The organism is Arthrobacter sp. UCD-GKA, from assembly GCF_001863355.1.
GTDB lineage: Bacteria > Actinomycetota > Actinomycetes > Actinomycetales > Micrococcaceae > Paeniglutamicibacter.
Map to the genome: position 1 here is coordinate 1 of NZ_MOLR01000014.1, position 109,491 is coordinate 109,491.

General features: G+C 67.1%; 99 protein-coding genes, 1 tRNA gene and 1 pseudogene. 59 read left to right on the top strand and 42 right to left on the bottom strand.

The window, feature by feature from the left end; translation table 11 throughout:
* The 5 genes from tig to BLJ79_RS19355 form a co-directional block, all read left to right on the top strand.
* A partial coding sequence (gene tig / locus BLJ79_RS19335; protein WP_071216419.1) for a trigger factor occupies positions 1-1,173 on the top strand: 1,173 nt, incomplete at its 5' end.
* 275 nt (positions 1,174-1,448) lie between these two features.
* A complete protein-coding gene (locus tag BLJ79_RS19340) occupies positions 1,449-2,042 on the top strand; it encodes an ATP-dependent Clp protease proteolytic subunit (protein WP_071216420.1) in 594 nt (197 codons plus the stop codon).
* 44 nt (positions 2,043-2,086) lie between these two features.
* Entirely contained in the window at positions 2,087-2,749 is a 663-nt protein-coding gene (locus tag BLJ79_RS19345) for an ATP-dependent Clp protease proteolytic subunit (RefSeq protein WP_071216421.1), read from the top strand.
* 164 nt (positions 2,750-2,913) lie between these two features.
* Complete coding sequence (gene clpX, locus BLJ79_RS19350; RefSeq protein WP_071216422.1) at positions 2,914-4,206, top strand: ATP-dependent Clp protease ATP-binding subunit ClpX; 1,293 nt, start codon at positions 2,914-2,916, stop codon at positions 4,204-4,206.
* Positions 4,207-4,277: 71 nt separating this feature from the next.
* Complete coding sequence (locus BLJ79_RS19355; protein ID WP_071216423.1) at positions 4,278-4,925, top strand: mycothiol-dependent nitroreductase Rv2466c family protein; 648 nt, start codon at positions 4,278-4,280, stop codon at positions 4,923-4,925.
* Positions 4,926-5,364: 439 nt separating this feature from the next.
* On the opposite strand, the gene valS is transcribed toward BLJ79_RS19355, so the two are convergent.
* The 6 genes from valS to BLJ79_RS19385 all read right to left on the bottom strand — a co-directional run bounded on the left by valS (position 5,365) and on the right by BLJ79_RS19385 (position 15,099).
* A complete protein-coding gene (gene valS, locus BLJ79_RS19360) occupies positions 5,365-7,992 on the bottom strand; it encodes a valine--tRNA ligase (protein ID WP_071216503.1) in 2,628 nt (875 codons plus the stop codon).
* Positions 7,993-8,139: 147 nt separating this feature from the next.
* The gene (locus tag BLJ79_RS19365; RefSeq protein WP_071216424.1) at positions 8,140-9,828 is read right to left on the bottom strand and encodes a glycoside hydrolase family 13 protein; all 1,689 of its coding nucleotides are present in this window, start codon (positions 9,826-9,828) and stop codon (positions 8,140-8,142) included.
* The gene (locus BLJ79_RS19370; RefSeq protein WP_286135622.1) at positions 9,828-10,733 is read right to left on the bottom strand and encodes a carbohydrate ABC transporter permease; all 906 of its coding nucleotides are present in this window, start codon (positions 10,731-10,733) and stop codon (positions 9,828-9,830) included. The genes BLJ79_RS19365 and BLJ79_RS19370 overlap by 1 nt, the downstream gene beginning before the upstream one ends.
* Positions 10,730-11,644 (bottom strand): carbohydrate ABC transporter permease, encoded by a 915-nt coding sequence (locus tag BLJ79_RS19375; protein ID WP_083411496.1) that lies wholly within the window; start codon positions 11,642-11,644, stop codon positions 10,730-10,732. Before BLJ79_RS19375 ends, BLJ79_RS19370 begins: the two co-directional genes overlap by 4 nt.
* A gap of 2 nt (positions 11,645-11,646) precedes the next feature.
* Positions 11,647-12,942 (bottom strand): ABC transporter substrate-binding protein, encoded by a 1,296-nt coding sequence (locus BLJ79_RS19380; RefSeq protein ID WP_071216426.1) that lies wholly within the window; start codon positions 12,940-12,942, stop codon positions 11,647-11,649.
* A 9-nt stretch (positions 12,943-12,951) separates the two neighbouring features.
* Positions 12,952-15,099 carry an alpha-galactosidase gene (locus tag BLJ79_RS19385; RefSeq protein ID WP_071216427.1) on the bottom strand — a complete coding sequence of 716 codons (2,148 nt, stop codon included), beginning with the start codon at positions 15,097-15,099 and terminating at the stop codon, positions 12,952-12,954.
* A gap of 137 nt (positions 15,100-15,236) precedes the next feature.
* On the opposite strand from BLJ79_RS19385, the gene BLJ79_RS19390 reads away from it, so the two are divergent.
* From BLJ79_RS19390 to BLJ79_RS19455, 14 genes are all read left to right on the top strand, one after another.
* On the top strand, positions 15,237-16,484 hold the full coding sequence (locus tag BLJ79_RS19390) for an ROK family transcriptional regulator (protein WP_083411486.1): 1,248 nt from the start codon (positions 15,237-15,239) through the stop codon (positions 16,482-16,484).
* Between the two features lie 19 nt (positions 16,485-16,503).
* The gene (locus BLJ79_RS19395; protein ID WP_071216428.1) at positions 16,504-16,869 is read left to right on the top strand and encodes a DUF488 domain-containing protein; all 366 of its coding nucleotides are present in this window, start codon (positions 16,504-16,506) and stop codon (positions 16,867-16,869) included.
* A gap of 92 nt (positions 16,870-16,961) precedes the next feature.
* Positions 16,962-17,732, top strand: coding sequence for an SDR family oxidoreductase (locus tag BLJ79_RS19400; RefSeq protein ID WP_139194974.1), 771 nt, complete (start codon positions 16,962-16,964; stop codon positions 17,730-17,732).
* A complete protein-coding gene (locus BLJ79_RS19405; protein WP_175475544.1) occupies positions 17,729-18,466 on the top strand; it encodes a sirohydrochlorin chelatase in 738 nt (245 codons plus the stop codon). Before BLJ79_RS19400 ends, BLJ79_RS19405 begins: the two co-directional genes overlap by 4 nt.
* Before the next feature lie 77 nt (positions 18,467-18,543).
* Positions 18,544-20,277: a nitrite/sulfite reductase gene (locus BLJ79_RS19410; protein WP_071216430.1), complete on the top strand. Its 1,734-nt coding sequence runs from the start codon at positions 18,544-18,546 to the stop codon at positions 20,275-20,277.
* Entirely contained in the window at positions 20,274-20,996 is a 723-nt protein-coding gene (locus BLJ79_RS23850; RefSeq protein WP_071216431.1) for a phosphoadenylyl-sulfate reductase, read from the top strand. Before BLJ79_RS19410 ends, BLJ79_RS23850 begins: the two co-directional genes overlap by 4 nt.
* Before the next feature lie 61 nt (positions 20,997-21,057).
* The gene (gene cysD / locus BLJ79_RS19420) at positions 21,058-22,017 is read left to right on the top strand and encodes a sulfate adenylyltransferase subunit CysD (RefSeq protein WP_071216432.1); all 960 of its coding nucleotides are present in this window, start codon (positions 21,058-21,060) and stop codon (positions 22,015-22,017) included.
* Positions 22,017-23,411: a sulfate adenylyltransferase subunit 1 gene (locus BLJ79_RS19425; protein ID WP_083411487.1), complete on the top strand. Its 1,395-nt coding sequence runs from the start codon at positions 22,017-22,019 to the stop codon at positions 23,409-23,411. Before cysD ends, BLJ79_RS19425 begins: the two co-directional genes overlap by 1 nt.
* 88 nt (positions 23,412-23,499) lie before the next feature.
* Entirely contained in the window at positions 23,500-24,627 is a 1,128-nt protein-coding gene (locus BLJ79_RS19430; RefSeq protein ID WP_071216433.1) for an ABC transporter substrate-binding protein, read from the top strand.
* Positions 24,624-25,346 (top strand): ABC transporter ATP-binding protein, encoded by a 723-nt coding sequence (locus tag BLJ79_RS19435; protein WP_071216434.1) that lies wholly within the window; start codon positions 24,624-24,626, stop codon positions 25,344-25,346. The genes BLJ79_RS19430 and BLJ79_RS19435 overlap by 4 nt, the downstream gene beginning before the upstream one ends.
* Position 25,347: 1 nt before the next feature.
* Entirely contained in the window at positions 25,348-26,310 is a 963-nt protein-coding gene (locus tag BLJ79_RS19440; protein WP_286135632.1) for an ABC transporter permease, read from the top strand.
* Positions 26,311-26,381: 71 nt separating this feature from the next.
* Complete coding sequence (gene cobA, locus BLJ79_RS19445; RefSeq protein ID WP_071216436.1) at positions 26,382-27,644, top strand: uroporphyrinogen-III C-methyltransferase; 1,263 nt, start codon at positions 26,382-26,384, stop codon at positions 27,642-27,644.
* Between the two features lie 73 nt (positions 27,645-27,717).
* The gene (locus BLJ79_RS19450; RefSeq protein ID WP_071216437.1) at positions 27,718-29,232 is read left to right on the top strand and encodes an FAD-dependent oxidoreductase; all 1,515 of its coding nucleotides are present in this window, start codon (positions 27,718-27,720) and stop codon (positions 29,230-29,232) included.
* Between the two features lie 157 nt (positions 29,233-29,389).
* A complete protein-coding gene (locus tag BLJ79_RS19455) occupies positions 29,390-29,677 on the top strand; it encodes a DUF898 family protein (protein WP_286135635.1) in 288 nt (95 codons plus the stop codon).
* A gap of 267 nt (positions 29,678-29,944) precedes the next feature.
* Here BLJ79_RS19455 and BLJ79_RS19460 read toward each other — a convergent pair whose 3' ends face one another.
* A complete protein-coding gene (locus BLJ79_RS19460) occupies positions 29,945-31,663 on the bottom strand; it encodes an HNH endonuclease signature motif containing protein (RefSeq protein ID WP_071216438.1) in 1,719 nt (572 codons plus the stop codon).
* A gap of 404 nt (positions 31,664-32,067) precedes the next feature.
* Between BLJ79_RS19460 and ileS the strand changes: the two genes are divergently transcribed.
* From ileS to BLJ79_RS19485, 5 genes are all read left to right on the top strand, one after another.
* The gene (gene ileS, locus BLJ79_RS19465) at positions 32,068-35,373 is read left to right on the top strand and encodes an isoleucine--tRNA ligase (RefSeq protein ID WP_071216439.1); all 3,306 of its coding nucleotides are present in this window, start codon (positions 32,068-32,070) and stop codon (positions 35,371-35,373) included.
* Positions 35,370-36,734, top strand: coding sequence for a bifunctional folylpolyglutamate synthase/dihydrofolate synthase (locus tag BLJ79_RS19470; RefSeq protein WP_071216440.1), 1,365 nt, complete (start codon positions 35,370-35,372; stop codon positions 36,732-36,734). Before ileS ends, BLJ79_RS19470 begins: the two co-directional genes overlap by 4 nt.
* A gap of 5 nt (positions 36,735-36,739) precedes the next feature.
* A complete protein-coding gene (locus BLJ79_RS19475; protein WP_071216441.1) occupies positions 36,740-37,201 on the top strand; it encodes a DUF4233 domain-containing protein in 462 nt (153 codons plus the stop codon).
* A 50-nt stretch (positions 37,202-37,251) separates the two neighbouring features.
* Positions 37,252-37,668 (top strand): nucleoside-diphosphate kinase, encoded by a 417-nt coding sequence (ndk, locus tag BLJ79_RS19480; RefSeq protein WP_071216442.1) that lies wholly within the window; start codon positions 37,252-37,254, stop codon positions 37,666-37,668.
* Positions 37,669-38,081: 413 nt separating this feature from the next.
* On the top strand, positions 38,082-38,363 hold the full coding sequence (locus tag BLJ79_RS19485; protein ID WP_139194975.1) for a hypothetical protein: 282 nt from the start codon (positions 38,082-38,084) through the stop codon (positions 38,361-38,363).
* Between the two features lie 10 nt (positions 38,364-38,373).
* Here BLJ79_RS19485 and BLJ79_RS19490 read toward each other — a convergent pair whose 3' ends face one another.
* Together BLJ79_RS19490 and BLJ79_RS19495 are read right to left on the bottom strand one after the other, a co-directional pair.
* A complete protein-coding gene (locus BLJ79_RS19490; RefSeq protein WP_071216444.1) occupies positions 38,374-38,817 on the bottom strand; it encodes a ribosomal maturation YjgA family protein in 444 nt (147 codons plus the stop codon).
* 4 nt (positions 38,818-38,821) lie between these two features.
* Positions 38,822-39,451, bottom strand: a complete 630-nt coding sequence (locus BLJ79_RS19495) for a vitamin K epoxide reductase family protein (protein ID WP_071216445.1) — start codon at positions 39,449-39,451, stop codon at positions 38,822-38,824.
* Positions 39,452-40,019: 568 nt separating this feature from the next.
* Here BLJ79_RS19495 and BLJ79_RS19500 point away from each other — a divergent pair.
* The 12 genes from BLJ79_RS19500 to BLJ79_RS19555 all read left to right on the top strand — a co-directional run bounded on the left by BLJ79_RS19500 (position 40,020) and on the right by BLJ79_RS19555 (position 53,131).
* A complete protein-coding gene (locus BLJ79_RS19500; protein WP_071216446.1) occupies positions 40,020-43,406 on the top strand; it encodes an Rne/Rng family ribonuclease in 3,387 nt (1,128 codons plus the stop codon).
* 194 nt (positions 43,407-43,600) lie between these two features.
* Complete coding sequence (gene rplU / locus BLJ79_RS19505) at positions 43,601-43,909, top strand: 50S ribosomal protein L21 (RefSeq protein ID WP_007272816.1); 309 nt, start codon at positions 43,601-43,603, stop codon at positions 43,907-43,909.
* Positions 43,910-43,957: 48 nt separating this feature from the next.
* Positions 43,958-44,212 (top strand): 50S ribosomal protein L27, encoded by a 255-nt coding sequence (gene rpmA / locus BLJ79_RS19510; RefSeq protein WP_071216447.1) that lies wholly within the window; start codon positions 43,958-43,960, stop codon positions 44,210-44,212.
* 150 nt (positions 44,213-44,362) lie between these two features.
* A complete protein-coding gene (gene obgE / locus BLJ79_RS19515) occupies positions 44,363-45,934 on the top strand; it encodes a GTPase ObgE (protein ID WP_071216448.1) in 1,572 nt (523 codons plus the stop codon).
* 10 nt (positions 45,935-45,944) lie between these two features.
* Positions 45,945-47,084 carry a glutamate 5-kinase gene (gene proB / locus BLJ79_RS19520; RefSeq protein WP_071216449.1) on the top strand — a complete coding sequence of 380 codons (1,140 nt, stop codon included), beginning with the start codon at positions 45,945-45,947 and terminating at the stop codon, positions 47,082-47,084.
* A gap of 80 nt (positions 47,085-47,164) precedes the next feature.
* On the top strand, positions 47,165-48,484 hold the full coding sequence (locus tag BLJ79_RS19525; protein WP_071216450.1) for a glutamate-5-semialdehyde dehydrogenase: 1,320 nt from the start codon (positions 47,165-47,167) through the stop codon (positions 48,482-48,484).
* A 105-nt stretch (positions 48,485-48,589) separates the two neighbouring features.
* Positions 48,590-48,811: a hypothetical protein gene (locus BLJ79_RS19530; RefSeq protein ID WP_071216451.1), complete on the top strand. Its 222-nt coding sequence runs from the start codon at positions 48,590-48,592 to the stop codon at positions 48,809-48,811.
* Entirely contained in the window at positions 48,804-49,445 is a 642-nt protein-coding gene (gene nadD, locus BLJ79_RS19535) for a nicotinate-nucleotide adenylyltransferase (RefSeq protein ID WP_083411489.1), read from the top strand. Before BLJ79_RS19530 ends, nadD begins: the two co-directional genes overlap by 8 nt.
* A gap of 12 nt (positions 49,446-49,457) precedes the next feature.
* Complete coding sequence (locus tag BLJ79_RS19540; RefSeq protein ID WP_071216453.1) at positions 49,458-51,047, top strand: superantigen-like protein SSL4; 1,590 nt, start codon at positions 49,458-49,460, stop codon at positions 51,045-51,047.
* 42 nt (positions 51,048-51,089) lie between these two features.
* Complete coding sequence (gene rsfS / locus BLJ79_RS19545; protein WP_071216454.1) at positions 51,090-51,503, top strand: ribosome silencing factor; 414 nt, start codon at positions 51,090-51,092, stop codon at positions 51,501-51,503.
* Positions 51,504-51,576: 73 nt separating this feature from the next.
* Positions 51,577-51,652, top strand: a tRNA-Ala gene (locus BLJ79_RS19550).
* Positions 51,653-52,114: 462 nt separating this feature from the next.
* Positions 52,115-53,131 (top strand): NADP-dependent oxidoreductase, encoded by a 1,017-nt coding sequence (locus tag BLJ79_RS19555; protein WP_071216455.1) that lies wholly within the window; start codon positions 52,115-52,117, stop codon positions 53,129-53,131.
* 36 nt (positions 53,132-53,167) lie between these two features.
* Here BLJ79_RS19555 and BLJ79_RS19560 read toward each other — a convergent pair whose 3' ends face one another.
* From BLJ79_RS19560 to BLJ79_RS19570, 3 genes are all read right to left on the bottom strand, one after another.
* Entirely contained in the window at positions 53,168-54,655 is a 1,488-nt protein-coding gene (locus tag BLJ79_RS19560) for an amino acid permease (RefSeq protein ID WP_071216456.1), read from the bottom strand.
* Between the two features lie 289 nt (positions 54,656-54,944).
* Entirely contained in the window at positions 54,945-56,315 is a 1,371-nt protein-coding gene (locus tag BLJ79_RS19565; RefSeq protein ID WP_071216457.1) for an FAD-binding oxidoreductase, read from the bottom strand.
* 361 nt (positions 56,316-56,676) lie between these two features.
* Positions 56,677-57,444: an alpha/beta fold hydrolase gene (locus BLJ79_RS19570; RefSeq protein ID WP_071216458.1), complete on the bottom strand. Its 768-nt coding sequence runs from the start codon at positions 57,442-57,444 to the stop codon at positions 56,677-56,679.
* A 207-nt stretch (positions 57,445-57,651) separates the two neighbouring features.
* Here BLJ79_RS19570 and BLJ79_RS19575 point away from each other — a divergent pair, with 207 nt between their 5' ends.
* The 4 genes from BLJ79_RS19575 (at position 57,652) to BLJ79_RS19590 (ending at position 60,242) form a co-directional block, all read left to right on the top strand.
* On the top strand, positions 57,652-58,257 hold the full coding sequence (locus BLJ79_RS19575) for a helix-turn-helix domain-containing protein (protein WP_071216459.1): 606 nt from the start codon (positions 57,652-57,654) through the stop codon (positions 58,255-58,257).
* A complete protein-coding gene (locus BLJ79_RS19580) occupies positions 58,254-58,805 on the top strand; it encodes a hypothetical protein (RefSeq protein WP_071216460.1) in 552 nt (183 codons plus the stop codon). The genes BLJ79_RS19575 and BLJ79_RS19580 overlap by 4 nt, the downstream gene beginning before the upstream one ends.
* A gap of 62 nt (positions 58,806-58,867) precedes the next feature.
* A complete protein-coding gene (locus BLJ79_RS19585) occupies positions 58,868-59,806 on the top strand; it encodes a hypothetical protein (RefSeq protein ID WP_071216461.1) in 939 nt (312 codons plus the stop codon).
* A gap of 85 nt (positions 59,807-59,891) precedes the next feature.
* A complete protein-coding gene (locus tag BLJ79_RS19590; protein ID WP_071216462.1) occupies positions 59,892-60,242 on the top strand; it encodes a zinc ribbon domain-containing protein YjdM in 351 nt (116 codons plus the stop codon).
* Between the two features lie 91 nt (positions 60,243-60,333).
* On the opposite strand, the gene BLJ79_RS19595 is transcribed toward BLJ79_RS19590, so the two are convergent.
* Positions 60,334-60,984, bottom strand: a complete 651-nt coding sequence (locus tag BLJ79_RS19595; RefSeq protein WP_139194976.1) for a TetR/AcrR family transcriptional regulator — start codon at positions 60,982-60,984, stop codon at positions 60,334-60,336.
* Positions 60,985-61,044: 60 nt separating this feature from the next.
* Here BLJ79_RS19595 and BLJ79_RS19600 point away from each other — a divergent pair, with 60 nt between their 5' ends.
* From BLJ79_RS19600 to nrdF, 7 genes are all read left to right on the top strand, one after another.
* Positions 61,045-62,145 carry a flavin-containing monooxygenase gene (locus BLJ79_RS19600; RefSeq protein WP_071216464.1) on the top strand — a complete coding sequence of 367 codons (1,101 nt, stop codon included), beginning with the start codon at positions 61,045-61,047 and terminating at the stop codon, positions 62,143-62,145.
* A 125-nt stretch (positions 62,146-62,270) separates the two neighbouring features.
* Positions 62,271-63,086: a YggS family pyridoxal phosphate-dependent enzyme gene (locus BLJ79_RS19605; protein WP_071216465.1), complete on the top strand. Its 816-nt coding sequence runs from the start codon at positions 62,271-62,273 to the stop codon at positions 63,084-63,086.
* Between the two features lie 12 nt (positions 63,087-63,098).
* Entirely contained in the window at positions 63,099-63,929 is an 831-nt protein-coding gene (locus tag BLJ79_RS19610) for a bifunctional hydroxymethylpyrimidine kinase/phosphomethylpyrimidine kinase (protein ID WP_071216466.1), read from the top strand.
* Positions 63,930-64,758: 829 nt separating this feature from the next.
* Positions 64,759-65,004, top strand: a complete 246-nt coding sequence (gene nrdH, locus BLJ79_RS19615; protein ID WP_071216467.1) for a glutaredoxin-like protein NrdH — start codon at positions 64,759-64,761, stop codon at positions 65,002-65,004.
* A 49-nt stretch (positions 65,005-65,053) separates the two neighbouring features.
* On the top strand, positions 65,054-65,536 hold the full coding sequence (nrdI, locus tag BLJ79_RS19620; protein WP_175475545.1) for a class Ib ribonucleoside-diphosphate reductase assembly flavoprotein NrdI: 483 nt from the start codon (positions 65,054-65,056) through the stop codon (positions 65,534-65,536).
* Positions 65,533-67,674, top strand: a complete 2,142-nt coding sequence (gene nrdE, locus BLJ79_RS19625; protein ID WP_175475546.1) for a class 1b ribonucleoside-diphosphate reductase subunit alpha — start codon at positions 65,533-65,535, stop codon at positions 67,672-67,674. Before nrdI ends, nrdE begins: the two co-directional genes overlap by 4 nt.
* Positions 67,675-67,806: 132 nt before the next feature.
* A complete protein-coding gene (nrdF, locus tag BLJ79_RS19630) occupies positions 67,807-68,787 on the top strand; it encodes a class 1b ribonucleoside-diphosphate reductase subunit beta (RefSeq protein ID WP_071216470.1) in 981 nt (326 codons plus the stop codon).
* A 348-nt stretch (positions 68,788-69,135) separates the two neighbouring features.
* Here the strand turns inward: nrdF and BLJ79_RS19635 are convergent, their stop codons facing one another.
* The gene (locus tag BLJ79_RS19635) at positions 69,136-69,972 is read right to left on the bottom strand and encodes a formate/nitrite transporter family protein (protein WP_353615493.1); all 837 of its coding nucleotides are present in this window, start codon (positions 69,970-69,972) and stop codon (positions 69,136-69,138) included.
* A 220-nt stretch (positions 69,973-70,192) separates the two neighbouring features.
* Positions 70,193-70,795 carry a helix-turn-helix domain-containing protein gene (locus BLJ79_RS19640; protein ID WP_071216471.1) on the bottom strand — a complete coding sequence of 201 codons (603 nt, stop codon included), beginning with the start codon at positions 70,793-70,795 and terminating at the stop codon, positions 70,193-70,195.
* Positions 70,796-70,905: 110 nt separating this feature from the next.
* Between BLJ79_RS19640 and BLJ79_RS19645 the strand changes: the two genes are divergently transcribed.
* Entirely contained in the window at positions 70,906-71,766 is an 861-nt protein-coding gene (locus BLJ79_RS19645) for an NAD(P)/FAD-dependent oxidoreductase (RefSeq protein ID WP_071216472.1), read from the top strand.
* Between the two features lie 88 nt (positions 71,767-71,854).
* Here BLJ79_RS19645 and BLJ79_RS19650 read toward each other — a convergent pair whose 3' ends face one another.
* The 11 genes from BLJ79_RS19650 to BLJ79_RS19700 form a co-directional block, all read right to left on the bottom strand.
* Positions 71,855-73,033, bottom strand: coding sequence for a serine hydrolase domain-containing protein (locus BLJ79_RS19650; RefSeq protein ID WP_071216473.1), 1,179 nt, complete (start codon positions 73,031-73,033; stop codon positions 71,855-71,857).
* 8 nt (positions 73,034-73,041) lie between these two features.
* On the bottom strand, positions 73,042-74,778 hold the full coding sequence (locus BLJ79_RS19655) for an ABC transporter ATP-binding protein (protein WP_139194977.1): 1,737 nt from the start codon (positions 74,776-74,778) through the stop codon (positions 73,042-73,044).
* Between the two features lie 2 nt (positions 74,779-74,780).
* Positions 74,781-75,662 carry an ABC transporter permease gene (locus BLJ79_RS19660; protein ID WP_071216474.1) on the bottom strand — a complete coding sequence of 294 codons (882 nt, stop codon included), beginning with the start codon at positions 75,660-75,662 and terminating at the stop codon, positions 74,781-74,783.
* Positions 75,659-76,606, bottom strand: a complete 948-nt coding sequence (locus tag BLJ79_RS19665) for an ABC transporter permease (protein ID WP_071216510.1) — start codon at positions 76,604-76,606, stop codon at positions 75,659-75,661. The genes BLJ79_RS19660 and BLJ79_RS19665 overlap by 4 nt, the downstream gene beginning before the upstream one ends.
* 8 nt (positions 76,607-76,614) lie before the next feature.
* Positions 76,615-78,135: an ABC transporter substrate-binding protein gene (locus tag BLJ79_RS19670; protein WP_502686115.1), complete on the bottom strand. Its 1,521-nt coding sequence runs from the start codon at positions 78,133-78,135 to the stop codon at positions 76,615-76,617.
* A 115-nt stretch (positions 78,136-78,250) separates the two neighbouring features.
* A complete protein-coding gene (locus BLJ79_RS19675) occupies positions 78,251-78,691 on the bottom strand; it encodes a thioesterase family protein (RefSeq protein ID WP_071216476.1) in 441 nt (146 codons plus the stop codon).
* Positions 78,688-79,662: a 3-hydroxyacyl-CoA dehydrogenase NAD-binding domain-containing protein gene (locus tag BLJ79_RS19680; RefSeq protein ID WP_071216477.1), complete on the bottom strand. Its 975-nt coding sequence runs from the start codon at positions 79,660-79,662 to the stop codon at positions 78,688-78,690. Before BLJ79_RS19680 ends, BLJ79_RS19675 begins: the two co-directional genes overlap by 4 nt.
* A 2-nt stretch (positions 79,663-79,664) precedes the next feature.
* Positions 79,665-80,552: a beta-keto acid cleavage family enzyme gene (locus BLJ79_RS19685; RefSeq protein ID WP_071216478.1), complete on the bottom strand. Its 888-nt coding sequence runs from the start codon at positions 80,550-80,552 to the stop codon at positions 79,665-79,667.
* A complete protein-coding gene (locus tag BLJ79_RS19690; RefSeq protein ID WP_071216479.1) occupies positions 80,549-81,427 on the bottom strand; it encodes a TetR family transcriptional regulator C-terminal domain-containing protein in 879 nt (292 codons plus the stop codon). Before BLJ79_RS19690 ends, BLJ79_RS19685 begins: the two co-directional genes overlap by 4 nt.
* Positions 81,428-81,924: 497 nt before the next feature.
* Positions 81,925-82,761, bottom strand: coding sequence for a PhzF family phenazine biosynthesis protein (locus tag BLJ79_RS19695; protein WP_071216480.1), 837 nt, complete (start codon positions 82,759-82,761; stop codon positions 81,925-81,927).
* Positions 82,762-82,913: 152 nt separating this feature from the next.
* Positions 82,914-84,458 carry a DUF4357 domain-containing protein gene (locus BLJ79_RS19700; protein ID WP_071216481.1) on the bottom strand — a complete coding sequence of 515 codons (1,545 nt, stop codon included), beginning with the start codon at positions 84,456-84,458 and terminating at the stop codon, positions 82,914-82,916.
* A 308-nt stretch (positions 84,459-84,766) separates the two neighbouring features.
* Here BLJ79_RS19700 and BLJ79_RS19705 point away from each other — a divergent pair, with 308 nt between their 5' ends.
* A complete protein-coding gene (locus BLJ79_RS19705; RefSeq protein ID WP_071216511.1) occupies positions 84,767-85,402 on the top strand; it encodes a dihydrofolate reductase family protein in 636 nt (211 codons plus the stop codon).
* A 112-nt stretch (positions 85,403-85,514) separates the two neighbouring features.
* On the opposite strand, the gene poxB is transcribed toward BLJ79_RS19705, so the two are convergent.
* Positions 85,515-87,239, bottom strand: coding sequence for a ubiquinone-dependent pyruvate dehydrogenase (poxB, locus tag BLJ79_RS19710; protein WP_071216482.1), 1,725 nt, complete (start codon positions 87,237-87,239; stop codon positions 85,515-85,517).
* Between the two features lie 193 nt (positions 87,240-87,432).
* On the opposite strand from poxB, the gene BLJ79_RS19715 reads away from it, so the two are divergent.
* Positions 87,433-88,263: a thioesterase family protein gene (locus tag BLJ79_RS19715; protein ID WP_083411492.1), complete on the top strand. Its 831-nt coding sequence runs from the start codon at positions 87,433-87,435 to the stop codon at positions 88,261-88,263.
* On the opposite strand, the gene BLJ79_RS19720 is transcribed toward BLJ79_RS19715, so the two are convergent.
* Positions 88,232-89,869, bottom strand: a complete 1,638-nt coding sequence (locus BLJ79_RS19720) for a S53 family peptidase (protein ID WP_071216483.1) — start codon at positions 89,867-89,869, stop codon at positions 88,232-88,234. The genes BLJ79_RS19715 and BLJ79_RS19720 overlap by 32 nt on opposite strands.
* Before the next feature lie 100 nt (positions 89,870-89,969).
* On the bottom strand, positions 89,970-90,599 hold the full coding sequence (locus tag BLJ79_RS19725; RefSeq protein ID WP_139194978.1) for a hypothetical protein: 630 nt from the start codon (positions 90,597-90,599) through the stop codon (positions 89,970-89,972).
* Between the two features lie 397 nt (positions 90,600-90,996).
* On the opposite strand from BLJ79_RS19725, the gene BLJ79_RS19730 reads away from it, so the two are divergent.
* Positions 90,997-91,497 (top strand): hypothetical protein, encoded by a 501-nt coding sequence (locus BLJ79_RS19730; protein ID WP_071216485.1) that lies wholly within the window; start codon positions 90,997-90,999, stop codon positions 91,495-91,497.
* Here BLJ79_RS19730 and BLJ79_RS19735 read toward each other — a convergent pair.
* On the bottom strand, positions 91,494-92,105 hold the full coding sequence (locus tag BLJ79_RS19735; RefSeq protein ID WP_071216486.1) for a uridine kinase family protein: 612 nt from the start codon (positions 92,103-92,105) through the stop codon (positions 91,494-91,496). The genes BLJ79_RS19730 and BLJ79_RS19735 overlap by 4 nt on opposite strands.
* A gap of 37 nt (positions 92,106-92,142) precedes the next feature.
* Here BLJ79_RS19735 and BLJ79_RS19740 point away from each other — a divergent pair, with 37 nt between their 5' ends.
* Entirely contained in the window at positions 92,143-92,880 is a 738-nt protein-coding gene (locus BLJ79_RS19740) for a lipoate--protein ligase family protein (protein ID WP_071216487.1), read from the top strand.
* A gap of 21 nt (positions 92,881-92,901) precedes the next feature.
* Here BLJ79_RS19740 and BLJ79_RS19745 read toward each other — a convergent pair whose 3' ends face one another.
* Both BLJ79_RS19745 and BLJ79_RS19750 read right to left on the bottom strand, forming a co-directional pair.
* Positions 92,902-93,201: a hypothetical protein gene (locus tag BLJ79_RS19745; protein ID WP_139194979.1), complete on the bottom strand. Its 300-nt coding sequence runs from the start codon at positions 93,199-93,201 to the stop codon at positions 92,902-92,904.
* A 39-nt stretch (positions 93,202-93,240) separates the two neighbouring features.
* Entirely contained in the window at positions 93,241-93,969 is a 729-nt protein-coding gene (locus BLJ79_RS19750; protein ID WP_071216489.1) for a GntR family transcriptional regulator, read from the bottom strand.
* Between the two features lie 132 nt (positions 93,970-94,101).
* On the opposite strand from BLJ79_RS19750, the gene BLJ79_RS19755 reads away from it, so the two are divergent.
* From BLJ79_RS19755 to BLJ79_RS19770, 4 genes are all read left to right on the top strand, one after another.
* Positions 94,102-96,999, top strand: coding sequence for an FAD-binding and (Fe-S)-binding domain-containing protein (locus BLJ79_RS19755; RefSeq protein WP_502686116.1), 2,898 nt, complete (start codon positions 94,102-94,104; stop codon positions 96,997-96,999).
* Between the two features lie 108 nt (positions 97,000-97,107).
* Complete coding sequence (locus tag BLJ79_RS19760; protein ID WP_502686117.1) at positions 97,108-97,890, top strand: SDR family NAD(P)-dependent oxidoreductase; 783 nt, start codon at positions 97,108-97,110, stop codon at positions 97,888-97,890.
* Positions 97,890-99,011 carry a zinc-binding dehydrogenase gene (locus BLJ79_RS19765; RefSeq protein ID WP_071216491.1) on the top strand — a complete coding sequence of 374 codons (1,122 nt, stop codon included), beginning with the start codon at positions 97,890-97,892 and terminating at the stop codon, positions 99,009-99,011. Before BLJ79_RS19760 ends, BLJ79_RS19765 begins: the two co-directional genes overlap by 1 nt.
* Positions 99,012-99,234: 223 nt before the next feature.
* Complete coding sequence (locus BLJ79_RS19770; RefSeq protein ID WP_071216492.1) at positions 99,235-100,272, top strand: phosphotransferase; 1,038 nt, start codon at positions 99,235-99,237, stop codon at positions 100,270-100,272.
* Between the two features lie 78 nt (positions 100,273-100,350).
* On the opposite strand, the gene BLJ79_RS19775 is transcribed toward BLJ79_RS19770, so the two are convergent.
* The 5 genes from BLJ79_RS19775 to BLJ79_RS19795 form a co-directional block, all read right to left on the bottom strand.
* Positions 100,351-100,587 (bottom strand): hypothetical protein, encoded by a 237-nt coding sequence (locus tag BLJ79_RS19775; RefSeq protein WP_071216493.1) that lies wholly within the window; start codon positions 100,585-100,587, stop codon positions 100,351-100,353.
* A gap of 175 nt (positions 100,588-100,762) precedes the next feature.
* Positions 100,763-101,392 (bottom strand): MBL fold metallo-hydrolase, encoded by a 630-nt coding sequence (locus BLJ79_RS19780; protein WP_071216494.1) that lies wholly within the window; start codon positions 101,390-101,392, stop codon positions 100,763-100,765.
* Positions 101,392-102,477, bottom strand: coding sequence for an S-(hydroxymethyl)mycothiol dehydrogenase (locus tag BLJ79_RS19785; RefSeq protein WP_071216495.1), 1,086 nt, complete (start codon positions 102,475-102,477; stop codon positions 101,392-101,394). Before BLJ79_RS19785 ends, BLJ79_RS19780 begins: the two co-directional genes overlap by 1 nt.
* A gap of 107 nt (positions 102,478-102,584) precedes the next feature.
* The gene (locus BLJ79_RS19790; protein ID WP_071216496.1) at positions 102,585-102,857 is read right to left on the bottom strand and encodes a glutaredoxin domain-containing protein; all 273 of its coding nucleotides are present in this window, start codon (positions 102,855-102,857) and stop codon (positions 102,585-102,587) included.
* Between the two features lie 192 nt (positions 102,858-103,049).
* A complete protein-coding gene (locus tag BLJ79_RS19795; protein WP_071216497.1) occupies positions 103,050-103,547 on the bottom strand; it encodes a DUF1801 domain-containing protein in 498 nt (165 codons plus the stop codon).
* Between the two features lie 182 nt (positions 103,548-103,729).
* On the opposite strand from BLJ79_RS19795, the gene BLJ79_RS22640 reads away from it, so the two are divergent.
* Positions 103,730-103,999, top strand: coding sequence for a PhzF family phenazine biosynthesis protein (locus BLJ79_RS22640; protein WP_083411493.1), 270 nt, complete (start codon positions 103,730-103,732; stop codon positions 103,997-103,999).
* Between the two features lie 453 nt (positions 104,000-104,452).
* Here BLJ79_RS22640 and BLJ79_RS19805 read toward each other — a convergent pair whose 3' ends face one another.
* The 5 genes from BLJ79_RS19805 to BLJ79_RS19815 all read right to left on the bottom strand — a co-directional run bounded on the left by BLJ79_RS19805 (position 104,453) and on the right by BLJ79_RS19815 (position 108,069).
* Complete coding sequence (locus BLJ79_RS19805) at positions 104,453-104,830, bottom strand: RidA family protein (protein WP_071216499.1); 378 nt, start codon at positions 104,828-104,830, stop codon at positions 104,453-104,455.
* Between the two features lie 316 nt (positions 104,831-105,146).
* Positions 105,147-105,683 (bottom strand): GNAT family N-acetyltransferase, encoded by a 537-nt coding sequence (locus BLJ79_RS22645; RefSeq protein WP_083411494.1) that lies wholly within the window; start codon positions 105,681-105,683, stop codon positions 105,147-105,149.
* A gap of 337 nt (positions 105,684-106,020) precedes the next feature.
* Positions 106,021-106,590 (bottom strand): dihydrofolate reductase family protein, encoded by a 570-nt coding sequence (locus BLJ79_RS19810; protein WP_071216500.1) that lies wholly within the window; start codon positions 106,588-106,590, stop codon positions 106,021-106,023.
* Between the two features lie 396 nt (positions 106,591-106,986).
* Positions 106,987-107,163, bottom strand: coding sequence for a hypothetical protein (locus BLJ79_RS23465; RefSeq protein ID WP_175475547.1), 177 nt, complete (start codon positions 107,161-107,163; stop codon positions 106,987-106,989).
* Positions 107,164-107,370: 207 nt separating this feature from the next.
* A complete protein-coding gene (locus tag BLJ79_RS19815; RefSeq protein WP_083411495.1) occupies positions 107,371-108,069 on the bottom strand; it encodes a helix-turn-helix transcriptional regulator in 699 nt (232 codons plus the stop codon).
* Positions 108,070-108,142: 73 nt separating this feature from the next.
* On the opposite strand from BLJ79_RS19815, the gene BLJ79_RS19820 reads away from it, so the two are divergent.
* Both BLJ79_RS19820 and BLJ79_RS23855 read left to right on the top strand, forming a co-directional pair.
* On the top strand, positions 108,143-108,874 hold the full coding sequence (locus BLJ79_RS19820; RefSeq protein ID WP_071216502.1) for an alpha/beta fold hydrolase: 732 nt from the start codon (positions 108,143-108,145) through the stop codon (positions 108,872-108,874).
* A gap of 442 nt (positions 108,875-109,316) precedes the next feature.
* A pseudogene (locus BLJ79_RS23855) lies at positions 109,317-109,491 on the top strand (IS1380 family transposase); the annotation flags it as partial.

Here is a 109,491-nt window from a genome sequence, read left to right on the forward strand (position 1 = left end):
GGCATGAACACCTACTACCAGGCCGCCGTGACCGAGAACGACATCGTTCCGCTCTCGCGCCCCGAGGTGGAAATCACCGAGACCCCGTCGGCCGAGACCGAAGGTGAAGGCCAGCTGGCCTTCCAGGTCGAGATCGACATCCGCCCGAGCATCGAACTGCCGGAGTACAAGGGCCTGGAAGTCACCGTTGACGCCACCGAAGCCGGCGAAGCCGACATCGAGAAGGCACTGGATGACCTGCGCGGCCGCTTCGGCACGCTCAAGGCCATCGAGCGCCCGGCCGCCGACCAGGACTTCATCACCCTTGACCTGACCGCTTCGGTCGACGGTGAAGAGGTCGACTCGGCCACCGGCCTGTCCTACCAGGTTGGCACCGGCACCATGCTCGAGGGCATGGACGAGGCGGTCACCGGCCTGTCCGCAGGCGAAGACGCCACCTTTGAGACCAAGCTGGCCGGCGGTGAGCACGCAGGTGCCGCCGCACAGGTCAAGGTCACCGTCACCGCCGTCAAGGAGCGCGAGCTTCCCGAGGCCAACGACGACTTTGCCCAGTTGGCTTCCGAATTCGACACCATGGACGAGCTGCGCGAATCCCTCGCGAAGGACGCAGCCGAGTCCAAGGTCATGGAGCAGGGCGTCGCCGCCCGCGACCTGGTCCTGGACAAGCTCATGGAGCTCGTCGAGGTTCCGGTTCCGGAATCCGTCATCACCGAGCAGGTTGAGCAGCACTTCGAGCAGGGCTCGCACACCGAAGGTGAAGAGCACGACACCGAAGAGCACCGTGCAGAGGTCAGCGAGAACACCGCCAAGGCCTTCAAGAACGAGATCGTGCTCGACGCCGTGGCCGAAGCAGAGAAGATTGGCGTTGCCCAGTCCGAACTGATCGACTACATCGTCCAGACCGCCGGCCAGTACGGCATGGACCCGAACCAGTTCGCGCAGATGCTCGACGGCGCCGGCCAGGTCCCGATGCTGGTTGGCGAAGTCCGCCGCCGCAAGGCACTTGCAAAGGTCCTGGAGCTGGCTGTCGTCACCGACACCAACGGCAACGTCGTGGACCTGTCCTCGTTCGTCAGCGCCGAGGGTGAAGAAGAGGGCGAGTCCGCATCGTCGGCCTCTTCCGCATCGTCCGCTTCCTCGGCCTCGTCGGCTTCGGCAGCATCGGCCAAGTAGTCCGGCGCCGCCTCGTGCGGCATTGACTTCCACGCGTGGAGCCACCCGTCAAGGGTGGCTCCACGCGTGTTTTAACCCCTCTTTTAAGCCGACGGCGATGCCTGCGGCGGCGACCATGCGCCGACAGCGAACAGTTGCCCCTGCACTGCCAAAGTCACTGGCCAAGGCAGTAATGTTCAAGGAAGTAAAGAGCCAATGGCCCGACGGACAGAACATCGGGCCACGGCATCACGGAGAGGTATCAGAACATGTCCAGTGACTCCCGCACTCCCACAATGGCTTCGGTAGATCCGGCCCAGCGTGAGGACTACATCTACAACCGGCTCCTCAAGGAGCGCATCATCTGGCTCGGCACCGAGGTGAGCGATGCGAACGCAAACGCCATCTGCTCCCAGCTGCTCCTGCTCTCGGCCGAGGACTCGGACAAGGACATCTGGCTGTACATCAACTCCCCGGGTGGATCGATCACCGCCGGCATGGCCATCTACGACACCATGCAGTACATCCCCAACGATGTCGTCACCGTCGCCACCGGCCTGGCAGCTTCCATGGGCCAGTTCCTGCTGTCTTCCGGCACCCCGGGCAAGCGTTACGCAACCCCGAACGCCCGCATCCTGATGCACCAGCCTTCCGGCGGCATCGGCGGCACCGCCTCGGACATCCGCATCCAGGCCGAACTGATCCTTCACATGAAGAAGGTCATGAGCGAGCTGACCGCGCAGCAGACCGGCCAGACCGTTGAGACCATCCTCAAGGACAACGAGCGCGACAAGTGGTTCACCGCCGCTGAAGGCCTCGAGTACGGCTTCTTTGACCACATCGCCCAGTCCTCCGGCATCGTCTCCGGTGGCGGCGGGGTCGCGAAGTAACGCGACGGAACCCGGCAGACCTAACTGATTTCCCAGGAGAAACGATGAATTTCACCCCGCATGCCACCTCCGGCGAAACGCCCTCGGCACGCTACATCCTTCCGCAGTTCGAAGAGCGCACCCCGTACGGGTTCAAGCGCCAGGACCCGTACGCGAAGCTCTTCGAAGACCGCATCATCTTCCTTGGCACACAGGTGGACGACGCATCGGCCGACGATGTCATGGCGCAGCTGCTGGTCCTCGAGTCCATGGACCCGGAACGCGACATCACCTTGTACATCAACTCGCCCGGTGGTTCCTTCACCGCGATGACCGCGATCTACGACACCATGCAGTTCATCCGCCCCGAGGTCCAGACCGTGTGCCTGGGCCAGGCAGCCAGCGCCGCTGCGGTGCTGCTTGCCGGCGGAACCCCGGGCAAGCGCCTGGCGCTGCCCAATGCCCGCGTGCTGATCCACCAGCCGGCCATGGGCGGCGGCGAACGCGGCACCGCCTCGGACCTGCAGATCCAGGCCGAAGAGGTCATGCGCATGCGCTCCTGGCTGGAAAACACGCTCGCCGGGCACAGCAACAAGACCGCGGAAGAGGTCGGCAACGACATCGAGCGCGACCTGTACATGACCGCGGCCGAGGCCAAGGAATACGGCCTGATCGACGAGGTCCTGTCCCCGCGCAAGATCAAGCCCCAGGGCACCATCACCCGCTAAAGACGGGACTTGACGAACGGGCGGCCCGCGTCGCGGCGCGAAATATGCGCACCAAGGGCCGCCCGTTCGTCCATTCTGACGGCGCTCTGTCATAGAGTTAAGACAGTTAAGCACTTCCGGTCTCTCGGGCCGGTCTTACCGGTACCAGATAGGGGACCAACACGATGGCACGCATGGGTGAAGGGTCTGATCTGCTCAAGTGTTCCTTCTGCGGCAAGAGCCAGAAGCAGGTTCGCAAACTGATCGCCGGCCACGGCGTCTACATCTGCACCGAATGCATCGAGCTCTGCAACGAGATCATCGAGGAAGAGCTCGCCGAGGTCGAAGAGGGCGTTGCCTTCGAGCTGCCCAAGCCGAAGGAAATCTTCGACTCGCTGCAGGAATACGTCATCGGGCAGGAGGGCGCCAAGCGCTCGCTCGCGGTGGCGGTCTACAACCACTACAAGCGCATCCAGGGCGGGGCCGCGGCCAAGTCCGTCTCGACGCTCTCCGACGCCAACTCCCTCGACGAGGTCGAGGTGGCCAAGTCCAACATCCTGCTGATCGGCCCCACCGGCTGCGGCAAGACCTACCTGGCCCAGACGCTGGCCCGCCGCCTGAACGTCCCCTTCGCCGTCGCCGATGCCACCGCGCTCACCGAGGCCGGCTACGTGGGAGAGGACGTCGAGAACATCCTGCTCAAGCTCATCCAGGCCGCCGACTACGACGTCAAGAAGGCCGAGCAAGGCATCATCTACATCGACGAGATCGACAAGATCTCCCGCAAGAGCGAAAACCCCTCGATCACCCGGGATGTCTCGGGCGAGGGCGTGCAGCAGGCGCTGCTCAAGATCCTCGAGGGCACGGTCGCCGCGGTACCGCCGCAGGGCGGACGCAAGCACCCGCACCAGGAGTTCATCCAGCTGGACACCACCAATGTGCTGTTCATCGTCGCCGGCGCCTTCGCCGGGCTCGAGGAAATCATTTCCTCCCGCGCCGGACGCAAGGGCATCGGATTCGGCGCCCCGCTCTCGGCACTGAAGTCCGAGGAAGCCTCCTACTCGGATGTGCGTCCCGAGGACCTGCTGAAGTTCGGGCTCATTCCCGAGTTCATCGGCCGCCTGCCGGTGATCAGCACCGTGGAAAAGCTCGACCGCGAGGCGCTGATCAAGATCTTGTCCGAGCCGAAGAACGCGCTGATCAAGCAGTACCAGAAGATGTTCCGCATGGACGGGGTGGAATTGTCCTTCGAGCTGGGCGCGCTGGAGGCCATTGCGGACCTCGCACTTGCCCGGGACACCGGTGCCCGCGGGCTGCGCGCCATCCTGGAAGAAACCCTGAGCTCCACCATGTTCGAGATGCCGAGCCGCGACGATGTCGCCGAGGTCGTCATCACCGCCGACGTGGTGCTCAACGGGGCCGAACCCACCTTGATCTCCGCGCAGGTCGCCGACAAACGCGGCAAGAAGTCCGCCTAGCCATGCAGTTGGACGCCACCGTGAAGCGCGGCGTCCCGATTGCCCTGTTATCCAACTGAAGGAGAAGTACGTTGTCCGAGAAGACGCACGTTGATTTTTGGTTCGATCCGGCCTGCCCCTTTGCCTGGGCGACGTCCCGTTGGGTGCTCGAGGTCGAGAAGGTGCGCGACATCGAGGTGGCGTGGCACGTCATGTCGCTCTCGGTGCTCAACGACGGCCGTGAGGACCTGAGCGAGCACTACCGCGAATTCGTGGCCAAGGGCTGGGGACCGGTGCGCGTGCTGATCGCTGCCGCACAGAAGCACGGCGACGCGGTGCTGGGCGATCTCTACACTGCCATGGGCGAGCTGCTGCACTACGAAAAGGTCGAAGACTACAGCGAGGTCATTTCCCGCGCCCTGGCCACGGCCGGACTCGAGCCGGAACTGGCCGACGCCGCCACCGGCACCGAGTTCGACGAGGCACTCAAGGCCAGCCACAACGACGGGATTTCCCGCGTGGGCCAGGACGTCGGCACCCCCGTCATCGCACTGAACGGCACCGCATTCTTCGGACCGGTCATCACCCGGATCCCCGTGGGCGAGGAGGCCGGAAAGCTCTTTGACGCCGCGGTCACCCTGGCCTCGTTCCCGTACTTCTTCGAGATCAAGCGGTCCCGGACCGAAAACCCGCAGTTTGACCTCGAAGCGGCCGGCGGCAAAAACGTGTCAATGGCCTAAAGCGCCAACATTCGATGCGAGGGGCCCGGGAAAACCACAGAGTTTTCCCGGGCCCCTTGCCCGTTAAGGGGCCGGCGCGTATAAAAGAGATACGCATCACTACCGGAATGATGCCGAACAAAAACCGAATTCGTGGTGACGGACTATTGGAATCTCTTCTAGCCCGGCTGTAACAGCGATGCAGCAAGACCCGCGCAACGAGGATTTTGTCCGGTTCTCAAAGTCAACGCTGTACGAGAACCAACACCGAGTCGAAGCCCCTCCGACAGTAGTTTTGTCAGCCGAAGGGGCTTCCCCTCTGTCCGCCACCAGCTGGCGTGACCGAACGCAGGGGAAGCGCTGCTTCGACGGATGATACGACGAGGGCGCCGTTCCACTCCCCGCGGGGATGGGAACGACGCCCTCGTTGTGTGTTGCCTGTCGCGGCAACGGACGCTTGCTAGGCCTGGACGGTGTCCTCGGCCGGGGCCAGCACCACGTCGCTGACGACCAGGTCGCCCTCGGCGGCCACCAGCTCCACATCGTGTGCGTTGCCGGCGGCGAGCAGGTCGCCCAGCCCGGCCCGCAGCAGCTCCAGGGTGGCCTCCGGTGCGGAGATCACCCCGGAGAGCACCTCGGTGCGCTGCTTGACCTTGGCCTCGGACTTGGCCTTGCGGATGCCCGACAGCGCCTCGCCGACCACCGGGAGCACCGCGGTGTTGGCGCCCTCGATGGCACCGGCCAGGTGGGCCGTTCCGGGCCACTGCGCGGTGTGCACCGAACCGGCACGCCACCAGCCCCAGACCTCTTCGGTCGCGAACGGCAGGAACGGGGCGAACAAGCGCAGAACCGCATCCAGCGTGGTGGCCAGGGTGGTCAGCACCGAGGCCTGCTCGGCCTCGCCGCGGGCACCGTAGGCACGGTCCTTGATCAGCTCGACGTAGTCGTCGGTGAACGACCAGAAGAACGACTCGGTGATGTCCAGCGCGCGGGCGTAGTCATAGGCATCGAAGGCGCGGGTGGCGTCGTCGATGACCTGGGACAGGCGGGCCAGCACGGACTTGTCCAGGCCGTTGGTGACCACCGCGGCGTCCCCGGAGATGACGTTGGCTTCGGTGGCGCCGAGGTTCAGCACGAACTTCGAGGCGTTGAGGATCTTGATCGCCAGGCGGCGGCCGATCTTCATCTGGTTGATCTCGTACGCGGTGTCGGCACCCAGCTTGGCGCTGGCGGCCCAGTAGCGCACGGCGTCGGAGCCGTAGTCGTTGAGCACGTCGGTGGGAACCACGACGTTGCCCTTGGACTTGGACATCTTCTTGCGGTCCGGGTCAAGGATCCAGCCGGAGATCGCCGCGTGCTTCCACGGGGCGACGTCGTGCAGCGCGTCGGCGCGCACGGTGGAGGAGAAGAGCCAGGTGCGGATGATGTCGTGGCCCTGCGGGCGCAGGTCGAACGGGAAGACCTTGTTGAAGAAGTCCTCATCGCGGCTCCAGCGGCCCACGATCTGCGGGGTCAGTGAGCTGGTGGCCCAGGTGTCGAGCACATCGGCATCCCCGATGAAGCCGCCGGGGGTGTTGCGCGCCGCTTCCTCGTAGCCCGGGGCGGTGTCCGCCGCCGGGTCGACCGGCAGCATCTCATCGGTGGGCAGGATCGGGTGCTCGTAGTCGGGCTCGCCGGAGGCATCCAGCGGGTACCAGACGGGAACCGGGACGCCGAAGAAGCGCTGGCGGGAGACCAGCCAGTCGCCGTTCAGCCCCGAGATCCAGTTCTCGTAGCGCGAGCGCATGAACGCGGGGTGGAACTCGATCTGCTTGCCGCGCTCGATCAGGCGCGTGCGGCGTGCCTCGTCGCGCCCGCCGTTGCGGATGTACCACTGGCGCGAGGAGATGATCTCCAGGGGCTTGTCGCCTTTTTCGAAGAAGTTCACCGGGTGGGTGATCTTCTTCGGCTCACCGTCGAGCAGGTTCGCGGCGGAAAGCAGCTCAACGACGCCCTCCTTGGCGGAGAACACCGTCTTGCCGGCGATCGCGGCGTAGGCCTCGGCCCCGGCCTGCGTGGTGATCCACTCCGGGGTCTCGGCGATGACGCGGCCGTCGCGGCCGATGATGGTGCGGGTGGGCAGCTGCAGTTCGCGCCACCAGGTCACGTCGTTCAAGTCGCCGAAGGTGCACACCATCGCGATGCCCGAGCCCTTGTCGATCTTGGCCAGGGCGTGCGGGTAGACAGTGACGGGCACATCGAACAGCGGGGAGGTGACGGTCTTGCCGAAGAGCGGCTTGTAGCGTTCGTCCTCGGGATTCGCGACCAGTCCGGCACAGGCCGCCAGCAGCTCGGGGCGGGTGGTCTCGATGAAGACCTGGGTGCCGTCCTCGGCGGTGAACGGGTAGCGGTAGTAGGCGCCGGGCATTTCCCGGTCCTCGAGCTCGGCCTGGGCCACGGCGGTGCGGAAGGTGACGTCCCAGAGGGTGGGAGCCTCGGCCATGTACGCATCGCCGGCGTTCAGGTTGGCCAGGAAGCCGCGCTGCGAGACGGCACGGGACACGTCGTCGATGGTGCGGTAGGTCAGGTCCCAGTCCACGGACAGGCCCAGGGTGGAGAAGAGGTGCTCGAAGACCTTCTCGTCCTCGACCGCGAGTTCCTCGCAGAGCTCGATGAAGTTCTTGCGGCTCACGACGTCCCAGTCGCGCTGGTTCTTCGCCGGGGTCGCCGGGGGACGGTAGCCCTCGATGTAGGAGTGGGTCGGGTCGCAGCGCACGCCGTAGTAGTTCTGCACGCGGCGCTCGGTGGGCAGGCCGTTGTCGTCCCAGCCCATCGGGTAGAACACGTTCTTGCCGCGCATGCGCTGGTATCGGGCCAGCACGTCGGTCTGCGTGTAGGAGAACATGTGTCCCACGTGCAGCGAGCCCGAGGCCGTCGGCGGGGGAGTGTCGATCGAGTAGACCTGCTCGCGCGTGGTCTCTGCGTTGAATTTGTAGGTGCCTTGTTCGCGCCAGCGGGCGCCAAGGCGTTCCTCCAGGCCCTCAAGAACGGGCTTGTCGGGAACGGAAACGATGACGGGCGTGTCTGTGCCCAAGGTGTCTTCAGCCATGCTGCCCATTCTCCCATGATTGCGGGCATTACCCCCAGTCGTGCCATGTTGATGCCCGCCACAGGCGCAGCGGGGGCGCACGCGGCAGCTGCCGCGTGCGGCCCCGCTGCGCCTGTTCGGGAACGGCCGGGAGCCCGCCGCCGTGCGTTACGGGGCGATCCAGAGGGTGGTTTCCCCCGGAACGAGTGCCTGGCCCCGCGTGATTGCGCCGCTTGCAACGACGATCCGCGCCGCGTCGAGCCCGGCGGGCAGGTCCACCGGCGCGGTGTCGAAGTTGGTGAGCACCTCCCAGCCGTTGGGCCGGCGGTAGTGCGCGAGCCTGGCATCGGGCGCCGAAACCCAGTGCAGGGCCTCGGTGGTTTGCAGGGTGCGGCGCCAGGCCAGCGCGCTGCGGTAGAACTCCAGGGTGGAATCCTGCACGCAGTCCTGGGCGTCGACGGCGTGGGCGGCAAACCACCCGGGCTGCGGCAGCCACGGCACACCGCCGAACCCGAGGTGCTCCGCGGCGGAGTTCCAGGGAAGCGGCACACGGCAGCCGTCGCGGCCCTTGGACCTCTTTCCGGTGCGGAACCAGGTGGGGTCCTGCAGCGCATCCAGCGGCAGATCGGCGGCCTCGAAGAGCCCAAGTTCCTCGCCCTGGTATAGGTAGGCGGAGCCGGGCAGCCCCAGCATGAACAGCGTGGCGGCCCGGGCCCGGCGTAGCCCGCGTGCCTGGTCGGCCGCGGGTTCCCGGCCGCCGGAGAGCAGCCATGCGTCCTGGGCTGCGGCGTCGGTGCCGTCGGGCAGGGAGTAGCGCGAGGCGTGGCGCACCACGTCGTGGTTGGAGAACACCCAGGTGGAGGATGCGCCGGAGGCCTGGGCCTCCTCCAGGCAGCGGGCCACGATGTCGCGGAACTCGGCGGCCGCGAAGGGCGCCTGCAAAAGGTCAAAGTTGAACGCCTGCCCGAGCCCGCTGGGCCGTGCGTACAGCAGGCGCCGGTGGGTGAAAGGCACCCAGGCCTCGGCCACGGCGATGCGCGGCGGGTCGTATTCGTTGAGCACCTCGCGCCAGCCGGCGAAGATCTCGTGGACCTCGTCGCGGTCAAAGAGCGCGTCGGTGCCGTCGTCGACCGTGATCTCCAGCGAGGGCTTGGAGCGCAGCGGCAGGGTCATGTCCTTGGCCAGCGCGTGCGCCACGTCGACGCGGAAGCCATCCACGCCGCGGTCCGCCCAAAAGCGCAGCGTGGTGTGGAAGTCCTCGCGCACCTCCGGGTTGTCCCAGTTCAGGTCCGGCTGTTCGGAGGCGAACAGGTGCAGGTACCACTGCCCCGGCGCCCCGGCGTTGGCCCCGGTGGTTTCGGTGACCCGGGTCCAGGCCGGCCCGCCGAAGTGCGAAGGCCAGTCCGAGGGCGGAAGTTCGCCGTTCTCACCCAGTCCGTCGAGGAAGTGGTAGCGGGCCCGTTCGGGGGAGCCGGGGGCTGCCGCAAGGGCGGCGGTGAACCACTCGTGGCGGTTGGAGGAATGGTTGGGCACCACGTCGGCGATGACCTTGATGTTGGCAGCATGGGCGGCCGCGACCATGGCGTCGAAGTCCTCCAGGGTCCCCAGTCGCGGGTCCACGTTGCGGTAGTCGTCCACGTCGTACCCGCCGTCGGCCAGGGCAGAGGGGTAGAACGGCGAGAGCCAGATGGCGTCGATGCCCAGCTCCGCGAGATAGCCCATGCGCGAGGTCACCCCGGGCAAATCGCCCAGTCCGTCGCCGGTGGCGTCGGCGAAGCTGCGCGGGTAGATCTGGTAGACGGCGGCCTGGCGCCACCAATTGGCGTCTAGTGCGGCGGTTGCAACGTGTTCGTTCATTATTTGATGGATCCTCTCATGACACCGGAAATAACCCAGCGTTGTGCAAATAGGTAGACCAGGAGTAGTGGTGCCATCGCCATCAGGTACGAGGCGAAAGCGGTGGAATAGTCGGTATTGAATTGGCTCTGGAAAATGTACTGGACCAGGGGGAGGGTGCGGGTGGCGGGATCGGAAAGGATCACCAAGGGCAACAGGAAGTCGTTCCAGGCCCAGAGGCAGGTGAGGATTCCGACGGTCGCATTCATGGGGGTCAACAGCGGGAAGATGACTTTCCAAAAGGTCGTCCAGTGGCTGGCACCGTCCATGATTGCCGCCTCCTCGAGTTCCGGCGGGATCGACTTGATGAACGCCGTGTAGACGAAGACGTTGAAGCTGAGCCCGTACACGGTATATAGGAGGAACAAGCCGACCGGATTGTCGAGGCCCAGCAGTGCGGTTTCCTTGGTCACCGGCAGCATGATGATGGGGAAGGGAACAAAGAGTGCGGCGATAAAGAAGTAGTACAGGGCCTTGAAGAACGGCCGGTGCATGTTTCGGGCGACGGAGTACGCAACCATGGAATTGGTGATGATCGTCAGGACCACGGCCGCAGCCGTGACGATTCCCGAGGTCAGCAGCGCGTTGGGGAAATTGGTGAGCTCCCAGGCCTTGGAGAAGTTCTCCGGGTGGAGGCTGGTGGGCAGCTCGAATCCGGTTCCGCCGAGCTGGTCCGGAGACTTCAATGCGGTTACCACGGTGAAGTACAACGGTATGAGGACTGTCAGCGAGAGCACGGCCACCAGAACGGTGACAGGAACATTGACATTGGAAATTCTTCGCTTCTTCACCGGACCGTGCGGTGACGTTGAGCTGGAAACCGGTTCGCCGCTCACGGAATGCTTGGTCATGGCTTGTGTACTCACGAGAAATCGGCTTCCTTGCGTTGTAGGGTCCGCATCTGCAGCAGCGAAAGGACCACGATGACGATCAGGTAAACAACGGAGTTGGCCATTTGGTAGCCGTATTCCCCGCCCTGGAATCCGCCCCGGTAGATGACCATGGCCACCGATTCCGTGCTGGTGCCTGGTCCGCCGCCTGTCAGTGCAACGATCTGGTCGAAGGCCTGCAGCAGTCCCTTGAGTGCGAGCACCATGTTGATCGTGAAGAACGCGGAAATCATGGGAAATGTAATGGAGGTGAATTGCCGCCAGTGGGTCGCCCCATCGATGCTTGCGGCTTCGTAGAGTTCCGCCGGAACCGTTTGCAGTCCCGCCAGGTAGATGATCACACTGAAGGCGATCGACTGCCAGGCCGTCACCCCCACGATGCCCAACCACGCAAGATCGGGGTTTGTGAGAATTGAAGAGGAAAGCCACTCGATGCCCAACGCCTGTCCAACGAGCGGAAGGTTGTTGGAGAGCAGGTAATTGAAGACGTATCCGACGATCAGTACCGAAAGCACGTTGGGGATGAAGAAGATTCCGCGGAACGCCGTCTGGAATTTGATTTTCGCATTCAGCAGCAGGGCAATGAACAGTGCGCCGACGTTCACCACGATCGTGGTGGTGGCCGCGAAGAGGAAGGTGAACCCGTATGAGGAAAGTATCCTGTCGTCCCTGAATAGATTCACGTAGTTCCCGATGCCGACAAAATCCCATTCGCCGTATCCCGCGTAGTTTGTGAAGCTGTAGAAGATTCCGGTCAGTGCCGGAATGGTGTGAAGCACGACGAAGAGCAGGAGGGCAGGGATCACCATCCAGTAGAACGTTCGATTCACGGTTTCACTGCGCAGCTTGTTCCTGGTGGGGCCCGTGGCGAGGCGTGGTGCGCCCATGGTCATTCCCCTTTCTTCGTTGAGGTGCGGGCGGCGGCCTTCGCAAATTCGCGGTCTGCCCGGTCGAGGAACGCAGCGGTGTCGCCGTCAAGCATGAACTGCTGCAACATTGCAGTGAACGGAATGCTGGTGGGGATCTGGTGGTCGAAATAGCCGATCACCCTGCCCTCCTCGAAAATGTCCTGGACTCCGGCCAGGGCTGGATCCGTTGTGGACCCGGTATCCTTGAGCGGCACGAGAGCGGATTGCGCCTCGGCGTACTTTTTCATCGCCTCGCTGCTCATCAGGAACTCGATGAATGCCGCTGCCTCCTTCGGATGCTTGGTGTCTCGTCCCATCGCAAGCGTGACGTCGACGCCCGTGACCAGGGTTGTTTCGGCCGGGTCGTTGGTGGTCGGGTACGGGAACGAAGCGATCCTTGCCTCGGGGTTTGCGGCCCTGATAGCGGGAATCGCGAAGCTGCCCTGAAGATACATGGCCGATTTTCCCGCGGCGAAGGCGGCGTTCCCGTCGTTGTAGCCGTCGCTGTCGGCACCGGGCTGGCGGTAGCCGAAGAGCTGCTTGAGCTTCTCGGCGGCCTCCGTCCCGTCTGCTGCGAAACCGTGTGTCCCGGTCTGCGGGTTCCACGAGGCTGAGCGGATGTCTTCGAAGAATCCTGCCGGTTTGAGATTTCCGGCAAGGTTCACATAGGTGGGCAGGACAGTCCATGCATCCTTGAGCGTCAGGTGGAATGGCGCCACCCCGTTGTCCTTGAAGGTTTCCGCCGCGGCAATGAGCTCATCCCAGGTACTCGGAACCTCGACGTTGTATTCGGCGAAGATGTCGGGGTTGTAAAGGATCGCGCTGGCGTTGTTTGCAAAGGGCAGGCCGTTGGTCTCGCTGCCGTGGCAGGTTCCCAAGGAGTTGAGGATATCCTGGACCTCGGGTTTGACCCGGGAGGCTGAGGGAAATGCCGAAAGGTCCGCAAATACGCAGGACGCAGCCAGGTCCGCGAAATTCCCGTTGCCGTTGAGCGTGAGCACGTCGGGGGTTTTGCCCTTGACGAGCAGGGTGCGGATGGCAGTGTCCGGGTCGGGAACGGCATTGATGACCACGTCGACATCCGGGTTCCGTGTCTCGAATTCGGCGACCAGGGCCTGGAATTCGGTGACGGCCTCGGGTTTGAACTGGAAGAAGTCCAGCGTCACGCGGCCCTCGTCTGCCGGGGCGCAGGCAGCCAGGGAGGTTCCAAGCGCCACCGTCAGGCAGGCGCCGGCGACGCGTCGCCATGTATTCGAGCGGGTTTTTTTGGTGTTCACGGTTGCTCCTTAGCCATCGGTCCGGTCAAGCATGATCAGTACCGATTGCTCGGGGAACAGGACGGGGGACTGCAGGCCCATCGTTCCAAGGGTGGCACCGCTGAGGACGTGCGGGGTTTGCGTCCAGGAAAGCGTGGACTGGCCATTGCCCACCGCATCGTTCAGCGGTTCGCTCAGTCGCACCCGATACCTGGCCTCGGGGTTCAATCCCGGCAGGGTGAAACGTCCGGCCGGGTAGGTGAGCGAGGCCTCGCGCAGTGTGAAGGCGAAGACGGCACGCGTGGCATCGGCGGCAACCACACCGCGGATGTCGATGGCGGTGTCGGGATGATCCGCGTGGACGCTGTCCCCGCTGTGGAACAGTGCGCGGTTTTCCTTGTGAAAGTCCACCCACTGTGCGAGCTCGGTGCCCAGGGAATCGTCGATCCGGGCGATGTTCCATTCGATACCAAAATGGCCGAAGATCGCGGTGCGTGCCATGAAGCCCAGGTCGTGCCTGCGCCCGGTGGAGTGGGAGCGGGGCCCGCCGATGTGGGCACCCATGAGTTCGTAGGGGATCAGCAGGTTGGTGTTTTCCTGGTTGTCCAGGCGCTCGATCGGATCGATGCAGTCGGAGGTCCAGATGCGGTCGGTGTGTTCGAGGATGCCGAGGTCGACGCGGGCGCCGCCGGATGCGCAGCTTTCGATTTCAAGTCCCGGGTGCCGGGCTTTGAGTTCGGCGAGCAGCCGGTAGAGCGCAAGCGTGGTTTCGCGGACCGCGGCGGTTCCGCTGTGCGCGTGGGATGCCTCGAGCAGGTCGCGGTTGTGGTCCCATTTGATGTAGCCGATGGGGTACTGCGTGAGCAGGCTGTCGATGCGTTCCAGGAGGTAGGCGTAGCAATCGGGATGTGAAAGGTTGAGGACCTGCTGCTGGCGCGCGGCCACCGGCCAGCGGCCGGCATCCTGCAGGATCCAGTCGGGATGGCTGCGTGCCAGATCGCTGTCCGGATTGACCATTTCGGGCTCGAACCACAGGCCAAATTCCATGCCAAGCCCCGTCACATGGTCGGTAAGCGGGGACAGGCCCTCCGGCCAGATGCCCGGGTCGACAAACCAGTCGCCGAGTCCGGCGGTGTCGTCGCGGCGACCATTGAACCAGCCGTCGTCGAGCACGAAGCGTTCGACCCCCACGGTGGCGGCCCTGTCGGCCAGTTCCTTGAGGGTCTGCAGGTCGTGGTCGAAGTACACCGCTTCCCAAGTGTTGAGGGTGACGGGCCGCGGCTTGCGGGGGTGCTGCGGCCGGGCCCGCAGGTCTCGGTGGAAGCGGGCCGACAGCTGGTCGGTTCCATGCCCCCAGGAGCCGAGGGCCCATGGGGTGCTGTAGCTGGAGCCCGGTTCCAGGTTCAGTTCCCCTGGCAGCAGCAATTCCCCGCCGGTGATGAAGTTGTCTGAAGTGATGGTCCGTTCGGCGCTCAGCTTGTGGTTGCCGCTCCAGGCCAGATGAACGCCGTGGACCAGACCCTTGCGGTGTCCGAAATGCGCCTCTCCAACCAGCATGAGAAGGCTGGCGTCGGCGCCGGGGCGGCCGCGCCGGGATTCGCGCACATGCGAGCCGACCGTCAGAGGGCGGCGCTGAGCGCTGCGTTCCTTGAGATGGCGGCCGGTGCTGTCCTGGATAGTGGTTGCGGTGTGCGGCAGGGGGAACACGGTCGCGAGCCTGTTGACCAGGTAGGCTCCTGGGCCGGAGTTCTTTAGGGTGTGCCGCTGGGAGAACACCCCGTTGGCACTGAGCCGAAGCTCGGTAACGAGTTCGAGGCCGGCCACTGGGTCGGCGGCACTGATGGTCAGGGAATGTTGGTCTGACCGAATCCCGCTGGTGGCCAATGCGGTGGACCACGAACGGGAGGTACGGTGTCCTTCGAGCGCCGGGCCGTGCTGCCATCCGAAACGTTCCTGCGGGAATATGTCCAATCGGGCAGGTTCGTCGATCCCTCCAGAAACGCGCTGCGGGCGTGCCGCGCTCGCCAGATCCCGCATTTCGCTCTCATCGAGCTCGCCGGTGTCCGGGCCCCAGTGGATGATCGTTGGAAACCCCGGGGTGGTTGCATCGATGAGAACGGAGGTACCGCCGCGGTGCAGCTGGTGGTATGGCGCGATGGGGTGGGCTGTTGAGGTCATTGAATATTTTTACTCCAAAACTAATGAGTGTGTCAAGCGCCACATCCACAATGGGTGGGGACCTTCCGGCTGCCCTTTCTGCTCATCCGTGGCGGGTTGGGTCGATATTTATGACCGAAATGAAATAAACTGATCGCATGTCAATCGAAGCCACGACAAGCAGTGAGTCATTCTCCAAGCGCTGCGGCACTTCTGCGCCGTCTGCCGCAAAGGTGCCGCTGCTCAGTGAACCAGAGCTGGAAGTTGCGCGGGCCATTTTAATTCATGGGCCCAGTTCACGCGGTGAGCTCTCCCAGCGGCTGAAGCTCAGTGCCGCCAGCCTGACCCGGCTGAGCAAGCCGCTGCTGGACGCGGGAATTGTGGGCGAAAGCGACCTGGTCTTGGACGGAAGCGTGGGGCGCCCCGTGCGGCTGCTCGATATACGGCAGGAATCCAGCTTTTTTGTCGGCATCAAGATCACCGGCCAGATGGCACAGGGGGTGCTCACCGACCTGCGTGCCAAGTCCCGGGCCAGCGCCGCGCGCGAGCTGCCGAGCCGGGATGTAGCGGACGTGCTTGAGGTCTTGGTGGGGCTGATTGGGGATCTCCGGGAGCTGGGCGGTCGGCCGCTCTCGGGGGTGGGCATTTCCATCGGTGGCCAGGTCTCCAACGGAACGGTCATCGCACGGGCCCCATTCCTGGGCTGGCGCAATGTCCCGCTAGGCGAACTGCTGCAAGAGCGCACCGAGCTGCCGGTGTTGGTCGAAAACGACGTGACGGCATTGGTTGCCGCCGAGCAGTGGTTTGGCGTGGGCCGCGAGGCAGCGGATTTTGCGGTTATCACCGTTGGCGCGGGCGTCGGCTACGGGTTGGCCATCCACCAGCAGGTAATGCGCGGCCGGGATACGGGTTTGGGGCTGGGCGGACATTTCCCCCTCGACCCGAACGGACCTCTGTGTCTGGAGGGCCACCGCGGCTGTTCCACGGCGATGCTCACGATTCCCAGCATCTGTGCGCAGATTTCCACTGCACTGCTTCGCGAGGTCGGCTACGGGGAGGCCTTCGAGCTTGCCGCTGCGGGCAACAAGGTGGCCCAGTCGGTGCTTCAGGCCGCCGCGCTGGCACTGGGGCGTTTCCTTGCCGCCGCCGCGAACCTGACCATGGTAAATGTGGTGGTGCTGGGTGGGGAAGGCATCGAGCTGTTCAACAGGTACGAGCAGTCCGTGCGCGCCGCGTTGGCCGCGGACCGGGACCCCGAGGCCTCAGAGGTGCGCATTGCGGTCCTGTCCCCGGAGTTCGACCAGTGGGCCACCGGTGCGGCCGCGGTTGCCATCCAAAAATACGCCTTCACCCAGGGATCCACTGCCGAAGCCGAGAGACGCCGTTCCTCTGGAAGAAGTGCCTAAACAGGCCTAAAATTGAGGCATGGGAAGTTTTCGATTGTTGCGTGCGTACGAACCTGCCGACGGCGGCTACCGGGTCCTGGTGGACCGGCTCTGGCCGCGGGGACTGAGCAAGGAACGAGCGGCGATCGACGACTGGGCCAAGGACGTGGCCCCCTCGCCCCAGCTGCGCGTGGCCTTCCGCCACAAGGCCGAGCGGTTCACCGAGTTCAGCGACCACTACCGCCAGGAGCTGGAGGTGGGATCCGCCGCCGAGGGTGCCGAGCGGCTGCTGGAGATCGCCCGGAAGGAAGACGACGTCGTGCTGGTCTACGGAGCCCGCGACACCGTGCACAACCAAGCGGTGGTGCTCTTCGATTTCCTGACCGAGGTGCAGCAGGAATCCTGAGGCCGTGGCCCTTGCCGCCATGCGGTGGGCCCCGGAGCCATGAAACGACATCGTGGTTGGGGGCAGGTGCCCCCGCTGGTTAGGATTTGTCCATGTTGCCAACGAATCCACACCCCCAGCATGCAGCCGTCGTCACCGGAGCCTCCAGCGGAATAGGGGAGGCCGCCGCGCGCACCCTGGCAGCGGCGGGGTGGAAGGTCTTTGCCGTGGCCCGGCGCGCCGACCGGCTGGCGAAGCTCGCGCAGGAGACCGGCGCGATCCCCGTCGCCGCCGACATCACCGACGACGCCCAGGTAGCGGCGTTGCTGGCCGTCGTCGAGGCCGCCGGCGGCATCGACACCCTGGTCAACATCGCCGGCGGCGCCCGCGGCGCCGATTACCTGGCCGAGGCCAAGAACGAGGACTGGGACTTCATGCTCCAGGCCAACGTCATGGGCACCATGAAGATCACCCGCGCCTTCCTGCCGATGCTCCGGGCACACGGCGAGGGCACGGTGCTCAACCTGACCTCGACCGCCGGGCTGGTCAGCTACGAGGGAGGATCCGGCTATAACGCCGCGAAGGCCGCGCAGCGCGCGCTCACCCAGGCCCTGCGCCTGGAGGAAGTCGAGTACAACATCCGGGTCATCGAGGTGCTGCCCGGCCTGGTGCAGACCGAGGAATTCGCCCTGCGCCGGATGGGCGGGGACCGCGAGTTGGCCCAAAAGCCCTACGCCGGGGTGGCCAAGCCGCTGACCGCCGGGGACGTGGCCGACATCGTCTCCTACGCCGTCAACGCCCCGCACCACGTGAACCTCGACGAGATCGTTGTCCGCCCCGTCGCGCAGGCCGCTGCCCACAAGCTGATCCGCGGCCAGGCGTGAGCCAGGCCGCCGGCGGCGGGACACGGCCGCTGCATGTGGTGGCCTGCGCCCACGGCACCGACAACCCCGAAGGCCGCCGGCTCGTGAACGGGCTGCGCGGGGACCTAGCCGCCGTGCTTTCCGCAGACGGCATCGACGCGGTGGTCCACGAGGCCTACGTCGATGTGCAGGAACCCCGGCTTGAATCGGTGCTCGCCGCCCTGCCGCCCGGCGAGGCAGCCATCGTCGCACCCCTGCTGCTCTCCGAGGGTTTCCACACCTCGGTGGACATCGCCGAGGCGGCGGCCGCCCGGCCGCACACCCTCGTGGCCGGCCCCATGGGCCCCGACCCGCGCCTGGCCGGGGTGCTGGCGGCGCGGCTGGCCGAGTCCGGACACCGCCCCGGGGACGCGGTGGTGCTGGCCGCAGCAGGCACGCGCCTCGAGGCCGGGCAGCGGCAGGCGGCCCGGATGGCCGCGGCACTGGCCGAGGAACTGGGCCAGGAGGTAGCGGTGGCCTATTGCTCGGCCGCCGATCCGTCGGTGCCCGACGCGGTGGCTGCGGCACGTGCCGCGGGCGCCAAGCGAGTGGGCGTCGCCGCCTTCCTGCTGGCCCCCGGATTCTTCCACGACCGGCTGGCCGGAGCCGGCGCCGACCAGGTGACGGCGGCGCTGCTGCCGGGCGTCACAATCGCTAAATGTGTCGCCGGAAGACTCTCCGAAGCGCTAGCGAAGGGGCCCTCCGGCACCGAATAGGTCGCCGCGTTACGGCATGACGTTTCGGGTCGGGGGCCGCTGGCGGGCCGCCTCCGGCCCGCCCTACTGTCGTAGCCATGACACAGGCAACCGACACCCCGGCAAGCACCGGCACCGCCCGGCCAGTCCGCCCGGCCCGCCCGGCGGCCAAGCCGCACGGACAGTGGAAGATCGATGGGCCCGCCCCGCTGAACGCCAACGAGGCGGTCAAGGCGGACGACAACGGGCTGAACGTGCGCGAACGCATCGAAACCATCTACGCCCAGGGCGGCTTCGACTCCATCGACCCCACCGACCTGCACGGCCGCTTCCGCTGGTGGGGCCTCTACACCCAGCGCAAGCCCGGCATCGACGGAGGGCGCACCGCCACCCTGGAGCCGCACGAGCTCGAGGACCGCTACTTCATGCTGCGCGTGCGCATCGACGGCGGCACGCTGAGCACCGACCAGCTGCGCACCATCGGGCAGATCTCCCGCGACTTCGCCCGCGACACCGCGGACGTCACCGACCGGCAGAACATCCAGCTGCACTGGATCGACGTGGTGGACGTCCCGGAGATCTGGCGCCGGCTCGAGGCCGTGGGCCTGGACACCACCGAGGCCTGCGGGGACGTGCCGCGGGTCATCCTCGGCTCCCCGGTCGCGGGGATCGCCAAGGACGAGATCCTGGACCCGACCCCGGTCATCGCTCAGATCCGGGAGCGCTTCATCGGCGACCCGGAGCTGGCGAACCTGCCGCGCAAGTTCAAGACCGCGATCACCGGGCACCCGTCCCAGGACGTGGTGCACGAGATCAACGACATTTCCCTCGTCGGGGTGCGCCACCCCGAGCACGGGCCCGGCTACGACCTGTGGGTCGGCGGCGGCCTGTCCACCAGCGCGCGGCTGGCCGAGCGCCTGGGCGCGTTCGTGTCCGAGGAGCGCGCCGCCGAGGTTTGGCTGGGCGTGGTCTCGATCTTCCGCGACTACGGCTACCGGCGGCTGCGCAACAAGGCGCGGCTGAAGTACCTGATGAACGACTGGGGCCCGGCGCGCTTCCGCGAGGTGCTGGAGACCGAGTACCTGGGCTACTCGCTGCCCGACGGCCCGGCCCCGGCCAAGCCCACGACGCCCGGGGACCACGTGGGGATCCACGAGCAGAACGACGGGCGCCACTACATCGGCGCGTCCCCGAATGCCGGGCGGCTCTCCGGCACGCTGCTGCTGGAGTTGGCGGACCTGCTCGAGCGCCACGGCTCGAAGCGGCTGCGCACCACCCCGCACCAGAAGCTGCTCGCGCTGGACATCCCGGCCGGATCGGTGGCCGCGGCCGCCGCGGAACTGGATGCGCTGGGCCTGGAAACCACGCCGAGCATCTTCCGCCGCTCCGCGATCGCCTGCACCGGCATCGAATACTGCAAGCTCGCGATCGTCGACACCAAGGACACGACCATTGCCGCGGTCGCCGAGCTCGAGACCCGCTTCGCGGCCAAGTCCGCGGTGCGGCTGCCGCCCTCGCTGAGCCTGCACGTGAACGGCTGCCCGAACTCCTGCGCCCGCATCCAGACCGCGGACATCGGCCTGAAGGGCCAGCTGCTGCCCGATGGGCACGGCGGGCAGGCCCCCGGCTTCCAGGTGCACCTGGGCGGGGGACTGGCCTCGACCGAACGCGGCGAGGCCGGGCTGGGCCGCACCGTGCGTGGGCTGCGGATCACCGCCGACCAGCTGCCGGACTACATCGAGCGGGTGCTGGAGAACTACTCGGCCTCCAGCGACGAAGACGAGTCCTTCGCCGCGTGGTCGCACCGCGCCGCGGACGAGGACGTCCTGTGAGCGCCGCCGATACGGTCAATGCTGATCGGAAGGATGCCGACCGGGCGCTGGCCGAGGCCGGCGCCGCGCAGCTGGGCTTCGACGCGTCGGCCGCCGAGGTCATCGCCTGGGTGGCGGCGAACTTCGCGACCGCCGAGGTCGCCGTCGCCTGCTCGATGGCCGACGCAGTGCTTCCCGCGGTGGTCGCCGAGCAGCTGCCCGGGGTCGACGTGCTCTTCCTGGAGACCGGCTACCACTTCGCCGAGACCCATGCGACGCGCCACGAGGTCGCGTCCTCCCTGGACGTGCGGATCGTCGACGTGCTCCCGGAGCGCACCGTCGCCCAGCAGGACGCCGAGCTCGGGCCCCGGCTGCACGAACGCGACCCGGGCACCTGTTGCCGGCTGCGCAAGATGGAGCCGCTGGCGAAGGCGCTGTCCGGCTACCGGCTCTGGTTCACCGGGGTCCGCCGTGAGGAGGCCCCCACCCGCACCAACACCCCGCTGGTCACCTGGGATGCGGCGCACGGGCTGGTCAAGGTCAACCCGCTGGCCGGATGGAGCTTCGATCAGCTGATTTCCCACGCCACCGTGCACAGCGTCCCGGTGAACCTGCTGCTGTCCAACGGCTACCCGTCGATCGGCTGCGCCCCGTGCACCCGTCCGGTGGCCGAGGGGCAAGACCCGCGCGCCGGCCGCTGGGCCGGGGTCGCCAAGACCGAATGCGGCATCCACCGATGAGCCCCGCAGCAGCGGCACCGCGCCGCATGCCCGCCACAACCCACCCGCGAAGGAGCCAGAGATGAGCACCACCGCCCCCGCCCCCGCGCGGCCGGTCCCCGCCGCACCCGGCACACCCGGCAGCACGCACGAGACCGACGTGCTCGATGCGCTCGAGGCCGAATCCATCCACATCCTGCGCGAGGTCGTCGCCGAGTTCGAGCGCCCCGCGATGCTGTTTTCCGGAGGCAAGGACTCGGTGGTGATGCTGCACCTGGCCACCAAGGCGTTCTGGCCAGGCACCGTGCCCTTCCCGGTGCTGCACGTGGACACCGGCCACAACTTCGAAGAGGTCGTCGCGTTCCGGGACGCCACGGTCGAGCGGCTGGGCCTGCGCCTGGTCGTGGCCAGCGTGCAGGACTACATCGACGACGGCCGGCTCACCGAGCGTGCCGACGGCACCCGCAACCCGCTGCAGACCACCCCGCTGCTCGACGCCATCGACGCCAACAGGTTTGACGTGCTCTTCGGCGGCGGGCGCCGCGACGAGGACAAGGCCCGGGCCAAGGAACGCATCCTGTCGCTGCGCGACGAGTTCGGCCAGTGGGACCCGCGCAACCAGCGCCCCGAACTGTGGAACCTGTACAACGGGCGCCACACCCCGGGTGCGCACGTGCGCGCCTTCCCGATCAGCAACTGGACCGAGCTGGACATCTGGCGCTACATCGAACGCGAAAACATCGCGCTGCCCCCGCTCTACTACGCCCACGAGCGCGAGGTCTTCGAGCATTCGGGCATGTGGCGGGCCACCGGCGAATTCAGCCGGCCCGGCGACGGGGTGCCCACGGTGCGCCGCAGGGTGCGCTACCGCACCGTGGGGGACATGTCCTGCACCGGGGCGGTGCTCTCCGAGGCCGACACGGTCGCGAAGGTCATCGCCGAGGTCGCCACCACCACCATCACCGAACGCGGGGCCACCCGCGCGGACGACCGCATCTCCGAGGCGGCCATGGAAGACCGCAAGAAGGACGGGTATTTCTAATGAGCACCACGAACCTGGACACCGCCGCGGACACCGCCGCATGTGACGAGGCCGCACGTGGCCATGCCGCACCGGCGCTGGGCACCCGCGGGCTCTTCCGTTTCGCCACGGCCGGCTCCGTGGACGACGGCAAGTCCACGCTCGTCGGCCGGCTGCTGCACGATGCCAAGGTGGTCCTCGCCGACACCCTTGAGACCCTGGCCCGCACCTCCGCGGAGACCGGCTTCGGCGGCGGGGACGGCACCCTGGATCTGGCGCTGCTGACCGACGGGCTACGCGCCGAACGCGAACAGGGCATCACCATCGACGTGGCCTACCGCTACTTCAGCGCCGGTGAGCGCTCCTTCGTGCTGGCCGACTGCCCCGGACACGTGCAGTACACGCGCAACACCGTCACCGGCGCCTCCACCGCCGACGCGGCCATCGTGCTGATCGACGCCCGCAAGGGGGTGCTCGAGCAGACCCGCCGCCACCTGGGCGTCATCGGCCTGCTGCGTGTGCCCAACGTGGTCATCGCGGTGAACAAGATCGATTTGATCGGCTACGACGGGCAGCGCTTCGCGGACATCGCCGCCGACGTGGCACGGGTGGCCGCCGGGCTGGGCCTGCCTACCCCGCACGTCCTGCCGGTCTCCGCCTTGCGCGGGGACAACGTGGTGGAGCGCTCCGCACACACCCCCTGGTACACCGGGGAAACGCTGCTGGGGCTGCTAGAATCCCTGCCAACCCGCGACGAGGCGGCCGCCGCGGCCGAGGACTTCCGCTTCCCGGTCCAGCTGGTGCTGCGCCCCCAAGGCGCGCTGGCCCCGGGCCTGGATGCCGAGGCGTTCCGCGACTACCGCGCCTACGCCGGGTCCATTGCCGCCGGAACCATCGCCGTGGGGGACCGGGTCACCGTGGCGTCCCCGGGCGCCCCGCGCCGGGAAACCACCGTCACCGGGATCGACGCCGCCGGGGTCCGGCTCGATACCGCCACGGCACCCGCGTCGGTGGCGCTGCGGCTTGCCGACGAGCTGGACATCGCCCGCGGGGACACCATCGCCGCCGCCGGCACGCTGCCCGATTCCTCCGCGGACCTGCTGGCCCAGCTGTGCTGGCTCTCGCCGGCCCCGCTGCGCCCCGGGGCCGCGGTGCTCATCAAGCACGGCACGGCCACGGTGCGGGCGAAGGTCACCGCCATCGAGGGCCGGCTGGACCTGGAGGACTTCGGGCTGCTGCCCGCCGCCAGCCTGGAACTGAACGACATCGGCACCGTGGTGCTGCGCCTGGCCGCCGAACTTCCCACCGAGCCGTACGCGCGCCACCACCGCACCGGGGCGTTTTTGGTGATCGACCCGCAGGACGGCAATACGCTGGCCGCCGGACTCATCGCAGAGCGCAACTCCGCCGCCTAGCGGCGAACCCCCGGGCGGGGCACCGTCCCCGCCGCAGCACACATGCCGTACCACCCCCATGCCGCACCCACAGACAAGGACACCTCCCATGGACACCATCCGGTACACCGCCGACGGGCCGCAGCGCGGCCCCGGGAGGCGGGCGCTGCTCGCCGGCGGCACCGGGCTGCTGGGCCTGCTGGTGCTCGGCGCCGCCGCCACCACCACGGTGCCGCGCCCGGGAACGGCCGGCACCGCACCCACCGGGCCCGCGGCCACGCTGCGGCTGGGCTTCTTCGCCAACCTCACCCACGCGCCGGCGCTCGTCGGCACCGCCAAGGGGCTGTTCGCCGCCGAGCTCGGGGGCTCCGGCACGAGCCTGGCCACCAGCGTCTTCGGCGCCGGTCCCGCCGCCGTCGAGGCGCTGAACGCCGGGGCCATCGATGCCGCCTACCTGGGGCCGAATCCCGCGATCGCCGCCTTTGCCTCCAGCGGGGGCGCGGGGCTGCGCGTGCTGGCCGGTGCCGCGGCGGGCGGAGCGCAGCTGGTGGTCCGCGCCGGCATCGCCGAGGCCGCGGCGCTGCGCGGCACCACCCTGGCCACCCCGCAGCTCGGCGGCACCCAGGACGTCGCACTGCGCACCTGGCTGGCTGCCCAGGGGCTGGAAACCGACCTGCGCGGCGGGGCGGTGGCCATCACCCCCACGTCCAACGCCCAGAGCCTGGAACTTTTCCGCGCCGGAAAGATCGACGGGGCCTGGCTGCCCGAGCCGTGGGCCTCCCGGCTGGTGCTCGAGGCCGGCGCGATGGTGCTCCTCGACGAGGCGGAGCTGTGGGACGGGACCGAGACCGGTGCGCCGGGGCTGTTCCCGACCACGGTGCTCGCGGTGTCCCCGGACTTCGCCGCCCGCCACCCCCGCACCGTCGAGGCCCTGCTGCGCGGCCACCTGGCGGCGCTTGACTGGATCAACACCGCCAGGGAAGCCGACGTGCTGGCGGTGCTGAACGCGCGGCTCGCCGAGACCGCCGGTGCCCCGCTGGCTACCGACGTGCTGGCCCGCGCGCTGGGAAAGCTGGAATTCACCGCGGATCCGCTGGCCGGGGCCTACCCGCGGCTGCTGGAAAACGCCGTCGCCGCGTCGCTTGCCGAACCGGCGAGCCTGGACGGGCTCGTGGACACCTCGTTCCTGGAGGCGGCCCGCGCCGCCAGCACCACCCAGGTCGGGGCCGGCGCATGAGCATCGCCATCGAGAACCTCTCCAAGGACTACGGCGCGGCCCCGGTGCTCTCCGGCATCACCACCACCATCGTGACGGGCGAATTCGTCGCGGTGCTGGGTGCCTCGGGCTGCGGGAAGTCCACGCTGCTCAACGTCATCGCCGGGCTCGAGCCGCCATCGGCCGGATCCGTGAGCGTCCCGGCGGGAGGCGCGGCGTTCATGTTCCAGGACGCTGCCCTGCTGCCCTGGCTCACGGCCCGCGCCAACATCGAACTGGCCCTGGAACTGCGCGGAATCCCGCGCAACGCACGCCGGGCGCGGGCCGGGGAGCTGCTGGAGCTGGTCCACCTGGCCGATGCCGGGGACAAGCGCCCGCACGAGCTCTCCGGCGGCATGCGCCAGCGCGCCTCGCTGGCCCGTGCCCTGGGCCAGGACCGTCCGGTGCTGCTGATGGACGAGCCGTTCGCGGCGCTGGACGCGATCACCCGGGACCTGTTGCACGAGGAACTCGAACGGATCTGGCGCGCCCACCGGCGCACCGTGCTCTTCGTGACCCACAACGTCCGCGAGGCCGTGCGCCTGGGCCAGCGGGTGCTGCTGCTTTCCTCCCGTCCCGGGCGGATCGCCGCCGAGTGGAAGATCCCCGGGCACGTGCGCACCGACCCGGCCGCGCAGGCCGCCTTGACCGGCGACATCACCCAGAGGCTACGCGAGGAGATCCGCCACCATGCCAACTAGCATGACTTCAGCCACCGCCATTGCCCGTGAACGGGCCACCGCCCGCGCCGCGAACCCCGCTCCGGACCCGGACCCGGCGGCGCTGCCCGCGGGCCCGGGATCCCAGGCCACCACGGATTCCCTCGGCGAGCTCGAGGCCGGCCTGGACAACCTGCAGGACGCCCCCGCCGCCTCCCGGCCGGCGGCCGGGCGGATCCTGCTGCCCTTGGGCACCCTCGCGGCCCTGCTGAGCCTGTGGCAGCTGGCCGCCTGGTTCGGTTCCCCGCGCACGGACCTGTTCCCCGGCCCGCTCGAGGTGCTGGGCACCGCCGGGGCGCTGGCGGCCGACGGCCGGCTGGCCGAGGCCGTGGCCACCTCGCTGCAGCGCGGGGTGCTCGGCTTCGCGCTGGCCCTGGCCATCGGCACGCCGCTGGGGCTGCTGCTCTCGGCCTCCACCACCCTGCGCCGCGGCCTGGGACCGCTGGTTTCCGGCCTGCAGGTGCTCCCGTCCGTCGCCTGGGTTCCGGCGGCGATCATCTGGTTCGGCCTGACCGACGCCACGGTCTTCTTCGTGGTGCTGATGGGCGCCACCCCCTCCATCGCCAACGGGTTCCTGTCCGGCGTGGACATGGTCCCGCCGCAATACCGCCGGCTCGGCACCGTGCTGGGCGCTTCGCGCACCCAGCAACTGCTGCGCATTGTGCTGCCGGCGGCGCTGCCCGGATACCTGGCCGGGCTCAAGCAGGGCTGGGCGTTTTCCTGGCGCTCGCTGATGGCCGCGGAGATCATCGCGGTCGGCGGGTCCATCGGCTTCGGCCTGGGCTCGCTGCTGCAGCAGGGCCGCGACCTGTCGCAGATGGCCGTGGTCGTCGCCGCCATCCTGGCCATCCTCGCCGTGGGCATCGCCGTCGAACTGCTGGTCTTCACCCCGCTGGAGCGGCGGCTGCTGCACCGCCGCGGCCTGGCGCCCGGAGCCGGCCGATGAACCGCCAAACGACCCATCCACCGGCCCCGCGCCGCCGACCCACCGCCACCCGCCACCCCCAGGAGCCGAGCATGAGCCAGTCCACCACAACCCGCCAGGCACCCATCCACCCGCTGGCGCTGCGCCTTTCCGGCAAGGACGTGCTCTGCGTCGGCGCCGGAAAGGTGGCGGCACGACGCATCGCCCAGCTGCTCGAGGCCGGCGCGAGGATCACCGTCATCGCCCCGGAGGCCGTCGGGCCGATCGCCGAGGCCGCGGCCGCCGGGAAGCTGCGCTGGCGCCGGCGCGGCTACGAGCCGGGGGACCTGTCGGGCATGTGGCTGGCCCACACCGCCACCGGGAACAAGGTGCTCGACGCGCGGGTCGCGGCCGATGCCGACGCCCGGCAGACCTGGTGCGTCAACGCCTCGGACCACGCCGCCTCCAGCGCCTGGACCCCCGCCGTCGCCCGGACCGGGGAGGGAACCACCGTGGCGGTGAGCGCCGGCGGGGACCCGCGCCGGGCCGCCGGGCTGCGCAACGCCATCGCGCTGGCCGCGGACACCGGGCTGCTGCCGCTGCGCCGCCGCCGCTCCGGGCCCGGCTCCGTGGCCCTGGTCGGGGGAGGCCCGGGCGATCCCGGGCTGATCACCGTCGCCGGGCGCCGGCTGCTGGCCGCCGCCGACGTGGTGGTCGCCGACCGGCTGGGCCCGCGCGGGCTGCTGGGCGAACTCGACCCGTCCGTGCGCGTCATCGAGGTCGGCAAGGCCCCCGGCGACCACCTGGCCACGCAGGACCAAATCAACGCGGTGCTGGTCGCCGAGGCCCGGGCGGGCAACCGAGTGGTCCGGCTCAAGGGCGGGGACCCGTTCGTGCTGGGCCGCGGCGGCGAGGAAGCCGCATACTGCCGCGAAAACGGCGTCGAGGTGTCCGTCGTCCCCGGGGTCACCAGCGCCATCTCGGTCCCGGCCGCCGCCGGGATCCCCGTCACCCACCGCGGGGTGGCCACCGGATTTTCGATGGCCACCGGGCACGAGGAGCTCTCCGAACTGCCGGCCCGCCCCGACCACACCCTGGTGCTGCTGATGGGCGTGGCCCGGCTGGCACGCAACACCGCCACGCTGCTGGACCGCGGGCTGCGGCCCGACACCCCGGTCGCGGTCATCGAGCGCGGCTGGTGCCCGGACCAGCGCATCACCATCGACCGGCTCGATGCCATTGCCGCCACCGCGGCGCGGATCGGCGTGGCCAACCCGGCGGTGATCGTCATCGGCGACGTGGTGCGCATCAGCCCGCACGCCGCAGCGGCCCTGGCCCCGGCCGCGAACACCCGGCAGTTGCTGCCCGCCGGCTGAGTTGCCGGCCGAGCACACCCCGCACGCCACGCATCCAGCTACACCCCCAAATACACGCCCAGGAGGACCCCCCATGACCGAAAAAAACACGCCGGCCCCCGTCGCGACGCCCGTCCCGACCCCCGCCGCCTTCGCTTCGCGCCCGCTGCGCGTGGCCATCATCGGCGCGGGCCCCGCCGGCGTCTACGCCGCGGACATCCTCACCAAGGCCGAGCGCGGTTTCGAGCTCGCCATCGACCTCTTCGACCGCTACCCGGCACCGTACGGTCTGATCCGCTACGGCGTCGCCCCGGACCACCCGCGCATCAAGGGCATCGTCAAGGCGCTGCACAAGGTGCTGGACCGCGGGGACATCCGCTTCTTCGGCAACGTCGACTACGGCACCGACCTGTCGATCGCGGAGCTGCGCGAGCACTACGACGCGGTCATCTTCGCCACCGGCGCCGTCAACGACGCGGACCTGAACATCCCGGGCATCGAGCTGGAGGGCTCCCACGGCGGCGCGGACTTCGTCTCCTGGTACGACGGGCACCCGGATGTGCCGCGCAGCTGGCCGCTTGAGGCCACGGACATCGCGGTGCTGGGCAACGGCAACGTGGCCCTGGACGTGGCCCGCGTGCTCTCCAAGCACGCCGAGGACCTGCTGGTCACCGAGATCCCCCAGAACGTCTACCGCGGCCTGGCTGCTTCGCCGGTCACCGACGTGCACGTCTTCGGCCGCCGGGGACCTGCCCAGGTGAAGTTCACCCCGTTGGAGCTGCGCGAGCTGAGCCACAGCCGGGACGTGGACATCGTGCTCTACCCGGAGGACTTCGAGTTCGACGCGGCCTCCGACGCCCTGATCAAGTCCAACAACCAGGTCAAGACGATGGTCGGCACGCTGGCCAACTGGCTGATCGAGCAGGAGGAACGCGAGGAACGCGGCCAGGCCGGCGCCGCCACCGCATCCGGGCGCCCGCGCCGCCGCCTGCACCTGCACTTCCTGCATTCCCCGGTGGAGGTCACCGGGACCGACGGCAAGGTCGCCGGCATCAGGTTCGAGCGCCAGGAACTCGACGGCACCGGGAACGCGCGCGGCACCGGCGAGCTCGTCGACTACCCCGTCCAGGCCGTCTACCGGGCCATCGGCTACTTCGGCTCGGCGCTGCCGGAGATCGAATACGACGGGCGCACCGGCACCGTGCCGAACCTCGAGGGCAAGGTGCTGGACGCCGCCGGCACCCAGGTCCCCGGGCTCTACGCGACCGGCTGGATCAAGCGCGGCCCGGTCGGGCTGATCGGGCACACCAAGTCCGACGCCGCCGAAACCATCGCCCACCTGCTCGCGGACCTGAACCAGCTGCCGGTGGCCGCGAACCCGGCACCCGAGGCCGTGCCGGCCCTGCTTGAGGCCAAGGGCGTCGCCTACACCGGCTGGGACGGCTGGCTCGCGCTGGATGCCCACGAGCAGGGCCTCGGTGCCGCGGCCGCCCCGGCACCCACCCCGGCAGGTCCCGTGGTGCGCGAACGCATCAAGGTCGTGGATCGCAAGGAGATGGTCGCCGTCTCGCGCACGGCGGAGCAGACCGCCGGCGCCCGCACCCAATAGGGGTGGCGAACCAGGTGTCCGGTCCCGCGGCGTCCCCGGCCCCGGCCGTCTTGCACGTAAAACGTCGGGGCTCACGGGTTCGCTCCAAGGACCGCCACGGCACTTCCGGCATCCGTCCCGAACCCGTGCACCAACCAGGGGGAGAAGCATCATGGGCATGTACACCAGTGGAAACAGCCAACCGGGACCGGGCCTCGCCGCATTGGGCAGCATTCCGCCGGGCGCACCGATCTTCGTTTTCCGCGGCGGGGCCGCAACCTGGTTCGGCACCCAGCTGCTCGGGATGCTCATCACGGTGCTGACGTTGGGGATCTGCTACCCCTTTGCCGTGGTGCTGGTGGAACGCTGGCGCGCCAACAACACGCTGCTGCTCGGGAGGCCGCTGCAATTCACCGGTACCGGGTGGGGCATCTTCGGTCTGTGGATCAAGTGGTTCCTGTTGTGAATCATCACCCTGGGCATCTACAGCTTCTGGGTGTACCCGCGGCTGACGGCCTGGAAGGTCGAGCACACCGTGCTTGCCTAGCGGCCGGGCCCCGCGGCGTTCGTCGACGGGTTCTTCCTGCGCCGGCGGAAGCGGGCGACCGCCCCAAGGCGCGGCAACAACGGGAACACTGCGCCGGGCACCAACCCGGTCCACCGGGAAATCTCCATGTCGCGAGCCCGGGCCAAGCCGCGCTCCGCCAGCGCCGGCCACCGAAAGGCGGAAGTCTCAGGCGGCCTGGGCAGGTGCGGCGGCGGGATGGAAGATCCAGTTCCGCCGGGGGAGCTGCAGCGGGTCCCGGGATCTGGGCAGGATCACGTGCGGGTGCCCGCCGATCATCTCGATCCGGAACTTGCCCGCGTGGTAGGCCTGGTGGCACAGCGGACACAACAGGCACCCTCGGGACACGTCGGTGCGGCCCCCGCAATTCCATGCATCCAGGTGGTGTGCCTCGCACCGGCCGATGGACATGGTGCAGCCCGGGTTGATGCAGCCCTTGTCGCGGACGGCGATGGCCCGGCGTTGGGCCCGGTTGAAGTATCTTCGGCTGCGGCCCAGCTCCAGCGGCACCCGGTCCCCGTTCAGGATGATTGGGATGATGCCGGCGTTGCAGGCGATGCGCCGGCAGGTGGCCGCCGAGATCTCTTCGCCGCGGTCGGTGACCCCGGCCGCCTCGAGCTGGCCCAGGAACGTTTGCAGGTCGATGGTCACATTCAGGGTCACGTTCGGTGCCAAGGGCATCTGTCCGTCGCCGGCCCGGTCCTTCGGGGCACCGGCTTCGGCCGGGCTGGTCGCGATCCGCACCGAATCAAGGATGAGCTGGTGCAGGCGGCGTGCCCGCTGCCGCGTCAGTGCCTGTTCGATGGTCTCGCCGGGGCGCATCTCGACAGTGGGGTCCAGCTGCCCGGGTTGACCCAGGTCGGTGAATCCGGCGGCGGGGCGTGCATCCGGCGGAGTGCCGGGATCCACGGCCCAGTCGGGGATCGGAGGTCCGGCCGGGGACGCCTGTTCGGCCGGGGTGCCCGCCTTGGTCCGCGGGCTGTTGAGGATGTCCGCGGCGGTGGCCAGCAGTTCGTGGCCCTCGGCGGTGGTGATGACCCTGTACTCGTAGCCCTTGCGCGTGTGGCCCAGGTAGTGGGCGCCGACAAAGAGTTCTTCGACGAGCTCGCGCGCCGTCGCGGCTGCCGTGTCCTCGAGCCTCTTGGCCTGGTCCTTGAGCAGTTTTTCGGTGCCCTGGGAGTTGCGGGTGCGCGCGGCCTCGGCCAGCTCCGCCTCCAGCGCCCGCCCGGTGCCTGCGTCGTCCGCCAGGTCGCCGGCGGGGGAGAGGTTCTCGAACTTCTTGGCCAGCGTGGCCAGCGACCTGGGGTCCGCTGCGCCGTCGCTGAGCACCTGGCCCAGCAGCGGGAACTTCGGCGGAACGAGGGTGCCGTTGAATCCGGTGTGCGGCAGCAGGTTTTCGGCGCTTTGCACCCGGTGCCGGGCCTGGAAGTGCGTGAGGTTCAGCTGTGCCTCGAGGAAGTCGGCGTCTTCGCGGAAGTACGGCCTGGAGCCAGCCGGCGTGGGGACATCGGCCGGCAGCGGGCTGGCGGCCGCCGCCTCGGGATCCCCAAGCCAGGCGTTGAGCTGCGCGAGCGGTTCCTCGGTGATGGTGTGCACCTGCGCGTCGACGGCTCGGGATGCCGCCAGCAACTGGCCGTAGCCTACCTGCCGGCAGATGGCCTCGGTGAGCGCCACGAAGGCCGCGGCCCGCACCGGGGAGGACCCGACCTCTGCCGCTGCCTCGTCGATCGCCAACCTGAGCACGGGGATGAGAAGCGCCAGCGCGCGCAGCGAACCGTCCCGGGACCCGGTCGTGGCGACCGGGTCTTCCGGGGTTCCCGGGGTGTGCTGCACGAGCCCGGTGAGGGTCGTGAGCGCCTCGGCGGCGAGGGCTGGGGTGCTGGACATGGTTCAAGCATGCCCCGCCCCCGCCGGCCGCGGGGGCAGCGTCGAAGATCTGTGGATAAGTATTTTGGCGGGTGCCGAACCGGTGCCCGGGCGAACACCCCGGCGGATTCCCCAATGGGGCGGCAGGGGCGCTAGACTGGGAGGCATCACGACGTCGACCCGGCCATCACCGGCGAGTCCTTGGAAGAACGGCAACCTTGCCCACGCGGGGAAGCCAAGTAGAACCAAGCGGGTAAGCCCGTCACAGCAGTCAACGAGCGGCCCGATCCGGCCCCGGGGCATCCCGGGCGGAGAAGGCAAGCGGGGTGGTACCGCGAGGTGGAGTATCCGCATACTTGACCATCGTCCCTGTGTTGGAGAACGCCTAAGCGCCCACGCGCCTTCGATCACCAGGACTGCCGCAGATGACCAGCTACCCCAAGGCCTCGACCGACCCCCATGGCACGACGCCATCCTCTCCCCGTTTCCCGGAGATCGAGGAACGGGTCCTTTCCTACTGGAAGGACGACGAAACCTTCCAGGCCTCCATCGACGGCCGCGATGCCGGCGTCGACGGTGCCAACGAGTTCGTCTTCTACGACGGCCCCCCCTTCGCCAACGGCCTGCCGCACTACGGCCACCTGCTCACCGGGTACGTCAAGGACATGGTCGCCCGCTACCAGACCCAGCGCGGGTCGCGCGTGGAGCGCCGCTTCGGCTGGGACACCCACGGGCTGCCTGCAGAGCTCGAGGCCATGAAGCAGCTGGGCATGACGGACAAGGTCCAGATCGAGGCCATGGGCATCGACAAGTTCAACGACGCCTGCCGCACCTCGGTGATGAAGTACGCCGGTGAATGGCAGGACTACGTCACCCGCCAGGCACGCTGGGTCGACTTCGAGAACGACTACAAGACGCTGAACGTCGAGTACATGGAATCGGTCATCTGGGCCTTCAAGCGGCTGCACGACAAGGGCCTGACCTACAAGGGCTTCCGCGTGCTGCCGTACTGCTGGAAGGACGAGACCCCGCTGTCCAACCACGAGCTGCGCATGGACGACGACGTCTACAAGGACCGCCAGGACCAGACCGTCACCGTCTCCTTCCCGCTGTTGGCCGGTGAATCCGAGATCTCCAAGGAACTCGCCGGCGTGCAGGCTCTGGCCTGGACCACCACCCCGTGGACGCTGCCGACCAACCTGGCCCTGGCCGTGGGACCGGACGTCGTCTACGCGGTGCTGCCGGCCGGCGAAAACGGCGTGAAGGCCTCCAACGCCACCGGCAGCTTCATGCTGGCCGAGGACCTGCTCGGCGCCTACGCCAAGGACCTGGGCTACACCGACGCCGACGCCGCGAAGGAAGCGGTCACCGGCCGCTACACCGGCAAGGATCTGGCGGGCATCAGGTACGCACCGCTCTGGGACACCTTCACCGACACCGAGACCTGGGGGACCGCCAACGCCTGGCAGCTGCTGGTCGCCGACTACGTCACCACCACCGACGGCACCGGCATCGTCCACCAGGCCCCGGCCTACGGCGAGGAGGACCAGAAGATCTGCGAATCCGCCGGCATCCCGGTGATCCTCTCGATCGACGAGGGCGCGAAGTTCCTGCCGCTGTTCAAGGGCGGGGAGCTGGCCGAAATCGTCGGCGTGCAGGTCTTCGAGGCCAACAAGGCCATCACCAACGTCCTGAAGAACGATGCGCGCCTGGTCAAGCAGGCCTCCTTCGAACACTCCTACCCGCACTGCTGGCGCTGCCGCACCCCGCTGATCTACCGCGCGATCTCCTCCTGGTACGTCGAGGTCACCAAGGTCAAGGACCGCATGCTTCAGCTGAACCAGCAGATCAACTGGATCCCGGAGAACGTGAAGGACGGCCAGTTCGGCAAGTGGCTGGCCAACGCCCGGGACTGGTCGATCAGCCGCAACCGCTACTGGGGATCCCCGATCCCGGTGTGGGAATGCGACGGCGCCGAGTGCACCCACCGCGAGGTCTACGGCTCGCTGGCGGAAATCAAGGCGGCCTTCGGGCGCCTGCCGCTGAACCACGAGGGACAGCCCGATTTGCACCGCCCGTTCATCGACGACCTGGCCAAGGCGCACGAGGGCTGCGCCGATAACGGCACGCTGCGCCGCGTCGAGGACGTGCTGGATGTGTGGTTCGACTCCGGGTCGATGCCCTACGCCCAGGCGCACTACCCGTTCGAGAACAAGGAGTGGTTCGACACCCACCACCCGGCGGACTTCATCGTCGAGTACATCGGGCAGACCCGCGGCTGGTTCTACACCATGCACGTGCTCTCCACCGCGCTCTTTGACCGTCCCGCCTACAAGAACGTGATCAGCCACGGCATCGTGCTGGGCAGTGACGGGCAGAAGATGTCCAAGTCGCTGAAGAACTACCCGGACGTCAACGAGGTCCTGGACCGCGACGGCTCCGATGCGATGCGCTGGTTCCTGCTCTCCTCCCCGATCCTGCGCGGCGGCAACCTGGTTGTCACCGAGCAGGGCATCCGCGAGGGCGTGCGCCAGGTGCTGTTGCCCATGTGGAACGTCTGGCACTTCTTCTGCCTGTACACCAACGCCGCGAACCACGGCGCCGGCTACCAGGCGAAGTTGACCTACTCGGCCGCGGACCCGCTGGATGCGTACATGCTCGCGGCCACCGGGGACCTGGTCCGCGAGACCACCGCGAAGCTGGATGCCTACGACATCTCCGACGCCGCCGAGACCATCCGGGCATACATGGACACGCTGACCAACTGGTACGTGCGCCGGAGCCGCCAGCGCTTCTTCGACGAGGACACCAGCGCCTTCGACACCCTGTACACCGCACTGGAGACCCTGACCCGCGTCAGCGCCCCGCTGCTGCCGCTGGCGAGCGAGGAAATCTGGCGCGGCCTGACCGGCGGGCGCTCGGTGCACCTGGCCAACTGGCCCGACGCGGAGCTCTTCGGCCGCAACGACGAGTTGGTCGCGGCCATGGAAACCACCCGCAAGATCGCCTCGGTGGGCTCCTCGCTGCGCAAGGCCGCGAACCTGCGCGTGCGCCTGCCGCTGGCCGGGATGACCGTCGCGGTGCCCGGTGCCGCGGCGCTGGAGGGCACCTTCGCGAGCATCATCGCCGACGAGCTGAACCTGCGCTCGCTCACGCTCATCGACGCGGCCGATGCCGACGCCTCCGAGTACGGCATCAGCCAGCGCCTGGTGGTCAACGCCCGGGCCGCCGGCCCGCGCCTGGGCAAGAACGTGCAGCTGGCGATCAAGGGCGCCAAGTCCGGGGACTGGTCGGTGGACGACGCCGGAACGGTCACCGCCGGCGGCCTGGCCCTGGAGGAGCACGAATACACGCTCGAAACCGTCGTGGAAGCCACCGAGGGCGAGGAGAAGATCGCCGCCGCGGTGCTGCCCGGCGGGGGCTTCCTGGTGCTTGACACCGAAGTCACCCCGGAGCTCGCGGCGGAGGGAACGGCCCGGGACATGATCCGCGCCATCCAGTCCGCCCGCAAGGACGCGGACCTGCAGGTCAGCGACCGCATCCGCACCGAAATCACCGCCGACGCCGCAACCGTCGCAGCACTGCACGCCAACGCCGAACTGATCAAGGGCGAAACGCTCAGCACCGGGCTGGTCCTGGTCACCGGGGACGACGGGATGGCACCCGCCGTCAGCGTCGAAACCGTGGCCGAGGCCGAAGCCGCCGACAAGGAAATGGGACCCACCACATGAGCAACACCTTTGACAGGTTCTCCGTGGAGAGCGTGTACGCCGAGCTGCTGGCCCGCGCCCCGGAGAACAAGATCGAACCGCGCATGGAGCCGATGCGCCGGGCCATGGAGATCCTCGGGGAGCCGAACAAGGCCTTCCCGATCATCCACGTCACCGGCACCAACGGCAAGACTTCCACCGCGCGGATGATCGAATCGCTGCTGCGCGCCCACGACCTGCGCACCGGGCGCTATTCCTCCCCGCACCTGGTCTCGGTCACCGAGCGCATCGCGATCGACGGCGAGTCCGTGGACGATGAGACGTTCGTGCGGATCTGGGACGAGATCCGCCCCTACCTGCAGATCGTCGACGACGAGCTCACCGCGGCGGGCGAGAACCGGCTGACCTACTTCGAGGCCGTGACCATCCTGGGGTTCGCGGTCTTCGCCGACACCCCGGTGGACGTGGCGATCATCGAGGTCGGCCTGGGCGGGATCACCGACGCCACCAACGTCGGCGACGGCCAGGTCTCGGTCATCACCCCGATCTCGCTGGACCACACCGACCTGCTGGGCGACACCACCGAGCTGATCGCCCTGGAAAAGGCCGGGATCATCAAGCCCGGCGGGTTTCTGGTCTCCTCCGCGCAGCCGGCCGATGCCGCGCAGGTGCTGCTGGACAAGGCCCTCGAACTCGAGGTGCCGTACCGCTTCGAGGGCGTCGAGTTCGGCGTCGAGAACCGCACGGTCGCCGTCGGCGGCCAGCAGCTGGACATCCAGGGCCTGGCCGGGCGCTACCCGGGCATCCTGCTGCCGCTGCACGGCGGGCACCAGGCGCAGAACGCCGCCGTCGCCCTGGCCGCGGTGGAGGCGTTCATCGGCGGCGGGGAAACCGCGCTGAACCACGATTTGGTGATGGAGGGCTTCGGCGCCGCCACCAGTCCCGGGCGCCTGGAGGTCATCCGCAAGGCCCCCACGGTGCTGCTCGATGCCGGGCACAACCCCGACGGCATCCGCGCCTCGGCGGCCGCGGTGAAGGAGTCCTTCGGCTTCTCCACGCTGGTGCTGGTCATCGGGATCCTTGCCGAAAAGGACGCCCCGGCCATGCTGGCGCAGCTGCGCGAGGACTACCTGGACCTCACCGAGGACATCTGCATCACCCAGTCCAATTCGCCGCGCGCCATCCCCGCCGGGGAACTGGCCGCCATGGCGCTGGAGGCCGGATTCAACGAGGAGGACATCTTCGTGACCGAACGCCTTGACGACGCCCTGGAATGGGCCGTCGGGCGCGCCGAGGCCTCCGAGGACTTCGGCGGCGGGGTGCTGGTCACCGGGTCCATCACGCTGGTCGGCGAGGCCCGCATGCTGCTGGGAGGGAAGTAGGAACCATGGCGAAAATGACCAAGGCGCAACGCGAATGGCGCCCCGGGATGCCCAAGAAGCCGCGCTCGACCCGTGTGATGTTCGCCTCCACGGTGCTCACGCTCGAGGCGTTCCTGGTGATCTTCGTGGCGCTGGCCGTCTTCGGGCTGAACCGCGACACGCTCTCCCCGGTGCTGGTCCTCGGCATCGGCGCGGTGGTCGCCTTGGCGTGCATCTTCACCTGCGCGCTGCTGAAAAAACCGCTGGGATACGCGATCGGATGGGGGCTGCAGCTGCTGCTGATCCTCTCCGGGTTCCTGTTGACCTCGATGTTCTTCATCGGTGCGGCCTTCGCCGCGACCTGGTGGTACGCGGTCACCAAGGGCCGGGCCCTGGACCTGGAAACGGCCCGCCGGGCGCGCGAGCAGGAAGCCTGGGACGCGGCGCACCCGCGGGAAGATCCCGGCGCACCGGGTGCCCAACCGTAGAATCAAGACCAACGACCATTTGCAGCACACAGAACGAAGGAGCCGCCTCCATGGCCATTGAACGCACCCTGATCCTGATCAAGCCCGACGGCGTCAAGCGCCAGCTGACCGGGCAGATCCTTTCCCGCATCGAAGCCAAGGGCTACGTGATCTCCGAGCTCAAGCAGGTTTCCGCCACCCGCGAACTGCTCGAGGCGCACTACGAGGAGCACGTGGGCAAGCCGTTCTACGAGCCGCTGGTCGAATTCATGCTTTCGGGCCCGCTCGTGGCGATCGTCGCCGAGGGCCAGAACGTGATCCCCGGCTTCCGCTCGCTGGCCGGCACCACGGACCCGACCACCGCGGCCCCGGGCACCATCCGCGGGGACCTGGGCCGCGACTGGGGCCTGAAGGTCCAGCAGAACCTGGTCCACGGTTCGGACTCGGTCGAGTCCGCCGCACGCGAAATCGGCATCTGGTTCGCCTAGTACCGAGGCGCCGACCCGGCGCCGCAGCGGGGTCCGGCCCGCGGCCTTCCACCAAGGAAGGCCGCGACCCGGACCCTTTTGCGTGGGCGGGGACCGACTCGGCGGCCGCATTCGTGCTTATGGACAGATGAACCGGGGATTCCGGGAGGTTGAAGACCACAGGGGAAGTGGCGTGGAACCGTCGACGGGCAACAGTCCAATGAAGCAGGGCGGGCACGCAGCGGCCCGCGGTTCTCGGGTGGTCGGTGCCCTGGGGGCCGGCGCGTTGCTGCTTGCCGGGTGCGCCCAGGGCACACTGGCCCAAACGCCGCAGGCGGACCTGCGGCCGTTGCTGGGGGCCATCGAGGCCTCCGCGACTCGCAGCGCATCCCTTGGGGGAGGTCTGTGGGCAGGCGCAGGACTTCGACCGGGCCGTGGCCATCTGTCCCTACATGGACCCGGACGACGTCGTCAGGGCACTGGGGTTCGAGTGGGAGGCGGCGGCCGCCCTGCCCCTGCAGCGCGAAGGACGCGGCGGCCTGCTGCTGGCCCGGGACGCGGGCGTCGTTGCGACCCTGCTGGTGGACAGGACGGAACTGGATTTCTGTTCCACGCCGGATGCCGCGGGAGCCCGGATCGAGCCCGGGCGGGTCCTGGGGTTCACGCCCGGGCCCGGCCCCACCTGGGATGCCGGCTGGAATGGCACGCTTCGGTAGGTGCGCCCGTTCAGGCCTTGGCGCCGCGGGCGCGCAGCAGGCCTCCGGCCACCAGATCGATGCCAAGGGCCAGCGCGGTCCCGAGGCCGTAGGCGAGCAGATCCAGCGGAACGAAGGTGGTGCCCAGCACCAGCCGCACCGGAGGGAAAAGTGCGGCGAGGTCCGCCGGGATGTCAGTGAGCTGCAGCAGCTCGATGAGCACGCAAAAGACCAGGGCCGCCAGCGCGTTGGCCACGTGCCCGGCGCGCGGGCGCAGGAAGGTCGCCAGCACATAGATCAGCACCGCGTAGACGACCCCGCCGGCCAAATCCGCCTCCAGCCCCGAACCGAGGAACCTGGCGCCCAGGCCCAGGGCAATGGCCGGCAGCACGCAGGCGGCGGCGCCCAGGCGGCGGGAGCGTGCCGCCGCCGCGGGGGATCGGCGGGCAGGCGCGGTGGCCGCGGACGCCGGCACGGGCTCAGGCGCCAAAGAAGGCACCGGGGAAGCGCAGCACGACGCTGGCCGCGGTGAGCACCAGCAGAACGATGACCGCGACCCAGGTCCACTCGGCAACGGCCTTGCGCACCGGAACCGATGCCGGGATCACCCCGTGGGCGATGTTGCGGGCGGTGGTGTAGAGGAACATCGGGATCATCATCGCCCAGACGATCATGCAGTACAGGCACAGGGCGTTGATCTCGTACAGCGCCTGGGACCAGAGCCAGATGATGAACACCATCGCCAGGGACACCCCGACCTGGACGCCGACCCAGTACCAGCGGGCAAAGCGCGCCCCGGCCAGCAGCGCCATGCCGATGGTGATCACGATGCCGAAGCCGACGATGCCCAAAAACGGGTTGGGGAAGCCCAGCAGCGCGGCCTGGGAGGATTTCATGACGGTGCCGCAGGAGACCCAGGGATTGAAGTCGCAGGAGGTGACGTAGTCGGGATTCTTGTACAGGGCGATGCGCTCGAGCACCAAGATGCCCGAGGCGATCCAGGCCACCGCGCCGGTGAGCACCAGGAACAGGCCGAAGCCCCGTGCCTGGGCCAAGCGGGGCAGCTGCTGCTCGTTGCTTGGCGGCGCTGCGGTGTCGGACTTGCTCATCGGGTGCTCCCTTGTGGCTGGTGGTTCTTGCCCCGGCGCGGCCACCGGCATCCGGCACACGTGCCATGCCGGGCCGGGATTTGTTGCTGGCCCCGCTTGAAGTCTAGTGGCCGCCGCCGCCCGCGCCCATGCCCCGCGCCGCGCGTGGGACAACCGGCGGGGCAATGCCGCGGGGCGCCGCGTGTCGCCGATGTTCGGGTCGGCGGCATCCTTCGGCGTGTCGGTATGAGACAATTGCAGTGGTTGTTCGTGGATCCACAGTCTGCTTTCAACCCAACGACAGGCTTTCAAGCCCGATTGCGATGCATCTGCTGCCAAGAGACCGCCTATACGAAGGTCTTCAGCGAATACCGCGATATGGTCGCCGCAACGTAAAGCGGCTTGCTTGGAAAAGCGCCGTTGGTCTTGCACGGATGCCGCGCCCCCATAGTTGGTAGGCGCACCCGGGCCGGGCATATCAAAGGACTTCCGCTGGGACACGCGGCCACAAGGCCCGGTCCAGCGAACCAACCAGGGGCGAGCAGCTATCTGTGGGAGCGTTCGACCCGCCGAGGAGCACTCTTTTAACATGGCACTGAATCGCGACGAATCAAAGGCAGCGATGGGCCAGGGCCCCAAGGGCCGCACCCGCACCACCCGCCCACCGCGCGGAAACTTCAACGAACCCTCGCCGCCGCCACCGCGCCGGGCCATGACCCTGGCCGAGCTCAACGACGCAGCAGCCGCACCGACCAGGAAGGTGCGCGCGAACGTTTCACCGCGCGCCGCCACCGCCCGCCGTGGTTCGGCCCCCCGCAACGCCCCTGCCCGCCAGGGCAGCGACGCGACCGTTGAATCGGTCGTTGCGGCGGCCACCGGCCAGGCAACGGCCAAGGCACCGGCCCAGGCGCCTGCCGCCGAAACGGTGAAGGCCCCGGCCCGCCGCGGCCCGCGCCGCGCCACCTCCGGGGTCACCTCCCCGGGCACCACGGCCGTCGAGCCGGACACCGTCATCGAGGCCCCCGCGGCGCAGGCCGCCGCCGAGGCCAAGACCGAACCCATGCTCGAAAAGGCCGAAGCCGCCGCCGAGGAAGCAGCGGCGCCCAAGGCCGCCGCCAAGCGCCCGGCCCGCGGACGCAGCCGCAAGGCCACCTCCCCTGCCACCGGCACGGAAGAAGCAGCCTCCGTCGAAGCGGTCGAGGCACCTGCCGCCATCGAGCCCGCAGCCGAAGCCACCGAGGAACCGGCGCAGGATGCCGAGCCAGCCAAGACCGCACGGCGCCGCCCGGCCCGCGGCGGACGCGGCACCCGCGCCACCCAGGACACCGAATCCCAGGACGCCCCGGCCCGGTCCGCAGCCGAAGCCCCGGAGGGCGAAGTCGACGCGGCCGAGGAGGCAACCGCCGAACTCGAGCCGGTCGCCGTCACCGACCCGTTCGCCATCCCCGAATCCGCACTCTCGCTGATCTTCCAGGCACCGACCCTCCCGGCCGCCGCAGAGGCTGCCGGCGACGAAGACGAGGACGAGGACGAGGGCCACGCCGGCAACGGCCGCCGCTCCCGCCACGATTCCGACGACGAGCACGGGGACGAGTCGGGCGTCGTCTCCCGCCGACGCCGTCGCCGCCGCCGCGGCGAGGCCGACCTCGAGCTGACCGGCGGCTCGGAGAACGACCCGCCGAACACCATCACCCGGGTCCGCGCCCCGCGCGCCACCCTGGAACCCGTCGTTTCCAACAAGGTCACCGCCGTGCGCGGTTCCACCCGCCTGGAAGCCAAGCGCCAGCGCCGCCGCGATTCACGCGAATCCGGCCGCCGCCGCCAGGTCATCACCGAGGCCGAGTTCCTGGCCCGCCGCGAATCCGTCGACCGCCAGATGATCGTGCGCCAGCGCGAGGACCGCATCCAGATCGGCGTCCTCGAGGACGGCATCCTGGCCGAGCACTTCGTCTCCAAGACCCAGCAGGACTCCCTGATCGGCAACGTCTACGTCGGCAAGGTGCAGAACGTGCTCCCGTCGATGGAGGCAGCCTTCGTCGACATCGGACGCGGACGCAACGCCGTGCTCTACGCCGGCGAGGTCAACTGGGACGTCGCGGGCCTGGACGGCCAGCCGCGCCGCATCGAGCACGCCTTGAAATCCGGGGACACCGTGCTGGTACAGGTCACCAAGGACCCGGTCGGCCACAAGGGCGCCCGCCTGACCAGCCAGATCTCCCTGCCGGGCCGCTACCTGGTGTACGTGCCGGGCGGCTCGATGACGGGCATCTCGCGCAAGCTCCCGGACGTGGAGCGCAACCGCCTGAAGAAGATCCTCAAGGACCACCTGCCGGAGAACGCGGGCGTCATCGTGCGCACCGCCGCCGAGGGCGCCTCCGAGGAAGAGTTGATGAACGACATCAACCGCCTGCGCGCCCAGTGGGAAGGCATCGAGGCCGCCTCGACGTCCACCAAGACGCTGGCACCGGAACTGCTCTACGGCGAGCCGGATTTGACCATCAAGGTGGTCCGCGACGTCTTCAACGAGGACTTCACCAAGCTGATCGTCTCCGGCGACGAGGCCTGGGACACCATCGAGGCCTACGTGACCTACGTGGCCCCGGACCTGGTCTCGCGCCTGGAAAAGTGGGAGTCCGACGAGGACATCTTCGGCCACTACCGCCTCGACGAGCAGATCCACAAGGCCCTGGACCGCAAGGTCTTCCTGCCTTCGGGCGGCTCGCTGGTCATCGACCGCACCGAGGCCATGACCGTGGTCGACGTGAACACCGGCAAGTACACCGGTTCGGGCGGCAACCTCGAGGAAACCGTCACCAAGAACAACCTGGAGGCGGCCGAAGAGGTCGTGCGCCAGCTGCGCCTGCGTGACATCGGCGGCATCATCGTCATCGACTTCATCGACATGGTGCTCGAGTCCAACCGCGACCTGGTGCTCCGCCGCTTGGTCGAGTGCCTGGGCCGCGACCGCACCAAGCACCAGGTTGCCGAGGTCACCAGCCTTGGACTGGTGCAGATGACGCGCAAGCGCATGGGCACCGGTTTGCTGGAAGTCTTCGGCGAGAACTGCGAGGCCTGCAACGGCCGCGGCGTGATCACCCACGACGAGCCCGTTGAGCACCGCCGTTCCTTCAACTCGGCCGGCGAGCCGCACGGCTCGAGCAACCGCGCCGCCGAGAAGCCCTCGCGTGCCGAGCGCCGACGCCGCAACCGCGGCTCGGACGAGCCCCACACCGAGCAGGCAACCGCCGCGACCCCGGTAGAGGCCAAGGAGCCGGAGGACGCCGCCAAGGCCGACGCCGCACGCACGGCCTTTGCCAACATCGCCGCCGCGGCACACGCAGCGCACGAGCACGAGGAAGCCGAGTCCTCGGACGAGGGCGCCACGCTGACCGTGGCGGGGGAGTCCGTGACGGTTCCCGCCGCACGACGCAACCGCCGTGCCGGCTCCGCCGCCGCAGCCGCCCCGTCGCTGACGCTGGAGAACCTGGAAGCAGCGCTTCCGGACCACTCCCCGGCCGCCGAGCCGGCCGAGGCCTCCGACGCAGCGGAAGAGGACGAGTCGGGCAATGCACGCCCGGCCCGCACGCGGACCCGCCGCAAGGCCCGCGCCAAGGCAACCGAACCGGCAACCGCCGAGCCGGCCGCCGAGGCGCCTGCCGCAGCCGCTGCACCGGTCATCTCCGGTGTTGCCGGCCAGGCCTCGGACGACGCCCCCGTGGCGGAGCCTGCGGCAGCGGCAACCAAAAAGACTTCGGGCCTCGAGCCGGTGGCGCGCGTCAAGCGCAGCCGCCGTGCCACGAGCCCGCAGGGTGGATCCGACGCCGCAGTTTCTGTGGCATCGGACACGCTTGCGGCATCGGGTACATCCCATGTTGCTTCGCTCGCTGACCAAGCCAAGGCCGAAAAGCCGCTAAACGCCGCGAATGCGCCGATTATGCTGGGTGTCGGGGTACCGGTCAACGAGTTGAAAGAGTAGGGGTCTTGACGACTCGCGGGGTCAGGCTGTATTTGCCCCTGCAGCGCTTTTTAGCGTAGTCTAGATCCTCGGTGCGAACGCCAGCTATCGGATTCTTCCGCTCGGCGTGCCAGCACAGCGCAATCCCCAGGCTCGTTTTGGGGTAGTGATGCGCAGCAAGACATATTGAACGTCGAGTAGAAGTGAGTACCCACGTGGTGTACGCAATTGTCCGCGCTGGCGGCCGCCAGGAAAAGGTTTCTGTTGGAGACCTCGTTACCCTTGACCGCCTGAAGGCTGCCCCCGGCGCCTCCATTGAACTGCCGGCCCTGTTGCTGGTTGACGGCGAGAAGGTAACTTCGGCTGCCGACGAGCTGGCCAAGGTTACGGTGACCGCTGAGGTCGTTGAGAATCTTCGCGGCCAGAAGATTGTCATTCAGAAGTACAAGAACAAGACCGGTTACAAGAAGCGCCAGGGTTTCCGCGCTTCGTTGACCAAGGTCAAGGTCACCTCGATCGCTTAATTGCGGTTGTTTCCAAGAATTCTCATTACCTGAAGGTAGGCACATTCAATGGCAAGTAAGAAGGGCGCGAGTTCCACTCGCAACGGTCGCGACTCCAACCCCCAGTACCTGGGCGTCAAGCGCTTCGGTGGTCAGGTTGTTTCCGCCGGTGAAATCATCGTTCGCCAGCGCGGCACCCGCTTCCACCCGGGCGCCGGCGTGGGAATCGGCAAGGACGACACCCTGTTCGCACTGGAAGCCGGAGCTGTCGAATTCGGCACTCGCCGCGGCCGTAAAGTCGTGAACATCGTTACCGCTGGCTAACTAAGCGCGTAACCGCATTCATTACACTGTAGAGGGTGGGCCGCACGGCTCACCCTCTATGTGTTTTTCCAAAACCCCTGTGTTTTGCCGCCTCCCGCCCCCGGGAGCAGCGCGCGGAACGCCACCCTTTTTTGCTAGGAGCTTTCAACCGTGGCAGCCTTCATCGACCGAGTGGTCCTCCATGTCTCCGGTGGTACCGGTGGGCACGGCTGTGTCTCCATCAAACGCGAAAAGTTCAAGCCCCTGGGCGGGCCCGACGGAGGAAGCGGCGGCAACGGCGGAGACGTGATCCTGCGAGTCGACGCCCAGACCACCACGCTGCTGTCCTACCACCACTCGCCGCACCGCCACGCCGGAAACGGCGAGGGCGGCAAGGGAGACCTGCGCCCCGGCAAGAACGGCGAGACCCTCATCCTTCCGGTGCCCGAGGGCACCGTGGTCAAGACCCGTGACGGCGAGATCCTGGCCGACCTGATCGGCGACGGAACCGAATACATCATTGCCGCCGGCGGCCTGGGCGGCTTGGGCAACGCAGGCCTGTCCAGCCAGCGCCGCAAGGCCCCCGGATTCGCGCTGCTGGGCACCCCCGGCGCCTCCGCCGAGGTCGTCCTGGAACTCAAGTCCGTCGCCGACGTCGCCCTGGTGGGCTACCCCTCGGCCGGAAAGTCCTCGCTGATCGCCGCGCTGTCCGCCGCGCGCCCCAAGATCGCCGACTACCCCTTCACCACGCTGGTCCCGAACCTCGGAGTCGTCCAGGCCGGAGAGACCCGCTACACCGTGGCCGACGTCCCGGGCCTGATCCCCGGGGCCTCCGAGGGCCGCGGCCTGGGCCTGGAGTTCCTGCGCCACGTCGAGCGCTGCGCCGCCCTGGTGCACGTGCTTGACTGCGGCGCACTGGAAGCGGACCGCGACCCGGTCTCCGACCTGGACATCATCCAGGCCGAACTCGACGCCTACGAGGTCGACTCCTCGTTCGCCGGCGCCGACGGCCAGATCATCCCGTTGAACGAACGCCCGCGTCTGATCGCCCTGAACAAGGTCGACATGCCCGACGGACGCGACATGGCCGGATTCGTGCGCCCTGAACTGGAGAAGCGCGGCTACCGCGTCTTCGAGGTCTCCGCGATGACCCGCGAGGGCCTGCGCGAGTTGTCCTTCGCGATGGCCGAACTGGTCACCGAGGCACGCGCCAAGATCGAGGCCGCACCGCTGCCGGTTCCCGTCGAGGTGCTGCGTCCGCGCGGCACCAAGGCCAGCCGGGCAGGGTTCGTCATCCGCAAGGAAGAGCGCAACCTCGAGCCGCTCTACCGCGTCATCGGCGAAAAGCCCCAGCGCTGGATCATGCAGACCGACTTCCGCAACGACGAGGCCGTGGGCTACCTGGCCGACCGCCTGGCCAAGCTGGGCGTCGAAAACCAGCTGTACAAGCTCGGTGCCAAGCCCGGGGATGCGGTGGTCATCGGCTCCGAGGTCGACGCCGTGGTCTTCGACTGGGAGCCGACCATGGCCGCAGGCGCCGAGCTTCTGGGCTCGCGCCGTGGACAGGACGAGCGCCTGGCAGAGTACGGTGCACGCCCCTCGCGCGACGAGAAGAAGGCGGTGCACGAGGCGCGCAAGGGCGCCAAGGCCGCCGCCCGCGAAGACCTGGAAGCCGAGCGCAAGGCCGGAATCTGGACGGAGTCGGTCAACTACAAGCACCAGCTACCCAAGTCCGGGGAGTAACCGAGAAACCGTGCGCGCCACACACCAGCCCTCGGGCATCACTCAACGCCAGGACCTGCCCCGCGCCTCGCGCATCGTGGTCAAGGTCGGTTCCTCGTCCCTGACCACGCTGGCCGGAGGCATCTCCGAGGAGGCCCTCAGCTCGCTGGTGGACCGCCTCGCGGCGGTCAACACCGCCGGGACCGAGCTGATCCTGGTTTCCTCCGGTGCCATCGCCGCCGGCCTGGCGCCCCTTGACCTGGGGCGCCGGCCGCGCGACCTGGCCACGCAGCAGGCTGCGGCCTCGGTGGGGCAGGGCCTGCTGATGGCAAAGTACACCCAGGCGTTTTCCGCCCACGGGATCACGGTCGGCCAGGTCCTGCTGACCGCCGACGACCTGATCCGCCGCCAGCAATACGCCAACGCGTTCCGCGCATTGAACCGGTTGCTGGCCCTGGGCGTGGTGCCGATCGTGAACGAAAACGACACCGTGGCCACCCACGAGATCCGCTTCGGGGACAACGACCGGCTCGCGGCCCTGGTGGCGCACCTGGTCAAGGCCGACGCGCTGCTGCTGCTCTCGGACATCGACGCGGTCTACGACGCCCCGCCGAACGCCGGGGGAGTGCGCGTGCCGTCGATCGAGCGCGCGGAGGACCTTGAGGCGTTGCGCATCGGGTCCACCGGATCCGCGGGACTGGGCACCGGGGGCATGGCCACCAAGGTCGAGGCCGCCACCATGAGCGCCGAATCGGGCATCCCGACCCTGGTCACCTCCACCGCCAACGCCGCCGCGGCGCTGGCCGGGCACGACGTGGGAACCTGGTTCTCCGCCCGCGGCGGGCGGCGTTCCACCCGGATGCTGTGGTTGGCGCACCTGGCCACCACCCAGGGCCGGCTGCTGCTGGACCCGGGCGCGGTGCGCGCCGTGGCCTCCGGGGTCGCCTCGCTGCTGCCGGCCGGGATCACCGGGATCAACGGCTCCTTCGAGGCCGGGGACGCGGTGGAGATCACCGACGGCTCCGGACTGGTCATTGCCCGCGGCCTGGTCAACTTCTCGTCGGCGGAACTGCCGAAGATGCTCGGGCGCTCCACGCACGAGCTCGGCGAGGACCTGGGCAGCTCCTACGAACGCGCCGTGGTTCACGTCGACGACCTGGTCGTGGTCTAGCAGCGCAGCCGCTACCGAAGCCCGTCCCCGTGCTTAACATGGGGGCGGGCTTCGGCGCATCCACCGTAGAATAAGGGATTATGAGCCAGAACATTGATGCAGCCTTGACCCTGACCGATGCCGCCCAGGACTCCGGCGGGCCCGAGGCCGCCACCCTCGCCGTGGCCAGGCTGGCCGACCGCGCCCGCGCCGCCTCGCGCGTGCTGGCCCGGGCGGACCGCAACTGGAAGGACCGGGCGCTGCTGGCCATCGCAGCCTCGCTGGATTCCAACCGCAAGGCCGTGATCAAGGCCAACGCCAAGGACATCGAGGCCGGGCGCGCCAACGGCACCACCGAGGCGCTGCTGGACCGGCTGCGGCTGAACGACGCGCGCGTCGACGCGCTGATCGCCGCCCTGGAGGAACTGGCCGGGCTGCCGGACCCGGTGGGCACCGTGCTGCGCGGCCAGACCCTGCCCAACGGCCTGCGGCTGCGCCAGGTGCACGTGCCCATGGGCGTCATCGGCGCCATCTACGAGGCCCGCCCCAACGTCACCGTCGACATCGCCGGGCTGGCGCTGAAGAGCGGAAACGCCGTGCTGCTGCGCGGGGGAAGCGCCGCCGCGCACTCCAACGAGGCGCTGCTGGCCCTGATCCGCGACGCCCTGGAAACGGTGGGGCTGCCCGCCGACGCCGTGGCCTCGGTCGATCCCTGGGGCCGCGACGGCGCCGACGCGATGATGGGCGCACGCGGCAAGATCGACGTGCTGATCCCGCGCGGCGGGCGCGAGCTGATCCAGCGCGTGGTCACCACCGCCAGCGTCCCGGTCATCGAGACCGGTGAGGGCAACGTGCACATCTACCTCGACGAGTCAGCCGATGCCGCCATGGCCGCCCCGATCCTGCTCAATGCCAAGACCCAGCGCCCCTCGGTGTGCAACACCGTCGAGACCCTGCTTCTCAACGCAAAGGCCGCCGCGGCCCCCGAGGTGCTTGCCGCGCTGGCCAAGGCCGGGGTGCGCCTGCACGTCGATGCCCGCGCCAAGGCGCTGGCCGGTGGAATCCCGACCATCGACGCCGTCGAGGAGGACTGGGACACCGAATACATGGACCTGGACCTGGCCGTGGCCGTGGTTGATGACCTGGATGGTGCGATCAAGCACATCCGTGCGCACAGCACCGGTCACACCGAGGCGATCCTGACCAACAACCTTGCCCATGCCGAGCGCTTCATCGCCGAGGTCGACTCGGCCGCGGTGATCGTCAACGCCTCCACCCGGTTCACCGATGGCGGGCAGCTGGGACTGGGTGCCGAGGTCGGCATTTCGACGCAGAAGATGCACGCCCGCGGTCCCATGGGCCTGCGCGAGCTGACCACGACCAAGTGGATTGTGCAAGGCGATGGGCATGTTCGTTCGTAGCCGCGTGCCAAGGTGGGTACGATAGAGGCTAACGAGACAAAATAGTTACAACAACGTGCCGTGCGCGCCTACGCGGGTCCGGCACACATAGCAACCTGGAGAAACATGTTTACCCAGTCCCTGAACGCGGCGATCCTGGCTTCCGAGTCCACCGGTGGAATGACCACCCAGACCCAGGCGCTGCTTGTCGGCGGCGGAATCTTCCTGCTGTTCATGCTGATGCTGCTGATCACCATGTCCTACTCCAACGTGGGCAACCGCCACCAGGTCAAGCCGGAACCCGAGGACACCCACCGTACGCACACCAACAAGCACGGCCATCACTAGCCGTCTCGAGGCCGAACGTACGGACCGCCCATTTCGCCTCGGCGTCATGGGCGGCACCTTCGATCCGATCCACCACGGGCACCTCGTGGCAGCCAGCGAAGTCGCCTCGGTCTTCGACCTTGACGAAGTCGTGTTCGTGCCCACCGGGGAACCGTGGCAGAAGTCGGACCGCGACGTGGCCCCGGCCGAGCACCGCTACCTGATGACGGTGATCGCCACGGCGGCAAACCCCCGCTTCACGGTGAGCCGGGTGGACATCGACCGACCCGGCCCCACCTACACCATCGACACCCTGCGGGACCTGCGCGCACAGCGTCCGGAGGCGGAGCTGTTCTTCATCACCGGCGCTGACGCCATGGCGCAGATCATGGGGTGGAAGAACGCCGAGGAGCTGTGGCAGCTGGCGCATTTCGTGGGGGTCACCAGGCCCGGCCACGAGTTGCCGGTGCTGGACCGCAACGACGTGTCGTTGATGGAGGTCCCGGCGATGGCGATTTCCTCCACGGATTGCCGTGAACGGGTGCGGACCGCGCATCCTGTCTGGTACCTGGTGCCAGACGGCGTGGTGCAGTACATCGCCAAGTACAAGCTGTACAACGACAAGAACAACGCAGTAAGCAACGGCCAGGAATAGAGACGGCCGGGAATGGACAAGATGAGCGACGAGACCGGGCCCGCGCTCAGCAGGCGAGCCCTGCGGGAGCAGCGACGTGCCGAGGCCGAAGCCCAGCTTGCCCGCGAGGCGGCGGCGGGCCAAAAGCCCGTGCCCCCCGCACCGAAGCCCGATGCGGCCAAGCCCGCCGCAGCGAAGCCGACGGCAGCCAAGCCGGCGGCGGAGGTTCCCGTGCCCAAGGCCGCCGTTCCGACGGCGCAACCCGCTCCCGGAATAGTCGAGAAGCCTGCCGCCAAGCAGGCCGAAAAGCCCGCCGTTGCCAAGCCGGCAGGGAAGCCGGTCGAGAAGCCTGCCGCCAGGCCGCCTGCTGCACCTCCTGCCGCCACGCCCGTCCGGGAGCCCGTGGCCGCCAAGCCCGCGGCCAATCCCGTGTTGGAACCGGCGGAACCTGCGCGCAGCCGTCGCGCCGCCACCGGTGCGGTTGACGCGATGCCGGAACGCACCGAGCGCACCTCCCTGCAGCGTGCCCGCGACCGCGAGGCCCTGCGCACCCGCCGCCGCCTGGAACAGGAAGTCTCCGAACTTTCACCCAAGGACCCTGCCCCCGCCGAAGACCCGGCACCGCTGACGCGCAAGCAGATGCGCCTGCAGGCCCTGGGCGCCGCGAAGGACGCGGGCGCCGCACAGTCCGCACCCGCACCCAAGGCCACGCCGGCACCGGCCAAGCCCGCTCCGGCCAAGCCCGCACCCGGCAAACCGGCCCCGGCCAAGCCTGCAGCGGCCCAGCCGCCAGCCGATCCCGAAACCCCCTCGCCGCAGATGAGCGTCGAGGAAGCCCTGGCGTTGCGCCAGCGCTCCGGCGGGGCGGCCCCAAGCGAACCGCTGCTCATCGCGCCCGAGGAAGACCTGGCCAACGTGGACCTGGAGGTCCTGGCCCAGCAGCGCGAGCTTGCCGCGCGTGCCGCGATCATTTCCCGCCGCGCCGCCGAGCGCCTGCGCATGCAGGAGGAAAACACCCAGCGGGCCGGTGCCCGCCGCTCGGACCCCTTCACCGGGGCCATGAACCACCTGGTCGAAGAGGACATCGAGAAGAAGCTGGTCAACACCGGCATCTCCGGTCCGCGGACACGTGGCTACAACATCGCCATGACCGACCAAGGCACCATCGTCGAGGAACCGCAAACCACCGCGGCCCCGGCCACCAAGACTCCGGCTTCGGCGCCCCGGGCGCCCCAGTCGACGACCCCGGCAGCGAAAGCCCCGGCGGTCACACCTGCGCACAAGCCAAAGGCTGCTACTCCGGCCCAGGCATCGGCTGGCGGCTCCAAGCCACCCGCCGCGAAACAAGCTGCCGCAGCAGCACCGGCCAAGGCCCCCGCGGCCCCGGCCGCCGGCAAGGCGGTGGCGGCACCCGAATCCAGGGCTCCCCGCGCCGAAGATGTTGGGCCCTCGACGTCTCGTCCTCCCGTGCGTGCAGTGCGCGCCCAGGGACTCGAGCCGTTGGACGTGCAGACCGCCGGAATGCGCCGTGCCAACAACATGTACTTGATGGTCATCGCGGCCTTGTCCGTTGGAGGCGCGGCCCTGGTGGCCGGCCTCATCATGTTCCTGAACTCCAACTAGCGCGCTTTTGCGACGCCACAATTCCCTCAAGGAGAACCCCCTATGAGCGCCCACGAACATTCCATCAACCTGGTCAAGGCCGCGGCACTGGCCGCCGCCGAGAAGCAGGCCGAAAACCTGATCGCCCTTGACGTTTCCGAGCGCCTCGGTGTCACCGACGCGTTCCTGATCGCCTCGGCTTCCTCCGAGCGCCAGGTCAACGCGATCGTCGACGAGGTCGAGGACAAGCTGGCCGAGGAGTTCGACATCCGCCCGGTACGCCGCGAAGGCCGTGGCGCGGGCCGCTGGGTCCTGCTCGACTACGCGGATGTGGTCATCCACGTCCAGCACAACGAGGACCGCGTCTTCTACGCCCTGGAGCGCCTGTGGGGCGACTGCCCGCTCATCGAGCTGCCGACCACCGGCGAGCCCGCCACCGACATGTCGCACATCGAAACGCTCCCCGATTCGCTCTAGGGTCCCTCGATTTGCGCCACGCGTTTTGTGTGGCCTATGATGGTTGAGTTGCCCGCAAGGGCGGCTCTCATCTGGGGGTATGGCGCAGTTGGTAGCGCGTCTGCATGGCATGCAGAAGGTCAGGGGTTCGAATCCCCTTACCTCCACCAGATAGCAAGAATAAAAAGGTCTCCGGCTCAGGTCGGAGGCCTTTTTTGTGTCCCGATGCGGCCGGGGCCGCAGACGCGTTCTGCAATCCTGCTGGCGATCCCTGGTGCCGCTTGGCGGCGGGGCGGACGCCACACGGGCTCAACCGCGAAGCGGTGTTGCCGTCGAACCGGTCGGCCACGGGAGCCGGCGTGCCGGCATCCAATCGTGCCAACCGCCGCCGTGCGTTGCCTCCGCGGGCAACCGGTTCGGCCGCCCGCAGCCCGGAAGAACGAACTCCGGAATCGGGACGTGGCGGACTTCCGTACCGGTTCCCGGGGCCGAGGGTCGCCGGTTACTGAGAGTGGGCTCACGGTGGCCTGCCCGGTGTGGGCGTGTAGATTCTAGGTGCACCTGCCCCGCCGGATGATCGCCTGAAGTGTTCGCCGTGAAGCGTAGTGATCCTTGGTGCGACGGAGGAAAACATGAAAGCCATTGCCTACACCAGGTACGGCGGCCCGGACGCCACGACGGTCCTGGAACTGCCCGAACCGCGGCCCGCCGCCAACCAGGTTCTCATCAAGGTCGCCGCGGTGGGCCTGAACCCGGTCGACGCGATGCAGCGGGCCGGAACCCTGAAGATGCTTCATCCCTACAAGTTCCCGAAGATCGCCGGGAACGAACTCAGCGGGGTCGTCACCGCGCTGGGTCCCGGGGTCTCCCGCTTTGCGGTGGGGGACAGGGTGGTCTCACGCGTGGGCAAGACTGCGTTGGGTGCCCTGGCCCAGTACCTGGCCATCGACGAAGCCCTGGTGGCCCGCGCGCCGAAGTCCGTTGCCCTGGTCAATGCCGCGGCGCTGCCGCTGGCGGGCCTTACCGCGCAGCAGGCGCTGGGCCCCAAGCACCTGGACCTGCAATCCGGGGAACGGCTGCTGGTCACCGGCGGCGCAGGGGGAGTGGGCCTGCTGGCGATCCAGCTGGCCAAGCTGGCCGGGGCACACGTGACCACCACCGCATCCCCGCAGGGGCGCCAGGTCGTCGAGCAGGCCGGTGCGGATCGCGTGATCAACTACCGCGAGTCCAAGGTTTCCGATTACGCGGGGCAGTTCGACAAGGTGCTGGACCTGGTTGGCCTTGAAACGGACCTCGACGTGTTTACCCGCGTGCGGGCCGGAGGGAAGGTCGTGTCCATCACCGGTCCGCTGACTCCCGAGGGGATCCCGGAGGAGGTCTCGGGCCTGCGCCGGGCGCTGGTGCGCCCGGTCGCCGCAGCCATGAGCCGCAAGGCCAGGAAGGCGGCCGCCGCGGCCGGTGCCACGTATGATTTCTTCTTCATGGAGCCCGATGCCGGCGGGCTGGCGCTGCTGTGCGGATTGGTCGATGCGGGGAAGCTGAAGCTCGGCATCGACAGCACCTACCCCTTGGACGATTTTGCCAGCGCCTTCGAACGCCTTGAATCCAGGCGCGCGAAGGGCAAGGTCATCATCGTGATGCCTTCCTGAGACGGCGAGAGCCCCCCGGTGCCCCGGTGAAGAAGCTTAAGGAACGGAGGTTGGTTGGTTCAGCCGGCTGTGCTTCCGCGAGTAGGCGAAATAGACGATGAAGCCGATGGCCAGCCAGATCACGAAGCGGATCCAGGTTTCCAGGGCCAGGTTCAGCATCAGGTAGAAGCAGACGAGGACCGAGGCGATCGGGATCACCGGCACCCACGGCACCTTGAAGGCGCGCGGCAAATCCGGGCGGGTGCGGCGCAGCACCATGACCCCGATGGACACCAGCACGAACGCGGCCAGGGTGCCGATGTTGACCAGTTCCGCGAGCGTGGACAGCGGCACGAAGGTGGCCAGGACGGCGATCGGGATGGCGGCAAGGATCGTGAACCGGTAGGGGGTGCCGAAGCGCGGGTGGGTCTTGGCCAGCGCCACCGGGAAGAGTCCGTCGCGGGCCATGGCGAAGCCCACGCGGGTCTGGCCCAGGAACAGGATCATGCACACCACCACCAGCCCGATGCAGGCGCCGATCGCGATCAGGTCGCCCATCACCGGCAGCCCGGCGTTCACGAAGGCGGTGGCCAGCGGTGCCCCGTCGTCGGGGTCGATGTCCTTGTAGCTTTGCATGCCGGTGATCACCAGGGACACCGCCATGTAGAGCACAGTGACGATGGCCAGGGAGCCGAAGATGCCGATGGGCATGTTGCGTTGCGGGTTGCGGGTCTCCTCGGCCGTGGTTGCCACGACGTCGAAGCCGATGAAGGCGAAGAACACCATGGCGGCGGCGGCGAAGACCCCGCCGATGCCAAAGACGCTGGGATCGAGCCCGAAGATGCTCTGCACCAGCGGCAGGTGCAGTGCGCCGCCGCGGGAGGCCGCAGGGGATTCGGCCGGCGGGATGAAGGGGGACCAGTTGGCCAGGTTGATGAAGAACGCCCCGGCGATGATCACCGCGAGCACGACGAGGATCTTGATGGCCGTAACGACCTGGTTGATGCGGCTGGAGAGCTTCACCCCGGAGATCAGCACGATGGCCAGGCCGACGACAAGCAGTCCCGCGGGCAGGTTCAGCACGCCGTTTTCCGCGGTGGCGATCGCCTCGGGGATGGCGAAGGGGGTGCCGGACAGGACCACGCCCAGGTACTGGCTGAAGGAGGTGGCCAGGGCGGCGGACCCGACGGTGAATTCCAGGATCAGGTCCCAGCCGATGATCCAGGCCAGAAGTTCGCCCATGGTCGCGTACGTGTAGGTATAGGCGCTGCCGGCGGCCGGAACGCTGGAGGCCAGTTCCGCATAGCACAGGGCTGCCAGCCCGCAGCCGAGCCCGGCGATCAGGAAGGAGATCGAGATGGCGGGCCCGGCGTTGGACGCCGCGGCCTGGCCCGTGAGCACGAAGATGCCGGCGCCGATGCTCACCCCGACGCCGAAGACGATCAAATCCAGTGCGCCCAGGTTTTTCTTGAGCTTGTGTTCGGGTTCCTCGGTTTCGGCCATCGTCTGCTCGATGGTCTTCGTGCGGAAAATTCCCCCTGACATGATGTGCCTCCTCGGGGTGGGAACGCGTGCTGCCGTGCTGGGCACCAACGTACGCCCGGGTGGGGGACACCAATAGGGCAAATAGTCCCCCGTGGAAGTGGCGGGCGGGTGCGCTGTTGCCGGTTCCGTCGCCCGTCGCCCCACGTATGCCACGAAGCGGTGCATCCAAGCGCGCACGCGCCGGGGAGAAGCCACCGTCGCTGCTGAAGTTCGGGACGCAGCAAGCCAATGGCTGCGCCCGTGGGCCTGACGGGAACGCCGCGGGGGACCTGGGTCCGGGGCCCGGAGCTCAGTCCAGCTGGTAGCCGAAGCGGAACCTCGAATCAGGGTCCCAGCCGGCCTTGACCCGGCGCAGGCGCTCGACGTGCCCGGGTTCCCAAGCCTTGCGCACATCCTGCGGGGCCCAGGAGAAGCCGCGGAAATTGATCGAGGGTCCTCCGTGGGACCACGGTTCCATGGCCCCCAGCACCGCCAGGCCGCTGGCCGCCACCGCTTCGCGCAGCGGCGGGGCGTAGGGGCCGACCACATTCACCGCGAAGGCGGCATCGCGCCTGCCCACGGCGTTGGGGTGCTCGGGCTGGCGGGCGAAGGCGCCGCCCAGGTGGCGCAGCTCGGCCAGGATGAGCGGGATCCGGAGTTGGGGCCCGGCGGTTTCCAGCAGGGCGTCGATCGCGCCGGCATCCAGGGAGCCCAGCAGCAGCGAGGCGTCCCAGGCGGGCATCGGGTCGGTGGGGTCCTGGTGGACTGACCCGATCAGGGAGTACGGCATCATCGCCACCATGTCGACCAGCGCACCGGCGGTGCCGCGCATGGGGGCGAGCAACGCCGCGCCCTGCTGGTCGCCGCCCACGTGGACATAGCGCAGGTGCACCGTGGTCTTGCCGCGCAGCGGTTCGGGGAACTCCGGGGCGTCGGGCAGCCGCAGCAGGGCCATGGAGGCGGTCGTGGACTCGGGCAGGGACCGTGCCCACGGGCCGAAGGCGTGAAAGAGCTCCGGAGCGTGCTGCCCGGCAAAGAAGATGCCGCCCCCGTAGACCTCGGCGACCGGGTGCAGGTCGAACCGCAGCTGCGTGACGATGCCGACGGAGCACTTGCCGCCGCGCAGCGCCCAGAAAAGTTCCGGTTCCCGCACGGCATCGACCTCGAGCGTGTCGCCGGAGGCGGTGACCATCCGCAGCGCGGTCACGTGGTCCGCGGCAAACCCGAAGGTGCGCCCCATCGGCCCCATGCCACCGCCCATGGTGTAGCCGACGACCCCGATGTCCGGGGAGGAACCGTTCAGCGGGGCCAGCCCGTGCGGTGCGGCTGCGGCAATGACCTTGCTCCAGCGCACCCCGGCCCCGACGCGCACGCTCCGGGTCTCCGGATCCAGGTCCAGTTCCTGCAGCCCCGCGGTGTTGATGAGCATCCCGCCGTGGGCCTGGGTGCCCAGCCCGTGGCCGGTGGCCTGTACGTGGACCGCCAGCCCGTGGTCGGCGGCATGGCGCACCGCGGCGGCGACGTCCCTGCTTGAGCGAGGCAGCACCGCGATATCCGGCCGGAACTCGTGGGCCAGGTTGAATCCGAGGCAGGCGGCTTCGAACCCGGGGTCGGTGGAACCGAATACCTCGCCGTCGATCGCGGAGCGCAATGCGGAGGCGTAGATGCCGTTGGTGGCCATGGGTGGGTTCTCCTGGGGAGGCGGGTGCGCGGGTGGCGGCCCCCTGCGTGGTGGTGCTGCCGGCAGCCGGGCGGACGGCGTCGGATCGGGATGCGCCGCGGTTTCGCGGCACCGATTCGCCATGCCGGAGGGTGCCGCAACGGCACCATCGGGCCGATGGCGTGAGCCCCAAGGCACCCGGGGGTGCGAGACAGGCGAGTGTGTCCCGGAAACCGGTGGTGTGCCCGGCGTTGGTGGTCCCCATTCCCTGCCGGGGGGTGGTTCCGGGGTGCTCCTGACTAAAGTGTCGCCGCAAATTCCGGCAAGTCAAGGGGTTGTCCGTGCACCGCCCGGATGTGGTCCGCAGCCAAGGGCGCGGTGGCTAGGTGCGCGAGGCCAGGGCGTGGATGGCGGAGGTGATGACGGTGGGATGCCTGGACAGGATCCGCAGGTGGTTGGCTGGAACGGTGGAGAACAGCCGGACCCGCGCGTTGGCCCCGCAGGCCAGTGCCGCCGCGGCGCGCATTGTGCGCATTTCCGCCGCGGGGGAGCCCGGGTGCGGCCCCGAGCCGGCGATGATCAGCGCCGGGCAGTCCAGGGAGTGGTAATCGGGCAGCAGCCCCGCGTCGATCTCGTCGAGCTCCACGACCAGGTCGGCGGCCCGGTGGTGCGCCAGCTTGGACATGATCCCCAGGGAACCCAGCACGGCCATCGGCGCCTTGAGCAGCCGGTACTGCCTGCGGATGCGTCTTTGTGCCTTTTCGTGGAAGACCCGCACGGGGAAGGCGCCGTCAATGAGCACGATCCCGGCAATCGCGCCCGGATGCGTGGCGGCGTAGCGCAGGGCCAGGGTGGCCCCGTGCGACCAGCCGACCAGGATGGGGTGCTGCAGCTTGGCGGCGGCGAGCACACTGGCCACGTCGTCCAGCGCCCCGGAAAACGAATAGTCCGCGTGGCTTGGCGAGCGGCCACGTCCGCGGGCGTCAAAGGTCACGGTGTGGCAGTCGGGGGACAGGTCGCGCAGGACCTGCTTCCAATCCTGACCGGTGGAAAATGCGCCGTTGAGGAAGAGCACCTCGGGACCGGTGCCGGGTGAGACGGTGCAGGACAGCCGGGAGCCTGCGCCGTGGACGATCAGGTGGCGGGGCATGGATGTTCCAGGCAGCCGGCGGGGAACCCGGCGCAGCGCTCGTGGTCCATCGCAATTGTCCTCACACCTTGGATGCTATGCCCCGCGGAGGGACGGGGCAACGGCGATGCCGCCGGGATGGCGGCGCCGCGCTCGCCGTTCGCCTTGTGGGTCCACTTACAAACCTTGGGGCTTGTAAAAAGTCGTACAAGTCTGTACGTTTGTGGAATGATCGTCATCACCATAGACCAGCGCCGCTCCCGGTCGGGACCGGACAAGGTCGAGGCCCTGCTGCAGCGGCTGGCCACCGACTACGAAGCCGTGCGCGGATTCGAGCGAACCGCCGGCGACGAGATCCAGGGCTTGCTCCGGGACGGTGCCACCGCGGTAGCCCTGGCCCTGGACGTGGCACGCACGGGGGAATGGAGCGTGGGGATCGGCGTCGGGGCCGTGGAGACCCCGATGCCCGAACAGACGCGCGCCGGCCGCGGACCCGCCTTCGAACACGCCCGCGACGCCGTGGAACGCGCCAAGGGCTCCAGCGGGTCCCTAGCCCTGTCCGGGCCCGGGAACGGGGCCGAACGCCTGGAGGCCGAACTGCAACTGGTCGCGATGGTCAACGCGCGTCGCACCGAATCGTCGGCCGAAGCTGGCATATTGGTCTCCCGGGGCCTGACCCAACAGCAGGTCGCGGCCAGGCTGGGCATCTCGCAGCAGGCGGTCTCGGCACGGCTGGCCTCCGGGCTTTGGTACGAAGCCACCCGGCTGGCCGCCGCGGCAGGTGCGGCCCTGCACGAATATGCCCTGAACGCGGAAGGCGGACGACGCACATGAACTGGATTGCCTGGGTATTGCTCCTGGCGGTACTTGCCCTGGGTGCCCCGCGGTATTTCGCCGCATCGGGCTTCCGCTGGCCGCTGAAGCAGTCGTTGACCAGCGCCCTGCTGGTGGCGGCGCTGGCGCTCGCCGGAATCCTCGCCGCGCTGGGCAACCACGCCCCCGGGGCTGGGCAGATACCCCCTGAGCTGGTCATCGTTGCCAGCGTGGCCGCGGCAACACTTGGCGGCGGGCCCGTCACCGAGACCGTCTTCCGTCTTGCGGCGTTCAAGCGTGCACGGGACCATGCCGGCGAAGACCACGACCCGGATGCCAGCCCGCTGCGCGGGGGCATGTGGATCGGGCTGCTGGAACGCGCGGCGATTGCCGCGACGCTCTGGGCCGCCTGGCCCGAGGGCCTGGCCGTGGTCCTGGCGGTGAAGGGGCTTGGCAGGTTCTCCGAACTCAAGCAGCACGCCGCCGCCGAGCAGTTCATCCTCGGGACCTTCGTCAGTGTCCTGTGGGCCTGTGCCGCGGTGGGCGTTGGCCGGCTTCTTGGCGCCTGAGGTCGCGGGGCGAACCGGGCCGCCGACGGCTTGACCTGCCGGCCCATGGAAGAATGCAAGCCATGACGCCAACCCCGAATCCGTATGCCCGGCCGCGGCCCGGCAGCAGCCACCGGACATGGTGGTACTTCTTCGTGGGGATCGGCGCGGTCGGCGTGGGCCTGCTGCCGTGGCTGGCCACGGGCCTGCGGCTCCCGCTGCAGAACCTGTGGGCCATCGACACCCTGCCCGAGGACATGCCCAGGGTGCTGCTGCCATTCAGCCAGTACTTCCTCGCGCAGATCCTGTCCATGGTCATCCTGGGCCTGGGGGTCGCCGGACTGGCGGTCCGCGCAGCACCCGCGGCGGCGCGGGGCACGGCCTCCGCCTATGCGGCAATTGGCGCCTTCGCGACCATCGCCTGTGCGGCAATCCAGACCGCCGCGGTGGTCAGGGACGGCTTGGGCGCCACGATGGCGGCGAACATCTACTTCGTCGGCGTGCTGGTCGTCATCGCGTTGGGCGTTGTCCTGGGGCTGGTGGCGTTGTTCCTGGTGGCCCGCGCCGGGCGCCCCGGAGCCTTGGTCGGCTTGACCCTGGCGGCGTTGTCGGTGGAGCTGTGGCTGTACGCGCTAACGATGGTCCTGGGTGCGGGTGCCGCGGCCCCGGTGGTTCCCGCGGTGCTGGCCGTGGCGCGGTGGCTGCCTGCGATCCTGGCGGCGGCGGCCCTGGCCTGGTGCGGGGTCGGAACCGCACGGCAGGCGGTGGCGTGGGCGGTAAGCCTGCTGCTGCTCTGGCTGGTGCCCGCGCTGCTGGACGGGCTCTCCTACGCTGCGGGCTCGCGGGTCTTCGCCGGGAACCTGCAGGAGATGGCCTCGGCCGGGGCAAGCGTGGTGTTCGGCTCCCTCGGGGGCCCCGGCGCCCTGCTGCCCGCGGTGCTGGCGTTGGCAGTCGGGATTGCCGGGGTGTTCGCCGTGCGGGTGCCCCGTGCGGCAGCGTCCACCGGCACCCAAGGCGGGTAGCCGGTGTGCCGCTTCCGGGTCGCGGACGTGCCCCGGAAGCGGGCTTCGCACCGCCGATTTGTCACCGCCGCCTAGAATGGGTGCCATGAGTGACGTTTTGCCATCGTGCCCGCAGTGTTCAAGCCCCTACACCTACGAAATGGGCGCCCTGCTGGTCTGCCCCGAGTGCGCCCACGAGTGGACCGCCGAGGCGGAAACCGTCGAGGGGCCGCAGGAAACGGTCATCAAGGACTCGGTTGGCAACGTGCTGGCGGATGGCGACACCGTCTCCGTGGTCAAGGACCTGAAGGTCAAGGGCCAGGCCCAGTCCATCAAGGTCGGCACCAAGGTGCGCAACATCCGCCTGGTCGACCCCATCGACGGCCACGACATCTCGTGCAAGGTCGACGGTTTCGGGCCGATGCACCTGAAGTCCTCCGTCGTCAAGAAGGTCTAGCCACACCCGGAAGCGGACTCCCAGCGCCGTCCTTTCCCTCGGGGAAGGGCGGCGCCTTGCTGTGTCCGCGGGAATGGTCTTCGCTGCGCGTTCAGGAAAAGGCGTCGGCCAGCGCCGCATGGCACCAGCGTTCGTAGCGCTCCGACGGCCAGCCCCGTTCGGCGACCAAGAAACGGTAGGCATGGGGATGCCCGGTGTTCCAGATCAGTGCCGCGACATCCTCGTCCTGTTGTCCGCCTTGCAGCCCCCCGCGGTCCCGCAGCAGGCCGGGCACAGCCAGGTAGCGCTCAAAGCGCTGCGCATCGCGGGCCCGCTGCAGGGTCGCCGCCGCGGGATCCACTGCAGCGGCGTCGGAAAGGACCTTGTAGACCGGGGCCATGCGCCCGTTGACTTCGGCAAACCACGCCGACAAGACCGTGGCAACGTCGTCGGGCGTGGCGGTGCGCTCCAGCTCGGCGGCGAGGAACTCGAGCGGGGATGCCGGCGCTCGTTCGCCCGAGGCCGCCTGGTCGATGATCCGGGACAGGATCTGCGTCTTGGTGCCCACCGAGTTGTAGATGGTCTGGACAGCCACCCCGCATTCGCGCGCCAGCTTCTCGATGGTGGTGGGGACGAAGCCCTGCTCCATGAAGAGGCTGCGTGCCGTGGAAATGATCAACGCACTGGTCTCGGCGCTCTGCTGCGCCCGGCGGCTGGGCTTGGTCCTCGGGGTGGAATCCATGACAAAAGAATAGCGCTCCACTGACTGGAAGAGTATTCTAATGAACGTAGGGTCGCTACGCGCGGAACCGAGGAGTCCACCATGCAAAGCCAGACCAACAACCACCGCACGATCATCGTGGGAGCCGGCCACTGCGGGTTGTCCATGGCCCGCGAACTGGGGAAATCAGGCGAGGACCACGTCGTGCTGGATTCCGGGCCGGCACCGGGCAGCAGTTGGCGATCGCGCTGGGATTCCCTGCAACTTTTTACCCCCGCGGCACACGACGGGCTGCCGGGGCGCCGGTTCCCGGCCAGGCGCGGAGAGCTTCCCATGGCCGGTGCCGTCGCCGACTACCTGGAGTCCTACGCGCAGGCCTTTGGCATGCCGGTCCGTTCCTCGACCACCGCCACGGGCATGGACCTTGGTGCGGACGGGGCATTCACGATGCACACCACCGAGGGGATCTTCACCGCGGACCGCGTGGTCGTGGCCACCGGCGTCCACCAGGCTCCGAAGATCCCGGCGTTTGCCGACCGGATTTCCGCCGGCACGACCCAGTTGCATTCGAGCGAGTACCGAAACCCGCAGCTGCTTCCCGAAGGCCCGGTTGCCGTGGTCGGATTCGGCACCTCGGGGGCCCAAATCGCCTGCGAGCTGGCCGCCAGCCGGCAGGTCACGCTGTGCGGGAAGCCGACCGCCCATGTGCCCGACGCCCTTATCCATTTCGCGCCGGCGCTGTACTGGCTGCTGGTCCACCGCATCCTGACGCGTTCCACGCCGGCGGGACGCAAGGTCGCCAAGGAGGTCCTCGCCCACGGTGCACCGCTGATCGGGCTGAGCGCGGACGACGTCGACTCCGCCGGGGTCATCCGTGCCGGAAAGATCGCCGACGTGCGCGACGGCGTGATGGTGGCGCAAGACGGGGCGGCAATCGAGGCGTCCACGATCATCTGGGCGACGGGGTACCGGCCCGACTTCTCCTGGATCCATGGCCTGGAAGTGGACGAGGCAGGCTATCCCTTCCACGACCGGGGGATCAGCACCCAGGTCCCCGGGCTGGGGTTCATGGGCCTCCCGTTCCAGTACGGGCTGACGTCCGGGATCATCGGTGGTGCGGGACGCGATGCCCGCTACCTGGCGCGGCGGTTGCCGCACCAGGTAGCGGGCATCGCCTCATGCGTCCGGGTATGGCGCCAGTGAACTTTCACCCGACCGTGACTAGGGGCTCCGCATCGCCGTGCTATGTTGGCCGTGGCGCATCGACCCGCTTGGGCCCTGCGTTGAAGCATCCGAAGTTCCTCATCGTGAAAGACTCTGCCCCCGCCATGACATTGCCCGTGAACACCCCCGAACCTGCCGCAGCCCACGCCAGCTCCATCGAGGATTTCAAGCACAACCTTGCCTCCATCAGGGCCCGCATCGATGCGGCCGCTCGCAAGGCGGGGCGCGATCCCGCCTCGATCCGCCTGCTGCCGGTCAGCAAGACCGTGCCCGAGGACCGCTTGCGCCTGGCCGTTGCGGCGGGAATGGATTTCCTGGGAGAGAACAAGGTCCAGGAGGCCGCGCGCAAGGCCGAGAACCTTGCTGACATCCCGGGATTGAAGTTCTCGGTCATCGGCAACCTGCAGACCAACAAGGCGAAGTTCGTGGCGAAGTTCGCCGACGAGTTCCAGGCGCTGGACAACATCCGCCAGGCCGCGGCACTGCAGCGCCGGCTCGAGGCCGAGGACCGCCAGCTCGATGTTTTCGTCCAGGTCAACACCTCAAACGAGGAAAGCAAGTTCGGGCTCCCGCCGGCCGAGGTGCAGGAATTCGTCGACCAGCTCCCGCAATTCGACCGGCTCCACGTCAAGGGCCTGATGACCCTGGCCCTGTTCAGCGACGACAAGGAGGCGGTGCGGGCATGCTTCGTGCGCCTGCGGGAGCTGCGCGACATGCTGCGCGAGAGCGCACCGGAGGGCATGGAGATCGAAGAGCTGTCCATGGGCATGAGCGGCGATTTCGAACTCGCCATCCAGGAAGGCGCCACAGTCGTCCGCGTGGGCCAGGGCATCTTCGGTGCCCGGGCACTGCCCGACAGCCACTACTGGCCAGGGTTCGCCGGCGAGAAGCCCGCCGCGCCCCACACCGCCGCCCAGTAGGCCGCGAGCCCCATGAGCCCGGACCTGCCCTACGAATTGGACCGACGCCCGGTTGCCGCCGTCGTCATCAGCTCCCAACTGGCCTTTGGCTCGGTGGGAAACAACGTGATCGGCAGGATGGTTGAACGGGCCGGGCACCGGGTCATTTGCATCCCGACCGTCATGTTCAGCAACCTGCCCCACTATCCATCGCTGGCCGGGGGAGAGCTGGACGACGGCTGGCTCGGCGGGATCCTTGATGACCTCCTGGCGCGTGCGGTCCTCGGGGAAGCGAAGTTCGTCTGTGTCGGATACCTGGCGCATCCGGGCCAGGCAAGAATCATCGGCGAATGGTTTTCGCGGGTGCGAGAGATCAACCCCGGCATCCAGCTGGTGGTGGATCCGGCCATGGGGGATGAGGACGTCGGCCTCTACACGGCCCCCGAGGTCGTGGAAGGCTATGTCAAGCACCTGATCCCCTTGGCGGGCGCGGTCACGCCCAACAACTTTGAGCTTGGATTGCTCACCGAGGGACGCGGGGGCCACTCGCCGGAAGAAAAGGCGCGGTCGCTGCTGACCCCAACGCTCCGATGGGTTGCAGTCACCAGCGCCGCGCCCTCATCCGGGCGAGGTGCCGCGACCGTGGACACGCTTTTGGTCACGGATGCGGGAACACGATTGGTGAAGACCCCACTGGTCGAAAGCCGGGCCAAGGGTGCCGGAGACTTCTTCCTGGGCACAACCGTGGGTGCCTTGCTGAACGGGTGCGGCCTCGAAGAAGCGATAACTGCCGCAGCGAGCGCAACCGCCAGGGCGCTTGCCGGTGGGGATCCGTATTTTTCGGCGGCTCCCTCAACGGCATAGTTTTGCCTTCTGCTGGAGCAATCCCTGCGGACTGTCGCCTATCGCAGCTTTCCTGGCATCGGCTCGAATCGCCGGTGAAGTGCCAACGGCAAGCCCCGGTACTCGAAGAGCCGGCCCGCCGTCACGTTCGAGACCGCAAAGCGGTTGGCGCTTCCGGTGTGGAGCCGCGTGACGGCGGCATGGGGGTTTATCTGGCCCGGGCGAGCCGCCTTCGCGGCCGATCCACGGTGGCGGGAAACTCGTCCGGCCAGCGCCAGACGAGGCCTCGGCCCGATTGGGCGGCCGTCGCCGGGGCTGGCCTGGGTCTTCGGTTTCGGCCGCACAATCCGCGGCACGCCATTTGTGGGGGAAAGTGCGGTGTCGCGTTGGCGAGGGCACTACCTGTAGTGCTAGCGTTCAATCGGCAACGCCATATCTTGTGGTTCGACGGCTGAGGATCGACACGCCGTGCCGAGCGACACGCCAACTCTTTTATCTCTGGTCGATTGCTCCACAGGGTGTGGATAGATTTTCGATTTCGTTGGATTCACGCGGTTTAACGAGGGATGTTTATCCACAGTGCTTGTGGACTGTCGGTGAGTTGAATGACAGGGGTGTAATACATCATGTTGGGGTCTAACCTTCGGGGCCCCACTAGATGTAGTATTGAATCAGCTGGTGAGGCCTAGTGCGCGAACCTCCGGAATGCGGAGAAATGTACGAATCCCCGCCCCCGAAGGCTTCGTAGCCGCCGGGACACAAAGTCCGTATGCATCACTCCCGCGGGGAGCGCGCATAGGGAACCAGCCACAACACATACACAGATTTTTGCACGAGGGGATTTACGGACATGACCGTCACGGTTTACACGAAGCCAGCATGCGTACAGTGCAACGCAACCTACCGAGCTCTTGATAAGAAGGGCATCGTTTACCAGAGCGTTGACATTTCGCAGGATCCCGCTGCCTTGGAGCGCGTTCGTGCTTTGGGCTACATGCAGGCACCGGTTGTCATCACTGACGCCGATCACTGGTCGGGCTTCCGCCCGGACAAGATCGACGCACTGGCCCAGGAAATGGCCTCGTCCGTAGCCTGACCAGCCACACCCAGCCTTACCGATTCGAGTAATTGCGAGGCGATCAAAAATGCCTAGTTCAGCGTTGGCCACACCACCAATGCATGACCACGCCGTGCTGGCGGAGGTACTTACCAACAGCAACTTGATCTATTTCTCCTCGGCTTCCGGTTACACACACCGGTTCATGGAAAAACTTGATCTGGATTGCGCCCGCATTCCGTTGAAGAACCGCGATCCACACCTGGTGGCGAGCGAGCCGTTCGTGCTTCTGCTTCCCACCTACGGTGGCGAAAAGGGAGAGCGGTCGATCCCGCCGCAGGTCGTAAAATTCCTCAACGATGTACGCAACCGAAACCTGTTACGAGGAGTAATAGGTGCCGGAAACACCAACTTTGGAACCACCTATTGCTTGGCCGCGATCAAGATCGCAGCCAAATGCAAGGTTCCGCTTCTATACAAATTTGAACTGATGGGCACTCCAGAAGATGTGACCCGAGTTCGCGAAGGATTGGAAGTCTTTTGGACACGAAAGTCGCAGAACCTGAAATGAAGCAAGATTCTAAGGAATTGCCCGCAGCTTTTCAGGGCCTGGGTTACCACGAGCTGAACGCCATGTTGAACCTGTACGGTTCCGACGGACGCATCCAGTTCGAGGCAGACCGTGCCGCAGCACGTCAGTACTTCTTGGAGCACGTGAACAACAACACCGTGTTCTTCCATGACCTCGACGAGAAGCTCGAATACCTGGTCAAGCACGAGTACTACGAGCGCGAGACGCTCGACCAGTACACGATGAACTTCATCCGTGATCTCTACCGCGGTGCCTACGCCAAGAAGTTCCGCTTCGAGACTTTCCTGGGCGCCTTCAAGTTCTATACGTCGTACACCTTGAAGACCTTTGACGGCAAGCGCTACCTCGAACGCTACGAGGACCGGGTCTGCATGGTTGCCCTGCACCTGGCCCGTGGCGACGAGAAGGTGGCCATCGCCCTGGTCGACGAGATCATCGAGGGTCGCTTCCAGCCGGCGACCCCGACGTTCCTGAACGCCGGCAAGGCCCAGCGCGGCGAGCTCGTTTCCTGCTTCCTGCTTCGCATCGAAGACAACATGGAATCGATCTCCCGTGGCATCAACTCCTCGCTGCAGCTTTCCAAGCGCGGCGGCGGTGTCGCCCTGTCGCTGACGAACGTCCGCGAACACGGTGCCCCGATCAAGCAGATCGAGAACCAGTCCTCCGGGGTCATCCCCGTGATGAAGCTTCTCGAAGACAGCTTCTCCTACGCCAACCAGCTTGGCGCACGCCAGGGTGCCGGAGCGGTCTACCTCAATGCCCACCACCCGGACATCCTGCGCTTCCTGGACACCAAGCGCGAGAACGCCGATGAGAAGATCCGCATCAAGACCCTTTCCCTGGGCGTCGTGGTTCCGGACATCACCTTCGATTTGGCCCGCAAGAACGAGGACATGTACCTGTTCTCGCCTTACGACGTCCAGCGGGTCTACGGCGTGCCCTTCAGCGACATCTTCGTCACCGAGAAGTACTACGAGATGGTCGACGATGCCCGCATCAAGAAGACCAAGATCAATGCCCGCGAGTTCTTCCAGACCCTGGCAGAGATCCAGTTCGAGTCCGGTTACCCGTACATCATGTTCGAGGACACGGTAAACCGCGCCAACCCGATCAAGGGCAAGATCTCGATGAGCAACCTGTGCTCGGAGATCCTGCAGGTTTCGACCGCCTCGGAGTACAACGAAGACCTGAGCTACGACACCGTTGGCAAGGACATTTCCTGCAACCTCGGGTCGATGAACATCGCCAAGGCGATGGACGGCAAGAATCTCGGTGCCTCGATCGAAACCGCCATCCGCGCGCTTTCGGCCGTCTCCGACATGTCCTACATCAACTCGGTTCCCTCGATTGCCCAGGGCAACGCCAAGACCCACGCCATCGGCCTGGGACAGATGAACCTGCACGGCTACCTGGCCCGCGAACGCGTCCACTACGGCTCGGAAGAAGGGTTGGACTTCACCAACATCTACTTCTACACCGTGGTGTTCCACGCGCTGCGTGCCTCGAACCTGCTGGCCATCGAGAAGAACGAGGCCTTCGACGGCTTCGCCGACTCGAAGTACGCCACCGGCGAGTACTTCGACAAGTACACCGAGGCCGAATGGGTTCCGGCCACCGAGCGCGTGCGCGAGCTCTTCGCCGGGATCGACATCCCGACGCAGGACGACTGGCGTGCGCTGAAGGCCTCCGTCATGGAGCACGGCATCTACAACCAGAACCTGCAGGCCGTTCCGCCGACCGGGTCGATCTCCTACATCAACAACTCGACCTCCTCGATCCACCCTGTGGCCGCGAAGATCGAGATCCGCAAGGAAGGCAAGATCGGGCGCGTGTACTACCCGGCTCCCTACCTGACCAACGACAACCTGGAGTTCTACCAGGATGCGTACGAAATCGGCTACGAGAAGGTCATCGACACCTACGCCGTTGCCACGCAGCACGTGGACCAGGGCCTGTCCCTGACCCTGTTCTTCAAGGACACCGCTACGACCCGCGACATCAACAAGGCACAGATCTACGCATGGAAGAAGGGCATCAAGACGCTCTACTACATCCGCCTGCGCCAGATGGCCCTCGAGGGCACCGAGGTCGAGGGCTGCGTTTCCTGCGCACTCTAAGAGCTGCCGATTCACCCAAGGTTGCCAGGTAGCGATAACCTGACGACCGAATGCGTACGACGGCGGGTAACCACCCGCCGTCGTACGCGCACCCGCAAAACCCAAAAACTTTTAGTATGAAGAGGGACGGAAATGACTGAGAAGCTAAAGCTGGCCAGCCACGTCGAAGCGATCAACTGGAACCGCATCCAGGACGACAAGGACGTCGAGGTTTGGAACCGCTTGGTCAACAACTTCTGGCTGCCGGAGAAGATCCCGCTGTCCAACGATGTCCAGTCGTGGGCAACGTTGACCGAGGCCGAGAAGCTGCTGACCATGCGCGTTTTCACCGGCTTGACCCTGTTGGACACCCTGCAGGGCACCGTCGGCGCGGTCTCGCTGATCCCGGACGCGCTGACCCCGCATGAGGAAGCCGTGTACACCAACATTGCCTTCATGGAATCGGTGCACGCCAAGAGCTACTCCTCGATCTTCTCGACCCTGGCCTCCACCAAGGAAATCGACGAGGCGTTCCGCTGGTCGACCGAGAACGAGAACCTGCAGAAGAAGGCCCAGATCATCGAGGGCTACGACTACGGCGAGGATCCGCTCAAGCGCAAGATCGCCTCGACGCTGCTCGAGTCGTTCCTCTTCTACTCCGGCTTCTACCTGCCGATGTACTGGTCCTCGCGCGCCAAGCTGACCAACACCGCAGATTTGATCCGCCTGATCATCCGTGACGAGGCCGTGCACGGCTACTACATCGGCTACAAGTTCCAGAAGGGCCTCGAGCTCGAGGGGGTCACCGAGGAGCGCAAGCAGGAGCTGAAGGACTACACCTTCGAGCTGCTCTTCGAGCTCTACGAGAACGAGGTCCAGTACACGCATGACCTCTACGACGGTGTCGGCCTGGCCGAGGACGTCAAGAAGTTCCTGCACTACAACGCCAACAAGGCGCTGATGAACCTGGGCTACGAAGCCATGTTCCCGGCCTCGGTCACCGACGTGAACCCGGCGATCCTTTCGGCGCTGAGCCCGAATGCGGATGAGAACCACGACTTCTTCTCCGGGTCCGGATCCTCCTACGTAATCGGCAAGGCCGTGAACACCGAAGACGAGGACTGGGACTTCTAAGCCCCACCGCAACCGTTTCGGCCCAAGGGCGCCAGCTTCCCGCAACGGGAAGCTGGCGCCCTTGCTTTGTCCCGGCCTTGGTGAGCGGGCACAATCCGGGGCGACGCGGGGATTTGCATTATGAAATCCTGCCGCGCCCGATGAAGGTGCCGCCGCGGCGTAGTTCGGGAGCAGCGTCGAATAGGCGCAAAGCCACCGGTCGTCCGGTGAATGAAAGTTTCGGTCACCTACTCATCGGCAATGAATGACGATCCTCGCCAGCTACCCCTGCAGGTGCAGTGGGCCAGCCGAAGTAGCTGTTTCGTGAACCTTTTTACACGTCGCGAAGGTGCGACTCCTTTGACCCTCTCACCGTGCCGCATCCGGATCCTCGGGGGCGTTCTCCCGGCGCTCGAGAATCAGCTCCTTGTTGCGCAGCAATCGCAGCGAGGTGACCAGCAGCAGCCCGCCAAGAACGTTGAACAGAAGCGTGTAGCCGAACCAGCCCAGCCAATCCAGGTAGTTCACTTGGACCCCGGCATGGATAGCGCCGAAAATCAGCAATGAATCCAGGATGGCATGGAACAACTGCAGCCCGGCAAGCAGGAAACCACAGGCTACGGACACCACCATTTTTGCCAGATCCGAGTCGGTGCCTTGTTGCATGCGTGTCATCAACGTAATGGTGCTCCCGCCCAGCACGGCCAGGCAGACCGACTGCCAGTTGAACCCGGCATCCACGAAATGCCTGGCGGCGGTTTCCAGTTCGGGTTTCCATTGCGGGAACGCCTGTACCACGATCCACATGAAGGCCCAGCCCCCGACGAGGTTCATCAGCAATGTTCCGCCCCACAGCTTGGCGAGCTGGCTGAGGCTGGCCTCCTTGGCGGCAACCGCGGCGATCGGCACCAGGAAACCCTCGGTGAAAAGCTCGCTCTTGGCAAGAAGCAGGGCAATAAAACCGATGCCGAAGGCAAGTCCCGCCAGCAGGTGGTTGTCGGTCTCGTGCAGCACCGCCAGATAGGCCATGACGCCCAGGCCCACTTCCATGCCGCCAAACGCCCCGGTGACCAACACCGTGGTCCAAGTTCTTGCCAGCCGTTGGGCACCTTCTTCGACGATTCGGTTGAAAGACTCCTCGATTTCTTCTTCAACAGGAGCGTCGTTGCTGCCGAGTTGTCTCCGTCGCTCGGTTCCGCTCATCATGTCCGCCTTCCTGATGGTTCAAGCTATCGAAATTTCTGGAGTCCAGGGGATACCTGCGGGTGACGGCCCTTTGAGAGGAGCCGCGAAGAGTGATGTAGGCAACTAGCCGGTTTGAGACCACAATAGCGGGTTGGATCGTCTCGCCGGGTGCGATCCGACAGGTGATTTCCTTGTAGCCGTGTGCTGCAACAATCTGCATAGACATTGGTGTCCAAGCACCTTAGGAAGTCACCGCAATCTTTTTGGCGGGCCGGGCGCGCACATGCATGCGCTCTCCCTGTGGTCCAAAGAGGCTGAGGAACTCCACCGCGTTGTTGTCCGCTCGTCCAAACCAGTGCGGGGTGCGCGTGTCGAATTCTGCTGCCTCGCCGGCGGGCAGGATCAAATGGGGCTCTCCCAGCCGCAACCGAAGCTTGCCCCTGAGGACATAGAACCATTCGTAGCCCTCGTGGGTCTGCAGTTCGGGGTTGGCCACCTGCTTGCCGGCGGGGATCAGGTGCTTGAAGGCCTGCAGTCCGCCTCCCGACCCGCGGCTCAACGGCAGGATGGTCATGCCGTGGTGGGTGATCGGCTTGATGTGGATGCGCGGATCCCCGGTGGCCGGAGCGCCAACCAGGTCGTCCAGGGGCACTCCGTGCGCGCGTGCCAGTGGAAGAAGCTGTTCCAGTGTGGGTCGGCGTTGTCCCGATTCCAGCCGCGAGAGTGTGCTCACCGAGATCCCGGTTTCATCCGAAAGTTCCTGCAAGGTGGCCTTGTTGTTCAGCCGCAAGCTGCGCAGGCGGGAACCAACCTGGGCGAGCGTGCGTTCGAGGTCCTGTTCCATGCCCCCATTTTGCCATACCAGCAAAATAGGTTGCACTTTTGCGGAGGGCGGAGGCATCGTTGAATGTGCACACGGAACCAGCCGTGCGGCAAGGCCAAGGAGTTTGAACCATGGACACGATGCAACCGGAATACGACGTCGCAATCATCGGCGGGGGAGCGGCAGGCCTGAGCGCCGCGCAGGCGCTGGGGCGTTCGCGCCGCAAGGGACGAGAGGAACTTGAGCCCTACGGCACCGAGTTCCGCAACGGCCGCGCCATGGGTTTCGGGCGCGACGACGCGGGATTCACCATCGCCCTCGACAGTGGGCGGGAAGTTTCGGCAAGGCGATTGATACTGGCCGCCGGGATCAGGGATACGCTGCCCGAGGTCGAGGGCCTTGCCGAGTACTGGGGCAAGAACGCGCTGCACTGCCCGTATTGCCACGGCTGGGAGGTCAGGGACCGGGACATAGCGGTTCTCGACAGTCCCTTTGCAGTCCACCAGTCCCTGATGTTCAGGCAATTGAGCGATCGGGTCACCTTGTTCACCACACCGGACCGTGTTTTTGAGGCGGCGGAGCGGGAACGGCTGGAAGCACGCGGCATCGAAATCGTGCCGCGGGAAATCAACGCGGTGCGCGGCGAGGGCACCCACCTGACCCATCTGGTCTTCCGTGACGGAAGCGAGCAGGCGGTCGATGCCCTCGTCATCATGCCCCGTTTCGGGGTTGAGATCCCGGGACTTGCTGCGTTGGGGCTGCAGGCCACCGTGCACCCATCGGGCATCGGCACCTATGTGGCCACCGACGAACTTGGCAAGACAGCCGTTCCGGGATTGTGGGTGGCGGGGAGCTTGAGGGAGCCCATGGCCCAAGTGGTCATGGCTGCCGCCGACGGACTGCGTGTGGGAGCCCAGGTCAACGCGGAGCTGATCGAGATGGAGATCGAAGCGGCCGTAGCGGCTCGACGCGCCGAAGCGGCCACCGTCTAGAACAGCGGTGATCCTTGCCGCGGGGCCGGTTCCGCCCGGCCGCCGCGCCTCGGTGTGCCATGGCAAGAGGGGCGCAGTCCTCGATGGATCAAATGGTGCGGGCCAGGGCCCCCAGCAGGTCCTTTGCCCGGCGGTCCTGATCCTCTGCAAGCATTTCATTGGTCAAGAATGAGAAGCCGATGTTCTTCCCGGTCCATGCTCCGTGCAACCCACCTCCGGCCCCGGAATGGCCGAAGGCCGGGGTGACCGGACCGTAGGTCCCCAAGGGATCGGCCAACTCGTAGCCAAGCCCGAAGCGCAGGGGTCGGTCGTTGACAGCGTCCACGCCCTCGGACCAGGTCGCCGTGGAGGAGTGCAGCCCCTGGGCGGAAACCAGCGGTGAAAGCGGCGCGGCCAGTTGCGAATAGAGGGATGCCATCGCATCGGCGGTGCCGATGCCGCCGCCGGCTGCCATCTCCGCACGTCTCATCTCCAGCGAATTGAACGGGTCCCCGTCACCGGTGAGGGAGCCGGCATACATCCGGTCCACGATCTTCCGCCGCTCCGGGTCCTGGAGGAACGTGGAAATCGCGTAGTCTTTCGAACGAAAAATGGTTGCCAGCCGCTCGTCCAGGAATTCGGGGAGCCCCAGATGCAGGTCCAGGCCGAGGGGTTCGGCGAGCAGTTCGCGAACGAGCTGCCCCGGGGTCTTTCCCGTGACCCGGAAGAACAGCTCCGCCACCAGGTATCCGTAGGTCAGAGCGTGATAGGCGACCTTGGTGCCCGGTTCCCACAAGGGGGACTGGGCTGCCAAGACCGCGGCCACGGCACGGTTGTCGTAGCGAAGGCGCAGCCCCGGGTCCGGGTCGACGTAGACCAGGCCGACGGTGTGGCTGAGAACGTGGGCCACCGTCGCATCCTGCTTGCCCGCCGCCGCGAATTCAGGCCAGTAGGAGGCAACGGTGGCGTGGGGGTCCAGAAGTTGGCGGTCGACCAGGATCGCGGCGATGGTGGCCATCAGGCCCTTGGTCCCGGAAAACAAGACAGCCATCGTTGATTCCGTCCACGGGCGCGACACTCCGGTGCCTGCGGCGGGGGAATCTCCGTCCCTGACGGTGGTGCCTCCGTAGAAGCGGGCCAGAGGCCGGCCTTCGCGGTACACGCACAGTGCCATGCCGCCGTCCGCGGCCGCCAAGTGCCGTTCGAAGACCCCTGACAGCATCTCGAACCCGGCTTGGGGCAACCCGTCGTTGTGGCTGGCAAACGGCTTTTCGCGTGGTGCATTCATGGTGTTCCTTACTTGAACGTCGGGACGTTGGCCAGCAATTCCTGCGTGTAGCGGTGCTGCGGGTTGTCCAGGACCTCGTCGGTGGTTCCGATGTCCACGATCTTGCCCTTTTGCAGGACCGCCAGACGCTGGGAAATGTGCCGGGCCAGGGCAATGTTGTGCGTGACAAAGAGCATCGACATGTTGTGGTCAGTCTGCAGCGTGCGCAAAAGATCCAGTATCGAGGCCTGCACCGAGACATCCAGGGCGCTGGTGATCTCGTCGCAGACCAGCAGCGAGGGGGCGTTGACCAGCGCGCGGGCAATTGCAGCACGCTGGCGTTCACCGCCGCTGAGGTCCCCGGGGCGGCGTTCCATGAAGCGTTCGCCGAGCTTCACCTGGTCCAGGGCCTCGAGCACCAGGGCGCGGCGCTTGCGCTTGTCACCGATTCCTGACATCTGCAACGGGACGCCCACGGATTCGGCAATCGTCCGGCGCGGGTTCAACGAGGAGAACGGAGACTGGAAGACGTACTGGATGCGGCGCCGGTCCTCGGAAGAACGTGCCCGCGTGCCGGTGGCCAGTTCCTCGCCGAAGAGCTCTATCGAGCCGGTGTAGGCGTCGTTGAGTCCCGCCACGCAGCGCGAGAGCGTGGTCTTGCCGGACCCCGACTCGCCCAGCAGCATCATTGACTCGCCCTCGAGCAGCTGGAAGCCGATCCCGTCCAGGACCTGGTGTTCCCCGTATGAGAGGGACAGGTCGCGCACGCGCATCAGCGGGTGCGGCGCGGCCGCAACGGGCGTGGCCCGTGGCCCGGTGCCGGACAGCAGCTTGGCATCGTCAACGAGGGATGTGGCGCCGGTGGTGTCCGGGACCCCGTGCGGGCCGGGGACGACCAGCGGCTGTTCGCCGGTGATTGCCTCCACCTGGCCCACGCGGCGCTTGCCGGCGAGGTCGGGAACCGCGGCAAGAAGCCTGCGGGTGTAGCCGTGCCGCGGAGCGTAGAGCACCTGGTCGGTGGCCCCGTGCTCAACGATGTCGCCCGAGAGCATGACGGCGACCTCGTCGGCGATCTGCGCCACCACGGCCAAATCGTGGGTGATGTAAAGCCCCGCCACCTGGTGCCGTTCGGCCAGTTCGTCGATTGTTTGCAGCACCACGGCCTGGGTTGTGACGTCCAGGCCGGTGGTCGGCTCGTCGAGCACAATCACCGACGGGCGGCAGGCGAATGCCATGGCAATGCCCACGCGCTGCTGCTGCCCGCCCGAAAGCTGGTGGGGATAGCGACGCTGGTAAGCACGTTCGTTGGACAGTCCAACCTCGGCCAGGACTTCGGAAACCCGCAGCCGGCGTTCGGAATCGGTGGCACCGATTTGGTGCACGCGCAGGGTCTCGGCAATCTGCTCGCCGATGCGCATGGACGGGTTCAGCGACAGTGCCGGGTCCTGGGGCACATAGGAGATGGTCTTGCCGCGCAAGCGCCGCAACTGGTGATCCGGCAAATCCAGGATGTTTCCCGCTTCCCCGCCTCCCAGGGACACCGTCCCGGTGCCCTTGGCCAGCCCCTGCCGGAAATGCCCCATGCAGGCGAGCCCCGCGGTGGTCTTTCCCGAGCCGGATTCGCCGACCAGGGCCAGGATGCGCCCGGGCTGCAGGGTGAAGCTGATCCCGTGCAGGATTTCCACCCCGGCATCGGTTTCCACCCGCAGGTCCGTGGCGCACAGTGCACTGGTGGTGACCTGGGTTTCCATGGTGTTGGTGCTCATGCTCAGTTCCCCGCATTCATGTTGGCCGAGGCCCGCGCGAGCGAGTCGGTCAGGAGGTTGGTTCCCACGGTCAGCACTGCGATGGCCGCAACGGGCAGGAGCACGCCCCAGGGCTGGACGACCAGTGCGATCCGGCTTTCGTTGATCATCAGTCCCCAGTCCGCGGTGGGCGGTTGCATGCCCAGTCCCAGGAAGGACAGCGCGGCGACAAAGCCGATCGAGTAGGTCATGCGCAACCCGAGTTCGACCATCAATGGACCGGTGATGTTGGGCAGGACCTCGGTGAGCAGGATCTTCCACTTCGGCACCGCGTACATCTCACTGGCACGGATGTAGTCCTCGGTGATCACCGACGCGGTGGCCGAACGGGTGACCCGGGCAATGCGCGGGGCGTGGGTGATCCCGATGACCACCACGAGCACCCAGCCCTGCGGGCCCAGGACGGTGATGGCCAGCAGTGCGAAGACCAGCTGCGGCAGAGCCAGCAGCACGTCGTTGCCGCGCATGACCAGTGCATCGACCCGGCCGCGGGAATAGGCTGCGGTCATGCCCACGGCAACCCCGACGACCATGCCCAGCGCGGTGGCGAGCGCCGCATAGACGATCAGTCGCAACCCGCCGTCGAGGAAGCGCGAGAGCACATCCCGGCCCAGGTTGTCGGTGCCGAACACGCCGGTGTCCGTGAACGGGCGTCCCGTGAACTCGGTGCTGGTGTGCCCGGTCAGCCAGGGCAGCAGCAGCGGGCCGGCCAGGGCGACCAGCAGCACGGCCAGGGTCAGGACCATGCCGACCTTGGCCTGCCGCTGGTGCATCATTCGCGCCAGGAGCCGCGGCGGGCGGGAGGCGGCAACGCCCTGTTCAACTGCATCATCGACGTTGCTCATGCGGCTTTCTCCGTGCGTAGTTTCGGATTCGTGAAGATTCCCACCAAATCGGCCAGCAGGTTAACCACGATGTAGGCCGCGGCGATCAGGATGGACAGCGCCTGCACCACCTGCACGTCGCGGTTGGCGACCGCATCCACCAGGGCCTGGCCGATGCCGGGGTACCTGAAGAGGAATTCGATCACGACCACGCCGCCGGCCATCCAGGCCAGCTGGATCGCGATGACCTGGGCGACCGGGGCCAAGGCGTGCGGCACCGCGTGCCGCAGGACCACCTGGCGCTCGGGCACCCCCTTGAGGCGTGCCATTTCCACAAACCCGGAATCCAGGACCTCAAGCATGGTGGCACGCATCATCCGGACAATGTACGGGGTCACCACCAGGGCAAGGGTGATGGTCGGCAGGACCAGCTGCACCGGGTAGTTCCACACCGCCTCGCCGGGCGGTGCCATGGTCACCGAGGGAAGGATCTTGAACACGGAGGTCGAGAACAACGCCACCAGCCCGATGCCGATCACGAACTCGGGCAGGGAGGCCAGCACCAGTGAAATGCCGGTGCTGGCGTTGTCGAAAGCGCGCCCGCGCTTCAGGGCGGAGAAGGTGCCCACGATGATGCCCACCGGAATGGAAATCAGTGCGGCCAAGCCCATCAGCACCAGCGAGGATTGGATGCGGTCGGCCAGCAGCGCGGTGACCGGGCCGCCGGTGGCCGCCGAATATCCGAGGTTTCCGGTGAACAGGCCGCCGAGCCAGGTGAAGTACCTGACGAAGACCGGGTCGTTGAGGTTCATTTGCTCGCGCAGCGCGGCCAGCCGTTCGGGGGTGGCCTGCTGGCCCAGGATGGCCTGGGCGGGGTCGCCGGGCAGCAGCAGCGTTGCCACAAACACCAGCACTGAAACAATGAAGAGGATGATCAGGCTGACCAGCAGCCGTTTGGCTATCATTCGGGTGATCACTTGGTAACTCCGATCCACGCGCGGCGGAACTCGAAGCCGGACAGTGCCAGGCCGGTCTTGTTCGGAATCAACCCCGCCACGTATTTCTGGTAGGCGTCTGCCTGGTTGGGGTGGCCCCAGATGATGTATCCGCCGCGTTCGTATTCGATCTCCTGTGCCTGGGTGATCAGTGCATTGCGTTTGGTTTCATCGACCTCGGTGGTGGCGGCCTCGACAAGCTGCAGGAATTCCGGGTCGTCCCAATGCGTTTCGTTGAACGGACTGGCGGGCAGCGAACTGCTGTTGACCTGGGGCAGGAAATTGCGCGTGTACCAGAAGTCCTGGGCGAAGGTCCACGAGAGGTAGTCGTCGCCGAAGAAGGTGGTGGTGTCCACCCTGCGGATCTTGACCCGGACCCCTGCCGCCTTGGCTTGCTGGGCGAACACCTGGGCCGCTTCCACTGCACCGGCCTGGATCGGTGCCGTCACCAATTCGATATCCAGTCCGTCGGGGTACCCGGCCTCGGCAAGCAGTTCCTTGGCCCTGCCGATGTCCTGGGTGCGTTGGGGCAGGTTGCCGGCGTAGCCGGGGTCGAATGGCGCGTAGAGGTCGTTGCCCAGGGCCCCGTTGCCGCTCAGCACCTGTTCGATCATTTGTTGCCGGTCCACCGCCAGGCGGAAGGCCTGGCGCACCCGGACGTCGTCGAAGGGGGCCTTGTCGATGCGCATCGTGAACGGAAGCCAGGCCCCGGTCTCGGAATTCAGGATGCTGATGCGGGGGTCGGCGGCGATGACTTCCAGCAGGGCCAGCGGGATCTGGCCGATTGCATCGACCTGGCTGGAGAGCAGGGCATTGAGCATGGCGTCGTCGTCCGAGAAATTCAGGATGACCAGTTCGTCCAGGTACGGCTGGTGGTCGCGCCAGTATCCGGCGTTGCGGACGAACACCGAGCGGAGCCCGGGATCGAAGCTGCCGGCCTTGAACGGTCCGGTGCCAACGGGGTGGGCCACGTCGAAGTCCGCCGGGACGATGCCCAGGGCGTACTGCCCGAGCGAATCGTCGAACGTGGCGGTGGGCGTGTTGAGCCTGAACTCGACGGTCAGGTCGTCGATCACCTTGACCTCGTCGAGGATCGAGAGGGCCGCGGCCCCGCTCTTGGGATCCTCGGGGTTGGTGACCCGGGCAAAGGTGGCGGCCACGTCGGTGGCGGTGAGGGGCCGGCCGTCATGGAACTTCACCCCGGGCCGCAACGCGACGGTCCACACCCTGGCCGTGGCATCCGGGATGGCGCTAAGGGCCAGCAGGGGCTTGAGCGCGAAATCCTCATCCCGGTACAGCAGCGATTCGTACAGGTTCACCACGCGGGCGATGTCGGTGGTGCTGACGGGGGAGTGGGGATCAAGCGTGTCCGCGGCCCCGCCGCCGGCCAGGCCCACCCGCAGCGATCCTCCCCTCAGCGGTTCCCCGGCGGGGGCTTCCAGCACAGAGGCTTCGGGCGAACCGCAAGCGGTGAGCAGCAAGCCCAGTCCGAGGGCCACTCCACCGCCCAGAAGCGCTCGGCGGCTTGGCGCGGGCCCGGAGCCCGGCATTCGTTCAAATGGTGATGTAGCGGAATTCAAGGCGTACTCGATTCTCGTGAAGGGCGCGAAGGATTCAGGCGGTGATGGACCGGCCACTCCAATCCGGGGTCCCATGCGGGTGTCCGGCAATGCGCCCCAGGATGTCGGCCGGGAAGGGAACCGTTCCACCGGTTCCCTGGTCCACGTGCAGGCCCAGCACTTCTTCCGTAGCAATAAGTTCGGCCCCTCGGCGCATTTCGTGGGCCAGGTGCAGCTTCTTTGCCCCCGATGCAACGATGACGGTGGTGATGTCGAGCTCCTCGTCGAGGGAGGCCTCCCGCAGGTAGCGCACATGCGCTTCGACCGTGTACAGCGAACGGGCGCTGGAGCGGCGGTAGGACTCGTCCATGCCCAGCGCGTCCATGGCGGCGGTGGTCGCGTCCCCGAAGGCCAACACATAGTAGGCCTCGGACATGTGCCCGTTGTAGTCGATCCACTCGGGCTTCACGGCGCAGCGGTATGGGGGCAGGCTCATGTGGTGCGCACCCGGCCCGGATTCCCGATGCCATCGATCGCCTGGCGCACGGCAATGATCGCCGCATCGCGGGCGGCGACCAGCTCGGCGATGGTGCGCCCGTCGGCCTCCTCGTCGCAGCCGTCGATCACGTCCCGGCGGAGCTTGTCCGTCAGCTCCGGGGCCTCGAGCCGGGTCCAGGGGGACTTCAGCGACGGGCCGAAGTGGTCGAGCATGTGGGCCATCCCGCCCTCGCCCCCGGCAAGGTGGAAGGTCAGCATGGGGCCCTGCAGCGGCCAGCGCAATCCCGGCCCGTCGGTGATGGCCAGGTCGATCTGTTCCACGGTTGCCTCGCCGTTGTCGACCATGTGCAGGGCCTCGCGCCAGAGGGCTTCCTGCAGCCGGTTGGCAATGAATCCGGGAACCTCGCGGTCCATGGTGATCACGGACTTGCCGATGAACTCGTACCAGCCCGAGGCCCATGCGGTGGCCCTCGCGTCGGTGTCCCGGCCGCCAACGACCTCGACCAGCGGGATCAGGTAGGGAGGATTGAACGGGTGGCCAACGACCAGCCGGGACGGGTCGGCGGCGTCGACGGCCATTTCGGTCATCCCGTAGCCGGAGGTGGAGGAACCAACGACCACGTTCCCGGGGGCCGCCGCGGCGATGCGCGCCAGCAGGTCGCGCTTCAGCGCGAGGTCCTCGGGCGCGCTTTCCTGGATGAACCCCACGCCTTCCAGGGCCTCGGCCAGGTCGGCGTGGACGGTGAAGTTGTCCTTGGACGCGTTCCCGGCCAGGCCGAGCGCGGTCAGGGCCGGCCAGGCGGCGTCGATGAGCCGGCGCAGTTTCGCCTCCGCGTCGGGCGAGGGGTCCCAGGCGCGCACGGCCAGCCCGCGGGAGAGGAAGTAGGCGGCCCAGCCGCCGCCGATGGTGCCCACGCCGACGCAGGCCACGGTGGTGATGTCGGTGAATTTCGGGTAGTTGCTTTCCATGCCTAGGCCGCCTTGTCGAGCTTGAGGATTTCACGGGCTTCGTCGGGGGTGGCCACGGAGTGGCCCATCGACTCGACGATGTCGATGGCGCGCGCCGTCAGTTGCGCGTTGGTGGCCTTCACGCCGCGCGAGAGGTAGAGGTTGTCCTCGAGGCCGACGCGGACGTGGCCGCCGAGCAGCACCGATTGGGCGACCCAGGGCAGCTGGTTGCGGCCGATGGCGAACGAGGTGAACTCGGCGCCGGCGGGCAGCATGTTCACCATGGCCTGGAGCAGGCCGGAGTCGACCGGGGCCCCGTAGGGGATTCCCATGCACAACTGGTACAGCGGCGGGGGAGCGATGAGCCCCTCCTCGACCATGACGTTGGCAAACCAGAGGTTGCCGGTGTCGAAGATTTCCATTTCCGGCTTCACCCCCAGTTCCCGGATCCGCGCCGCGCCCTCGCGCAGCATGTCGGGGGTGCTGACGTAGAGCTGGGAGCCTTCGCCAAAGTTCAGCGAACCGCAGTCGATGGTGCAGATTTCGGGGCGAAGTTCCTCCACGTGTGCCAGTCGCTCGAGTCCGGAGACCAGGTCGGTTCCGGGCAGGTGCACGGTGGGGTTCGACGCGTCGATGAACAGGTCCCCGCCCATGCCGGCGGTCAGGTTGATGACCGGGTCCACGTCGGAGGCCGCCACCTGGCGGACCACCTCGCGGTACAGGGCCACGTCGCGCGAGCCCTGCCCGGTGGCGATGTCCCTGACGTGGATGTGGACCACGGAGGCCCCCGCCCTGGCGGCCGCGATGGCGTCGGCGGCGATCTGGTCCGGCGTGACCGGGACGTGCTCGCTGCGCGAGGTGGTGTCCCCGGCGCCGGTCAGGGCGCAGGTGACAATGATCTTGCGGCTCATGGTGTGGCTCCTTGCTTCTTGATGATGTTTCTGTCGATGTACCCGCACACATTTGCGAACATCTGACTCGAAGTCAGTTGGCCGGTCAGCACTTGGATGCCCATCCCGTCAAACATGGCGGTCAGTTCGGCGGTGAGGGTGGACGGATCGTGGTCTATGAAGTGACCGGTTGCCTGGCCGCTGGCGATGGTTTCCCGCACCGTCGTCACCCACCGCCGGTACCCGCCGGAGTGGGTGTCCAGGCCCTCCTCGTTGACGGCCAGCTTGGTCCAGGTCTGCATCCAGATCGACCATTCGGCGCGGCCCTCCAGGCCCAGCGGCAATTGCAGTTCAATCAGCCGCTTGAGCCGGCTCACGGGATCGGAGATGGGTTGAAGTTCGGCGACCTGGCGGTCGTAGGCGAGCTTCACCGAATAATGCAGTGTTTCGGCGAAGAGTGCCTGCTTGGTCGGGAAGTAGTAGTGCACGGTCGGCGTGCTGATCCCGACATCCTTCGCGATGTCGGCCATGCGGACCGCGGCAAAGCCCTGCTGGGCGAAGAGCCACCAGGCGCGCTTGATGATGCTGCGACGGCGCTGGGCATGCTTTTCGTCCTCCCGGTGCCGGGCCGGAAGTATCCCGGGCGAGGGTACCGCCGAGGGTGCCGGCGCCGAGTCCGAGCCGGTGATCAGCCAGTTGGCCGTGACGCCGGTGACGGTGGCCAGCGCCACGATTTCCTCGCTGGTGAATTTCCGTGTCCCGCGCAGGGACTTGGACAGCTTGGATTCCTCGAAGCCGGTCAGCTTCGATATTTCGCGCTGGGGCAGGCCGGTGTTGCGAATGGCCTCACGGGTACGGTCGGCAATTGCAGATGGGCGCGTGTCGGGTTCGTGCATCCTGCCACACTAGGCCAAGGTTTGCGCTTTCCGCAATAGAACTGACTGCAAGTCAGTTCAAAGTTGCGATTTTGTTGTCGGATTTTTGCTTAGTGGTGTTGCTTCTGGGGCGTGGCAAGGAACCACCGGGCGAATCTTTGTGGGACGCCGCCGCATGCCGCCGCCTGCTCGAAGATCCGGTGCAGGTAGGAGGCGGAGAAGGCCGGTCGGCATCAGGGTTCCTGCCGGTCGGTCACCGCGTCGATGTTGAAGTTGCCGTCGTTGGCCAGCGCCCCACACAGGGCCCCGGGAAGCTTCATGGGATTCGCCACCGGAGCCCGCGGGCTTGAGGGCACCCGATCGCCTGTTGCCTTCGGGGCGAGGCGCTCGGAAGGCTGGCCGGGAGCAATGCAGGGGGTGTTTCAGTGACCCGCCGGGCGGCATCCGGATGCAAAGAATGCTGGATTCACTTCATCGCGGGCAGGCCGCATGTGCACCGGGAATCCGCCTGCAGGCCTCTAGATCTCGATCGTGCCGGCGATGCAGCCCCGGGCGTTTCCGCCAACCCAGATGGCACCGTCTTCGACGTTGATGTGGATCAAGCCTCTGCGGCCGAGCACCTGCCCCTGGGAGGCCACATAGTTCCGGGGAGCGATGCCCGTATCGGTCAGCCATTGCGCAAAGCCCGCGTTCAGGCTTCCGGTCACGGGATCCTCCCACACCGCCTCTCCTCCAAAGAAGGCGCGCACCTCGAATTGCGACTCGGACCCGGCTGCATGCGGACCGATCACGCCGATTTCGAGATCGTCCAGTTTTCCGGGATCGGGACGCAATGCCAGCACGGCCTCCGCGGAGCGAAGGCGTACGCCCAGCCACCTGGGGCCGTTGACCAGCCACGAAGAATCAAGGATGTCTGCGCGCGGGATCTCCAGGGCCTTGGCAACACGGTCGAGGTCGACTTCCGTGACGGCAGCGTATCGGGTCAATGGCGGAGCCTCGAATGCCATGCGCCCCTCGGCAACACGCACCCGCACCAACCCTGCGGCGCACTCCTGCACAACCAGCCCGTGCGCGGGCACGGTGCCGCCGGCATCGAGCCAGGCCCTGGCCGAACCCAGTGTCGGGTGCCCGGCAAATGGCAGTTCTTCCTTGGCGGTGAAGATCCGGACCCGGTAGTTGGCCTCGGGATCTTCAGGGGGGAGCAGGAAGGTGGTCTCGGAGAGGTTGGTCCAGTTCGCAAACTGTTGCATGTCTTTGGTGCTCAGCCCTGCGGCATCATGCACCACGGCCAGCGGGTTTCCCCGGTATGGTGCTGCTGAGAAGACGTCAACCTCGCTGTACCGGCGCATTTCCATTCCGCAAATTTAGCAGGAATCCCAGTGGACGCCATGTTTTCAAAGCGGCCGCGTCCACAGGTGAGCGTCGATGGCGGGTATTGCCCGGGGGCCGGGTTCCCGGGATTCGGGGTGAACCCTGCCGGGGCCGGAAGGGATGCATGGAGTCGCCGTCAGGACGCTTGGCCGTCCGGCGGCCGACCGTGGTGGCCAACGCGCACCCACGCCGGACCGCCGACGGCCTTGGCGCGAATGGCCCGCGTGGCAGCGGCGAGCGACACGAAGGCGTGGTCCTCGGCGAAGGCCAGGTAGCCGCTGTCCGGCTGGGCCACGAGGACCCCGGAGGAGAGCAGCTCCCTGCGGAATTCGTTGGTTCGCACGGAAACGCTTGCATGCGACCGTGCCCGGGCCAGCGAGCCCTTGAGCACCACGGCGGTGCCGTCTGGCAGGACGACCGCCTCCGCATGAAGGCCGCCGGCGGAGCCGAGCTCGTGGGTGGCCGTTCGCGTTGCGGGGATGGGCCCGGGCTGTCGTGGGGCGGCTGGGGACGCGAGCTGTTTTGTCTCGAGGTGATCGGCGGTGAGCCGGAGAAGCTCGGCGGTCAGGTTGCTGCGTGAGCGCATCAGGATGATGAAACTGATCACGAACGTCAGCAACAGGGGGAGTGACGCTGCGATCCAGGCGATCTGGCCGCCGTACGGCGTTTCGAGGGAATCGGGGTGCAGCGCCCCGATCGTGGGGACCAGGGCAATGACGGAGATGACCAGTCCGATCGCACCGTAGGCGTATGACTTCTGCCGGTCGAAGCGGTCGCGGAGCTTGTGGATCCGCTCTTCCTTCCGTGCACGTGCTGCATCCCGGGCCCTGCGCGCCTCGGCTTCGGCGCGCCGCTGCCGTTCCGCCGCCTCGCGTTCCTCTTCGAGCGACCCTTCCCGCTGTTGCGCCAGCGCTTGTTGAAGCACGGGGATGACGGTTGTGGCATCGGCATGGAGCCGGCGCAGTTGCCCGACGAGCGGCCCGACCGGGTCGGATAACGTCCCGGGCGCCGGTACCTGCGTGCCGACGGAGACGTAGGTGCTGGTGATTCGGTGGAGCAGCGCGGTTCCCGACACCTGCCAGAAGGTGAATTCGGCCTCGTCGCCAGCGGCGGGACCCTCGGCCCAGCTGCGCAGCCCCTGGGCCAGCCGGTTCACGTTGGCCTCAAGCCCGAGCCGAAGGATTGCGGGGTACTCATGGCTCGCGGATTCGATGCGGCTGAAGGAAGCGACGGGCCGGCCCGGCGCGGGGGAATCCACCAAAAGGCCGGCCCAGTCCCACAAACAGTCCCCGTCGGCCTGCTGCGCCCCGTCCCGATGCGGTGCAGCGAGCGGGAACCGGGGGAAGATGTCCGGAAGCCTCATCCCTCCGGCCCCGCTTCCCTGGAGCAGGGAAGCGATGGTTTCGGCGAGCTCGCCGCGCGTGATTTTCTCCGGGGACGGCGGGGCCGTGGTTCCGGTGGACTCGATCGTGACGACCGGGCAGCACCCCTGGATCCACCAAAGTTCAAGGGTCAGGGCCTCCGGGGTTCCGGCGGCCGGGAAGGAACGTTGGGCACTCGGCAGGTCGGAGTCGCTGGAACCCGGGAACGAGGAGAAGGGAATCGGATCGGTCCGGGTCCCGAGCGGTGCGTGCCCGAGGTCGGGATCGTGCTCGAGATCCACTGCAAAGGCGATTTTCATGGTCCCCCACCTGCGGTTGATGTTTAGAACATCCTAGTGGGGAACCATTTCTTAGGTGGCAAGCACTGCCTTGCCGTGCCTGGCGGGATTTTCACGGTGCGGTTGCCTGGATGGTTGGCGGAACTGGCCAGGGCGGATCCTTCCATTGAACTTCGATGGGCCCGGGCCTAGCATTGCTGGCACGGGCACCGATGCAGCACCCGGCAGGCGCGGTGCCGGTGGAGCCCGGAAACGAACCGGCTGTCCTCGGCAGATCCTCGGCAGAGGGGCCGGCAGAGGAATGCGTCGATCGGATCGGGGAGAGCGTCATGGGCGGGACTGCGGCAGGGGCGTCGGCGGCGGAGCTGATGGTGGACCTGATTATTTCCCTGGACGGGTATGCCTCCGCCGAGGGATGGCCCGGTTGGTGGGGCCTGGAGGCACCGGAATACCTCGCCTGGCTCGAACGGGAAGGGCAGAAGCAGCACACCTACCTCCTGGGGGCGAACACCTACCGGCTGATGTCCGCCATGTCGGCGGAGGCGGCGACCGCGGATTCCGGATTCTCCGAGACCGAAGCCGCCAGCCTGACGGGCCTTGCCGGGGTTCCCAAAGTCGTCTTCTCCTCGTCCCTGCGGGCACCCCTGAACTGGCCGAATTCGAGACTGGTGGGCGGGGACGCGGTCGAGGCCGTGGCCGAGATGAAGCGGAGCGGAAACGGACCGATGAGCACCCTCGGGAGCCTCAGCCTGAGCCGGTCGCTACTGGCAGCGGGCCTCGTGGACCGGTTCCGGTTGGTCATCTTCCCGGTGATCACGGGCCGGACCGGCAAGGAACGCATCTATGACGGGTATCCGGACGTGGCACTCGAGATGGTGGACAGCAGGACCTTCGACGGACGGCTTCAGCTGCTCGAATACGTCCCCACCGTGCTCAGCAGTCCGCCGGGCACCGCACCGAAGTAAGCCCGTCCGCCGCGGGGCCGTCATGGACGGTCTCTCCTTGTGGCCAACGCCGACCCCGTTCGGCAGGAGTCGGAGGACGCGGTTGCGGCGCTGCGCCCCGGGCCCCCGCGGGCTAGAAGAGCTGGCGCCAGTTGGTGGCAGCCAGATCCAGCAGTTCGTCTCCCTTGCCTGACATCACGGTCCGGATTGCATAGAGCGCGAAGCCCTTGGCCTGCTCCGCGGTGATGGCCGGCGGCATCGACAGTTCCTGCCGGTCGGTCACCACGTCGATGAGGGCCGGGCCCTCATGGGCCAGCGCCTCGCGCAACGCCCCTGGCAGGTCCTTGGAATTCTCCACCCGGAAGCCGCGGATTCCCAGTGCCGTGGCGACGTCGGCGAAGTTCGGGTTTTCGAGGTCGGTGGCGAAGGTGACGAAGCCGGCCGCCTTCATCTCCAGCTCCACGAAGTTCAGCGACGAGTTGTTGAAGACCACGATCTTCACCGGCAGCTTCGACTGGACCAGGGTGAGCAGGTCGCCCATGAGCATGGCGAGTCCGCCGTCGCCCGAGAGCGTCACGACCTGCCGCTCCGGGTGCGTGGCCTGGACCCCGATGGCCTGCGGGATCGAATTGGCCATGGAGCCGTGGCTGAAGGACCCGAGCAGCCGGCGCTTGCCGTTCATGGTGAGGTACCGGGCGGCCCAGACGACCGGGGAGCCGACATCGGCCAGGAACACCGTGTCTTCGTCGGCCAGCTCGTCCAGGGTGCGGGCCAGGTATTGCGGGTGGATCCTGGTGCCCTTGCGCGTCGGCGTGGCCAGGTCGTCGAGCTTCTCGCGGGTCTTGCGGTAGTGCTTCTGCGCGTCGGCCAGGTGCGTGGTGTCGGTCTTCCGCTCAAGCAGCGGCGCCAGGACCTCCAGGGTGTCGGCCACCGTGCCGACCAGGCCCGCGTCGATCTTGGTGCGCCGGCCCAGCTGCTCCCCGCGCACATCGACCTGGATGATCTTCGCGTCCTGCGGGTAGAACTGCTGGTAGGGGAAGTCGGTGCCCAGCAGCAGGATGGTGTCCGCCGCGTCCATGGCCCGGTACCCGGAGGCGAACCCGAGCAGCCCGGTCATCCCGACGTCATAGGGGTTGTCGTACTCGATGTGCTCCTTGCCGCGCAGCGCATGCACCACCGGAGCGCCGAGCAGGTCGGCAATCTGCATGACCTGCGCGTGGGCACCCGCCACGCCGGCGCCGGCCAGGATGGTGACCCGCCGGCCCGCGTTGAGCAGGCCGGCTGCAAGGGCCAGGTCCTCGGGGTGGGGGAGCACCGCGGAGCGGCTGGCGGTGATCACGGAGGTCCGGGTGCCGGTTGCCTGCGCCAGGGCGACGTCGCCGGGCACCACCAGCACCGCCACGCCGCGGCGCTCGATCGCGGTCCGCATGGCGATTTCCAGCAGGCGCGGCATCTGGTCCGGGGTGGAGACGACCTCGCAGAACACGCTGGCCTCGCGGAAAAGCTCGGCCGGGTGGGTTTCCTGGAAGTAGTTGCTGCCGATCTCGGAGCTGGGGATGTGGGCGGCGATGGCCAACACCGGGACCCGGTTGCGGTTCGCGTCGTAGAGGCCGTTGATTAGGTGCAGGTTTCCCGGCCCGCAGCTTCCGGCGCACACGGCCAGGTTCCCGGTCATCTCCGCCTCGGCCCCGGCGGCGAACGCGGCGCTTTCCTCGTGCCGCACACCGAGCCAGGAGACGGATCCGTCCTTGCGCATGGCATCGGTCAGGCCGTTGAGCGAGTCCCCGGCCACCCCGTAGATCCGTTTGACCCCGTTGGCCTTGAGGGTGGCGATCATGTTTTCGGCGACAGTGCCCATCGGTATCTCTTCCTGCTGGTCGGGACGATTGTTCCCCACCCTATGCGGGCGGCGCGGGGCCCGCCAAGGGGGCGGTGCCGGCCACCGGGATTCCTGGCCCGGCCCGGATTGTGGTCCGGGTCGCATTGCTGGCTAAGCTGAATCCCGGAAACACGGTGGCGACGTCGCCACGGGAACAAGGGAACCAAGGACCATGACGCATACGGCTGCCGAGCAGAACCTTCCGGAACTCGCGGTGGGCGAGTTCTATTACGAGCCAACAGGGGAGGGCACCTACCGGTCCACGGTGCACGCCCAAGGCGCCTGGAACCCGCATGAGCAGCACATGGCCCCGGCCACCGGGGTGCTGGTGCACGAACTGGAACTTTTCGCCCCGCGCAGCGACATGCGCATGGCGCGGGTGTCCCTGGACATCTACGGGATCATCCACGGCGGGGAATTCGAGGTCAAAACCCGCATGCTCCGCCCGGGCCGGACCATCGAGCTGATCGAGGCGGAAATGGTTTCGCGCGGCCGCACCTGCATCGTCGCCCGCGGCTGGAGGCTCACGACACTGGACAGTTCCGCGGTGGCAGCCACCGAGGATGCCGCGGTGGTGCACCCCGAGGAGCTTGAGGCCTTCGCCGGCATGACGCCGTGGCCCGGCGGGTACATCGAGGGCCTGGAATTCCGCGGCGCGGACGGCCACCGCCCGGGCAGGGGCATCGTGTGGATGCGCAACAACTTCGAGATGGTGGCCGGAACGCACACCTCGGACCTGGTGCGGCTGCTGGGCATGGTCGACACAGCCAACGGAGTGGCGCCCCGCGTGGAACCGGGACCCGAATCCTGGATGTTCCCGAACGTCGACCTGCAGATCCACATGCATCGCGGGCCGGTGGGCCAGTGGCTCGGGATCCAGGCCCAGCAGACCTACGGCACCGATGGCATCGGGCTGACCAGCGCGGTGCTGCACGATGTGCACGGGCCCTTCGGGCGCAGTGAACAGATCCTCACGGTGCGTCCGGCCCCGGTGCAGAAATAGCGGCAACGGAACCGCGGATCCGAACGGCCAGGGCCGTGCCGATCGGCACCCCCAGGCCTGTGCAGGCATCCCAGCCGGCCGTGGCCAGGTAGGTTCCGTTGTTTCCGGCGATGATGTCGCGGAACCCGGAACCCGTGGTGCCCGCGGGCGCGGCCGCATAGAGGGCCGGTTGAAGCAGCCCGCCGCCGTGCCCGGAGGTCCCGGCCAGCCGCGCCAGCAATGCCGCCCAGAGCGGTGCGACGGCGCTGGTGCCGCCGATGACCATGTCGCTGCCGTCGATGCGCACCTTGTAGCCGGTCCGCGGGTCCGCCACGGCGGAGACGTCCGGAATGCCGCGTCCGTCCAGGGCCGTGGCGGGTGCGGTGCCGGTGGCCACGCTCAGGTGGCCCTGCCATGCCGGGACGTCGAAGGCATCCGAGACCCCGCCGCCGGTGGCAGAATGCGCCGAGTCGTTCCACACCGTTTCCGAGGCCGCTTTCCCGGTGAGCGGATCCGCCAGCAGGCTCGTGCCCCCGCATGCCAGGGCGTGCGGGCTGGAGGCGGGGAAATCTGCATGGTTCTTCCCGTCGGGCACGTTGTCTGCGCTGCCGTTGTCGCCCGCGGCCGCTGTCACCGTGGCTCCCAGCAGCGTGGCGTCGACGAAGGCCTCGTCCATTTGGGTGCGGGCCTGCTCCGTCCATTGGTCCTCTGACTGCCCCCAGCTGATGCTGATTGCCGCCGGGGTGGGGGAATCGTGGGCAGCCCGGGCCACGGCGTCGATGAACCCGGCGTCGGTGTTGGGGGCAAAATAGACCTTGATCTCCGCCTTCTGGGCCAGGGCCCCGGCGACCTCGATGTCCAGCAGCACCTCTCCGTCGGCGCCCTGCGGGTCTGCTCCGGGCACGTTCGAGGCCCCGTCGACACCGATGGCGGTGACCTTCGGAACCGGGATGCCGAGGGAGGAGAAATAGGCTTGCAGGTCGGCCATCCCGTAGCCGCCGCCAAGTTCGACGATGGCGATCACCGTTCCGTTGCCGTCGGCTCCTGCGGGGAAGTCGTAGATGCGGGCCAAGTCGAGCGGGGTGTAACTGGCGCTTTGGGTGGCTGCCGGGGAGAAATGAAACCGGGGACGGGCCGCGGGCCTGTCATCGAGTCCGAGCACCGCGGTGATGATTCCATCCAGCTCCGCAGGGACGGACAGGCCGCCGGTGCGGCGGCGCCGCGGTGCGGGGGCGTTGCCCTGGAGGATTTCCACCCGGGTGCCGAAGATCGCCGCCAGGGTCCCGGTGGTTCCTCCGACTCGAAGGCAGCGCGTTTGGGGATCGGCGTGGATGATCCGGGCGCCCAACGCGCTCAGGGTTCGGGTGGCCAGCTCGATGTCCGCGGGATCTGCTCCGTGGCCGGTTCCGGGGTCGCCGTCCGGCGGGCCGCCGGGAAGATGCTGTTCGGGAACCGGCCGCCGGCGGCGCAGGTAGATGCTGATCTCGATTTCCTGGCCATCGGGAGCCGGGACGCGCAGGCCCGGCGTGGCGGCGGGTCCGGGCTCGGGGCCGCGTTCGCTGCCCTGAAGCGGAACGAAGGCCGGTGAATCCTTGGAATGGCGGGAGTGGTTGGCGTCGGTGCTCATGGTGTTGACCGTTTCGGGCTGCAGGGGGGATGGACGGGGTTGCCAAGCTCAAAGATTCCATCGCCGCTCCTGTCTTGATGCTACGACCGGGCGCGGGCTTTCAACAAGGTCGAAGCCGGTCCGCCGATTCGATGTGCAGGACGTTGTTCGGGATGCCTGCAGCGTCGCCGGGCATCCATTCAGCGGCCAGTTGGGCATGCCGGAAGGCGGCTTCCAGGTCGAGGACTGCTTGTCGGTAGTCGGCATCGGCCCCGCCCGACGCGTGTTCCTGACGGTGATGGCGGATGTCCTCGGCTGCAGCCAGTGCACGGACGAGGGCCGCGGTCGGCGGCTTGGAGACATCGTTCATTGACGGATGGTTGATGGCCGCCTCGGGATCCAGTTCGTAGCGGCTCCAGGCCCGGAGCACCCATTCGTGGCGTGCGGCCAGGGCCGAGTGCTCGGCCGCCAGGATCGACTCGTGTTCGGCGGCCACTCGGATCCGGAAGATGCGGCAGGAATATTTGTTTGCGGCCAGGACGGTACCTGCCACCGCGGCCAATGTTGCGACGCCGATCCATCGGTCGATCACGGTTGCACCAAGGACCAGCGGTGCCGCCACGCAGGCGCCGGTGAAGACGTACCAGAACCGGGCGTCGGGATCCTGCTCGGAAGCGGGGCGGGTGTTGACGATCCATGTCGTCAGGACGCCAGCGAGCATGGCCAGCGCTCCAAGGATTGGGGCGAGCACCACGCCACCTCCGGGTCCAGGGTCCGGACTCTTGGGATGCCGGGCCTCCTGCATCCATTGCAACCCGGCCCGCGGCATTGGTCAAGGGCCGGGAGCTGTACCGCCTTCGGACCTGGGTGGCACCACCAAGGCTTTTCATCCGAGCGGACTAGGTCAACCGGCCGCCGTGGCCGGAGACCCGCACGATGGGGCGATGGCACGGGACCGCAGGGGCTAGGTGTCCGAAGCTTGATGGCGGCGGCGGGCGGTCGCGGGGTTTGGCCGGTCCGGGGTTCTGCCTCCTCGCGGGCATCGGGAAGTGCTGCGCCACGCCGGCCCGGTAGCATCGGAGGTGCGATTCACCGCAGCTGCGGGAAAAAGCCAACAACAATCCCGCCGCCCAGATCCAAGGATTCCGATGAAGTTAGACAAAAAAGCGCTCAAAGACGATGGATTCGCAGGGTTCCGGCCCATCGAGGCCCTTGAAATCAACCGGATTCCGCAACACCAAGGCATCTTCGCCGTGTTGCGTCCTGCGGGATTTGAGCCGCGGTTCCTTGCCAAGAGCACCGCAGGGGTTTTCAAGAAGAAGAACCCCTCGCTGGCCAACGCCGAGTTGTCCGCCGCATGGGTGGCGGATGCGGAGGTGCTGTTCATCGGCAAGGCCGGCCCCGGAAGCAAGGGCAACCGCGGGCTGCGACGCCAGATCCAGGAATTCGTGGACTTCGGAAAGGGAAAGCCGCCGGGGCACTGGGACGGCCGACTGATCTGGCAGCTGGCCGAAGCGGGGTCCCTGCTGGTGGCATGGAAGGAACTGCCTGCGGAGGCGCTCAACGAAGCCCAAGCGAACTACCATGCGCAGTTCCAGGACCATTACGGGTGCTTGCCGTTCGCCAATCTTGTCCGGGCCCGCGCCTAGCCGGCCAACGACGCCAGCATCGCCTTGACGGACTTCTTCTTCATCGGGACGAACCCGGCGGCCAGGTGCCTGCCGCGGATTTGCCGGTCGGCACGGAACAGCGAGTAGCCGCGCTTGAGCAGGAACCCCAGCGGCTTGCGCCGCTCCTTGATGTCGCGCACGAAGCGGCGGATGGCCGTGGACAGCGGCGAGACCTCGATGTAGTACGCCTGGACGTCCACGCCGAGGCGCTGCAGTGGTCCCAAGATCTCGGACACGAAGATCCCCTCGGACAGCAGCGGGCCGCCATTGAGCTCGATCCCGCGCGTCCCGTCGTAGCTGGAGGTGCTGATCGAATAGTTGGGGACTTGGGTCTGCCCGGATTCCAGCAACTCAATCAAGGCATCGACGGCTTTGTCGCAGTTCCAGGTGCCCGGATGGTCCCAGTCGATTTCCCCGTATCCGGTCTGCGGCAACGGCGTCGCCGGGGTGTGCTCGGAGATCTCCCGGTAGAAGTTGTCCAGCTCCATGTGGGGTCGGCCGAAGCGGTGGGCCAGGTAGGATTTTCCGGATCCGGAGGCCCCTCCGAGCAGTATCAGGGGCGTTTGTTGTTTCGGCACGACACCCATTATTCCCTGCGGGGCATCCGGACCTAGAATCGTGCCCATGAGTCTTTGGAATCCCGATGCCGACCACGCCCTTCACGTACGCGTTGAGGAGTCGTCGGGCGACGCGGAGGCGGATCTGATGGCCGGGGTCGCGCTGCTGAACGCGGTGCGCGAGGGCAGCTTGCCGGCGACGCTGAGGATTTACCGCCCGAACCCGACGGTGGCCTTCGGGCAGCGCGACGTGCGACTGGAGGGGTACGCCCGGGCCGTTGCGGAATCCCTGGAGCAGGGTTTTGCCCCGGTGGTGCGCAAGGCAGGGGGACGGGCTGCGGCCTACCACTCGGGCACGGTGATCGTGGACCACGTCGAGCCGGCCGTCGAGGCCATGATGGGCCACCAGCACCGCTTCAAGGTTTTGGGCCAGCTCTACGCCGATGCCCTGCGAGCCTCGGGGATCGATGCACGGGTGGGGGAGATCCCCGGGGAATACTGCGCCGGCGACTACAGCGTCCACGGCATCCCCGGCGTTGGATCCATGGCGCGGAACCCCGTCAAGCTGGTGGGCACCGCCCAGCGGGTGGTGTCGGGGGCCTGGCTGTTTTCCAGCGTGTTCGTCATCGAGGATTCGGCACCGATCCGTGCGGTGCTGGATTCCGTCTACCGGGCCATGGGGATCGAGATGGACCCGGCCACCGTCGGTGCGGCAGATGATTTGCTGCCCGGCTACACCACCGAAGCCTTCACCAAGGACCTGCTGGCCGAATACGGACGCCACGCCGACCTGGTCGAAACCTAGGCAAAGCCGGAACCCGGTTGGTCAGCGGTTGCGCCGGCCCAGGATGAATCCCGCCCAGAGCGCGGACGCGCAGACGGCCATGGCGAGCAGGAGCCAGCCGGTGACCTGCGACGTGGTCAGGAAGTGCATGCCCGGCGCACCGGTGGCCTCGCCCACGGGTGCGTAGGCGAACCAGCCGAACGTGTCCGCCTCCCGGGGGCCGAGTGCGAAGACCAGGATTCCGGCGAGCAGCAGCAATCCAGCCAGGACCGCGGCGAACACCGGGAGCCTGGTCAGCTGTGCACGTGAGGGGACTTGCGAGGTGGGAGTGGTGTCGTCCATGGGCATCAGTATGCCATGGCCAAGTCCGATAAGCGCTGGTCAGTATCCGGTTGTGTATTCCCGCCAGAGCTCGTCGGGGTCAAGATCGAGGTGCTGGGCGGTGATGGCCTGGGATACCAGCAGCTGCCCGGTGCGGGTGAGGTGTTCGCGCATGGCGGCGGCTGCCTCCTGGCCCTTGCCGGCCTTGATGGCTTCGATGACGGGAGCGTGTTCGCCCAGGATCTCGGTGAGTGAGCGCTCCTTCCCGGCCGTTGAGACCCCCAGCAGCCGGGTGGAATCGCGCAGCCGGTTCACGATGCCGCGGCCGCGGTTGGAACCCGCGGCGCTCAGGATGGTGTCGTGCACCTGTTGGTCCAGGTCGAAGAACTCGTCGAGGGACCCGCGTTCGGCGGCCGAGCGCATGTGGGCCTCAAGGTCGTTGAACGTGGCAGCCAATGCGGGGGTGTTGGCATGGGCGGCTCGAAGCGCAGCCGGAACCTCGAGGGCCAGGCGCAGCGAGAAGATTTCCGCCACGTCGTGCGGGCTGGTGGGGATGACCCGGAATCCGCGGTTGCGCGAGAATTCGATCAGCCCGGCCTCTTCCAGGCGCAGCAGTCCGTCGCGGACCGGCGAGCGCGAGATTCCCAGCTGCTCGGCGAGCTGGTAGACGCTGTAGAGCCGTCCGACTTCCATCTCCCCGCTGCCCACGGAGTGGCGCACGTGGTTCATGACCTGGTCGGTCAGGGACTGCCCGAGTTGGGGCAAGGTGCGTGAATGGGGAATGGTCATGGTCTGATTCTCTCATTTTTCGGGCGCAAGCGGGCGGATGGGAGCTTCTGGCAGCAACCATATCGTTAATTGTACGTAACATGCTACTGTGGCTTCACGTGCCCCGGATGAGAGGTCCTTCCCATGGAAACCATGCCCACCACGGTTGATGCGGTTGCCGAGATGCGTTCGCGCTTGCGCACCGACATGGGAACGCGGGCCGCCTATGTCTCGGACGCCTCGATCTTCAGGCGTATCCCGGCAGCGGTGCTGGAGGTGCGCAGCGAGACGGACATCGCCCTGGCCCTGGCCTACGCACGCTCCGAGGGTTTGTCCGTCACCAGTCGCGGCGGCGGAACCTCGGTGGCTGGCAACGCGATCGGCGAGGGCTTGGTGCTGGACACCTCGCGCTACTTCAACAAGATCCTGTCGATCGACCCGGAGACACGCACCGCGCGCATCCAGCCCGGGGTCGTGTGCGACAAGCTCCGCGACGCGGCGGCGGAGTTCGGGCTGACCTACGGGCCCGATCCCTCCACCCACAGCCGCTGCACCGTCGGCGGCATGGTCGCCAACAACGCCTGCGGCTCCCACTCGCTGGCCTGGGGCACCGCGGCGGACAACGTCGAGTCCGTCAAGGTCATGTTCGCCGACGGGTCCACCGCAACCCTGGGCGCCAACGGAACCGACGACCATGAGCTGGATGTGGGGCTGAAGAAACTGCGCGATGCGAACCTCTCGGTGCTGCGCACCGAGCTCGGCCGCTTCCCCCGGCAGGTCTCCGGCTACGGGCTGCACCACCTGCTGCCGGAAAACGGGTTCAACACCGCCCGCGCCTTCGCCGGGACCGAGGGCACCTGCGGAATCATCACCGAGCTCACCGTGAAGCTGGTGGAAAAACCGCGGGCCACGGCCCTGGCGGTGCTAGCCTTCGCAACGGTCTTCGACGCCGCGGCGGCGGCCGCCACCATGCGCCGCCCCGGCATCACCACGGCCGAGGGCATGGGCGGGGACCTGCTCGACGCGTTGCGCTCGCGCCCCGGACAGGAACTGGCCGGATCCGACCTTCCCGGCATGGGCGGACCCTACGGGCGGATCGAGCGGGCAGGTGGCTGGCTGTTCTGCGAAACCGCGGGGGACACCCCCGAGGCGGCGCGGGCCCTTGCCGTGGCCCTGGCCAGCGAATGCTTGGCCGCGGAGTCGGTCAACGCCATTGACGCGGAAGTCGTCACGGATCCTGCAGCGGCCCGCACGCTGTGGCGGATCCGCGAGGCGGCCGCCGGCATCGTGACCCGGCTTCCGGACGGCGGCGAGGCCTGGCCCTCCTGGGAGGACTCGGCGGTGCCGCCCGAACACCTGGCCGATTACCTGCGCGACCTCTACGCGTTGATGGAGACGCACGGCCTGCGCGGAATCCCGTTCGGCCACTTCGGCGAGGGCTGCGTGCACGTTCGCATCTCCTTCAGCCTGGGCACCGAGGAAGGCGTGGCGGTCTTCCGCTCCTTCATGGAAGCCGCCGCACAAACCGTGGCCCGCTACGGCGGATCGCTCTCCGGGGAACACGGGGACGGCCGCGCACGCTCCGAACTGCTGGGCACCATGTACAGCGGGGCAGCGATGGGCGCCTTCAAGGACTTCAAGAACATCTTCGATCCCACCGGGCTGTTCAACCCCGGGGTGCTCATCGACCCCGAGCGGATCGATGACAGGCTGCGCCCCGGGCCCGGGCAGCGCACCTTCGAGCTCTCGCCGGTCCATGCGCTCTCCCGGGACAAGGGATCACTGCTCAACGCGGTGAACCGCTGCGTCGGGGTGGGGCTGTGCCGTTCCGACGAGGGGGCGATGTGCCCTTCCTTCCAGGGCACCGGAGATGAGGTGCACTCCACCCGGGGACGGGCCCGGGTGCTCTCCGAAATGTTCCGCGGCGAATCCCTGCCCTCTGCCTACCGCTCCGAGGAGGTCAGGGAGGCCTTGGACTTGTGCCTGTCCTGCAAGGCCTGCGCCTCCGAGTGCCCGGTCAACGTGGACATGGCCACGTACAAGTCCGAATTCCTGCACCGCTTCTACGCCAAGCGGCTGCGCCCCATGGCCCACTACACCATGGGCTGGCTGCCGGTCCTGACCCGGATCCTGCATGCGGTCCCCGGGGCGGCCGTTGCCGCCAACGCGCTGCTGCGGCTCAAGCCGGTGGAGAAGCTGGTGAAGAGGCTCGGCGGCATCGAGCCGACCCGCACCATGATCACCTTCGCCCCCGAATCCCTGCAGCGCTGGTTCGCCAAGCGCCCGAAGAGCACCGCCGCGGCCGGTGCCGCCGGCTCCACCGTGGTGCTCTGGCCGGATTCCTTCAACAACCACCTGGACACTTCCCCGGGCAAGGCCGCCGTCGAGGTGCTCGAGGCCTTGGGCTACACGGTCATCGTTCCCGACGGCTTCGTCTGCTGCGGGCTGACCTGGCACTCCACCGGCCAGCTGGAGGCCGCCCGCCGGGTCATCCGGCACACGCTGACGGTCATGGAACCGCTGCTGGATGTCGGCTACCCGGTCATCGGGCTAGAGCCCTCCTGCACCGTGATGCTGGGACACGAAATCACCGAGCTGCTCCCGGACGACCCACGCGCAGCCGCCCTGGCCGCCGCCGTGGTGCCTTTCGGCGACCTGGTCGCCGGACACCTGCCGGAGGACGGCAAACCCGGCGCCGCCTGGCCCTTCGGTGCGTTGGGCGCCGGGGCGGTCTCCCAGGTCCACTGCCACGAACGTTCCCTCGGTGACCACTCCGGAACCGCGAAGGTGCTGGCCTGCCTCGGCATCGACGAGCGGGAGATCGACACCGGGTGCTGCGGGCTGGCCGGAAACTGGGGCTTCGAGCCCGGGCACGCCGAGCTCTCCCGCTCCCTCGGCGAGCGCGAGCTCTTCCCGGCGATCCGCGGGCGGGCCGAGGGGGACCTGGTGCTGGCCGACGGCTTCTCCTGCCGCACCCAGATTTCCGAGGGCACCGACGCGCGGGGCATGCACCTGGCCCAGGTGCTCGCCGCGGCGCGGCTGGAGCCCTAGGCGCCGCACGCACACGCCCTGTGCGCGGGTGGGCATTGCGTGGCGGGAGGGACCGGGCAATACTCGGCCTAATGCACCGAGCATTGCCCGACCCCGGAGGTACACGACATGGCCGAGATGCCGGCACCCACGCACTATCCGCCCATGCTCACCGGACTGGCCGGCAAACGCGTCCTGGTCACCGGAGGTGCCGGGGGACTGGGCGCGGCCATGGCCCGCACGCTGGCCGGCCAAGGTGCACACCTGGTCGTTGCCGATCGCGACGGGGCCGCGGCCGACGCGCTGGCGCGGGAGATCAACGGGGAAACGTGGGAAATGGACTTCCTGGACACCGCCGCCCTCGAATCGCCGCGGCTGGAGGTGGACGTGCTCATCAACAACGCCGGGGTGCAAACCATCGCCCCGATCCAGGACTTCGAGCCCGCAGCCTTCCGCCGGATCCTCACCCTGATGCTCGAGGTCCCGTTCCTGCTCACCCGGGCGGCCCTGCCGCACATGTACCGGCAGGGATACGGGCGCATCATCAACATATCCTCCATCCACGGCCTGCGCGCCTCCGAATTCAAGTCGGCCTACGTGGCGGCCAAGCACGGGCTGGAAGGATTCTCCAAGGCCACCGCCCGGGAGGGCGGACCGCACGGGGTCACCAGCAATTGCGTCAACCCCGGCTACGTGCGCACCGCCATGGTCGAAGGACAGCTCAAGGACCAAGCCGCCACCCACGGGATCGGCGAGGGTGCCGTGCTGGAAACGGTTATGCTCGCCAGGAACGCGATCAAGCGGCTCGTTGAACCGCACGAGGTCGCAACGCTCGTTGCCTTCCTGGCCTCGGAGCAGGCCGCCATGGTCACCGGGGCCTCCTACGTGCTCGACGGCGGGTGGAACGCGTGATGCGCGCCGCGATCCTGCGCGAGCTGCCCGCCGGCGCGACCGTTCCCTACGCCCAAAGCCGCCCGTTGGGGATCGAGGAGCTTGACAGCCCGCGCCCGCGCGCCGGTGAGGTCGGGGTGGACATCATCCTCTCCTCGCTGTGCCACTCGGACCTCTCGGTCGTCAACGGCTCCCGTCCCCGGCCGTTGCCCATGGCCCTGGGTCACGAGGCCGTCGGCCGGGTCGCCAGCCTGGGCGAGGGGGTGAACCACCTGCAGGTCGGCGCCAAGGTCGTGCTGGTCTTCGTGCCCAGCTGCGGGGATTGCCGGGCCTGCGCGGCCGGGCGCCCGGCGCTGTGCCACCGGGCCGCGGCCAGCAACACCGACGGGAACCTGCTGCACGGCCCGGCACTGCTGCGGGGGCCACACGGGGAGCGGATCAACCACCACCTGGGCGTATCGGCCTTTGCCAGCCACGCGGTGGTGGCCGCCGAGTCACTGGTGCCCATCGACGATGACGTGCCCGACGAGGTCGCGGCCATGTTCGGCTGCGCCGTGCTCACCGGCATCGGCGCGATCCGCCACACCGCGCGGCTCGAGGCGGGCCAATCGGTGATCGTCTACGGATTGGGTGCCGTGGGGCTGGCGGCGGTCATGGGCGCGGCGCTCCAGGGCGCCGGCAGCATCATCGCCATCGACCCGAACACTGACAAGCACGCCCTGGCGCTGGCCTGCGGGGCCACGGCCGTCGGCACCCCCGAGGAAGCCGGCGACCTGGTCGCCGCGGCCACCGGCGACGGGGTCGACGTCGCGATCGAGGCCTCCGGCTCCGCGGCAGTGATCGGACAGGCCCTGGGTGTGCTGACCCGCGGCGGTGCGGTGGTCTGCGTGGGGCTGCCGCACCCGGAGGCGCAGCTGACCGTGCCGGCGCTGGGCTTCGCCGGGGCGGGAAAACGACTGCTGGGGTCCTACATGGGGGACGCCCGCCCGGCCGAGGACATCGTCTTTTACGTCCGGGCTTGGCGCGAGGGCCGGCTGCCGGTGCACCTGCTGCACACCGACACCCGCCCGCTGGACCGGATCAACGAGGCGCTGGACGCGCTGGCCGAGGGCAGGGTCATTCGCCGGCTGCTGGTGCCGTAGCACGGTAGGGGATGTGTCTGCGTCCCCACGTCGTCCGCACTGCGCCACGGCGCCCGCAGGAGTGTCCTTGGCGGCCGGAATGCCCGATAGGCGACTCGAGGCGGTTCGTTCGGGAGCACCGCCACCGCGACGATCCGCGCGTGGCAGCCTGACGCTCCAGCCGCCCGGGGCCGGAACCACCGATATGCCGAGCGCGGCAGGGGCCGGCCCGTAGGGTGAAGTCATGACGGCACGCATTGACAAGGCACGCAGGCTCTCCGACGTGCTCACAAGCCTCGACGATGCCGGTGTGCGGCGGCTCCTCGAAACCGCACAGCCCGTTGGCACAGGCATCGGGGGAACCACCAAGACGGCCAGCATCGGCGGAACGGCCGTGTTTGTGAAACAGCTCCCGCTGACCCGCAGCGAAGAGGCGGACCCGACCTCCACGGCCATCCGCCTCCGGCTTCCCTTCACCTGCCACTACGGGATAGGAAGCCCGACCCACGGAGTGGGCCGGGAGCTGGCGGCACACCAGGCGACCACCGGGTGGGTTCGCGATGGAGCGGCGGACTTCTTCCCGCTTTTGCTGGAGTGGAGAGTCATTGACCTGAAGTCCGCATCGGACCTGCATGAATTTGACGGCGATGCTCCGCAGCGCCGATGGGGGACTCATTGGCCGGAGGTCCAGCGGGAACTCACCGCGATGAAGGACGCAAGCAAGAGTATGGTGCTCTTCCTCGAGCACGTGCCGGAGACGTTGGGCGCCTGGCTGCGCAGGAGCCTGGCCGCCGGAACCGGGGCGAGCGTTTTCCCCGACGTGGTCGCCCAGCTCATGGAGGCCGCGGCATGGATGGATACGCAAGGGCTCCAGCACTTCGATGTGCATCCGGGCAACATCCTGGTGCACGAGGGCAGGCTGCTGTTCACGGACTTCGGCCTCGCGCTTTACCGCGGGTTCGAGCTCACCGTGGAGGAAAAAGACTCCATGGTCGCGCATGCAGGCTTTGACCGTGATACCGCCCTGATGCACCTGTTCCACTGGGTGCTTTTCGAACTCGGCCATACCTCCGGTGCGCAGCGCCTGAAACTGCTTCGTGCCGCTGCCGCCGACCCTGCCACGCAGGCGCTGGACCCGGTACGCGTGGCGCTCGGCGAAAGCGCCGACCTGATTGCCCGGCATGCGGCCGTCGCCGTCTACATTACCGAGATGTTCGGCATCCTCATGAACGATGCGTCCGCTACGCGATACGACAGCACGATCGGTGACCTGGGAGTTTGAAGCCCTTGCCATCCCGGGTCAACGGTATTTGCTGGTCTTTCGATATCCAGGATCCAAGTGCTTCCTCGCGGCTGCCGGTCAGAACAATGCGTCGGCGGTTCCGATGACGGCCGAGATGAGGAACGCCACCGCGCAGAAGATCAAGCACCAGGCCATGACTTGGAAGGACGCGAACACTCTCGCGACGCGGTTCCGAGGCAGCGGCTTTCCGCCACGGTGTGCAGGCTCCGAGCGGGTGGGCCGTTCCGTCCTGATGGAGTGGACAATGACCGCCGCAAGCACAACAAAAAGTACCCACGTGATGATCAGGTCCATTGCCTATGTCCTTCTCGGTAGTTGGGAGGATTCATCATGAGGCGGCCATCCGCCGGTCGCAGGCATCCAGGCAGAAGGCACCGGTCGCGACGGTTGCCTGTTCCTTGAACAAGGGTGTGGGCGGCGAAAACACGGAAACCGTGCCTTCGCCGCCCACACCGCGGATCAATGCCGGTCAGTGGCCGCGCTTGATCCACTCGTCCAGGTTCGGTGCCTCGGCACCGATCGTGGTGGCATCCCCGTGGCCGGTGTTCACCACGGTGCTCGCCGGCAGGGTGAGCAGGCGTTCGCGGATCGAGTCGATGATCGTCTCGAAGCTCGAATAGCTGCGCCCGGTGGCACCCGGGCCGCCGTTGAACAGCGTGTCCCCGGAGAACAGGGTGCCCAGCGATTCCACGTAGAAGCAGGTGGAACCGGGGGAGTGCCCGGGGGTGTGCAGGGCCACCAGCGTGGTGCCGGCAACCTCGAACTCCTGCCCGTCGGTGATCTCGTGGTCAGCGGTGGTTCCGGGGAACACGTTCTCCCAGAGCATCGTGTCGGCCGGGTTCAGGTGGATCGGTGCCTCGACCAGATCGGCGAATTCGCGGGCGTAGCGGATGTGGTCGTCGTGCCCGTGGGTCAGCAGCACGGCCTTGACCGCGCGGTTGCCCACGACTTCCTTGATTTTGGCCGGTTCGTGGGCCGGGTCGATCACGAAGACCTCATCCTGGTTCCCGATGATCCAGACGTTGTTGTCCACCTCCCAGGTGCCCCCGTCCAGGGAGAACGTGCCGGAGGTGACGATGTTTTGGATCTGTGCCGACATTAGAGTTCCACCACCGAACGCAGGACCTTGCCCTCGCCCATCTTGGTGAAGGCGGCCTCCACATCGCCGAGCTCGATGCGTTCGGAGACGAACGCATCCAGGTCCAGGCGGCCGAGCTTGTACTGCTCCACCAGCATCGGGAAGTCGCGCGAGGGCAGGCAATCGCCGTACCAGGAGGACTTCAGCGATCCGCCGTGGCCGAAGACATCCAGCAGCGGCAGCTCCAGCTTCATCTCCGGGGTCGGGACCCCGACCAGCACCACCCGTCCGGCCAGGTCGCGGGCGTAGAACGCCTGCTTGTAGGTCTCCGGGCGGCCCACGGCCTCGATGACCACGTCGGCACCGAAGCCGCCGGTGTGCGACTTGATGCCCTCGACCGCGTCGGTGGTCTTGGAGTTCACGGTGTGCGTGGCACCCATGTTCCTGGCCATGGCCAGCTTGTCGTCGTCGATGTCCACGGCCACGATGGTGGTCGCCCCGGCCAGCTTCGCCCCGGCGATCGCGGCAATGCCGACGCCGCCGCAGCCGATTACGGCCACGGACTCGCCGCGCTTGACCTCTCCGGTGTTCATGGCCGCACCGATGCCGGCCATGACTCCGCAGCCCAGCAGGCCCACGGCGGCGGCGTCGACATCCTCATCGACCTTGGTGCACTGGCCGGCGGCGACCAGGGTCTTTTCGGCGAACGCGCCGATGCCCAGGGCGGGGGAGAGCTCGGTGCCGTCCTCCAGGGTCATCTTCTGGGTGGCGTTGGCGGTGTTGAAGCAGTACTGGGCCTGGCCCTTGGCACAGGCGCGGCACTGCCCGCAGACCGCGCGCCAGTTCAGGATCACCCGGTCGCCGACGGCGACGTTGGCCACGCCGTCGCCGATCTTCGAGACCACACCGGTGGCCTCGTGGCCGAGCAGGTACGGGTAGTCGTTGCCGATCCCGCCGAGTTTGTAGTGCAGGTCGGTGTGGCAGACGCCGCAGGTGAGGATGTCAACGACAGCCTCGCCCGGACCCGGGTCCGGAACCACGATGGTCACCGTCTCGACGGGGGCGTCCTTGGCACGGACAATGACGGCCTGGACCTTTTGTGACATGTCACTCCATTCATGCGCGGTCGCAATCATGCGACGCAAAGCTTAACGAGGAAGGGGCGCCGTCCGCCTTTCGGCGAGGGGCACCCCTCCATCCAATCACAGCCCGACTAGACCCGCTCGACAACTTCCTCAATCCGCGGGTTTGTTGCGGAGGTCCCGTCCGGGAAGATCAGGGTCGGGACCGTCTGGTTCCCGCCGTTGAAGGATTCCACCAGCTCCGCGGTGCCTTCCACTTCCTCGATGTTTACCTCGGTGTAGCCGATTCCCTTGGCATCCATCAGGCGCTTGAGGTTGCGGCAATAGCCGCACCACGAGGTGGTGAACATCGTGACCGCACCGGCTTCGGGGATGTATGGGGCAATTTTTTCATTTTCGCTCATACCTGATGTAACCACGGACATGGGAGTCTTATTTCAGGTTCCTTCACCTGCAGCGGGAAAGCACGCGTTCCCCTGCCGGCGCATGACAACCTGCTCCGGTACGGTTGCGCCGATGGCCTCCACCTTTGGGGTGCTTTTCGGCTGACGTGCCATGGATTTGAGGCGAACCATTTCTTGGCGACTGCTGGGCATTCAGGGTTTCCTGGCTCCGCCCACACCCGGCACCGAGGTGACTTGCTTCATCCACTCCACGATCAGAGGTTCGTCGATGTCGTCAATGGATTCAAGCTCCACGCCTCGCGTCGCCTTGCCCATCCCCACCGGCGTCACCGGCGGTACGGGTTCCAAGGCCGTGCCGTTGACGAACATGAGCTTGACGTGCCGGGCAAAGCCGCCGCAGCTGAAGCACCACCCGTCGCCGACACCGTAGTACGCCATGCCCCATTTCACCGAGCGCTGCAGGCCGGGCAGCGTCCTGGCGGCCAGCGCATCGACCGCCTCGGCGATGCCGCGCTGTGGCTGTGGAAGGCTGGCGAGGTAGGCGAAGACCGGCTTGTCGCCGACCGCCGCTTTTGCGGGGCTGGCCCTGCCGGTCATGGCTTCCGGCAGCGTGATGGTGGCGTCGACCGGCGGCGCAAGGCGTGTGGCAGGTTTCAGGACTTTCGGCTTCCCGTTTTCCGTGCTGCTCATGGACGGAATTATCCCCTGCGCCGCGGAAAAATGCACCGGCCGTGCTCAGGCGTGCTTGACCCGCCGCGGCGAAGGATAGGGCGCGTTGCTCCGGCAGCGGGCGGCTCGCTTTTTGCTCCCGCTGCTGTTCTCGCTAGTCGAACATCGACACGCTTTGCCGGTCCCGGCGATGGCGATTCTGATTGGAGCCGGGTCGCGTTGATTTTCCATTTGAGCCGATTGATGTGTTCACGACCGAACTGACGTTGGGCAATCCCACGGGCTTGGTTCACGGAGCCGACAGCTTGAACGAAGACCGGATGGCGGCGTTTGCCCGTTGGACAAGCCTGAGCAAAACAACACTTCTGCTTGAACCCACAACTACGACCGCCAACTATCGGGTCAGGATCTTCATTGCGGGCAATGCACTGTCCTTCGCCGGTCATCCGATGCTCGGATCGGCGTGTGCCTGACTGGATCTCGGCGGTGCTCCGCAGCCGCAGGAGTAGATCGTCCAAGAATGCGGTGCCGGATTTGTGGACAGGCAGGGGAGACAGATTCCGGGAAGTCAGTCCTGTCGGGGCAGATAGCGCGTAGGCTCAAGTCAAGGGCAGTTCTACTTCGATGGAGGTGGCGTAATGCCGAAGATGTACCAAAGCGCTCCGCTTATCGTCTTGATAGTTGTCTTGGTTGTTTTCGCTTTCACTCAGTGGCTTCCGCTGTTGTTGCTCCTCCCCGCCGGTGCCGCGATGATGCTGGCCGGCAAACACGGAGTCACGACCAATCTTTATGAGAAGTCTCGGAAGAATGAACCTCCATATGAGTGATCCGGGCGCCTACGCGAAGTGATTGCAACGAGCTTTGGCGTCCGCCGTCGCCCGCACGGCTGCTGTATACCCGTAGGCCGAACTCTGACCGGACGCGTTCTAAAACCCGACGACGGTGTCGATCTGAACCTTCGCACCCAATGGGAGTGCCGCGACCTGGACAGTGGTGCGTACAGGGAAAGGCTCATGCAAGTGCCTGGCATAGACGGCGTTGACCGCTTCAAAGTCGATGTAGTCGGTCAGGTAGATCGTGGTGCGCAGGATATTCGAAAGGCCCAGGCCGAGCTCACCCAGCAGCGTTTTCAGCTTGTTCATCATCGCCTCGCACTGCAGAGCAACGTCTTCTGAGACAAGAGAACCGTCATCGGTTCGCTGACCGATGATTCCGGCGGTGTAGCCAGTATTCCCATGCCGCACGAAGTGCGAGAACGGTGCCGTGGACTGGTGGAGAAGCGGACTGAAGTGGTGTTCAGGCATGGAGAATTCTCTCGACTTTCTTTGGGAAGAAACGGCCGGCACGATGGTTGCAACGTTACATTGATGCCGCGTGGCATCGCCTACGTGCCGCACTAGCCGTCGGCTGAACACGTCAGACGGGATATTCCCCAAGGGAAACCCCAATGGGACATTAATGGAAGAGCCCCATGGAAACGTTCCATGGGGGCCTCAATAACGTGCCGAAAACGCTCCATCGGATTGGAGGAGTTGACCCGAGAATTGGGGGAACCCTTACCGGGCTCGGGGACGGCACTCGAATTCAGCGACATTGGGTATTTCCCAGATCGCATTCACGTCAATTGAGACGGGAGTACATATACATGTCTTTTCGCTGCCCGCCGACTTCCTGCCAACCATGCAGCAACCCCTCGCGACTGTAGCCGCAGCGCTCTGCAGCTCGCCAAGATCCTTCATTCCAGGGCTCAACGTAAAGTTCCAACCGATGTATACCGGGCAAGCCAAGCCCCCACCCTGATACGGCATCCAGGGCGGCGGAGACTATTCCTTTGTTTCGATGAGACGGACCAATCCAATATCCGACGCTGGCGCGGCCTTGACCAGAATTTTTCAGCCAGAGTCCGATTTGGCCCAGTGCCTGATCAGAGCGTGCATCCGCGATGGCGAATGAATAGCCGGATCGATCTACAAGCCGATGGTGCTGCCGGTTGATGAAATCAAGTATTTCCTCGTCCGAACCATTCGCTGGAACAGTCGTGATCAAGGGAATTAATGGATCGATCGAGGCTTCTCGAACCAACCCAGCATCCTTCACATCGAATGGGCGTAGACGATAATCCAAGGCATCCAAAACGGGCTGGTTCAGAGGGTCCATTCAGAAAGCCTAACTGTCCTGGGTGACGACGAACTCCGTAAATCTACGACGCCAAGACTTCTCCGTAAGCGCGTGCCTGGCTGGCTGGCAGATTCATGACGCGGCGTGGCCCGGATTTCGATACGTGCTCGTTCCGAAGGCGGAACATCTCCGGGACGCTCCCGGCGTCGTTCGTATGCCGCGTGTGTCGTTACGGCTTGGGCGTCGCTGAAGTCCTCGGGGTCGGGGCTTTGTCCCAAGCGTTTCCGCTGGCGACCGAGAACGAAGCGTTCATCCCAGGCGCGAGAATCGTTGCTTCGAAGGCGAGGCAGCGGTGTACTCGCCAGGACAACTCACATCATGCCGTTATTTGCGTAGTCCGGTATCGCAGGGCGATCGCCCCCGATCGGAAATCATGGCGATCCACGAGCTCGAGCTGGATGCGCTCGCGCAGACCGGCGAGCAACGTCGGCCCCTGTCCGGCAAGGACCGGCTGCACGAGGAACTCGTACTCGTCGATCAGTCCCAGATTCGCCAACGCCAGGGGGAGCGTCACGCCACCGACCCACAGGCCACCGCCTGGCTCCTGCTTGAGCCGCTGCACCGCTTGCCCCAAGTCGCCTCTTAGCAGCTCGGCATTCCAATCGACCCCGCCAAGCGTTCTCGACACGACGTACTTCTTCGCCCGGTCGATGGCCTCGGCGAACGGGGTCTGCCACGCATCCACCCAGCCAGGCCACGTGCCCGTGTCCGGCTTCCGCCACGCCGACTCCATCATCTCGTAGGTCACCCGGCCGAACAGCAGGGCATCGGCTCGCTCCATCTCGGCGGTCCAGTAGCTCATCGATTCCTCGTCCGGTGGGAGCCCTGCCTCGTGATGGCAGCAGCCGTCGAGCGTGACGTTGATCGAGTATCGAAGTTCTCTCATCTCGTTGCTCTCCCTTTGATGCGAGCAGTGAGTTTCACCGAACCGTCCACCAACCAGGTCACTGCTGCGCCTGAACCGTCCATGGTCCGAGGATAGGCAGCCTCGCGGTGTAGCGGAAGTGCCAGCGCGCGAACCCGGTCTGGATGAGCCCGCCGCGAGTCACGCATTTGGCCTCGTTCTCAACCCCGGGTGAACCGTCGCAGTTGGGAGTCGGCCAACGGGATGCTGCTCTGGAAGCGCAGCGCAATATCGTTTTCCTGTTCTGAAAGCGCGTCAGGGAACCCTCAACGGGACTTCGTCGTGTTGGAAAGAAGTCCTCTGTCGCCCTTTTTCAACAGGCCTGGGAAAGTTCTGTATATTCTCCCGTTATCGGTAGCTAAACCAAGAATGCCGGTCTTAGCATCCACCCTGGGTATGGAAGGCACGGAACCCGGAGAAGAATTCGGATACCCCGGCTGAGCCGCAACCGTTGGTAATTAGGTAGCCGTAGCCGACGATTGCTACCGCAAACCCGGCAGCAGCAATGGCGAGCAGGATCCAAACGGCCTGATTTCGGCTGATGCGAGCGGCCAAGATGTCTCCATTGGTCGATGACTCGGATTCGTGCCGAGGGTCTTTACGGTAACAGTACGTATGTGAAGTTGCCCGCAATGGCAATCGAATATCGAACTGCGTCTAAGCCGAACGAACACACGGCAGTGTGTTGGGGTGAGCGAAAACGAGCGTTTCAGGCATGGAGCGGTCGCTATTGAAATAGACCGAACACGTTACCCCAGTGATTCACTCGCCCCGACCGTGCACCGGTCTAGCGTTCGCCGGCGGTACGCCGACCTCGTGGATGGTGTGGCCGCTGCAGGCCGTCTTGGTTACGGTGGCCCGCTCGATGCGCGACACGGTAAACCATCGCACTGCTTTGCGCATTCGGCACCACCCAACTAGATACCACTGGCCGTTCGTGGAGGCGAACAGCACAGGTTCGACGTCGCGGGTGGTCGTGGTGCCGTCTCCCGATGAGTAGCGAATGCGGATTACCCGCTGCTCGACCATCGCCTCCTCCAGGGCCGACCTGGTTGCGCGAGAAGAAGAGGGAAGCTTGTTGACCCAGACTCGGTGGGCCAGCTCGTCGGCCCTTGCTCGGGTTCCGGGATCGAGGACGTCCAGGATCTTCTGGATACCGGCTGCTGCCAGATCGGCGTAGGGGGCATCGGGGGCAGCGGACACGGCTGCCATGAGCGCCACGGCCTGTGCCGGGGACAGGCTGACAGGCGGCAGGGACGCGCCGACGGTCAAGCCGTAGCCACCGCCCGGACCTGGCCGCGACCATAAAGGCGCACCGCTGTTCTCTAACGCATCGAGGTCCCTCTTGATCGTGCGCACGGACACCTCGAACTCGCTCGCCAACCGTTCGGCAGAGATCCCCCGCGCGCCGCTGCGGCGCAACATCTCGGATAGGGCATGGAGCCGTTCGGCTCGTTTCACAGTTCAAATCCCGGTGAATTCATGACATAAATAGTGACACACCATTGTCCGCGGAGCCTGCGAGAGTTGTGACATGACAACCGCTAAGAACAGTCCGACCATCATTCTCATCGCCGGCCACTGGCTGGGCGCTTGGGCGTGGAATGAAGTCCTTGAACACCTGAAGACCGACCACTATCGTGCCATCGCAATGACGCTGCCTGGTCTTGACGGGGATGATTCTGAACGTTCTGCGAAGACTCTTGACGACCAGGCAGACGCGATCCTTGGCGTCATTTCTCAACACGGAAATCTGCCCGCGATTCTTGTTGCCCACAGTGGGGCCAACGCCCCCGTCAGCCTCGTCCTTGACCAGCACCCAGAGCTTGTCCGCCGAGTGGTGTGGGTCGACTCCGGCCCTGTGGGGGCGGGCAGTGTCTTCGCCCCCGAATTCCCGGATGAATCCCATGAGTTGCCGCTGCCGTCGTTCGATGTGCTCGCGCAGCAGGCTAGTCTCGAAGGCCTGAGCGCAGATGTCCTCGAACGCTTTCGCGCACTTGCCGTACCGGAGCCCGGCCCTGTGCTTCGTCAGCCCGTCGAACTCACGAACGAGGCCCGCCGCAACGTCCCGACCACCCTGGTGTGCTGCTCGATCTCGAGTGAACAGGTGATGGAGCTGGCCCGGGCAGGCCATCCCATGTTTGCCGAAGTTGCGAACCTCGAGCACCTCAATGTCTTGGACCTCCCCACAGGGCACTGGCCCATGTGGAGCCGCCCCCTCGACCTCGCCAAGATCATTGACTCAGCGACTTCACTTGACAACTGAACCGCAAGTAGCGGGAAAGGAACGGCTGAATGCGGCTGACCCGCTCGCGCTACTGAAAGGATCCATGTCGCACCGTATGGCTGCACTAGCGCGGCACCGCTGATTGGAAACCGCTGGCGTTGCTAACGGTGACGGATTGCCGCCGGTCATGACGACCGAAAACGACCGTTTGTGGCGGCGATCTAGACCGCTACGCTCCTCTGCCGGCGGTGGACGATGGAATGAAACAAGAACGCAGTGGCAGCCACAATCATCAGAAGAATTGACACGGGCCCCCACCATTCCGGCAGCCGAGCGGCAAATACGATCCCAACCAGGCCTAACCCGGCCTTTTCATGAAGCGGGGCGTCATTAAGTGCCTTTAACGTCGAAAAGGTGAGCTGATCTGGGAAAATAGAGGTACCACACCTTTTTATCCACCAGAACAGGGCTCACCTTTTCGATGCTTAACGATACCCGTGTTTTCCCGTCCCTCCCGGCAGCCCCGACCGGCCAGTCGCTGGTTTCCCACGCCGGCCTGAACGTGCTCACCTCCTTCCTGGACGCGACCGGCTTCGGCGCCCTGTGCGAAGAGCAACTGGCCGGGTTCGTTCCCGAGACGGCCACCCACCGCCCGG

Bases quoted from the DNA above. Each gene is read 5' to 3' on its own strand.
- BLJ79_RS19340 (WP_071216420.1), top strand. From the start codon at position 1,449: ATGGCTTCGGTAGATCCGGCCCAGCGTGAGGACTACATCTACAACCGG.
- BLJ79_RS19345 (WP_071216421.1), top strand. From the start codon at position 2,087: ATGAATTTCACCCCGCATGCCACCTCCGGCGAAACGCCCTCGGCACGC.
- clpX (WP_071216422.1), top strand. From the start codon at position 2,914: ATGGCACGCATGGGTGAAGGGTCTGATCTGCTCAAGTGTTCCTTCTGC.
- valS (WP_071216503.1), bottom strand. From the start codon at position 7,992: ATGGCTGAAGACACCTTGGGCACAGACACGCCCGTCATCGTTTCCGTT.
- BLJ79_RS19365 (WP_071216424.1), bottom strand. From the start codon at position 9,828: ATGAACGAACACGTTGCAACCGCCGCACTAGACGCCAATTGGTGGCGC.
- BLJ79_RS19375 (WP_083411496.1), bottom strand. From the start codon at position 11,644: ATGGGCGCACCACGCCTCGCCACGGGCCCCACCAGGAACAAGCTGCGC.
- BLJ79_RS19385 (WP_071216427.1), bottom strand. From the start codon at position 15,099: ATGACCTCAACAGCCCACCCCATCGCGCCATACCACCAGCTGCACCGC.
- BLJ79_RS19390 (WP_083411486.1), top strand. From the start codon at position 15,237: ATGTCAATCGAAGCCACGACAAGCAGTGAGTCATTCTCCAAGCGCTGC.
- BLJ79_RS19395 (WP_071216428.1), top strand. From the start codon at position 16,504: ATGGGAAGTTTTCGATTGTTGCGTGCGTACGAACCTGCCGACGGCGGC.
- BLJ79_RS19400 (WP_139194974.1), top strand. From the start codon at position 16,962: ATGTTGCCAACGAATCCACACCCCCAGCATGCAGCCGTCGTCACCGGA.
- BLJ79_RS19410 (WP_071216430.1), top strand. From the start codon at position 18,544: ATGACACAGGCAACCGACACCCCGGCAAGCACCGGCACCGCCCGGCCA.
- cysD (WP_071216432.1), top strand. From the start codon at position 21,058: ATGAGCACCACCGCCCCCGCCCCCGCGCGGCCGGTCCCCGCCGCACCC.
- BLJ79_RS19425 (WP_083411487.1), top strand. From the start codon at position 22,017: ATGAGCACCACGAACCTGGACACCGCCGCGGACACCGCCGCATGTGAC.
- BLJ79_RS19430 (WP_071216433.1), top strand. From the start codon at position 23,500: ATGGACACCATCCGGTACACCGCCGACGGGCCGCAGCGCGGCCCCGGG.
- BLJ79_RS19435 (WP_071216434.1), top strand. From the start codon at position 24,624: ATGAGCATCGCCATCGAGAACCTCTCCAAGGACTACGGCGCGGCCCCG.
- BLJ79_RS19440 (WP_286135632.1), top strand. From the start codon at position 25,348: ATGACTTCAGCCACCGCCATTGCCCGTGAACGGGCCACCGCCCGCGCC.
- cobA (WP_071216436.1), top strand. From the start codon at position 26,382: ATGAGCCAGTCCACCACAACCCGCCAGGCACCCATCCACCCGCTGGCG.
- BLJ79_RS19450 (WP_071216437.1), top strand. From the start codon at position 27,718: ATGACCGAAAAAAACACGCCGGCCCCCGTCGCGACGCCCGTCCCGACC.
- BLJ79_RS19455 (WP_286135635.1), top strand. From the start codon at position 29,390: ATGTACACCAGTGGAAACAGCCAACCGGGACCGGGCCTCGCCGCATTG.
- BLJ79_RS19460 (WP_071216438.1), bottom strand. From the start codon at position 31,663: ATGTCCAGCACCCCAGCCCTCGCCGCCGAGGCGCTCACGACCCTCACC.
- ileS (WP_071216439.1), top strand. From the start codon at position 32,068: ATGACCAGCTACCCCAAGGCCTCGACCGACCCCCATGGCACGACGCCA.
- BLJ79_RS19470 (WP_071216440.1), top strand. From the start codon at position 35,370: ATGAGCAACACCTTTGACAGGTTCTCCGTGGAGAGCGTGTACGCCGAG.
- BLJ79_RS19475 (WP_071216441.1), top strand. From the start codon at position 36,740: ATGGCGAAAATGACCAAGGCGCAACGCGAATGGCGCCCCGGGATGCCC.
- ndk (WP_071216442.1), top strand. From the start codon at position 37,252: ATGGCCATTGAACGCACCCTGATCCTGATCAAGCCCGACGGCGTCAAG.
- BLJ79_RS19495 (WP_071216445.1), bottom strand. From the start codon at position 39,451: ATGAGCAAGTCCGACACCGCAGCGCCGCCAAGCAACGAGCAGCAGCTG.
- BLJ79_RS19500 (WP_071216446.1), top strand. From the start codon at position 40,020: ATGGCACTGAATCGCGACGAATCAAAGGCAGCGATGGGCCAGGGCCCC.
- rpmA (WP_071216447.1), top strand. From the start codon at position 43,958: ATGGCAAGTAAGAAGGGCGCGAGTTCCACTCGCAACGGTCGCGACTCC.
- BLJ79_RS19525 (WP_071216450.1), top strand. From the start codon at position 47,165: ATGAGCCAGAACATTGATGCAGCCTTGACCCTGACCGATGCCGCCCAG.
- BLJ79_RS19530 (WP_071216451.1), top strand. From the start codon at position 48,590: ATGTTTACCCAGTCCCTGAACGCGGCGATCCTGGCTTCCGAGTCCACC.
- BLJ79_RS19540 (WP_071216453.1), top strand. From the start codon at position 49,458: ATGGACAAGATGAGCGACGAGACCGGGCCCGCGCTCAGCAGGCGAGCC.
- rsfS (WP_071216454.1), top strand. From the start codon at position 51,090: ATGAGCGCCCACGAACATTCCATCAACCTGGTCAAGGCCGCGGCACTG.
- BLJ79_RS19555 (WP_071216455.1), top strand. From the start codon at position 52,115: ATGAAAGCCATTGCCTACACCAGGTACGGCGGCCCGGACGCCACGACG.
- BLJ79_RS19560 (WP_071216456.1), bottom strand. From the start codon at position 54,655: ATGTCAGGGGGAATTTTCCGCACGAAGACCATCGAGCAGACGATGGCC.
- BLJ79_RS19565 (WP_071216457.1), bottom strand. From the start codon at position 56,315: ATGGCCACCAACGGCATCTACGCCTCCGCATTGCGCTCCGCGATCGAC.
- BLJ79_RS19570 (WP_071216458.1), bottom strand. From the start codon at position 57,444: ATGCCCCGCCACCTGATCGTCCACGGCGCAGGCTCCCGGCTGTCCTGC.
- BLJ79_RS19575 (WP_071216459.1), top strand. From the start codon at position 57,652: ATGATCGTCATCACCATAGACCAGCGCCGCTCCCGGTCGGGACCGGAC.
- BLJ79_RS19580 (WP_071216460.1), top strand. From the start codon at position 58,254: ATGAACTGGATTGCCTGGGTATTGCTCCTGGCGGTACTTGCCCTGGGT.
- BLJ79_RS19585 (WP_071216461.1), top strand. From the start codon at position 58,868: ATGACGCCAACCCCGAATCCGTATGCCCGGCCGCGGCCCGGCAGCAGC.
- BLJ79_RS19590 (WP_071216462.1), top strand. From the start codon at position 59,892: ATGAGTGACGTTTTGCCATCGTGCCCGCAGTGTTCAAGCCCCTACACC.
- BLJ79_RS19600 (WP_071216464.1), top strand. From the start codon at position 61,045: ATGCAAAGCCAGACCAACAACCACCGCACGATCATCGTGGGAGCCGGC.
- BLJ79_RS19605 (WP_071216465.1), top strand. From the start codon at position 62,271: ATGACATTGCCCGTGAACACCCCCGAACCTGCCGCAGCCCACGCCAGC.
- BLJ79_RS19610 (WP_071216466.1), top strand. From the start codon at position 63,099: ATGAGCCCGGACCTGCCCTACGAATTGGACCGACGCCCGGTTGCCGCC.
- nrdH (WP_071216467.1), top strand. From the start codon at position 64,759: ATGACCGTCACGGTTTACACGAAGCCAGCATGCGTACAGTGCAACGCA.
- nrdI (WP_175475545.1), top strand. From the start codon at position 65,054: ATGCCTAGTTCAGCGTTGGCCACACCACCAATGCATGACCACGCCGTG.
- nrdE (WP_175475546.1), top strand. From the start codon at position 65,533: ATGAAGCAAGATTCTAAGGAATTGCCCGCAGCTTTTCAGGGCCTGGGT.
- nrdF (WP_071216470.1), top strand. From the start codon at position 67,807: ATGACTGAGAAGCTAAAGCTGGCCAGCCACGTCGAAGCGATCAACTGG.
- BLJ79_RS19635 (WP_353615493.1), bottom strand. From the start codon at position 69,972: ATGATGAGCGGAACCGAGCGACGGAGACAACTCGGCAGCAACGACGCT.
- BLJ79_RS19640 (WP_071216471.1), bottom strand. From the start codon at position 70,795: ATGGAACAGGACCTCGAACGCACGCTCGCCCAGGTTGGTTCCCGCCTG.
- BLJ79_RS19645 (WP_071216472.1), top strand. From the start codon at position 70,906: ATGGACACGATGCAACCGGAATACGACGTCGCAATCATCGGCGGGGGA.
- BLJ79_RS19650 (WP_071216473.1), bottom strand. From the start codon at position 73,033: ATGAATGCACCACGCGAAAAGCCGTTTGCCAGCCACAACGACGGGTTG.
- BLJ79_RS19655 (WP_139194977.1), bottom strand. From the start codon at position 74,778: ATGAGCACCAACACCATGGAAACCCAGGTCACCACCAGTGCACTGTGC.
- BLJ79_RS19660 (WP_071216474.1), bottom strand. From the start codon at position 75,662: ATGAGCAACGTCGATGATGCAGTTGAACAGGGCGTTGCCGCCTCCCGC.
- BLJ79_RS19665 (WP_071216510.1), bottom strand. From the start codon at position 76,606: ATGATAGCCAAACGGCTGCTGGTCAGCCTGATCATCCTCTTCATTGTT.
- BLJ79_RS19675 (WP_071216476.1), bottom strand. From the start codon at position 78,691: ATGAGCCTGCCCCCATACCGCTGCGCCGTGAAGCCCGAGTGGATCGAC.
- BLJ79_RS19680 (WP_071216477.1), bottom strand. From the start codon at position 79,662: ATGGAAAGCAACTACCCGAAATTCACCGACATCACCACCGTGGCCTGC.
- BLJ79_RS19685 (WP_071216478.1), bottom strand. From the start codon at position 80,552: ATGAGCCGCAAGATCATTGTCACCTGCGCCCTGACCGGCGCCGGGGAC.
- BLJ79_RS19690 (WP_071216479.1), bottom strand. From the start codon at position 81,427: ATGCACGAACCCGACACGCGCCCATCTGCAATTGCCGACCGTACCCGT.
- BLJ79_RS19695 (WP_071216480.1), bottom strand. From the start codon at position 82,761: ATGGAAATGCGCCGGTACAGCGAGGTTGACGTCTTCTCAGCAGCACCA.
- BLJ79_RS19700 (WP_071216481.1), bottom strand. From the start codon at position 84,458: ATGAAAATCGCCTTTGCAGTGGATCTCGAGCACGATCCCGACCTCGGG.
- BLJ79_RS19705 (WP_071216511.1), top strand. From the start codon at position 84,767: ATGGGCGGGACTGCGGCAGGGGCGTCGGCGGCGGAGCTGATGGTGGAC.
- poxB (WP_071216482.1), bottom strand. From the start codon at position 87,239: ATGGGCACTGTCGCCGAAAACATGATCGCCACCCTCAAGGCCAACGGG.
- BLJ79_RS19715 (WP_083411492.1), top strand. From the start codon at position 87,433: ATGACGCATACGGCTGCCGAGCAGAACCTTCCGGAACTCGCGGTGGGC.
- BLJ79_RS19720 (WP_071216483.1), bottom strand. From the start codon at position 89,869: ATGAGCACCGACGCCAACCACTCCCGCCATTCCAAGGATTCACCGGCC.
- BLJ79_RS19730 (WP_071216485.1), top strand. From the start codon at position 90,997: ATGAAGTTAGACAAAAAAGCGCTCAAAGACGATGGATTCGCAGGGTTC.
- BLJ79_RS19735 (WP_071216486.1), bottom strand. From the start codon at position 92,105: ATGGGTGTCGTGCCGAAACAACAAACGCCCCTGATACTGCTCGGAGGG.
- BLJ79_RS19740 (WP_071216487.1), top strand. From the start codon at position 92,143: ATGAGTCTTTGGAATCCCGATGCCGACCACGCCCTTCACGTACGCGTT.
- BLJ79_RS19745 (WP_139194979.1), bottom strand. From the start codon at position 93,201: ATGGACGACACCACTCCCACCTCGCAAGTCCCCTCACGTGCACAGCTG.
- BLJ79_RS19750 (WP_071216489.1), bottom strand. From the start codon at position 93,969: ATGACCATTCCCCATTCACGCACCTTGCCCCAACTCGGGCAGTCCCTG.
- BLJ79_RS19755 (WP_502686116.1), top strand. From the start codon at position 94,102: ATGCCCACCACGGTTGATGCGGTTGCCGAGATGCGTTCGCGCTTGCGC.
- BLJ79_RS19760 (WP_502686117.1), top strand. From the start codon at position 97,108: ATGGCCGAGATGCCGGCACCCACGCACTATCCGCCCATGCTCACCGGA.
- BLJ79_RS19765 (WP_071216491.1), top strand. From the start codon at position 97,890: ATGCGCGCCGCGATCCTGCGCGAGCTGCCCGCCGGCGCGACCGTTCCC.
- BLJ79_RS19770 (WP_071216492.1), top strand. From the start codon at position 99,235: ATGACGGCACGCATTGACAAGGCACGCAGGCTCTCCGACGTGCTCACA.
- BLJ79_RS19775 (WP_071216493.1), bottom strand. From the start codon at position 100,587: ATGGACCTGATCATCACGTGGGTACTTTTTGTTGTGCTTGCGGCGGTC.
- BLJ79_RS19780 (WP_071216494.1), bottom strand. From the start codon at position 101,392: ATGTCGGCACAGATCCAAAACATCGTCACCTCCGGCACGTTCTCCCTG.
- BLJ79_RS19785 (WP_071216495.1), bottom strand. From the start codon at position 102,477: ATGTCACAAAAGGTCCAGGCCGTCATTGTCCGTGCCAAGGACGCCCCC.
- BLJ79_RS19790 (WP_071216496.1), bottom strand. From the start codon at position 102,857: ATGAGCGAAAATGAAAAAATTGCCCCATACATCCCCGAAGCCGGTGCG.
- BLJ79_RS19795 (WP_071216497.1), bottom strand. From the start codon at position 103,547: ATGAGCAGCACGGAAAACGGGAAGCCGAAAGTCCTGAAACCTGCCACA.
- BLJ79_RS19805 (WP_071216499.1), bottom strand. From the start codon at position 104,830: ATGCCTGAACACCACTTCAGTCCGCTTCTCCACCAGTCCACGGCACCG.
- BLJ79_RS22645 (WP_083411494.1), bottom strand. From the start codon at position 105,683: ATGGACCCTCTGAACCAGCCCGTTTTGGATGCCTTGGATTATCGTCTA.
- BLJ79_RS19810 (WP_071216500.1), bottom strand. From the start codon at position 106,590: ATGAGAGAACTTCGATACTCGATCAACGTCACGCTCGACGGCTGCTGC.
- BLJ79_RS19820 (WP_071216502.1), top strand. From the start codon at position 108,143: ATGACAACCGCTAAGAACAGTCCGACCATCATTCTCATCGCCGGCCAC.